Annotated in this window: 102 protein-coding genes and 1 tRNA gene (1 of these 103 cut by a window edge); 62 read left to right on the top strand and 41 right to left on the bottom strand. The window is 69.9% G+C overall.

Features of this window, described 5'->3' with window-relative positions; all coding sequences use genetic code 11:
- The 4 genes from WDZ95_RS10630 to WDZ95_RS10615 all read left to right on the top strand — a co-directional run.
- Positions 1-514, top strand: the 3' portion of a protein-coding gene (locus tag WDZ95_RS10630) for a zinc-dependent alcohol dehydrogenase family protein (RefSeq protein WP_420810309.1). The gene continues 491 nt to the left of window position 1, outside the view; 514 of the gene's 1,005 nt are visible here — the last part of the coding sequence; its start codon lies beyond the left edge, outside the window; the stop codon is at positions 512-514.
- Positions 515-627: 113 nt separating this feature from the next.
- Positions 628-1,059 carry an Hsp20/alpha crystallin family protein gene (locus WDZ95_RS10625; RefSeq protein ID WP_425778236.1) on the top strand — a complete coding sequence of 144 codons (432 nt, stop codon included), beginning with the start codon at positions 628-630 and terminating at the stop codon, positions 1,057-1,059.
- Positions 1,056-2,573 (top strand): AAA family ATPase, encoded by a 1,518-nt coding sequence (locus WDZ95_RS10620; RefSeq protein ID WP_425778234.1) that lies wholly within the window; start codon positions 1,056-1,058, stop codon positions 2,571-2,573. Before WDZ95_RS10625 ends, WDZ95_RS10620 begins: the two co-directional genes overlap by 4 nt.
- Before the next feature lie 104 nt (positions 2,574-2,677).
- On the top strand, positions 2,678-3,151 hold the full coding sequence (locus tag WDZ95_RS10615) for a phasin family protein (RefSeq protein WP_166226222.1): 474 nt from the start codon (positions 2,678-2,680) through the stop codon (positions 3,149-3,151).
- Between the two features lie 26 nt (positions 3,152-3,177).
- Here the strand turns inward: WDZ95_RS10615 and rrtA are convergent, their stop codons facing one another.
- Both rrtA and WDZ95_RS10605 read right to left on the bottom strand, forming a co-directional pair.
- Complete coding sequence (gene rrtA / locus WDZ95_RS10610; RefSeq protein WP_425778231.1) at positions 3,178-3,651, bottom strand: rhombosortase; 474 nt, start codon at positions 3,649-3,651, stop codon at positions 3,178-3,180.
- Positions 3,652-3,737: 86 nt separating this feature from the next.
- Complete coding sequence (locus WDZ95_RS10605) at positions 3,738-5,273, bottom strand: helicase HerA-like C-terminal domain-containing protein (protein WP_425778229.1); 1,536 nt, start codon at positions 5,271-5,273, stop codon at positions 3,738-3,740.
- A gap of 107 nt (positions 5,274-5,380) precedes the next feature.
- Here WDZ95_RS10605 and WDZ95_RS10600 point away from each other — a divergent pair, with 107 nt between their 5' ends.
- The 9 genes from WDZ95_RS10600 to rng are packed head-to-tail and all read left to right on the top strand — an operon-like array spanning position 5,381 to position 12,987.
- Positions 5,381-6,106, top strand: coding sequence for a YebC/PmpR family DNA-binding transcriptional regulator (locus tag WDZ95_RS10600; protein WP_425778227.1), 726 nt, complete (start codon positions 5,381-5,383; stop codon positions 6,104-6,106).
- Complete coding sequence (gene purD / locus WDZ95_RS10595; protein ID WP_425778225.1) at positions 6,103-7,377, top strand: phosphoribosylamine--glycine ligase; 1,275 nt, start codon at positions 6,103-6,105, stop codon at positions 7,375-7,377. The genes WDZ95_RS10600 and purD overlap by 4 nt, the downstream gene beginning before the upstream one ends.
- A gap of 28 nt (positions 7,378-7,405) precedes the next feature.
- Positions 7,406-8,038 carry a 1-acyl-sn-glycerol-3-phosphate acyltransferase gene (locus WDZ95_RS10590; RefSeq protein WP_425778223.1) on the top strand — a complete coding sequence of 211 codons (633 nt, stop codon included), beginning with the start codon at positions 7,406-7,408 and terminating at the stop codon, positions 8,036-8,038.
- Complete coding sequence (gene hemF, locus WDZ95_RS10585) at positions 8,035-8,952, top strand: oxygen-dependent coproporphyrinogen oxidase (protein WP_425778221.1); 918 nt, start codon at positions 8,035-8,037, stop codon at positions 8,950-8,952. The genes WDZ95_RS10590 and hemF overlap by 4 nt, the downstream gene beginning before the upstream one ends.
- Complete coding sequence (gene nadD / locus WDZ95_RS10580) at positions 8,952-9,599, top strand: nicotinate (nicotinamide) nucleotide adenylyltransferase (protein ID WP_287468677.1); 648 nt, start codon at positions 8,952-8,954, stop codon at positions 9,597-9,599. Before hemF ends, nadD begins: the two co-directional genes overlap by 1 nt.
- Positions 9,596-10,309, top strand: a complete 714-nt coding sequence (rsfS, locus tag WDZ95_RS10575) for a ribosome silencing factor (RefSeq protein WP_425778219.1) — start codon at positions 9,596-9,598, stop codon at positions 10,307-10,309. Before nadD ends, rsfS begins: the two co-directional genes overlap by 4 nt.
- Complete coding sequence (rlmH, locus tag WDZ95_RS10570; protein ID WP_425778217.1) at positions 10,306-10,773, top strand: 23S rRNA (pseudouridine(1915)-N(3))-methyltransferase RlmH; 468 nt, start codon at positions 10,306-10,308, stop codon at positions 10,771-10,773. The genes rsfS and rlmH overlap by 4 nt, the downstream gene beginning before the upstream one ends.
- Positions 10,770-11,459 (top strand): Maf family protein, encoded by a 690-nt coding sequence (locus tag WDZ95_RS10565; RefSeq protein ID WP_425778215.1) that lies wholly within the window; start codon positions 10,770-10,772, stop codon positions 11,457-11,459. The genes rlmH and WDZ95_RS10565 overlap by 4 nt, the downstream gene beginning before the upstream one ends.
- A 13-nt stretch (positions 11,460-11,472) precedes the next feature.
- Complete coding sequence (rng, locus tag WDZ95_RS10560) at positions 11,473-12,987, top strand: ribonuclease G (protein WP_425778213.1); 1,515 nt, start codon at positions 11,473-11,475, stop codon at positions 12,985-12,987.
- A 20-nt stretch (positions 12,988-13,007) separates the two neighbouring features.
- On the opposite strand, the gene WDZ95_RS10555 is transcribed toward rng, so the two are convergent.
- Entirely contained in the window at positions 13,008-14,105 is a 1,098-nt protein-coding gene (locus WDZ95_RS10555) for an ATP-binding protein (protein WP_425778211.1), read from the bottom strand.
- Entirely contained in the window at positions 14,102-15,238 is a 1,137-nt protein-coding gene (locus WDZ95_RS10550; protein ID WP_425778209.1) for an FIST signal transduction protein, read from the bottom strand. Before WDZ95_RS10550 ends, WDZ95_RS10555 begins: the two co-directional genes overlap by 4 nt.
- A gap of 170 nt (positions 15,239-15,408) precedes the next feature.
- On the opposite strand from WDZ95_RS10550, the gene WDZ95_RS10545 reads away from it, so the two are divergent.
- The 4 genes from WDZ95_RS10545 to WDZ95_RS10530 are packed head-to-tail and all read left to right on the top strand — an operon-like array spanning position 15,409 to position 21,283.
- Positions 15,409-18,363, top strand: a complete 2,955-nt coding sequence (locus WDZ95_RS10545) for an EAL domain-containing protein (protein WP_425778207.1) — start codon at positions 15,409-15,411, stop codon at positions 18,361-18,363.
- Positions 18,364-19,398, top strand: coding sequence for an HDOD domain-containing protein (locus WDZ95_RS10540; RefSeq protein WP_425778205.1), 1,035 nt, complete (start codon positions 18,364-18,366; stop codon positions 19,396-19,398). It abuts the gene before it with no gap.
- Entirely contained in the window at positions 19,395-20,729 is a 1,335-nt protein-coding gene (locus tag WDZ95_RS10535; protein WP_425778203.1) for an HD domain-containing phosphohydrolase, read from the top strand. Before WDZ95_RS10540 ends, WDZ95_RS10535 begins: the two co-directional genes overlap by 4 nt.
- Complete coding sequence (locus WDZ95_RS10530) at positions 20,726-21,283, top strand: response regulator (RefSeq protein ID WP_425778201.1); 558 nt, start codon at positions 20,726-20,728, stop codon at positions 21,281-21,283. Before WDZ95_RS10535 ends, WDZ95_RS10530 begins: the two co-directional genes overlap by 4 nt.
- 6 nt (positions 21,284-21,289) lie before the next feature.
- Here the strand turns inward: WDZ95_RS10530 and WDZ95_RS10525 are convergent, their stop codons facing one another.
- Positions 21,290-21,820, bottom strand: coding sequence for a DUF962 domain-containing protein (locus WDZ95_RS10525; RefSeq protein WP_425778199.1), 531 nt, complete (start codon positions 21,818-21,820; stop codon positions 21,290-21,292).
- A gap of 86 nt (positions 21,821-21,906) precedes the next feature.
- A complete protein-coding gene (gene msbA, locus WDZ95_RS10520) occupies positions 21,907-23,703 on the bottom strand; it encodes a lipid A export permease/ATP-binding protein MsbA (RefSeq protein ID WP_425778197.1) in 1,797 nt (598 codons plus the stop codon).
- A gap of 217 nt (positions 23,704-23,920) precedes the next feature.
- Here msbA and tolB point away from each other — a divergent pair, with 217 nt between their 5' ends.
- The 6 genes from tolB (at position 23,921) to WDZ95_RS10490 (ending at position 28,696) form a co-directional block, all read left to right on the top strand.
- A complete protein-coding gene (gene tolB, locus WDZ95_RS10515) occupies positions 23,921-25,201 on the top strand; it encodes a Tol-Pal system beta propeller repeat protein TolB (RefSeq protein ID WP_425778962.1) in 1,281 nt (426 codons plus the stop codon).
- A 51-nt stretch (positions 25,202-25,252) separates the two neighbouring features.
- Positions 25,253-25,816 (top strand): peptidoglycan-associated lipoprotein Pal, encoded by a 564-nt coding sequence (pal, locus tag WDZ95_RS10510; protein WP_166226265.1) that lies wholly within the window; start codon positions 25,253-25,255, stop codon positions 25,814-25,816.
- Positions 25,817-25,823: 7 nt separating this feature from the next.
- Positions 25,824-26,603 carry a tol-pal system protein YbgF gene (gene ybgF, locus WDZ95_RS10505; RefSeq protein WP_166226268.1) on the top strand — a complete coding sequence of 260 codons (780 nt, stop codon included), beginning with the start codon at positions 25,824-25,826 and terminating at the stop codon, positions 26,601-26,603.
- A 33-nt stretch (positions 26,604-26,636) separates the two neighbouring features.
- A complete protein-coding gene (locus WDZ95_RS10500; RefSeq protein ID WP_425778194.1) occupies positions 26,637-27,755 on the top strand; it encodes a YeeE/YedE family protein in 1,119 nt (372 codons plus the stop codon).
- Positions 27,752-28,582: a tRNA threonylcarbamoyladenosine dehydratase gene (locus WDZ95_RS10495; protein WP_425778192.1), complete on the top strand. Its 831-nt coding sequence runs from the start codon at positions 27,752-27,754 to the stop codon at positions 28,580-28,582. Before WDZ95_RS10500 ends, WDZ95_RS10495 begins: the two co-directional genes overlap by 4 nt.
- 38 nt (positions 28,583-28,620) lie before the next feature.
- Positions 28,621-28,696, top strand: a tRNA-Lys gene (locus WDZ95_RS10490).
- Between the two features lie 119 nt (positions 28,697-28,815).
- Here WDZ95_RS10490 and WDZ95_RS10485 read toward each other — a convergent pair.
- The 6 genes from WDZ95_RS10485 to dapC all read right to left on the bottom strand — a co-directional run bounded on the left by WDZ95_RS10485 (position 28,816) and on the right by dapC (position 36,182).
- Positions 28,816-30,768, bottom strand: a complete 1,953-nt coding sequence (locus WDZ95_RS10485; protein ID WP_425778191.1) for an ABC-F family ATP-binding cassette domain-containing protein — start codon at positions 30,766-30,768, stop codon at positions 28,816-28,818.
- The gene (gene prmB, locus WDZ95_RS10480; RefSeq protein ID WP_425778189.1) at positions 30,765-31,640 is read right to left on the bottom strand and encodes a 50S ribosomal protein L3 N(5)-glutamine methyltransferase; all 876 of its coding nucleotides are present in this window, start codon (positions 31,638-31,640) and stop codon (positions 30,765-30,767) included. The genes WDZ95_RS10485 and prmB overlap by 4 nt, the downstream gene beginning before the upstream one ends.
- A 5-nt stretch (positions 31,641-31,645) precedes the next feature.
- A complete protein-coding gene (gene dapE, locus WDZ95_RS10475; RefSeq protein WP_425778187.1) occupies positions 31,646-32,818 on the bottom strand; it encodes a succinyl-diaminopimelate desuccinylase in 1,173 nt (390 codons plus the stop codon).
- Between the two features lie 89 nt (positions 32,819-32,907).
- Entirely contained in the window at positions 32,908-34,065 is a 1,158-nt protein-coding gene (locus tag WDZ95_RS10470) for a PilT/PilU family type 4a pilus ATPase (RefSeq protein WP_425778186.1), read from the bottom strand.
- Positions 34,066-34,100: 35 nt separating this feature from the next.
- Complete coding sequence (dapD, locus tag WDZ95_RS10465) at positions 34,101-34,925, bottom strand: 2,3,4,5-tetrahydropyridine-2,6-dicarboxylate N-succinyltransferase (RefSeq protein WP_166226288.1); 825 nt, start codon at positions 34,923-34,925, stop codon at positions 34,101-34,103.
- A gap of 33 nt (positions 34,926-34,958) precedes the next feature.
- Positions 34,959-36,182: a succinyldiaminopimelate transaminase gene (dapC, locus tag WDZ95_RS10460; protein WP_425778184.1), complete on the bottom strand. Its 1,224-nt coding sequence runs from the start codon at positions 36,180-36,182 to the stop codon at positions 34,959-34,961.
- 111 nt (positions 36,183-36,293) lie between these two features.
- Here dapC and WDZ95_RS10455 point away from each other — a divergent pair, with 111 nt between their 5' ends.
- Positions 36,294-38,549, top strand: coding sequence for a hypothetical protein (locus WDZ95_RS10455; RefSeq protein WP_425778182.1), 2,256 nt, complete (start codon positions 36,294-36,296; stop codon positions 38,547-38,549).
- Here WDZ95_RS10455 and WDZ95_RS10450 read toward each other — a convergent pair.
- A complete protein-coding gene (locus tag WDZ95_RS10450) occupies positions 38,540-39,307 on the bottom strand; it encodes an MHYT domain-containing protein (RefSeq protein ID WP_425778180.1) in 768 nt (255 codons plus the stop codon). The genes WDZ95_RS10455 and WDZ95_RS10450 overlap by 10 nt on opposite strands.
- 210 nt (positions 39,308-39,517) lie before the next feature.
- Here WDZ95_RS10450 and smc point away from each other — a divergent pair, with 210 nt between their 5' ends.
- The 7 genes from smc (at position 39,518) to pgeF (ending at position 49,494) form a co-directional block, all read left to right on the top strand.
- Positions 39,518-43,030: a chromosome segregation protein SMC gene (gene smc, locus WDZ95_RS10445; RefSeq protein ID WP_425778178.1), complete on the top strand. Its 3,513-nt coding sequence runs from the start codon at positions 39,518-39,520 to the stop codon at positions 43,028-43,030.
- The gene (locus WDZ95_RS10440; RefSeq protein WP_425778176.1) at positions 43,027-44,178 is read left to right on the top strand and encodes a cell division protein ZipA C-terminal FtsZ-binding domain-containing protein; all 1,152 of its coding nucleotides are present in this window, start codon (positions 43,027-43,029) and stop codon (positions 44,176-44,178) included. The genes smc and WDZ95_RS10440 overlap by 4 nt, the downstream gene beginning before the upstream one ends.
- Before the next feature lie 2 nt (positions 44,179-44,180).
- Complete coding sequence (gene ligA, locus WDZ95_RS10435; RefSeq protein ID WP_425778174.1) at positions 44,181-46,265, top strand: NAD-dependent DNA ligase LigA; 2,085 nt, start codon at positions 44,181-44,183, stop codon at positions 46,263-46,265.
- Positions 46,262-46,801: a peptide deformylase gene (gene def / locus WDZ95_RS10430; protein ID WP_425778172.1), complete on the top strand. Its 540-nt coding sequence runs from the start codon at positions 46,262-46,264 to the stop codon at positions 46,799-46,801. The genes ligA and def overlap by 4 nt, the downstream gene beginning before the upstream one ends.
- Before the next feature lie 135 nt (positions 46,802-46,936).
- A complete protein-coding gene (locus WDZ95_RS10425) occupies positions 46,937-48,043 on the top strand; it encodes an alkene reductase (protein WP_425778170.1) in 1,107 nt (368 codons plus the stop codon).
- Positions 48,044-48,082: 39 nt separating this feature from the next.
- Positions 48,083-48,724 (top strand): maleylacetoacetate isomerase, encoded by a 642-nt coding sequence (maiA, locus tag WDZ95_RS10420; protein WP_425778168.1) that lies wholly within the window; start codon positions 48,083-48,085, stop codon positions 48,722-48,724.
- Complete coding sequence (pgeF, locus tag WDZ95_RS10415; RefSeq protein WP_425778166.1) at positions 48,724-49,494, top strand: peptidoglycan editing factor PgeF; 771 nt, start codon at positions 48,724-48,726, stop codon at positions 49,492-49,494. The genes maiA and pgeF overlap by 1 nt, the downstream gene beginning before the upstream one ends.
- Here the strand turns inward: pgeF and WDZ95_RS10410 are convergent.
- On the bottom strand, positions 49,414-49,710 hold the full coding sequence (locus tag WDZ95_RS10410) for a hypothetical protein (protein ID WP_166226328.1): 297 nt from the start codon (positions 49,708-49,710) through the stop codon (positions 49,414-49,416). The two genes, pgeF and WDZ95_RS10410, sit on opposite strands and share 81 nt — an antisense overlap.
- Before the next feature lie 116 nt (positions 49,711-49,826).
- On the opposite strand from WDZ95_RS10410, the gene WDZ95_RS10405 reads away from it, so the two are divergent.
- Genes WDZ95_RS10405 through phbB form a run of 3 tightly spaced genes read left to right on the top strand, consistent with a single transcriptional unit; the run spans position 49,827 to position 53,637 of the window.
- Complete coding sequence (locus tag WDZ95_RS10405; RefSeq protein WP_425778163.1) at positions 49,827-51,635, top strand: PHA/PHB synthase family protein; 1,809 nt, start codon at positions 49,827-49,829, stop codon at positions 51,633-51,635.
- A gap of 34 nt (positions 51,636-51,669) precedes the next feature.
- The gene (locus WDZ95_RS10400; protein ID WP_425778161.1) at positions 51,670-52,848 is read left to right on the top strand and encodes an acetyl-CoA C-acetyltransferase; all 1,179 of its coding nucleotides are present in this window, start codon (positions 51,670-51,672) and stop codon (positions 52,846-52,848) included.
- Positions 52,849-52,899: 51 nt separating this feature from the next.
- On the top strand, positions 52,900-53,637 hold the full coding sequence (gene phbB, locus WDZ95_RS10395) for an acetoacetyl-CoA reductase (protein WP_166226334.1): 738 nt from the start codon (positions 52,900-52,902) through the stop codon (positions 53,635-53,637).
- Between the two features lie 96 nt (positions 53,638-53,733).
- On the opposite strand, the gene WDZ95_RS10390 is transcribed toward phbB, so the two are convergent.
- Together WDZ95_RS10390 and WDZ95_RS10385 are read right to left on the bottom strand one after the other, a co-directional pair.
- The gene (locus WDZ95_RS10390; RefSeq protein ID WP_425778159.1) at positions 53,734-54,375 is read right to left on the bottom strand and encodes a hypothetical protein; all 642 of its coding nucleotides are present in this window, start codon (positions 54,373-54,375) and stop codon (positions 53,734-53,736) included.
- A complete protein-coding gene (locus WDZ95_RS10385; protein ID WP_425778157.1) occupies positions 54,372-54,854 on the bottom strand; it encodes a type III secretion system chaperone in 483 nt (160 codons plus the stop codon). Before WDZ95_RS10385 ends, WDZ95_RS10390 begins: the two co-directional genes overlap by 4 nt.
- Before the next feature lie 150 nt (positions 54,855-55,004).
- Here WDZ95_RS10385 and WDZ95_RS10380 point away from each other — a divergent pair, with 150 nt between their 5' ends.
- Positions 55,005-56,210 carry an HD-GYP domain-containing protein gene (locus WDZ95_RS10380; protein WP_425778155.1) on the top strand — a complete coding sequence of 402 codons (1,206 nt, stop codon included), beginning with the start codon at positions 55,005-55,007 and terminating at the stop codon, positions 56,208-56,210.
- A gap of 194 nt (positions 56,211-56,404) precedes the next feature.
- Here the strand turns inward: WDZ95_RS10380 and WDZ95_RS10375 are convergent, their stop codons facing one another.
- From WDZ95_RS10375 to WDZ95_RS10300, 16 genes are all read right to left on the bottom strand, one after another.
- On the bottom strand, positions 56,405-57,148 hold the full coding sequence (locus tag WDZ95_RS10375) for a DUF1828 domain-containing protein (RefSeq protein WP_425778153.1): 744 nt from the start codon (positions 57,146-57,148) through the stop codon (positions 56,405-56,407).
- On the bottom strand, positions 57,145-57,537 hold the full coding sequence (locus tag WDZ95_RS10370) for a hypothetical protein (protein WP_425778151.1): 393 nt from the start codon (positions 57,535-57,537) through the stop codon (positions 57,145-57,147). Before WDZ95_RS10370 ends, WDZ95_RS10375 begins: the two co-directional genes overlap by 4 nt.
- A 319-nt stretch (positions 57,538-57,856) precedes the next feature.
- The gene (locus WDZ95_RS10365; protein WP_425778150.1) at positions 57,857-59,752 is read right to left on the bottom strand and encodes a hypothetical protein; all 1,896 of its coding nucleotides are present in this window, start codon (positions 59,750-59,752) and stop codon (positions 57,857-57,859) included.
- A 47-nt stretch (positions 59,753-59,799) separates the two neighbouring features.
- On the bottom strand, positions 59,800-60,219 hold the full coding sequence (locus WDZ95_RS10360; RefSeq protein ID WP_425778148.1) for a hypothetical protein: 420 nt from the start codon (positions 60,217-60,219) through the stop codon (positions 59,800-59,802).
- A 20-nt stretch (positions 60,220-60,239) separates the two neighbouring features.
- A complete protein-coding gene (locus WDZ95_RS10355) occupies positions 60,240-61,532 on the bottom strand; it encodes a phage major capsid protein (protein ID WP_425778146.1) in 1,293 nt (430 codons plus the stop codon).
- Complete coding sequence (locus tag WDZ95_RS10350; RefSeq protein ID WP_425778144.1) at positions 61,529-61,888, bottom strand: RuvA C-terminal domain-containing protein; 360 nt, start codon at positions 61,886-61,888, stop codon at positions 61,529-61,531. The genes WDZ95_RS10355 and WDZ95_RS10350 overlap by 4 nt, the downstream gene beginning before the upstream one ends.
- Positions 61,885-62,046, bottom strand: a complete 162-nt coding sequence (locus WDZ95_RS10345; protein ID WP_425778142.1) for a hypothetical protein — start codon at positions 62,044-62,046, stop codon at positions 61,885-61,887. The genes WDZ95_RS10350 and WDZ95_RS10345 overlap by 4 nt, the downstream gene beginning before the upstream one ends.
- Positions 62,043-62,297, bottom strand: a complete 255-nt coding sequence (locus WDZ95_RS10340) for a hypothetical protein (protein ID WP_425778141.1) — start codon at positions 62,295-62,297, stop codon at positions 62,043-62,045. The genes WDZ95_RS10345 and WDZ95_RS10340 overlap by 4 nt, the downstream gene beginning before the upstream one ends.
- Before the next feature lie 535 nt (positions 62,298-62,832).
- Positions 62,833-64,233: a primase-helicase family protein gene (locus tag WDZ95_RS10335; RefSeq protein ID WP_425778139.1), complete on the bottom strand. Its 1,401-nt coding sequence runs from the start codon at positions 64,231-64,233 to the stop codon at positions 62,833-62,835.
- Complete coding sequence (locus WDZ95_RS10330; RefSeq protein ID WP_425778137.1) at positions 64,230-64,439, bottom strand: hypothetical protein; 210 nt, start codon at positions 64,437-64,439, stop codon at positions 64,230-64,232. The genes WDZ95_RS10335 and WDZ95_RS10330 overlap by 4 nt, the downstream gene beginning before the upstream one ends.
- Entirely contained in the window at positions 64,436-64,630 is a 195-nt protein-coding gene (locus tag WDZ95_RS10325) for a hypothetical protein (protein WP_425778135.1), read from the bottom strand. Before WDZ95_RS10325 ends, WDZ95_RS10330 begins: the two co-directional genes overlap by 4 nt.
- Entirely contained in the window at positions 64,630-64,842 is a 213-nt protein-coding gene (locus WDZ95_RS10320) for a helix-turn-helix domain-containing protein (RefSeq protein WP_425778133.1), read from the bottom strand. The genes WDZ95_RS10325 and WDZ95_RS10320 overlap by 1 nt, the downstream gene beginning before the upstream one ends.
- A gap of 120 nt (positions 64,843-64,962) precedes the next feature.
- Entirely contained in the window at positions 64,963-65,502 is a 540-nt protein-coding gene (locus WDZ95_RS10315; protein ID WP_425778131.1) for a hypothetical protein, read from the bottom strand.
- Between the two features lie 142 nt (positions 65,503-65,644).
- On the bottom strand, positions 65,645-65,896 hold the full coding sequence (locus WDZ95_RS10310) for a hypothetical protein (RefSeq protein WP_425778129.1): 252 nt from the start codon (positions 65,894-65,896) through the stop codon (positions 65,645-65,647).
- Entirely contained in the window at positions 65,893-66,165 is a 273-nt protein-coding gene (locus tag WDZ95_RS10305) for a hypothetical protein (protein WP_425778127.1), read from the bottom strand. The genes WDZ95_RS10310 and WDZ95_RS10305 overlap by 4 nt, the downstream gene beginning before the upstream one ends.
- 30 nt (positions 66,166-66,195) lie before the next feature.
- On the bottom strand, positions 66,196-67,230 hold the full coding sequence (locus WDZ95_RS10300) for a tyrosine-type recombinase/integrase (protein ID WP_425778125.1): 1,035 nt from the start codon (positions 67,228-67,230) through the stop codon (positions 66,196-66,198).
- A 174-nt stretch (positions 67,231-67,404) separates the two neighbouring features.
- On the opposite strand from WDZ95_RS10300, the gene dusA reads away from it, so the two are divergent.
- Positions 67,405-68,421, top strand: a complete 1,017-nt coding sequence (dusA, locus tag WDZ95_RS10295) for a tRNA dihydrouridine(20/20a) synthase DusA (RefSeq protein ID WP_425778123.1) — start codon at positions 67,405-67,407, stop codon at positions 68,419-68,421.
- Here dusA and WDZ95_RS10290 read toward each other — a convergent pair.
- Complete coding sequence (locus tag WDZ95_RS10290; RefSeq protein WP_425778121.1) at positions 68,418-69,074, bottom strand: GntR family transcriptional regulator; 657 nt, start codon at positions 69,072-69,074, stop codon at positions 68,418-68,420. The two genes, dusA and WDZ95_RS10290, sit on opposite strands and share 4 nt — an antisense overlap.
- A 115-nt stretch (positions 69,075-69,189) precedes the next feature.
- On the opposite strand from WDZ95_RS10290, the gene scpA reads away from it, so the two are divergent.
- The 6 genes from scpA (at position 69,190) to WDZ95_RS10260 (ending at position 78,128) form a co-directional block, all read left to right on the top strand.
- Complete coding sequence (gene scpA, locus WDZ95_RS10285; protein ID WP_425778119.1) at positions 69,190-71,346, top strand: methylmalonyl-CoA mutase; 2,157 nt, start codon at positions 69,190-69,192, stop codon at positions 71,344-71,346.
- 8 nt (positions 71,347-71,354) lie between these two features.
- Positions 71,355-72,359, top strand: coding sequence for a methylmalonyl Co-A mutase-associated GTPase MeaB (gene meaB / locus WDZ95_RS10280; protein WP_425778960.1), 1,005 nt, complete (start codon positions 71,355-71,357; stop codon positions 72,357-72,359).
- Positions 72,360-72,377: 18 nt separating this feature from the next.
- Positions 72,378-73,910 carry an acyl-CoA carboxylase subunit beta gene (locus tag WDZ95_RS10275; protein ID WP_425778118.1) on the top strand — a complete coding sequence of 511 codons (1,533 nt, stop codon included), beginning with the start codon at positions 72,378-72,380 and terminating at the stop codon, positions 73,908-73,910.
- 20 nt (positions 73,911-73,930) lie between these two features.
- Positions 73,931-75,979 carry an acetyl-CoA carboxylase biotin carboxylase subunit gene (locus WDZ95_RS10270; RefSeq protein ID WP_425778116.1) on the top strand — a complete coding sequence of 683 codons (2,049 nt, stop codon included), beginning with the start codon at positions 73,931-73,933 and terminating at the stop codon, positions 75,977-75,979.
- A gap of 8 nt (positions 75,980-75,987) precedes the next feature.
- The gene (locus WDZ95_RS10265) at positions 75,988-76,479 is read left to right on the top strand and encodes a VOC family protein (protein WP_425778114.1); all 492 of its coding nucleotides are present in this window, start codon (positions 75,988-75,990) and stop codon (positions 76,477-76,479) included.
- A 134-nt stretch (positions 76,480-76,613) separates the two neighbouring features.
- Positions 76,614-78,128 carry a methyl-accepting chemotaxis protein gene (locus WDZ95_RS10260; protein ID WP_425778112.1) on the top strand — a complete coding sequence of 505 codons (1,515 nt, stop codon included), beginning with the start codon at positions 76,614-76,616 and terminating at the stop codon, positions 78,126-78,128.
- A gap of 10 nt (positions 78,129-78,138) precedes the next feature.
- On the opposite strand, the gene rsxB is transcribed toward WDZ95_RS10260, so the two are convergent.
- Positions 78,139-78,801: an electron transport complex subunit RsxB gene (gene rsxB, locus WDZ95_RS10255; RefSeq protein ID WP_425778110.1), complete on the bottom strand. Its 663-nt coding sequence runs from the start codon at positions 78,799-78,801 to the stop codon at positions 78,139-78,141.
- Between the two features lie 29 nt (positions 78,802-78,830).
- Entirely contained in the window at positions 78,831-80,222 is a 1,392-nt protein-coding gene (locus tag WDZ95_RS10250) for a polyhydroxyalkanoate depolymerase (protein WP_425778108.1), read from the bottom strand.
- Positions 80,223-80,349: 127 nt separating this feature from the next.
- Here WDZ95_RS10250 and ygiD point away from each other — a divergent pair, with 127 nt between their 5' ends.
- Positions 80,350-81,159 carry a 4,5-DOPA dioxygenase extradiol gene (ygiD, locus tag WDZ95_RS10245; protein WP_425778106.1) on the top strand — a complete coding sequence of 270 codons (810 nt, stop codon included), beginning with the start codon at positions 80,350-80,352 and terminating at the stop codon, positions 81,157-81,159.
- A 66-nt stretch (positions 81,160-81,225) separates the two neighbouring features.
- On the opposite strand, the gene WDZ95_RS10240 is transcribed toward ygiD, so the two are convergent.
- Complete coding sequence (locus tag WDZ95_RS10240) at positions 81,226-82,422, bottom strand: amino acid aminotransferase (RefSeq protein ID WP_425778104.1); 1,197 nt, start codon at positions 82,420-82,422, stop codon at positions 81,226-81,228.
- A gap of 288 nt (positions 82,423-82,710) precedes the next feature.
- Between WDZ95_RS10240 and WDZ95_RS10235 the strand changes: the two genes are divergently transcribed.
- From WDZ95_RS10235 to WDZ95_RS10150, 18 genes are all read left to right on the top strand, one after another.
- Positions 82,711-83,346, top strand: a complete 636-nt coding sequence (locus tag WDZ95_RS10235; RefSeq protein WP_166226381.1) for an XrtA/PEP-CTERM system exopolysaccharide export protein — start codon at positions 82,711-82,713, stop codon at positions 83,344-83,346.
- Positions 83,347-83,411: 65 nt separating this feature from the next.
- Complete coding sequence (locus WDZ95_RS10230; protein ID WP_425778102.1) at positions 83,412-84,971, top strand: XrtA system polysaccharide chain length determinant; 1,560 nt, start codon at positions 83,412-83,414, stop codon at positions 84,969-84,971.
- Positions 84,972-84,986: 15 nt separating this feature from the next.
- Positions 84,987-85,904 carry an XrtA-associated tyrosine autokinase gene (locus WDZ95_RS10225; RefSeq protein WP_425778100.1) on the top strand — a complete coding sequence of 306 codons (918 nt, stop codon included), beginning with the start codon at positions 84,987-84,989 and terminating at the stop codon, positions 85,902-85,904.
- Positions 85,905-85,923: 19 nt separating this feature from the next.
- On the top strand, positions 85,924-87,507 hold the full coding sequence (locus WDZ95_RS10220) for a TIGR03016 family PEP-CTERM system-associated outer membrane protein (RefSeq protein WP_425778098.1): 1,584 nt from the start codon (positions 85,924-85,926) through the stop codon (positions 87,505-87,507).
- 3 nt (positions 87,508-87,510) lie between these two features.
- Positions 87,511-88,665, top strand: a complete 1,155-nt coding sequence (locus tag WDZ95_RS10215) for an XrtA/PEP-CTERM system-associated ATPase (RefSeq protein ID WP_425778096.1) — start codon at positions 87,511-87,513, stop codon at positions 88,663-88,665.
- A gap of 43 nt (positions 88,666-88,708) precedes the next feature.
- Entirely contained in the window at positions 88,709-89,590 is an 882-nt protein-coding gene (locus WDZ95_RS10210; RefSeq protein WP_425778094.1) for an XrtA system polysaccharide deacetylase, read from the top strand.
- Between the two features lie 10 nt (positions 89,591-89,600).
- The gene (locus tag WDZ95_RS10205) at positions 89,601-90,635 is read left to right on the top strand and encodes a FemAB family XrtA/PEP-CTERM system-associated protein (RefSeq protein ID WP_425778092.1); all 1,035 of its coding nucleotides are present in this window, start codon (positions 89,601-89,603) and stop codon (positions 90,633-90,635) included.
- A 3-nt stretch (positions 90,636-90,638) separates the two neighbouring features.
- Positions 90,639-91,841: a TIGR03087 family PEP-CTERM/XrtA system glycosyltransferase gene (locus WDZ95_RS10200; RefSeq protein WP_166226402.1), complete on the top strand. Its 1,203-nt coding sequence runs from the start codon at positions 90,639-90,641 to the stop codon at positions 91,839-91,841.
- A gap of 2 nt (positions 91,842-91,843) precedes the next feature.
- Positions 91,844-93,745 carry an XrtA/PEP-CTERM system amidotransferase gene (locus WDZ95_RS10195; RefSeq protein ID WP_425778090.1) on the top strand — a complete coding sequence of 634 codons (1,902 nt, stop codon included), beginning with the start codon at positions 91,844-91,846 and terminating at the stop codon, positions 93,743-93,745.
- Positions 93,742-94,878, top strand: a complete 1,137-nt coding sequence (locus WDZ95_RS10190) for a TIGR03088 family PEP-CTERM/XrtA system glycosyltransferase (protein WP_425778088.1) — start codon at positions 93,742-93,744, stop codon at positions 94,876-94,878. Before WDZ95_RS10195 ends, WDZ95_RS10190 begins: the two co-directional genes overlap by 4 nt.
- Positions 94,879-94,889: 11 nt before the next feature.
- A complete protein-coding gene (locus tag WDZ95_RS10185) occupies positions 94,890-96,077 on the top strand; it encodes a glycosyltransferase family 4 protein (RefSeq protein WP_425778086.1) in 1,188 nt (395 codons plus the stop codon).
- Positions 96,074-97,300 carry a glycosyltransferase family 4 protein gene (locus WDZ95_RS10180; protein ID WP_425778084.1) on the top strand — a complete coding sequence of 409 codons (1,227 nt, stop codon included), beginning with the start codon at positions 96,074-96,076 and terminating at the stop codon, positions 97,298-97,300. Before WDZ95_RS10185 ends, WDZ95_RS10180 begins: the two co-directional genes overlap by 4 nt.
- Positions 97,297-98,916 (top strand): ArnT family glycosyltransferase, encoded by a 1,620-nt coding sequence (locus WDZ95_RS10175; protein ID WP_425778082.1) that lies wholly within the window; start codon positions 97,297-97,299, stop codon positions 98,914-98,916. Before WDZ95_RS10180 ends, WDZ95_RS10175 begins: the two co-directional genes overlap by 4 nt.
- A gap of 9 nt (positions 98,917-98,925) precedes the next feature.
- On the top strand, positions 98,926-99,060 hold the full coding sequence (locus WDZ95_RS10170; RefSeq protein WP_277345040.1) for a hypothetical protein: 135 nt from the start codon (positions 98,926-98,928) through the stop codon (positions 99,058-99,060).
- 42 nt (positions 99,061-99,102) lie between these two features.
- On the top strand, positions 99,103-100,470 hold the full coding sequence (locus WDZ95_RS10165) for a putative O-glycosylation ligase, exosortase A system-associated (RefSeq protein ID WP_166226419.1): 1,368 nt from the start codon (positions 99,103-99,105) through the stop codon (positions 100,468-100,470).
- Positions 100,471-100,479: 9 nt separating this feature from the next.
- On the top strand, positions 100,480-101,475 hold the full coding sequence (locus WDZ95_RS10160; protein ID WP_425778079.1) for a glycosyltransferase family 2 protein: 996 nt from the start codon (positions 100,480-100,482) through the stop codon (positions 101,473-101,475).
- Positions 101,465-102,502, top strand: coding sequence for a GNAT family N-acetyltransferase (locus WDZ95_RS10155; protein ID WP_425778077.1), 1,038 nt, complete (start codon positions 101,465-101,467; stop codon positions 102,500-102,502). Before WDZ95_RS10160 ends, WDZ95_RS10155 begins: the two co-directional genes overlap by 11 nt.
- 25 nt (positions 102,503-102,527) lie before the next feature.
- Positions 102,528-103,949 (top strand): PIG-L deacetylase family protein, encoded by a 1,422-nt coding sequence (locus WDZ95_RS10150; protein WP_425778076.1) that lies wholly within the window; start codon positions 102,528-102,530, stop codon positions 103,947-103,949.
- Between the two features lie 13 nt (positions 103,950-103,962).
- Here WDZ95_RS10150 and WDZ95_RS10145 read toward each other — a convergent pair whose 3' ends face one another.
- Together WDZ95_RS10145 and WDZ95_RS10140 are read right to left on the bottom strand one after the other, a co-directional pair.
- Positions 103,963-105,402, bottom strand: a complete 1,440-nt coding sequence (locus WDZ95_RS10145; protein ID WP_425778075.1) for an oligosaccharide flippase family protein — start codon at positions 105,400-105,402, stop codon at positions 103,963-103,965.
- A gap of 32 nt (positions 105,403-105,434) precedes the next feature.
- Entirely contained in the window at positions 105,435-106,118 is a 684-nt protein-coding gene (locus WDZ95_RS10140) for a 4'-phosphopantetheinyl transferase family protein (protein ID WP_425778074.1), read from the bottom strand.
- A 186-nt stretch (positions 106,119-106,304) separates the two neighbouring features.
- On the opposite strand from WDZ95_RS10140, the gene WDZ95_RS10135 reads away from it, so the two are divergent.
- Positions 106,305-107,168: a cupin-like domain-containing protein gene (locus WDZ95_RS10135; protein ID WP_166226433.1), complete on the top strand. Its 864-nt coding sequence runs from the start codon at positions 106,305-106,307 to the stop codon at positions 107,166-107,168.
- Between the two features lie 23 nt (positions 107,169-107,191).
- Here the strand turns inward: WDZ95_RS10135 and WDZ95_RS10130 are convergent, their stop codons facing one another.
- The 3 genes from WDZ95_RS10130 to WDZ95_RS10120 form a co-directional block, all read right to left on the bottom strand.
- Entirely contained in the window at positions 107,192-108,046 is an 855-nt protein-coding gene (locus tag WDZ95_RS10130) for an alpha/beta fold hydrolase (protein ID WP_425778073.1), read from the bottom strand.
- On the bottom strand, positions 108,043-108,864 hold the full coding sequence (locus WDZ95_RS10125) for a hypothetical protein (protein ID WP_425778072.1): 822 nt from the start codon (positions 108,862-108,864) through the stop codon (positions 108,043-108,045). Before WDZ95_RS10125 ends, WDZ95_RS10130 begins: the two co-directional genes overlap by 4 nt.
- Positions 108,861-113,734 (bottom strand): amino acid adenylation domain-containing protein (locus tag WDZ95_RS10120; RefSeq protein ID WP_425778071.1); only part of this gene is annotated, 4,874 nt, incomplete at its 5' end. The genes WDZ95_RS10120 and WDZ95_RS10125, both read right to left, overlap by 4 nt.

Raw genomic sequence — 113,734 nt, 5'->3', positions numbered from 1 at the left:
CGGGGGGCGCCGGCCGAAGCGGCTGGGCCTCTGGGGCTTCGGGGCCGCGGCGCACATCGTGTGCCAGCTCGCGGTGGCGCAGGGTCAGCAGGTCTATGCCTTCACGCGCCCTGGCGACGCGGCTGCCCAGGCCTTCGCGCGCGCGCTCGGCGCGAGCTGGGCCGGTGCCAGCACCGAGGCGCCCGCGGGCGCACTGGACGCCTCGGTGATCTTCGCCCCCGAGGGCGCCCTGGTGCCCGCCGCGCTCGCGGCCACGCGAAAGGGCGGGGTCGTGGTCTGCGGCGGCATCCACATGAGCGCCATTCCCGCCTTCGACTACCGGCTGCTGTGGGGCGAGCGCGAACTGCGCTCGGTGGCCAACCTCACGCGCGCCGATGGCGAGGCCTTCTTCCAGTTGCTGCGCGAGGTGCCGGTACACAGCCAGGTGCAGCCCTTCGCGCTGCCTGACGCGAACGCGGCGTTGCAGGCGCTGCGCGAGGGGCGGTTGCAGGGCGCGGCGGTGCTGGTGCCCTGAGCGGGTTTCGCATCGCCGCTCTTGCGCCAGATCAAGTTGCGCGGCCGCGCCAATGCCACCATTGAAGCCGTGCGCCGGCCGCACCCGTTCAACCGCCAGATGAGGACACCACCATGAGCAACCTGCGACTGCTGGACCCGACGTTCAGCGATGCTTTCGACAACGCCTTTCGCCGCCTCTTTGCACCCATGGCCTTCGACGCCGAGCCCGCGCCCCTGCTCAAGATGCGCGTGGACGTGACCGAGAACGACCAGGCCTATGCGCTCAAGGCCGACATTCCCGGCGTCAGGAAGGACGACATCAACGTGCGCATCGACGGCAACGTGGTGCAGATCGACGCCGAGGCGCACAGCGAGAAGGAGACCAGGGGCAACGGCGACAAGGTGCTGCGCAGCGAGCGCTACCAGGGCAGCATCTCGCGCAGCTTCAGCCTGGCCTGCGACATCGACCAGGCCAGGGTGGACGCGCGCTACGCCGACGGCGTGCTGTCGCTCACCCTGCCCAAGAAGACCACCACGGGCGCGCGCAAGATCACGATCCAGTGAGTGCGGACCGCGCCGACCCGTGTGAACCGCTGGCGGGCGGGGGCGCGCTCGCGCGCGCGCTGGCCGCTCGCCTGGGCGCCACGCTCATCGAGACGCACATCTCCTGGGTGCTGCTCGCGGGCGAGCACGCCTTCAAGCTCAAGAAGCCGCTGCGCCTGCCTTTCGTCGACTACGGCACGCTGGCGGCGCGTCGGCACTGCTGCGAGCAGGAGCTGCGGCTCAACCGCCGCCTCGCGCCCTCGCTGTACCTGGACGTGGTGGCGATCACGGGCCCATGCGAGGCCCCCGTGATCGGGGGCGAGGGGCCCGCCATCGAGTACGCGGTGCGCATGCGCCGTTTCCCCGAGGGCGCGCTGTTCAGCGAACGCCTGGCTGCGCAGCGGCTCGGCGAGGCCGAGATCGATGCCTGTGCGGCCCTGCTGGCGCACTTTCACCGCCTGGCGCCGGTGGCGCACGCGGACAGCGGCTTCGCCAGCGCAGCGCACCGCGCCGCGCTGGCGTGGGCCGCGCTCGAGGGCGCCGCGCCGCTCGCATCGGCCGAAGAAGTGGGCTGGCTCGCGCGCTGGTTGCGCGGGCAGGCGCAGCGGCTCGCGCCGCACTGGGCCGAACGGCTGGCCGGCGGCCACGTGCGCGAGTGCCATGGCGACCTGCACCTGGCCAACCTGATCGTGGTGGCGGGCGAGGTGAGCGCCTTCGACGGCATCGAGTTCGATCCGGCGCTGCGCTGGATTGACGTGATCGACGACATCGCCTTTCCCGTGATGGACCTGCACGCCCAGGGCCGCGGCGACCTGGCGTTTCGCCTGCTCAACGCCTGGCTCGACGCGAGCGGCGAGCACGCGGGCCTGCCGGGCCTGCGCCACGCCCTGGTGTACCGCGCGCTGGTGCGCGCGCAGGTGGAGCGGCTGCGCGGGCGCAACGGCCCGGCGCGCCGCTACCTCGACGCCGCGCTGCGCTGGGCGCGCCACGCGCCGCCCTGGCTCGCCCTCATGCACGGCCTGCCGGGCTCGGGCAAAAGCGTTGTCTCGCAACAGGTGTTGCAGGCGCAGGGCGCCATCCGCCTGCGCTCGGACGTCGAGCGCAAGCGCCTCTTCGGCCTGCAGGCGACCGAAGACTCGCGCGCCAGCGGGCTGGACATCTATGGCCGCGAGGCCACGCGCCGCACCTACGACCGGCTGTTCGCGCTCGCGGGCACGGCGCTCGGCGCCGGCTGGCCGGTGATCCTGGACGCGGCTTTCCTGCGCCGGCACGAACGCGAAGCCGCCGCCGCGCTCGCGCGCCAGGCCCATGCGCCCTGGCGCATCGTGCATTGCGAGGCGGCGCCCGAGGTGCTGCGTGCGCGGCTGCGCGCGCGCCGCGGCGATGCCTCGGAGGCCGACGAGGGCACGCTGCGCGTGCTGCAGGCCGCGCAGGAGCCGCTGACCCCGCAGGAGTGGCTCAGGACCGAGGTCGTGCCGCTCGCGATGGGCCTGGGCGCGGCGGCGCCCGGCGCCCCGGTGGCAAGCGCCACATGACATTTGCGTCACGTCAAGTCGGCAGCCCCCCAGGCGTCCTACATTGCCCGTCCGGTGACGTCGACCGACACGCACCAGCGACCCCGCTTTCAAAGGAGAAGGCCATGGCCACCAAACGCAACCACTCCCCTGCGGCATCTGCCGTGCCAACGCCCGAGGCCGCCTGGAGCGCCGCGAGCGAGCTTCCGCGCCAGCAAATGAGCCTGGCGACCGAGAGCGCCTGTGCGGTGTTCCGCGGCTTCGAGGCGATGCGCAAGATCCAGGAGCGTGCGGCCCACGACGCCCTGAGGCACCACGCGCAGGCGGCCGAGCGGCTCCGGCAGACCAGCGAGCCCGCGCAACTGATCGAGATCCAGGCCGACCTGATGCGCTTCGATGCCGAGGGCGCGACGCAGTACTGGCAACTCCTGGGCGCTGCGGCCTTGGACATGCAGCGCGAGCTCATGGGCTGCTACACGCAACTGATCGACAACGGCGCGCTGCAGCGGCTCACTTCGGCCATGGACAGCTTCAACGGCATGGCCAACGGGCTCGGCGTGCTGCAAGCCGGCGCGCCGGCACGCGAGCGGGCGACCTGAAACCTGAGGGCGCGCGCCGGGCCGGGTCAGCCCCGCCGCGCGCCGGCCAGCAGCCACACGGCCGCCACGAGCAGGCCGTAGCCGTGCACCTGCTCGATCACCGGCCCGCCGATCAGCGCGGCCTCCATGGCCGGCACGCCGGACAGCAACTGCCAGCCCACGCGCACCGCGAGGTACAGCAGCGCGGCCCAGGCCAGCCAGCGCCCCTCGCGCGCCTGCGGCCACAGCACCAACAGCACCAGGCCGTAGAGCACGCCCGACAGGCCCACGTAGTCGGCCACCTCGGGGTCGAACACCAGCAGCATGAGCGAGATCGCCGCGGCCAGCGCGGGGATGCTGCGCGACAGCGCACGCAGCGACAACGGCTCGCGCGCGAGCAGGCTCACGAGCGTGAGCGCGAAGGCATTGAGCGCCCAGTGGGCCCAGCCCAGGTGGATCAGGTGACCCGTGACCAGACGCCAGAGCTCGCCGTGCAGCACCGCGGTGCGTTCGTAGCGCAAGGCCAGGTGCGCGGCCGGCGGCAGCGCCTGCAGCGCGGCGAAAAAGGCGAGGGCGGCCAGCGTGGGCCACCAGGCTTTGAAGGCGTTCAGCGTTTGCCGCCCAGCAGGCCGCCCAGCACGCCGCGCAGGATCTGGCGGCCCAGGCCGCTGGCCACGGTGCGCGCCGCCGTCTTGGCCATGGTCTGCACCAGGCCGTCGTACTGGCCGCCGCGCGGGCCGGTGCGGCCGAACAGCACCTCGTTGATGACGCTCTTTTCGGCGGCGGCCGGCGCGTTCTGGGCCGCGCCCGGGATGCGCGGGGTCTTCACGGCGGGCTTGTCCTCGGCCGCTTCGGCCTGGCCGCGCTGGGCCGCATGGGCCTGGAACATCTCGTAGGCGCTTTCGCGGTCCACGGTCTTTTCGTAGGTGCCCGCCACCAGCGAGCCCTCGATGAGCGCGCGGCGCTGCTCGGGCGTGATCGGCCCGATCTGGCTGCCCGGGGGCAGCACGTAGACACGCTCGGTCTCGCTCGGGCGGCCCTTGGCGTCGAGAAAGCTCACCAGCGCCTCGCCCACGGCGAGCTCGGTGATCGCGGCCTCGATGTCCAGGCCGGCCTTGGGGCGCATGGTCTGCGCGGTGCTCTTCACCGCCTTCTGGTCGCGCGGCGTGAAGGCGCGCAGCGCGTGCTGCACGCGGTTGCCGAGCTGGCCCAGCACGCTGTCGGGGATGTCCAGCGGGTTCTGGGTCACGAAGTACACGCCCACGCCCTTGGAGCGCACCAGGCGCACCACGAGCTCGATGCGCTCCACCAGCACCTTGGGGGCTTCGTTGAACAGCAGGTGGGCTTCGTCGAAGAAGAAGACCAGCTTGGGCTTGTCGGGGTCGCCGATCTCGGGCAGGGTCTCGAACAGCTCCGAGAGCATCCACAGCAGGAAGGTGGCGTACAGCCGCGGCGCGTTGAGCAGCTTGTCGGCCGCGAGGATGTTGATCACGCCCTTGCCGTCCACGGTCTGCATGAAATCGGCGATGTCGAGCATGGGCTCGCCGAAGAACTTGTCGCCACCTTGTTCTTCGACCTGCATCAGCCCGCGCTGGATGGCGCCGATCGAGGCCGCGCTGATGTTGCCGTACTCGGTGGTGAACTGCTTGGCGTTGTCGCCCACGTGCTGCAGCATGGCCCGCAGGTCTTTCATGTCGAGCAGCAGCAGGCCGTTGTCGTCGGCGATCTTGAAGATCAGGTTGAGCACGCCGGTCTGCGTGTCGTTGAGGTTGAGCATGCGCGCGAGCAGCAGCGGGCCCATGTCGCTGACGGTGGCGCGCACCGGGTGGCCTTGCTGGCCGAACACGTCCCACAGCGTGGTGGGGCATTCGGTGGGCTGGGGCAGGGCCAGGCCGCGGTCGGCCAGCACGGCCGCCATCTTTTCGCCGATGTGGCCGGTCTGGCTGATGCCGGTGAGGTCGCCCTTCACGTCGGCCATGAACACCGGCACGCCGATGCGCGAAAACCCCTCGGCAAGGGCCTGCAGCGTCACGGTCTTGCCGGTGCCGGTGGCCCCGGTGATGAGGCCGTGCCGGTTGGCCAGGCCGGGCAGCAGCAGGCATTGGGCGGTGGCGTTCTGGGCGATCAGCAGCGGTTCGGCCATGGGAGCGGTCCTGGGGTGGGGCAAGGTGCCAAAGGGGCGGGAGGCGATCAAATCGTAAAATCGCGGGCTCATTACACCAAAGCCAGCAGGCATTTCGAGGACTTCCCATGGCCGGACACAGCAAATGGGCGAACATCCAGCACCGCAAAGGCCGTCAGGACGAAAAGCGCGGCCGCATCTGGACGCGGCTGACGCGTGAAATCATCGTCGCCGCGCGCAGCGGCGGCGGCGACGTGGCCATGAACCCGCGCCTGCGCCTGGCGATCGAGAAGGCCAAGGCCGCCAACATGCCGGCCGACAACATCAAGCGCAACGTCGACAAGGCCACCGGCGCGCTCGACGGCGTGAACTACGAAGAGATCCGCTACGAGGGCTACGGCATCGGCGGTGCGGCCATCATCGTGGACACCATGACCGACAACCGCGTGCGCACCGTGGCCGAGGTGCGCCACGCCTTCAGCAAGCACGGCGGCAACCTGGGCACCGACGGGTCGGTGGCCTTCCAGTTCAAGCACTGCGGCCAGCTCGTGTTCGCGCCCGGCACCTCGGAAGACGCGGTGATGGAAGTGGCGCTCGAGGCCGGTGCCGAAGACGTGATCACCGACGGCGACGGCGCGATCGAGGTGCTGACCTCACCCGGCGATTTCGAGGCCGTGAAGAACGCGCTCGAGGCCAAGGGGCTCAAGCCCGAGATCGCCGAAGTGACCATGCGCGCCGAGAACACCATTGCCCTGGCCGGCGACGATGCCGCGCGCATGCAGAAACTGCTCGACGTCCTTGAAGACCTGGACGACGTGCAGAACGTCTTCCACAACGCAGAAATTTCGGAATGAAAGTCCTGGTGATCGGCGGCGGCGGCCGCGAGCATGCGCTGGCCTGGCGCCTCAAACAGTCCGAGGGGGTGGAGCAGGTCTTCGTGGCCCCCGGCAATGCGGGCACCGCGCGCGATGCGCAGCTCACGAACCTGGCCATCACCGACAAGGTGGCGCTGCGCGAGTGGGTGCAGGCCAACGGTATCGAACTCACCGTGGTGGGCCCCGAGGCGCCGCTGGCCGCGGGCGTGGTCGACGAGTTCCGGGCCCATGGCCTGGCCATCTTCGGCCCCACGCAGAAGGCCGCGCAGCTCGAAAGCTCCAAGGCCTTCAGCAAGGCCTTCATGCAGCGCCACGGCATTCCCACGGCCGAGTACCAGACCTTCACCGACCCGGTGAAGGCCCACGCCTATGTGGACGCCAAGGGCGCGCCCATCGTGGTCAAGGCCGACGGCCTGGCCGCGGGCAAGGGCGTCGTGGTGGCCATGAGCCTGGCCGAGGCGCACGAAGCGATCGACTTCATGCTGCTCGACAACAAGCTGGGCGTGGCGCACAACGAGGGCGGCGCGCGCGTGGTGATCGAGGAATTCCTGCAGGGCGAAGAGGCCAGCTTCATCGTGCTGTGCGACGGCGAGCACGCGCTGGCCCTGGCCACCAGCCAGGACCACAAGCGCCTGAAAGACGCCGACCAGGGCCCCAACACCGGCGGCATGGGCGCGTACTCGCCCGCGCCCGTGGTCACGCCCGCGGTGCACCAGCGCGCCATGGACGAGGTGATCCTGCCCACGTTGCGCGGCATGAAGGCCGACGGCATTCCCTACACCGGCTTCCTGTACGCGGGTCTCATGATCACGCCCGACGGCGCGGTCAAGACGCTGGAATTCAACTGCCGCATGGGCGACCCCGAGACCCAGCCCATCATGATGCGGCTGCGCAGCAACTTCGCCCAGGTGCTGCTGGCCGCCACGCGCGGCGAACTCGATCGCGTGCAACTCGATTGGGACCCGCGCATCGCGCTCGGCGTCGTCATGGCAGCCGCCGGCTACCCCATGGACCCCCGCAAGGGCGACGCCATCACCGGCCTGCCGGCCGACGAGGCCGACCGCGTGGTGTTCCATGCCGGCACCGCGCTCGACGGCGATACCGTGCGCGTGTCGGGCGGCCGCGTGCTGTGCGTGACCGCGCTCGCCGACTCGGTGGCGCAGGCGCGCGAGCGCGCCTACGCCCTGGTGGACACGGTGCGCTTCGACGGCATGCAGTGCCGCCGCGACATCGGTTTCCGCGCGCTGTGAGCCAGACCCCCGGCCCGGGCATTCCCGCTTGAGCGATCCCGTTCTCCTGCCGCCGCCGCACCCGGTGCGCTTTCGCGGCTCGCGCCTGGCGCGGGCCGTGCTGCGCCTGGGTGGCTGGCAGGTGATCGAAGCCGGCTTTCCCGCGCGCCAGGGCGTGGCCATCGTCTACCCGCACACCAGCAACTGGGACTTCGTGGTCGGCATCCTCGCCAAATGGGCCATCGGCATCCCGGTGCGCTTCTGGGGCAAGGACACGCTGTTCGAGGTGCCGCTGTTCGGCCGCTGGCTGCGCTGGCTCGGCGGCATGCCGATCGAGCGCCGCTCGCCCCGCGGGGCCGTGGGCGCCATGGTGCAGGCCATGCGCGAGGCCGCCGCGCGCGACGAACTGCTGTGGCTTGCGCTCTCGCCCGAAGGCACGCGCCGCCACACCGCGGGCTGGCGCAGCGGCTTCTACCAGGTCGCCCTGGGCGCGCAGGTGCCCCTCGGGCTGGTGGCACTGGATTACAGTCGCAAGCAGGTGAGGGTGACCGAATTCCTGCGCCTGTCGGGCGACGCGGCGCGCGACTACGCGCTCATCGCCCAGGGCTTCGCGGGTGCGCAGGGCTTCAAGCCCGCGCAGGCCAGCCCGGTGCAGCCCCTGTCCACGTCCGCCAAGCCATGAACGACAACCCGATTGCCAACGTCCGCGAATACCTGACCGACCTGCAGGAACGCATCACCTCCACGGTGGCCATGGTCGATGGCGGCGCCTTTGTGGTCGACCGCTGGAGCAAGCCGCCCGGCGAGAAGCTGCAGGGCTCGGGCATCACGCAGATCCTCGAAGACGGCGCGGTGTTCGAGCGCGCGGGCTGCGGTTTCTCGCACGTCACGGGCCCGCAGCTGCCGCCCTCGGCCACGCAGCACCGCCCCGAGCTCGCGGGCGCGCCCTTCGAGGCCATGGGCGTGTCGCTGGTGTTCCATCCGCGCAACCCCTACGTGCCCACGGTGCACATGAACGTGCGCATGATCGCGGCCACCCCCGCGGGCGGTGCGCCCGTGTGCTGGTTCGGCGGCGGCATGGACCTCACGCCCTACTACGGCTTCGACGAAGACGCGGTGCACTTCCACCGCACCTGCAAGGCCGCGCTCGACCCCTTTGGCGTGGACAAGTACCCGCGCTTCAAGCGCTGGTGCGACGAGTACTTCTACCTCAAGCACCGCGACGAGCAGCGCGGCATCGGCGGCGTGTTCTTCGACGACTTCGCCGAACTCGGCTTCGACGGCAGCTTTGCCATGCTGAGCTCGGTGGGCGATGCCTTCCTCGACGCCTACCTGCCCATCGTCGACCGCCGCAAGAACACGCCCTACGGCGAGCGCGAGCGCAGCTTCCAGCTCTACCGCCGCGGCCGCTACGTCGAGTTCAACCTGGTGTGGGACCGCGGCACGCACTTCGGCCTGCAGTCGGGCGGGCGCAGCGAGTCCATCCTGCTGTCCATGCCGCCGCTGGTGAGCTGGGCCTACAACCGCAAGACCAAGATGGGCACGCCGGAAGACCGGCTGTACCGCGAATTCCTGGTGCGCAAGGACTGGGTCTGATGGCCGCCGCGCGCGAGCCGCTGCGCCGCGTCGGCATGTTCGGCGGGGCATTCGACCCGCCGCACGGCGCCCACCGCGCGCTGGCCGAGGCCGCGCTCGAACAGCTGCAGCTCGACCGCCTGCACGTGCTGCCCACGGGCCATGCCTGGCACAAGTCGCGCACGCTGCTGCCCGCGCACCACCGCATCGCCATGTGCGAGCGCGCCTTCGGCGACCTGCCGCGCGTGCGCATCGACCCGCGCGAGACGGAGCGCGAAGGCCCGAGCTACACCGCCGACACGCTGTCCGAGCTGAGCACCGAGTACCCGGGCGCGGAGCTCTTCCTGATCCTGGGCGCCGACCAGCTGCTGGCCTTCAAGACCTGGGTGCGCTGGCAGGACGTGCTCTCGCACGCCACGCTGGCCGTGGCCAACCGGCCCACGAGCATCGGCCCCCAGGCCCTGCTCGGCGAGGCGCCCGAGACCGACCTGTCCTCGGTCGACATTCCCTTTGTGCGGCTGAACATGCCGCTGCAACACCTGAGCGCCACCGCGGTGCGGGCCCGCCTGGCGGGCGGCGCCGCGGACGGCCCCCCCCTGGACGTGCTGGTCCCGGGAGCGGTCGCAAGCTATATTTCGCAGCACCACCTCTACCAGACCCCTACATGAGCGAAGCCTCCGCCAAGAAAGACATCCAGAAACTGCAGAAGGCCATCGTCGATGGCCTGGAGGACGTCAAGGGCCAGGACATCGTGGTGTTCAACACCGAAGAGCTCTCGCCGCTCTTCGAGCGCGTGATCATCGCCAGCGGCACCTCGAACCGCCAGACCAAGGCCCTGGCCGCCAGCGTGCGCGACGCCGTGCGCGAAGCCGGCTTCGACAAGCCGCGCGTCGAGGGCGAGGACAACGGCGAATGGATCATCGTGGACTGCGGCCAGGCCGTGGCGCACGTGATGCAGCCCGTGATCCGCCAGTACTACCGGCTCGAAGAGATCTGGGGCGCCAAGCCCGTGCGCCTGAAGGCCGCGGCCAAGGCCGCGAGCGCCAGGCCCAAGGCCGAGGGCGAAGCCGCCCCGGCGAAGAAGGCCGCCGCGAAGAAGGCGCCCTCGCAGAAGGCGCCCGCGAAGAAGGCGCCCGCGAAGAAGGCCGCTGCCCCGGCGGCGCCGGCGAAGAAGGCCGCGGCCAAGGCTGCGCCGGCGAAGAAGGCGGTGGCCAAGCCCGGCGCGAAGCCCGCTGCCAAGACCGCCGCCAAGAAGGCCCCGGCCAAACGCGCCGCGCTGCCCAAGGTGGTGGTGAACGCGCCGGCCGCGAAGAAGAAGGCTGCGCCGGCCGCGCGCAAGACGGCGGCCAGCAAGCCCGCCGCCAAGAAAAAGGCATGAAACTCGTGATCGTCGCGGTCGGGCAGAAGGTGCCCGACTGGGCCCAGACCGCCTACGACGATTACGCCAAGCGCTTTCCCCCCGAGCTGCGGGTCGAGCTCAAGGCCGTCAAGACCGAGCCGCGCGGCTCCAAGACGGTCGAGACGCTCTGGGCCGCGGAACGCCAGCGCATCGAGGCCGCGGTCCCGCGCGGCGCGCGCGTGGTCGCGCTCGACGAGCGCGGCACGCCGCTCACCACCCAGGCGCTCGCGCAGCAGCTCAAGCAGTGGCAGCTCGGTGGCGACGACGTGGCCCTGCTGATCGGCGGGCCCGACGGCCTGGACCCCGAACTGCGCGCCGCCGCGCACCAGCGCGTGCGCCTGTCCGACCTCACGCTGCCGCACGCCATGGTGCGCGTGCTGCTGATCGAGCAGCTCTACCGCGCCTGGTCGATCAACGCGAACCACCCCTACCACCGAGAATGAAAACTGGCCCCCACGCTCCGCCGCTGCGCGGGTCGCTGCCCCCCGAGGGGGCGCGTGTCGCCTTGGGGCGGCCCGGCGGCGACACCCCGTCGATCTACCTCGCCTCGCAGAGCCCGCGCCGGCGCGAACTGCTCACGCAATGGGGCATGGCCCACGAGTTGCTGCTGCCCGGAGCCGACGAAGACGCCGAGGCGCTCGAAGCCGCCAAGCCCAACGAAGCGCCCGCGGCCTATGTGCAGCGCGTCACCGGGCTCAAGCTCGAGGCCGCCATGGCGCGCCTCAAGCGCCGCGGCCTGCCCGCCGCGCCCGTGCTCTGCGCCGACACCACGGTGGCGCTGGGCCGGCGCATCCTGGGCAAGCCGGCCGACGCGGCCGAAGCGCGGCGCATGCTGGCCGATCTCTCGGGCCGCGCGCACCGCGTGCTCACCGCCGTCGCCGTGGGCAAGGGCCGGCGGCGCTGGTCGGCGCTGTCGGTGTCCACGGTGCACTTCCAGCCCCTCACGGCCACGCAGATCCGCCGCTACGTCGCAGGCGGCGAGCCCATGGGCAAGGCCGGGGCCTATGCGATCCAGGGCCATGCGGGCCTGTGGGTCAGCCGCATCCAGGGCAGCCACACGGGCATCATCGGCCTGCCCGCGTTTGAAACCGCGCAGCTCCTGCGCGCCGCGGGCCTGCCCATCCTCTGAACGGAACGCTCCCATGAACCAGGACATCCTGATCAACTGGTCGCCGCAGGAAACGCGCGTGGCCGTGGTGGAGCAGGGCGCGGTGCAGGAGGTGCACATCGAGCGCACGCTCGAGCGCGGCCTGGTCGGCAACATCTACCTGGGCAAGGTCTCGCGCGTGCTGCCGGGCATGCAGTCGGCCTTCCTCGACATCGGCCTGGACCGCGCGGCCTTCCTGCACGTGGCCGACCTGATGCCCAACATCCAGGCCAAGCACGCCGCGCCGCGCACGCCCGCGGCCGAGGGCGCGCCGCAGGTGCTCGCGCCCAACCCGGTGCTGCCGATCGAGAAGCAGATCTTCGAGGGCCAGGCGCTGATGGTGCAGGTGCTCAAGGACCCGATCGGCACCAAGGGCGCGCGGCTGACGGCGCAGATCAGCATCGCGGGCCGGCTGCTGGTGTTCCTGCCGCAGGACAGCCACATCGGCGTGTCGCAGAAGATCCCCACCGCGCAGCGCGAAGCCTTGCGTGCGCGGCTGCAGCAGCTCACCGCCACCAGCGACGGCAGTCCCGCGGGCGGCTTCATCCTGCGCACCAACGCCGAGGACGCGAGCGACACCGAGCTCGCCGACGACGTGGCCTACCTGCGCAAGACCTGGCTGCGCATCAAGCAGGCCGCGCTGAGCCAGCCCGCGGCCACGCTGCTGCACGAAGACCTCAACCTCATGCAGCGCGTGCTGCGCGACCTCACGAGCGCCGAGACGCAGTCGATCCGCATCGACTCGCGCGAGCAGTTTGGCCTGCTCAAGGGCTTTGCCGATGAGTTCATGCCCGACACGGTGCGCAAGCTGCAGCACTACAGCGGCGAGCGGCCGATCTTCGATCTCTTCAACGTGGACGAGGAGATCGTGCGCGCGCTGGGCCGCCGCGTCGACCTCAAGTCGGGCGGTTACCTGGTGATCGACCAGACCGAGGCGCTGACCACGGTCGACGTCAACACCGGCGGCTTCGTGGGCGCGCGCAACTTCGACGACACCGTGTTCCGCACCAACCTCGAGGCCGCGCAGGCCATTGCGCGCCAGCTGCGGCTGCGCAACCTGGGCGGCATCGTGATCGTGGACTTCATCGACATGACGCGCGAAGACCACCGCGACGCGGTGCTCGCCGAGTTCCGCAAGCAGCTCGGGCGCGACCGGGTGAAGACCATGATCGGCAGCTTCTCGCAGCTCGGCCTGGTGGAGATGACGCGCAAGCGCACGCGCGAATCGCTGGCCCACATGCTCAGCGAGCCCTGCGAGGCCTGCCACGGGCGCGGCGCGGTCAAGACCGCGCGCAGCGTGTGCTACGACATCCTGCGCGAGATCCTGCGCGAGGCGCGCGCCTTCAGCCCGCGCGAGTTCCGCGTGGTGGCCGCGCCCAAGGTGGTCGAGCTGTTCCTCGACGAGGAACGCGCCCACCTCGCGGGCCTGTCCGAGTTCATCGGCAAGCCGATTTCGCTGCAGAGCGAGAGCTCGATGACGCAGGAGCAGTACGACATCGTGCTGCTCTGAGGCGGGCCGCGCCGCCGCCCTCACTCCGCCACGGAGGGCTCGCCCTGCTTCACCGGCAGGCAGACCCGAAAGCGCGTGCCCCCGCCGGGGCAGCTGTCGACTTCGATGCGGCCGCCGTGGCGGTGCACGATGCCGTACGACACCGACAGGCCCAGGCCCGTGCCCTTGCCGATCGCCTTGGTGGTGAAGAAGGGGTCGAAGATGCGGCCCAGGTGCTCGGGCGATATGCCGCAGCCGTCGTCGGCCACCTCGACGAAGACCTCGTCGTCCGGCAGGCAGCCGGTGGTGATGACGATGTGGCCGCGGCTGGCGCGGCCCGCGGTGGCGTGCGCGGCGTTCACCAGCAGGTTCATGAACACCTGGTTGAGCTGCGAGGCCAGGCAGTGCACCTGCGGCAGCTCGCCATAGCGGCGCTCCACGTCGGCCACGTACTTGGTTTCGTTGTGGACGATGTTGAGCGTGCTGTCCAGGCCCTTGTGCAGGTCGGCCCACAGCCAGGCCTGCTCGCCCGCGTGCGAGAAATCCTTGAGGTCCTGCACGATCTGGCGCACGCGCTGCACGCCGGCGCCCGACTCGCGCAGCAGGGCGACCACGTCTTCGCAGAGGTAGGCATGGTCGTGCTGCGCCATCAGCTGGCGCAGCGCCGCCGCGTCGGCGGCCGGTAGCACCGGCAGCCGCGCCTCGAAGGCGCTGACGATCTCCAGCAGCGCCTGCACGTAGTCCTGCAGGGTGCCGAGGTTGGAGCTCACGTAGCCGATGGGGTTGTTGATCTCGTGGGCCACGCCCGCGGCGAGCTGTCCGATCGAGGCCATCTTCTCGGCCTGCACCAGTTGGCTCTGGGTCTGCTCGAGCCGCTGGATCAGCGCCTGCTGCTCGTCGCTGCGGCGCTGGCGCTCGGCGAGTTCGGCGCGCAGCCGGTCGTTGCGGTCGTTGAGCTCGCGCGAGACCAGCTCGAGCGAGCGCTCGATCATGGCCCGTTCGGCGTCGGCGTCCTCGTAGGCCTGGTTCACCGCGGCCAGCAGCGTGTCCAGGCCGGGCGGCTGGGCGTCGGCCGCGCCGAAGCTGCGCAGCAGCTGCCGCTGCAGCAGCTTGTGGCGGCCGGGCGCACTGCCACTCACGCCTGTTCTCCGAGGGTGGTGATGGTCATGGTCTGGTTGTGCAGCTCGCAGCGGCCCACCTCGCCCTGCGGGCACAGCTCGCCGTACGAGTAGAAGCCGGTCAGCACGGCATGGGGCAACACCTCGCGCACGGCCTCCACCTCTTCCTCGACGCGCTGGCGCAGCACCAGCCGCCGGCCCACGCAGCTCACGAGCAGGGCCAGCCCGGCCTGCTGGCCGTCCAGGTGCTGCAGGCTCGCGCCGGCCGCACCCGACGCGCCGTCGATCAGGCGGTCGAAGTTGGCCCGCATGAGCCGGGCCTGCGCGCCCTCGGGTATGTCGCCGGCAAAGCTCAGGCTGCCCGCGGCCTCGTCCACGCCCAGCACCGCGCGCACCACACCGGGACCGCCGTCGGGGTCGTCGAGCAGCAGGGGGAACAGCAGGGCCGAGCCGGGCAGGCCGCGCGCGTGTTCGCCCAGGTAGGTCTTGTAGAGCGCGAGCGCCGATTCGCCATCGAGCTCGAACAGCTCCTTGCCGCGCGAGCGCGTGACGCGGCGCACCGGCCCGAACGAGTCCCAGCCGCCCAGAGAGCCGTAGCCCACGCGCAGCGCCGCGCCGTAAAGGCCCACGGCCACGACCCGCGCGGAGCGCGCCTGGCCGTTGTGGCAGACCAGGGTTTCGGCGAAACGATCGCCATCGGCCGCCAGGCCGCCGGTGGCGCACACATCGGGGGGCAGGGCGGCGCGCAGGGCGTGTGCGAAGGCGCTGCCATTGACGGCCAGGCCGTCGCACAAGGTGAGCACGTGGCGCAGGCCCGGGCGCACCAGCGCACGCGCCACCTCGCACGCGGCCTCGGCGCCGTCGTCGTCGGGGGCCACCGGCACGTCCACGCTGTCCACGCCGCAGTGCTCGAAATGCACCGCCGTGGCCACCAGGGTGTCGTCGTGCACCCGGGTGCCAGCCACCTCACCGGCCGTGGAGCAGCCGATGCTGGTCGCCTGCGCGAAGGCGCGGCCGATCTCGGCCAGCCGCGGCGCGCTGCGCAGTTGCGGTCCGCTGCCGAACAGCAGCACGAGTTGGGCGGGCGCGCCGCCGTTGGGCAGGGCGGGTGTCCAGCCGATGCCTTCGGTCCACAGGTGTTGCGTGATCTTCATGCGGAACCTCCTTTGCCAGGGCCCCGGCGCGGCGCACCGGGTGCTGGCGTTCCTATCGGTCGGGGGTCTGCGGGCTGGAGGGGGGCGGTGCATCCGTGTGGATTTCATCAGCGTTGTACGCGTCAAGCCGTGCGCGGCCCGGCCGAAATGGCGGGAGAGAGGAAGGCCCCATGTCCGAGTTCACCCCCGCCGAAGCCTGCAGCAGTGCCACCGCCCTGTCGGGCAGCGATGCGCGCGAAATGATCGAGCACTCGCAGACAGCGCACTTCGTGATCCAGGACGAACACGTGGTCTATGCAAACCCCATGTTCGCGACCCTCATGGGCTGGCCGGTGGAGGCGCTGATCGGTTTGCACCGGGACCGGGTCACGCCGCCCGAGAGCCTGGAGCGGGCGCGCGAGATCGTGGCACGGCGGCTGGCGGGCAAGCCCGGCCGGCCCGGCCAGATGTCCATGGTGCGGCGCGACGGCAGCCGCTTCGAGGCGCGCATCTTCGCCACGCGCGTCGGGTTCGCCGGCCGGCCCTCGGTGATGATGACCCTGTACGACATCACCGAGCTCAGCGCGGCGCTGCGCCGCGCGCGCTGGAATGCCGAGATGCTCGAGCGCACCGAGGCGCTTTGCCGCTCCGGCTCGTTCGAGATCAGCCTGCCCGACGGTCTCGTGGTCCCCTCGTCGGGGCTGGCGCAGCTGGTGGGACTGGCCCCGCACCAGCCGCCCCAGCCGATCGAGGCCCTCGACTGGCTGCCGCCCGACGAGCGCGATTTCGTGGCCGGCATCTGGCGCAGCGCGGAGCCCGGCGAACCCTTCGATTTCCAGCACCGCGTGCTGACCGCGCAGGGGCAGCGGCTGGTGGTGCTGCACCGCGGCCGCATCGAGCAGGACGGGGCCGGCCAGCGCCGCGGCGTGGCGCTGCTGCAGGACATCACCGCGCAGCGCGACGCCGAGCAACGCATGCAGGCGCTGGCGTCGCAGGACGAGGTCACCGGCCTGCCCAACCGCGCGGCCCTGCTCGACAAGCTCGACGCCACCATCGTCGCCGCGGGCTGGGACGCTCGCATCGTCACGCTGCTGGCGATCGACGTGCCGCGCATCGTGGAGCTGCACAACCGCATGGGCTTCGGCGCGGGCGACACGCTGGCGATGGCGCTGGCCGCGCGGCTGCAGCAGGACCTCGGGCCCGGTGAAACCGTGGCACGCCTGGGCAGCCAGGAGTTCGCACTGATGCTCGAGCTGCCGCAGGACCCGGACCAGGCGCAGGCCCTGGCGCTGGCGCGCGCCGAGCGCCTGCGCCGGCTGATCGAAGCGCCGGTGAACATCGGCACCGCCGAGACCTTCGCGCGCTGCGTGATCGGCATCGCCAGTTATCCGGGCGACGCGCAGCAGCCGACGGTCCTGCTGGAGCGGGCGCAGACCGCGCGGCTGCAGGCCGGCGCAGACCAGCCGGTGGTGCAGTACGAGCTGCGCTCCAACGAGCGCGCGCTGCGCGAAATGCGCCTGGAGGCCGCGCTGCGCCAGGCAATCGACGACAACGAACTGCAACTGTGTTACCAGCCGCAGGTGGATCTGTCGGATGGCCGCGTGGCCGGCGCCGAGGCCTTGTTGCGCTGGACCTCGCCGACCCTCGGTGACGTGGGGTCGGCCGAACTCGTGGCGGTGGCCGAGCGCAGCGGGCTGATCGGCCGCCTGGGCGACTGGGTGCTGCACGCGCTGTGCCGCCAGATCACGGCCTGGCGCGGCGCCGGCGTGCCGCCGGTGCGCGTGGCCATGAACCTGTCGCCGGTGCAACTGCAGCGCCAGCACCTGGCCGGCCACATCCAGTCGGTGCTCCTGGCCCACGGTGTGGCGCCGGCGCTGCTGGGCATCGAGCTCACCGAAGGCACGGTGATGGCCGACGTGGGACACGCCGCGGCCACGCTGCGCGAGCTCAAGGCCCTGGGCATCGAGGTGGCGCTCGACGATTTCGGCACCGGTTTTTCCAGCCTGAGCTGCCTGCGCAGCCTGCCGCTCGACGTGGTGAAGATCGACCACTCCTTCGTGCACGACGTGACCGCCGCGCCCGAGGACGTGTCGGTCACGCGGGCCATCATCACCATGGCGCACGGGCTGCAGCTCAAGGTGCTGGCCGAGGGCGTCGAGACCGATGGCCAGCTGAGTCTGCTGGCCGCGCACCGCTGCGACCTGATCCAGGGCCGGCGCTTCAGCGAGGCGCTTTCGCCCGAGGACTTCGCGACGCTGCTGCAGCAAGGCCGCCGGCTGCCCGAGCGCTTCCTGACGCGCGCGCGCAGCGTGCGCAGCCTGCTGCTGGTGGACGATGAAGAGCACGTGCTGGCCTCGCTCAAGCGGCTGCTGCGCCGCGACGGCTATGCCATCGTCACGGCGTCCAGCGCGGCCGAGGCCCTGCAGCGCCTGGTCGAACACGAGGTGGACGTGATCGTGTCCGACCAGCGCATGCCGGGCATGACGGGCGTGGAATTCCTGCGCCGCGCCAAGGAGCTCTACCCGAATACGGTGCGCATGGTGCTTTCGGGCTACACCGAGTTGCAGTCCATCCTCGATGCGGTCAACGAGGGCGCGATCTACAAATTCCTCACCAAGCCCTGGGACGACGAGCGCCTGCGCGAGCACATCGCCGAGGCCTTCCGGCAAAAGGCCATGGCCGACGAAAACCGCCGGCTCGCGCGCCAGGTCGAGGCCGCCAACGCCGACTACCAAGCGCTCAACCAGCGACTCGAGGGCCTGCTGTCGCGCGAGCGCGGCGAGTCCGAACTGCTGGCCGAAGTGGCCTCGAGCACGCGCGACGCGCTCGAGGCCTTGCCCACCGCGGTGATCGTGGTGGACGCGGACGGCACCCTGGCCTTCGCCAACGCCGAGGCGCGGCGCCTGGTGCCGGGCCTGGCGGCTGAACTCGGCGCGCCCGCGCGCGCAGCCCTGCCGGCGGCGCTGCATCCCTTGCTCGGCGGGACGCCATCCGGCAGCGAGGCGGGCGAGAGCCCCTCGCTGGTCGAACTCGAGCGGGACTGGTACCTGGCCCGCGGGCGCGCGCTGCGGCACGGCGGCCGGGCCGCGAGCCACCTCCTGCTGCTCATACCGCAGCCAGCGGCGCACGCGCCAAAGGGGCACTGAATGATCTCTCCCGATAACCCGGCCCCGGTCGACGACGCCCGGCGCGCCCTGCACCTGGCGCACCTGTTCCGGCACGCGCTCGCGCGCGGCCGGGCGCATCCCCTGATGCCGCTGTTGCGCAGCCACCATGGCGTGATGGCTGCGCTGGTCGCGCCCGAGCCGCGGGTCGGCGCGCCCGCGGCGCCGCGCGTGCCGGTCTCGATCGAGCAGTTGCGCCAGGCCGTCGGGGCCTTGCCCAGCCTGCCGCGCGCGGCGCAGGCGGTGCTGGTCGCCTTGCGCGACGAACGCGCCAGCGCCGCCGCCATCGCCGAGTGCATCGAGCACGACCAGGTCCTGGCGGCGCGCACGCTGCGGGCGGCCAACACGGCCTTCTATGGCGTCTCGGGCCGGGTGGCGACGATCCGCGCCGCGATCGCGGTGCTCGGCCTGTCCACCGTGGCGGCCCTGCTCACGGCCGCTGCCGTGTCGGCGTGCTTTCCGGCCGGCGTGGACCGCGGCGATTTCGACTTCCACCCTTTCTGGCGGCACGCCCTGACCAGTGCGCTGCTCGCGCGCGGCCTGGCGCCGGGCATGGGCCTGGACCCCGACGTGGCCTTCACCGCGGCCCTGCTGCACGACCTCGGTGAACTGGCGCTGGCCACCGCGTTCCCGGTCGAACACCACTTGGCCCGGCAGCACGCGCGCCTGGCCGACCAGCCGCTGTGGATGGCCGAACGCGCGGTGCTCGGCCTGGACCATGCGGTGGTGGGCGAGGTGCTCGCGCATGGCTGGCACCTGCCGGCGGTCATCGGCGGCGCCATCGCCGCCCACCACGCGCCGCCGGCGTGTGCCGCCGGCCCCGGACTGGCCGAACTCGTGCACGTGGCGGATGCGCTGGCCCACGGCATCACCGCGGGCGACGGCGTGGACCACGCCGTGCCCGATGTGTCGATCGAGCTGTGGTCGCGCCTGGGCATGGACACCGCCCATTGCCTGCTGGTGCTGCGCGACGTCGCGCAAGCGGCCGAAGCCCTGTGCGAGGCGCTGAGCCCATGAACACCGTGGTCGATGTCCCGCACCCGCAGCCCGAGCCCGCCGGCGCGGCGGCCGGCGAGCGCGTGACCACCGTGCTGTGCGTGGACGACGAGCCCAACATCCTGTCGGCCCTGCGCCGCACGCTGCGCGCCGACGGCCTGCGCGTGCTGACCGCGGCGGGTGGCGCGGAGGCGCTGCAACTGCTCGAAGCCGAGGCGGTGGACCTGGTGGTGTCGGACATGCGCATGCCCGGCATGGACGGTGCGGCGTTGCTCGAACACGTGCATGCGCGCTGGCCGGCCAGCGTGCGCCTGCTGCTCACCGGCCACGCCGACACCGACGCCGCGGTGGCGGCGATCAACCGCGGGCGCATCTTCCGCTACCTGCACAAACCCTGGGACGAAGGCGAGTTCCGCACCGCGGTGCGCCAGGGCCTGCAGCTGCAGGCGCTCGAGCGCGAACGCGAGCGGCTGCAGGCGCTCACCACACGCCAGAACGACGCGCTGCGCGAGGCCAACGAACGGCTGGAGCGGCGCGTGCAGGAACGCACCGCCGAACTCACGCAGGCCCACGAGGCGCTCAAGCGCAGCTACCTGACGGGCATCAAGGTGTTCTCGGGCCTGATCGAGATGCGCGGCGGGCGCCTGGCCGGCCACGGCCGGCGGGTGGCCGAGCAGGCGCGCAAGCTGGCCCAGGCCATGACCCGGCCCGACGACGAGGTGCAGCAGGTCTTTGTGGCCGCGCTGCTGCACGACATCGGGCTGATCGGCCTGCCCGACCCGCTGCTGGGAAAGCCGGTGGCCCGCTACAACGCCGACGAGTTCGCGCAGTACCAGCGCCACGCCGAGCACGGCGAGCACGCGCTGATGCCGCTGCTCGACATGCCCCCGGTGGCCGCGCTGATCCGCGCCCACCACGAGCGCTTCGATGGCAAGGGCTTCCCCGATGGCAACGCCGGCGCCGCCATCCCCATGGGCGCGCGCATCCTGGCGGTGGTCGACGCCTTCGACGAGCTGCAGCACGGGCACCTCGTGGAGAGCGCGATGTCGCCGCAGGAGGCCCGCACCATGATCCGCCACGGCCGCGGCCACCAGTTCGACCCCGAGGTGGTGGATGTCTTCCTGCACATCACCGAGCCCGAGTTCGGCCGCTCGCGCGCCGAGGTGTGCCTGAAGTCGGGCCAGCTCGAACCCGGCATGGTGCTGGCGCGCGACCTGCTGTCGCCCACCGGCGCGCTGATGCTGTCGGCCGGGCATGTGCTGGGCGCGGCGCTGATCGAGCGCATCCAGGCCTTCGATCTGAAGGTCGATGGACAACTGCTCATCCACGTCAAACCGAGAGGTGCCCCATGAACCCGACACGCCTGCTGCTGGTGGACGACGAAACCGCCGTGCTGTCTGCCCTGCAGCGCGCGCTGCGCCAGCGCTTCGGCTCGGCGCTGGTCGTGAGCATGTGCTCGGACGCCCCGGCCGCGCTCGAACGCCTGCGCACGCACGACGTCGATCTGGTGATTTCGGACCTGCGCATGCCCGTGATGGACGGCATCGAGTTCATGCGGCGGGTGGCGGTGCTGCGGCCGCACACGGTGCGCATGATCCTCACCGGTTCGTCGGATTTCGCCACCGCGCAGGCCGCGATCAACGGGGCCGGCGTGTTCCGCTACCTCTGCAAGCCCTGGCAGGACGACGAGCTGGCCGCGCACATCGAGGCGGCGATCGCCCAGGCCGGGCTGAACGCGGCCCAGCGCGAAGCGGCCCAGGCCTGGCAGGACCGCTGCGATGCGCCGTCGGCCGAGGAACTCGAGCGCCGCCGGCTCGAGGCGCTGGAGCCGGGCATCACCCACGTGGAGTGGGGCCCTGACGGCGAAGTGCTGCTGCCGCCGATCACGGGCTTCGGCAGCCCCTGAGGGCGCTCAGGCCGTGCGGCGCGCCGGCGGACCTTCGCGCACCGGGCCCACGCGGGCCTCGATCTCGTGTTGCAGCGCGCGGCGCAGGCCCAGCAGGAAGCCGGCCTCGGCCACCACGAACAGCGGGCCGATGACCAGGCCCACGAGGTCGTCGACGAAGGCGGGCTTGCGGCCTTCGTAGAAGTGACCGATGAACTGGATCACCCAGCCCACGAGGAACAGGCCGATGCCGATGGCCAGCCAGGTGCCCGTGCCCTGTGCGGCCACGGCCTGCGCGAACCACAGACACAGCGCCATGAGCGCGGCCATCACCGCGCCCAGGCGCAGGTCCAGCCGCAGGTAGTACAGCACGGTGGCCAGCGTCACCGCGGTGGCCGGCGAAAGTGCCACGCCGCCCCAGTGGCCCAGCACCGGCCGCGAGAGCAGCACCGCCACGGCCACCACGATCATGGGGATGCCCACGAAGTGGGTGATGATGTTGCGGCGGTCGCGGTGGTAGGCCGCGTACTGGCTCAGCTGGTCGGTCAGGGTCTTCATCGCGGCGCTCCTCGCTAGGCAATGCGCCGTTTTACACCCGCTGCGGCCCGCGCCTCAACGGGGAAAGCGCGGGGGTGGCCGGGTGTTCAGTTCGTGCCGCCCAGACCCTGGCTGTGCAGGCGCGCGTACAGGCCGTCGGCGGCCAGCAGCTGCGCGTGCGTGCCCTGTTCGACGATGCGGCCGTCGGCCAGCACGATGACGCGGTCGGCGTGCTCGATGGTGGACAGCCGGTGCGCGATGACCAGCGTGGTGCGGCCCTTCATGAGTCGCGCGAGCGCGTCCTGCACCAGGCGCTCGGACTCGTTGTCCAGCGCCGAGGTGGCCTCGTCGAGGATCAGGACCGGGGCGTCCTTGTAGATGGCACGCGCGATCGCCAGCCGCTGGCGCTGACCGCCCGAGAGCTCGGTGGCGTTGTGGCCCACGTTGGTGTGCATGCCCTGCGGCAGCTTGGCCAGCAGATCGCCGAGGTTGGCCGATTCGAGCGCGGCCCGGGCGCGCGCCTCGTCGATCTGCGCGTCGGCCTCGCCCAGCGCCACGTTGGCCGCGAGCGTGTCGTTGAGCATCACCACGTCCTGACTCACCATGGCGAACTGGCGGCGCAGGCTCGCCAGCTGCCAGTCGGGCAGGGGCACGCCGTCGAGCGTGACGCGGCCGCGCTCGACCTCGACGAAGCGCGGCAGCAGGTTCACGAGCGTGGTCTTGCCCGAGCCCGAGGGGCCCACGAAGGCCACCACCTCGCCAGGACGCACGTGCAGATCGATGCCGCGCAGCGCGACGCCGGTCTCGCCCTCGGGCGTGGTGTCGTCCTTGGGCGGGTAGCGCACCCACACGCCCTCGAAGCGGATGTCGCCCTGCGCGCGCGCGGCCTGGTGCGCACCGCCGCCTTGTTCGGCGGTCTGCTCGATCAGCTCGAGCCCGCGCTCGAGCGCGGCCAGCCCGCGCGTGATGGGCGAGGCGATCTCGGCCAGGTGCCGGATCGGTGCGATCAGCATCAGCATGGCCGTGACGAAGGCGACGAAGTTGCCCACCGTGACGCCCGAGGTGCTGCTCTGCCACAGCGCCACCGCCACCACCGCCGACAGCGCGGCCGACGCGAGCAGCTGGGTGAAGGGCGTCATGGCCGCCATCGCGATGGTGCTCTTGAGCGCGAGGCGTTTTAGCGACAGGCTCAGGCCGTCGAAGCGGTCGGCCTGGCGCTGCTGCGCGCCGTGCAGGCGCACCACGCGGTGGGCCAGCGCGTTTTCCTCGACCACGTAGGCCAGTTCGTCGGTGGCCTGCTGGCTCGCTCGCGTGAGCCGGTACAGGCGCTTGGAGAGCACGCGCATGATCCAGGCCAGGCCCGGGAACACCGCGATCACGATCAGCGTGAGCTTCCAGTTGAGGTAGAGCAGGTAGCCCATGAGCGCCACCAGCGTGAGGCTGTCGCGCGCCAGCGTGATCAGCGAAGACACCAGCATCTGCGAGCCGGTCTGCACCTCGTACACGAGGGTGTTGGAGAGCTTGCTCGCGCTCTGGCGCGAGAACAGCGAGAGCTGGGCCGCGGTGAGCTTGGCGAACATGGCCCGGCGCAGGTTGAGCATGCCGGTGTTGGCCGTGTACGAGAGCGCGTACTGGGCCACGAACGAGGCCATGCCGCGCAGGCCGAACAGGCCCATGAAGGCCAGCGGCACCATCCACAGCGGCACGCGGCCCTTGTTGAAGCCGTCGTCGAGCAGCGCCTTGAGCAGCGCCGGGATCATGGGCTCGGTGAGCGCGCCCACCACGGTGGCCAGCGCCGCGAACACGATGCCGGTGCGCGCGTCGCGGAAATAGGGCCACAGGCGCTTCACGCGCTGCAGCACGCTGCCGGTGGGCAGGGCGGAGGTCGGGGCTTCGGGACTCAAGGGCAGGGCGGCGGGGGCGATGGGGGCTACAGGTCGGGAACCAATGCCGCGCGATGCGGTCCAGTGGCCCGTGGCGCCTCACATCTTGTCACGGGGCAGGGTCAAGGGTCCGGTATTATCGGCCGGTCCTTCACCGGGGCACCGGGCGCCACGCCCCGCACTGCCTCAGCATCCCAACACCATGATCGAACCGAACCGACTCCATCCCACCACCGGGATGCCGCGCCGGCGTGCCCTTGGCCTGGTGTCCAGCCTGCCATTGCTGGGTGTGCCCGCCACCGGCGCCTGGGCCCAGTTCCGCGTCGAAGTGGCCGGCGTGGGCCTCACGCGCTTTCCGTTCTCGGCCGTCAATTTCCGCGGCAACGACGCCGCGAGCGAGAACATCGCGGCCATCGTGCGCGCCGACCTCGAACGCTCGGGCCAGTTCGTGTTCGTGCCGCCCCTCAACGGCAGCTTCGACGAAACCTCGCGCCCCGACCTCGCGCCGTGGCGCGAGCGCGGCGCCGACTCGGTGCTCACGGGCAGCGTCACGCGCCTGGCCGACGGCCGCTTCGATGTGCGCTTTCGCCTCTGGGACTCGGTGCGCACCGCCGACCTCGGCGGCCAGAGCCTGCCGTCCACGCCCGCCAACCTGCGCGTGGCCGCGCACAAGGTGGCCGATTACGTCTACGAGAAGCTCACGGGCGAGAAGGGCGTGTTCTCCACGCGCATCGCCTACGTGTCCAAGGCCGGCAACACGCATCGCCTGTGGGTGGCCGACGCCGATGGCGAGAACGCCCAGGCCGCCTTCACGAGCAACGAGCCCATCATCTCGCCGAGCTGGGCGCCCAACGGCACGCAGCTCGCCTACGTGTCGTTCGAGAAGCGCAAGGCCGAGATCGTCACGCACGAGGTGGCCACGGGCCGCCGCCGCGTGCTGGCGAGCTTTCGCGGCTCCAACAGCGCGCCGGCCTGGTCGCCCGACGGCCGCCAGGTGGTGGCCGCGCTCACGCTCTCGGGCAACGCCCAGCTCTACGCCATCGACGCGGGCGGCGGTGAGCCGCGGCGCCTGTCGCAAAGCGGCAGCATCGACACCGAGCCCGTGTTCAGCCCCGACGGCAAGCAGATCTACTTCGTGAGCGACCGCGGCGGCTCGCCGCAGATCTACCGCATGCCCGCGGCGGGCGGCAGCGCGCAGCGCGTGACCTTCACGGGCAACTACAACATCTCGCCCGCGCTCAGCCCCGACGGCCGCTGGCTCGCGTTCATCTCGCGCATCAACGGCGCGTTCCGCCTGCACGTGATGGACCTCGCCTCGGGCAACGTCACCGCACTCACCGAGACCGGTGGCGACGAAAGCCCGAGCTTCGCGCCCAACAGCCGCATGATCATCTACGCCACGCGCGACAAGGGCGCCGAGGCGCTCATGACGACCACGGTGGACGGCCGCATCAAGACCCGCCTGGCCGGCGCCCAGGGCGACATCCGCGAGCCCGAGTGGGGCCCGTACCTGCGCTGAACCCGCTTTCCGTTCTCTTCTTCCATCCCAACCACACACAGGCCACACACCATGTCCAAGACCCTGTCCATGCGCCGCTTCAACGGCGTGCTCGTCACCCTCATCGCCGCCTTCACGCTCGCCGCCTGCGGCTCTGGTGTCCGCCTCGACCAGCCGCCCGTTGAAGACCGCAGCGGCACCGCCACCGGTGCCGGTGGGGCCGGTGCCGGCGGCGCGGGCAGCGGCGTCGATCCGCGCGGCGTGGCCGGCGTGCAGGTGCCCTCGACCGTGGGCAACCAGCCCGCCGCCCTGCAGCGCGTGATCTACTTCGACTACGACAGCTTCGACGTCAAGCCCGAAGCCGCGTCGCTGCTCGAGGCCAACGCGCGCTACCTCAACGCCAACCGCGCCGTGCGCGTGCAGCTCGAAGGCCACACCGACGAGCGCGGCGGCCGCGAATACAACCTGGCCCTGGGCCAGAAGCGCGCCGAGGCCGTGCGCCGTGCGCTGTCGCTGCTGGGCGTGCAGGACGCCCAGATGGAAGCCGTGAGCTTCGGTGAAGAGAAGCCGGCCGCCACCGGCGCCGACGAAGCCGCCTGGGCCAAGAACCGCCGCGTCGAACTGACCTACCGCTGAACGGCCCATGACCAGCCTGCGCCATCCCCGCGCCCTGGCCACCGCCGCGCTGCTCGCGATGGGCAGCGCGTGGTCGCCGATGGCGCACGCCATCTTCGGCGACGACGAGGCCCGCCGCGCGATCATCGAGCTGCGCCAGCAGGTCGATGCGAACAAGGCCGCCAACGCCGCCGCCGAGCGCGGCCTGCGCGAGAGCGACGCGAGCATCCAGCGCAGCATGCTCGAGCTGGCGAACCAGATCGAGCAGTTGCGCGGCGAGATCGCCCGCCTGCGCGGCCAGAACGAGCAGCTCGCGCGCGAGGTGTCCGAGCTGCAGCGCGCCCAGAAAGACGCGCAGGCCGGCGTCGACGAGCGCCTGCGCCAGTTCGAGCCGGTCAAGGTCGAGCTCGACGGCCGCAGCTTCAACGCCCAGCCGGCCGAGAAGGCCGACTACGACGCCGCCATGGCCACGCTGCGCCGCTCCGACTTTCCCGCGGCGGTCGCGGCCTACAGCGGCTTCCTGCGCAAGTACCCGAGCAGCGGCTACACGCCCGTGGTGCTCTACTGGCTGGGCAATGCGCAGTACGCGGCGCGCGCCTACAAGGACGCGGTCGACACGCACCAGCGCCTGGTGCGCGAGTTCCCCGATCACCCGCGCACGCCCGAGGCCATGCTCGCCATGGCGAACAGCCAGGTCGAGCTCAAGGACCCGCGCGGCGCGCGCAAGACGCTCGAAGACCTCGTGAAGGCGCACCCGCAGAGCGAGGCCGCGTCCGCGGCCAAGGAACGGCTGGCCCGCCTGAAGTGAACCCCATGGGGCCGCACCTACAATCGCGGCCCTATGGATGAACTCGCCGCGCTGAACTCCCTTCGTCACACCGTGCTGTGGGCCGCGTTTGCGGTCGCGGCCGCCTTCGGTTTCATCGCCCAGCGCACCCATTTCTGCACCATGGGCGCGGTCAGCGACATCGTCAACATGGGCGACTGGAACCGCATGCGCATGTGGGGCATGGCGGTGGGCGTCGCGGCCATCGGCTTCTACGCGCTGGGCTGGCTGGGCCTGATCGACACCAGCGCCTCCCTCTACACCGGCAAACGCATCGTCTGGCTCTCGGCCCTGGTGGGCGGCGCGCTGTTCGGCATCGGCATGGTGCTGGCCTCGGGCTGCGGCAGCAAGACGCTGGTGCGCATCGGCGGCGGCAGTCTCAAGTCGCTGGTGGTGTTCTGCGTGATGGGCCTGGCCGCCTTCATGACGCTGCGCGGCGTGTTTGCCGTGGCGCGCAACGCCACCGTCGACCAGGTGGCCTTCGAGATCGGCGCCGGCGCCGCGCTGCCCGCGTGGCTGGCCACGGGCTTCGGTGTCGAACCTGGCGTGGCGGGGCTCGCGGCCGCGCTGCTCGTGGGCGGCGCGCTGATCGTGTGGGCGCTGCTCGGCGCCGACTTCCGCAACTTCAACAACCTGCTCGGCGGCCTGGGCATCGGTCTGGTCATCGTGGGCATGTGGTGGGTCAGCGGCCACCTGGGCTTCGTGCCCGAGCACCCCGAAACGCTGGAGCCGGTCTACCTCGCGAGCAACACCGGTCGCATGGAGTCGCTCACCTTCACCGCGCCCATGGCCTACACGCTCGACTGGCTGATCTTCTTCAGCGACAAGAGCAAGCTGCTCACCTTCGGTGTGGTCACCGTGCTGGGCGTGGTGGCGGGCTCGCTGCTGTGCGCCCTGATCGACCGCAGCTTCCGCTGGGAAGGCTTTCGCGACACGCAGGACACCGCGCTGCACCTGGTGGGCGCGGTGCTCATGGGCGTGGGCGGCGTGACGGCGCTCGGTTGCACCGTGGGCCAGGGCCTGTCGGGCCTGTCCACGCTGAGCCTCACCAGCGCCATCGCGGTCGCCGGCATCATCGGGGGCGCGGTGCTGGGCTTCAAGTTCCAGATCTGGCTGCTGGAGCGCAGCGCGTGAACACGCTCGAGGCCGAGCGCTTCGAGCGCCGCTTCGGCGGCCTGCGCCGGCTCTACGGCGTCGAGGGCGCGCAGCGCATCTTCGGCGCACACGCGGTGGTGGTGGGCATCGGCGGCGTGGGCTCCTGGGCCGCCGAGGCGCTGGCGCGTAGCGGGGTACGCCGCCTCACGCTGATCGACCTCGATCACGTGGCCGAATCGAACATCAACCGCCAGGTGCACGCGAGCGAGGCCACGCTGGGCCAGGCCAAGACAGAGGCCATGCGCGACCGCATCCTGGGCTTTCACCCCGACATCGAACTCGAGCTGGTCGACGATTTCGTCGATGCCGACAACTGGCCCGCGCTGCTGCAGGGCCAGCGGCCCGACGGCGTGATCGATGCCTGCGACCAGGTGCGTGCCAAGACCGCCATGGCCGCGTGGGCGCGCGAGCAGCGTGTGCCCTTCATCAGCGTGGGCGCGGCCGGCGGCAAGCGCCGCGCCGAGGCGGTGCAGATCGCCGACCTCGCCGATGTGACGCACGACCCCTTGCTCGCGCAACTGCGCTACCGCCTGCGCAAGCACCACGCCGCACCGCGCGCCGGCGCCCTGCGCGTGGCCTGCGTGCACAGCAAGGAATCGGTGGCGCCGCCCGACCCGTCGTGCGCGGTCGGGGGCGATGCGTCGGTCGATGGCTCGCTCAATTGCCACGGCTACGGTTCGGTGGTGAGCGTGACCGCGACCTTCGGCTTGTGCGCCGCGGGCTGGCTGCTCGACGGCTTCGCGCGCGGCGATGTCAAAAAAGTGAAGGCCTCTTTCGAAGAGGCCAAAAACGACGCTATAATCTGAGGCTTCGCAGCAAACAAAACGTTTGATGTGAAAAGTGTGGGACGTTAGCTCAGTTGGTAGAGCAGCGGACTTTTAATCCGTTGGTCGGCAGTTCGAGCCTGCCACGTCCTACCACCAACAAGGGAAGCCCCTGATCGCAAGGTCAGGGGCTTTTTCTTATGTGCGCGCCCGTCCCGCGAGCGGCCACAAAAAGCCCGCGCCAGGGCGGGCTTCGCAGCGCAAACGGCGGGGCTTCAGGCCCCCGCCTGTTCGATCGCTTCGCTGAGTTCGAGCCAACGCGCCTCGACCGTCGCGAGCTCGCTTTCCACCGCCTTGAGCCGCCGGCCGGCCTCGGCCAGCCGGGCCGGGTCCTGCGTGGCTTGCAGCAGATCGCTTTCGAGTTGGGTGCGCTCGTCGCCGAGCCGGGCCATGCGCTGCTCGATCTGCGCGAGCTCTTTCTTGAGCGGTCGCAGTTGTTCGTTGCGTTGCTTCTGACGCTGTGCCTCGGCCTGGCGGTCCACCGCGGGGGCGGGCGCGGGCGGCTCGGCGGCGCGCGCCTGTTCGCGTTGCGCCTCGCGCGCCTGCTTGGCCATGTCGAGCAGGTAGCGCTGGTAGTCGTCGAGGTCGCCGTCGAAGGGTGCGATACCGCCACGCGAGACCAGCCAGAACTCGTCGCACACCGCGCGCAGCAGCGAGCGGTCGTGGCTCACGAGCATCACCGTGCCTTCGAATTCGTTGAGCGCCACGGACAGCGCCTCGCGCGTGGCGAGGTCGAGGTGGTTGGTGGGCTCGTCGAGCAGCAGCAGGTTGGGGCGCTGCCACACGATCATGCACAGCACCAGCCGCGCCTTCTCGCCGCCGCTCATGCTGCCCACGGCCTGGAACACCTGGTCGCCGGTGAAGTTGAAGGTGCCGAGGAAGCTGCGCAGGTCCTGCTCGCGCGTGGGCTGGCCGCTCAGGCGGCCCTGCGCAGTGGTCTCCTTCACGAGCCGGATCATGTGCTCGAGCGGGTTGTCGCGCGGGCTCAGCACGTCGAGCTCCTGCTGCGCGAAGTAGCCGATGTTCAGGCCCTTGCCCTCGGTGACGGTGCCGGCCAGCGGGGCGAGCGTGCGCGCGATGGTCTTGACCACGGTGGACTTGCCCTGGCCGTTGGCGCCCAGGATGCCGATGCGCTGGCCCGCGAGCACCGAGCGGTTCACGCCGCGCACGATGGTGGCGGGGCCGGCGCCGTCTTCACCGGGGTAGCCGAAGTCCACGTCCTGCAGCACCAGCATGGGGTTGGGCAGGTTGGCGGGTTCTGCGAACTCGAAGGTGAAGTCGGCCTCGGCGAGCACGGGCGCGATGCGTTCCATGCGCTCGAGCGCCTTCACGCGGCTTTGCGCCTGCTTGGCCTTGCTGGCCTTGGCCTTGAAGCGGTCGATGAACTTCTGCAGGTGGGCGATCTTGTCCTGCTGGCGCGCGAACGCGGCCTGCTGCAGCGCCATCTGCTCGGCGCGCATGTCTTCGAAGCGGCTGTAGTTGCCGCCATAGCGCTTGAGCTGCGCGTGTTCGATGTGCACCGTGACCTGCGTGACCGCGTCGAGGAACTCGCGGTCGTGGCTGATGACGAGCAGCGTGCCGGGGTAGCGCTGCAGCCAGGCTTCGAGCCAGACCAGGGCGTCGAGGTCGAGGTGGTTGGTGGGTTCGTCGAGCAGCAGCAGCTCGCTCGGGCACATGAGGGCGCGCGCGAGCTGCAGCCGCATGCGCCAGCCGCCCGAGAAGCTGTTGACCGGGCGCTCGAGCTCGTCGAGGCGGAAGCCCAGGCCCAGGATCAGGGCCTGCGCGCGCGCGTTGGCGTCGTGCGCGCCGGCGTCGTTGAGCGCCATGTAGGCGTGGGCCATGCGTTCGCCGTCGTCGCTGGCCTCGGCCTCGGCCACCTCGCGTTCGGCCGCGAGCAGGGTCACGTCGCCTTCGACCACGAAGCGCGTGGCGCTCTGGTCGGTCTCGGGCATGTCCTGCGCCACCTGCGCCATGCGCCAGTGCGCGGGCACCTGGAACTCGCCCTTGTCTTCGTGCAGCGTGCCGTCGAGCAGGCGGAACAGGCTGGACTTGCCTGCGCCGTTGCGGCCGACCAGGCCCACTTTTTCACCGGGGTTGATGGTGAGCGTGGCGCCATCGAGCAGCACCTTGACGCCGCGTCGCAGCACCACGTCGCGCAGCGTGATCATGGCCGGCCCTCCACGATGGCGTCGCGCGTGAGCAGCAGCACCTGGTCGTCGCCTGCGCTGGTGCCGAGCCACACGGGCTGCAGGTGCGGGAAGGCGCGCTCGAAGTGTTCGCGTTCGTTGCCGATCTCGAGCACCAGCACGCCCTGCGGGTTCAGGCAGCGCGGCGCGTCACGCAGCAGCGCGCGCACGAAGTCCATGCCGTCGGCACCGCCGGCCAGCGCGAGTTCGGGCTCGGCACGGTACTCGGCGGGCAGGGCGGCCATGCTCTGCGCGTTCACATAGGGCGGGTTGCACACGATCAGGTCCCAGGGGCCGGGGCAGGCCGCGAGCCCGTCGCTTTCCACCAGGGCGATGCGTTCGCCCAGGCCGTGGCGCTCGACATTGATGCGCGCCACCTGCAGCGCCTCGGGCGAGAGGTCGGCCCCGGTCACGCGGATCTCGGGCCAGGCCATGGCCGCAAGCACCGCGAGGCTGCCGTTGCCGGTGCACAGGTCGAGCACGGCCTGGGTGTGTTCACCGAGCCAGGGGTCGATGCTGCCGTCGGCGATGAGTTCGGCGATGAAGCTGCGCGGCACGATGGCGCGTCGGTCGACGTGGAAGGGCACGCCTTGCAACCAGGCTTCGCCGGTGAGGTAGGCCGCGGGCTCGCGGGTGTCGATGCGGCGCGCGATGAGCGCGTCCACCGCGGCGGCTTCGTCGCCGCTCACGGCGCGGCCGGCGAGGGCGTCGAGGTCGCTGTCCAGCGGCAGGCCCAGGCGCCAGAGCACCAGCCAGGCGGCCTCGTCGTGGGCGTTGGTGGTGCCATGGCCAAAGGCCAGTTGCGCGGCGTCCAGGCGGGCTTCGGCCTGGGCCAGCAGTTCTTGCAGGGTCACGGGTGTCAGGCGTTCTGCACGGTCCGCGCGTGCAGGTTTTGCAGCGTGCGGCGGTAGATCGCGGTCAGGGGTTCGATGTCGGCGAGCACCACGTGCTCGTCGATCTTGTGGATGGTGGCGTTGGGCGGGCCCACCTCGACCACCTGCGGGCAGACCTGGGCGATGAAGCGCCCGTCGCTGGTGCCGCCGGTGGTGGAGAGCTCGGTGTGAAGGCCGGTCTCGTCGCGGATGGCGTCGCGCACCGCGTCGACCAGCGCACCGGGCGGCGTCAGGAAGGGCCGCCCGCCCAGGGTCCAGGCGATGTCGTGGTCGGCGCCTTCGCGCAGGCCGTGGCGCGCCAGGATCTCGACCACCTGCGCCTGCAGCGACTCGGGCGTGCGTTCGGTGCTGAAGCGGAAGTTGAAATCGATCACCACGGTGCCGGGGATCACGTTGGTGGCGCCGGTGCCGCCGTGGATGTTGCTGATCTGCCAGCTCGTGGGCGGGAAGTAAGGGTTGCCGCGGTCCCACTCGGTGGCGGCGAGCTCGGCGAGCGCGGGCGCGGCCAGGTGGATGGGGTTCTTCGCCAGGTGCGGGTAGGCGATGTGGCCCTGCACGCCCTTGACGGTGAGCTTGCCGCTCAGGGTGCCGCGGCGGCCGTTCTTGATCGTGTCGCCGGTGCGCTCGACCGAGGTGGGCTCGCCCACGATGCACCAGTCGAGCCGCTCGCCGCGCGCCTTGAGGGCCTCGCAGACCACCACGGTGCCATCGACCGCGGGGCCTTCTTCGTCGCTCGTGAGCAAAAAGGCGATGTCGATGCCGGGATCGGGTTGTTCGGCGAGAAAGCGCTCGCAGGCCACCACCATGGCCGCGATGGAGGTCTTCATGTCGCTCGCGCCGCGGCCGAAGAGCTTGCCGTCGCGGTGGCTGGGCACGAAGGGGTCGCTGGCCCAGGCCTCGCGCGGGCCGGTGGGCACCACGTCGGTGTGGCCCGCGAACACCAGCGTGGGCCGCTGGCCCGTGCCGCGGCGCGCCCAGAGGTTGCTCACGCGGAAGTCGGCCGGGCCGCTGTCGAGGCGTTCGCACGCAAAGCCCATGGCCTGCAGGCGCGTTGCGATGAGCTCCAGGCAGCCCGCGTCGCGCGGGGTGACGGAGGGCAGGGCGATGAGCGCCTCGGCCAGGCGCAGGGTGTCGGACATCAGACCGCCCGCCGGGCCGCCCCAAGGGCGGTTTGCGCCCCCTCGGGGGGCAGCGAGTACACGAAGTGACGAGCGTGGGGGCGCATATTTCAGAATTTAACGTCGAGCGTGAACTCGGTGAACGAGGGCGTGTCGGTGGCGTCTTCGTCGGCGGCATCCGCACCGCGCGCGGCGCTGGGCGCGAAGTCGTTCTGCAGGCGCCAGAGCAGGTTGTTGGGCGAGTCGGCCTGGGCCAGGCCTTCCTCGCGCGTGACCAGGCCCTCGTGGATCAGGCGCGCCAGGTCTTGTTCGAAGGTCTGCGAGCCTTCGGCCAGCGACTTCTCCATCGCTTCGCGCACGCCCGAGAAATCGGCCTTCTGGATCAGGTCGGCGATCAGCGCGGTGTTGAGCAGCACCTCCATGGCCGGCAGGCGGCCGCCCACGGGCGTGCGCAGCAGGCGCTGCGAGACGATGGCGCGCAGCGCGGCGGCCAGGTCGCCCAGCATGGTGGGGCGCACCTCGACGGGGTAGAAGCTCAGGATGCGGTTGAGCGCGTGGTAGCTGTTGTTGGCGTGCAGCGTGGCCAGCACCAGGTGGCCCGACTGGGCGTAGGCGATGGCGGCCGACATGGTCTCGCGGTCGCGGATCTCGCCGATCAGGATCACGTCGGGCGCCTGGCGCAGCGCGTTCTTGAGCGCGGTCTGCAGCGACACCGTGTCGGGCCCGATCTCGCGCTGGTTCACCACCGAGCGCTTGTTGCGGTAGGTGTATTCGATCGGGTCTTCGACCGTGAGGATGTGGCCGCTGACGCGCTCGTTGCGGTGGTCGATCATGGCGGCGAGCGTGGTGCTCTTGCCCGCGCCCGTGGCGCCCACCATCAGGATCAGGCCGCGCTTGTCCATCACCAGGTCGGCCAGGATGGGGGCGACGTTGAGCGTGTCCAGCGGCGGGATGTCGCTGGGCACGTAGCGGATCACCACCGCGATGGAGCCGCGCTGGCGCATGGCGCTCACGCGGTAGTTGCCCAGGCCTTCGAGCGTCACGCCCATGTTGAGCTCGCCGGTTTCGAGCAGCTCCTCGATGCGCGTGGCGGGCACGATCTCGCTGAGCAGGTTGCGCGGCGCCTCCGAGGGCAGCACCTGGCTGTTGATCGGGATCACCTGGCCGTTGATCTTGATCATCGCCGGCGCGTTCGCCGTGAGGTACACGTCCGAGGCCTTCTTGTCGGCCATCAGGCGCAGGATGCGCTCCATCGTTCCGCTGCTCATGCCATCTCCCTCACGGCGGTGGTTGGTTCGACTTCTTACGGGCGCAGCAGGTCGTTCAGGCTGGTCTTGGCGCGGGTCTGCGCATCGACGCGCTTGACGATCACCGCCGCGTACAGGCTGTACTTGCCACCGTCCTTGGGCAGGCTGCCGCTGATCACGACCGAGCCCGCGGGCACGCGGCCGTAGCTCACTTCACCCGTGGCGCGGTCGTAGATCGGTGTGCTCTGGCCGATGTACACACCCATGCTGATCACCGAGTTCTCCTCGACGATGACGCCTTCGACGATCTCCGAGCGCGCGCCGATGAAGCAGTTGTCTTCGATGATGGTCGGGTTGGCCTGCAGGGGTTCGAGCACGCCGCCCAGGCCCACGCCGCCCGAGAGGTGCACGTTCTTGCCCACCTGGGCGCAGCTGCCCACGGTGGCCCAGGTGTCGACCATGGTGCCTTCGTCCACATAGGCGCCGATGTTCACGTAGCTGGGCATGAGGATGGCGCCCTTGGCGATGAAACTGCCGCGGCGGGCCACGGCCGGCGGCACCACGCGCACGCCGGTGGCCTTCATCTCTTCGGGCGAGAGGTGGGCGAACTTGGTCTGCACCTTGTCGAAGAAGCCCAGGTCGCCGGCGCGCATGATTTCGTTGTCCTTGAGGCGGAACGACAGCAGCACGGCCTTCTTGATCCACTGGTGCACCGTCCACTGGCCCACGCCTTCGCGGGTGGCCACACGCAGGCGGCCCTTGTTGAGCTCGGCGATCACGTGCTCGACGGCGTCGGTCACTTCCTTGGGGGCGGCGGCGGGCGACAGCGAGGCGCGGTTGTCCCAGGCGGTGTCGATGATGGCTTGCAGTTGTTGGCTCATGGGGTGGTGGGCTAGGGGGAGAAAGGGAATCGGTCAGGCGTTGGCGCGGCAGAAGCCGGCGATGCGGTGCGCGGCCTCCAGGCATTCGTCGACGCCGGCCACCAGGGCCAGGCGCACGCGCCCGGCACCGGGGTTGTGCCCCTGCACCGTGCGCGCGAGGTAGCTGCCGGGCAGGACGGTCACATTGTATTGAGCGAGCAATTCGCGCGCGAAAGCCTCGTCGGCACTGAGACCCGGGGCGCGCTGCGCGAAGGCCGCGGGCACGCCGGCCCAGAGGTAGAAGGAGGCATCGGGCAGGGCCACGTCGAGCACCTCGGCCAGCACCGGCGTGACCTGGGCGAACTTTTCGCGGTATAGGCGTCGGTTGTCGACCACGTGGGCTTCGTCGCCCCAGGCGGCCACGCTCGCGGCCTGCACCACCGGGCTCATGGCGCCGCCGTGGTAGGTGCGGTAGAGCAGGAAGGCCTTGAGCAGCTCGGCGTCGCCGGCCACGAAGCCGCTGCGCAGGCCCGGCACGTTGCTGCGCTTGGACAGGCTGGTGAAGGCCACCAGGCGCTTGAAGTCGCTGCGGCCCAGCTGTGCCGCGGCCTGCAGGCCGCCGAGCGGGGCTTCGTCGCGGAAGTAGATCTCGCTGTAGCACTCGTCGGAGGCGATCACGAAGCCGTGGCGGTCGCTGAGCGCGAACAGCTTGCGCCATTCGTCCAGCGGCATCACCGCGCCCGCGGGGTTGCCCGGCGAGCACACGTAGATCAACTGCGTGCGGGCCCAGACGGCCTCGGGCACGCTGTCCCAGTCGACCGCGAAATTGCGTTCGGCCACGCTGGCCACGTAGTGCGGCTGCGCGCCCGCGAGCAGGGCCGCGCCTTCGTAGATTTGGTAGAAGGGGTTGGGGCAGACCACGGTGGCGCCTTCGCGCGTGGGGTCGACCACCACCTGCGCGAAGGCAAACAGCGCCTCGCGGGAGCCGTTCACCGGCAGCACCTGGGTGGCCGCGTCCACCGCCAGGCCGTAGCGCCGCTGCAGCCAGCCCGCGCAGGCCTCGCGCAGCCGCGGCTCGCCCGCGGTGGCGGGGTAGCTCGACAGGCCGTCGCCGAGGGCGTCGGCCAGCGCGCGCTTGAGGAAATCGGGGGCGGGGTGCTTGGGCTCGCCGATGCCCAGGCTGATGGGGCGGTGGGCGGGCGCGGGCTTCACGTCCGCAAAAAGCCGGCGCAGCCGCTCGAAGGGGTAGGGCTGCAGGCGCTGGAGCAGGGGGTTCATGGGCCGCGATTATCGGGGAGGGCGCTGATGAATCTGTCATGCGGCCGAGGCCCGGGCCCAAGCGCACGGGCCGCCGCTAGTCTCGCCGGCCGACACCGACGAGGCCCAGGCATGGACAAGAGATCGAGCTTCATTTCCCTGAACCGCGGCACCCGCAGCGCCCACCGCACCGGCAGCGGCCACCCGCCGGACCGCCGTTCGCCGGTGGCGACCCCGGATGCGGTCTTGCCCCGCATCGACGAGGACACGGCGCTGAATCCCCGCCCCGAGCCGCCGGCCGAGGTCCAGCCCGAGGGCGAGCCTTTCCGCATCACGCTGCAAGGCGACCGCCACGCCACCCTGGCGGTACCGCCGAACTGGCAACTGCCCATGCTCCTGGGCGTGGTGACCGAGGGCCGCCTGGGCGTGGGGCAGGCCTGGTTCGAGTCCGACGGCCTGCACCTCACGGGCCCGGCCGCGGCGGACACCCTGCGCCAACTGACCGATGCCCTGCTCGTGCTCAACGAACTCGGCGTGGGCTCGCGGCCCGGGCCGGGCGTGCTGGACATGCTGGTCAAGGCGCCCTCGCTGATGTCTGCGCCGACGCGGGGCGTGCGGCTGGTGGCGCTCGACGGGCAGACCCGCATCGCTGGCGACGCCCAGTGGGCGCTGGCCGTGCTGGTCGATCTGGCCGCGCATTCGCCCACGGTGGCCTGCGCCTTCATGGGGCGCTTGACGCCGCGCATGCAGCAAAACCTGCTGGGCCGCTGCCCGTCGGCCATCCACACCGTGGTGGTGCGGCTGTCGGAGGCGCACGACCGGCGGACCTGGATCGAATGCCTGGAAGCGGGTCTGGGCCGGGCCCTGCGCGGCCGGGCCGAAGGCCGGGATGTGCTGCCCTGGATCGCCGGCTGCCCACCCTGGGCCGCTGGCGCGCTCCACCGCCAATGGACGGCCTGCGGGGACGCGGCGGTCAAAGCCTGGTGCCTGCGCAGCTGCCCGCCGCTGGCCGAGGCCCTGGCCCGGCTCGCCGAGGCCGAAGACCTCATGGCCCCGGGTCCGGGGCGCGGTCCGCAGCCGCACCCCACCTGGGGCACGCTCACCGTGTGCCTCGACCAGCCGCCCGCCCAGGTGCTGGCGGCCCTGCGCGTGCACAGGGAGCCGCCGGAGGGCAGCCTCTGGTGGAACCTGGGGGCCGGCTTCCTGCGGCGGCGGGCCGGGCAGATCGTGAGCGGCGAAGCCGAGCACCCCGAGGGCTGCCTGGCCTGTTACCAGGACGTGGTCGAGACCTCGCGCCTGCTGCTCGGGCAGGGCACCGCCGCCTTGCGGCTGCACGCGGTTTGCAGCGAGGTGGCCGCCCTGTATGCAGACAAGCGTGTGGATGACCAGCGCCTGGCCTGGCTGCTCGGCCAGCTGTACCGCAACGCCCAGGCCTCGTTCGCCCATGCCGTGGGCCATGCCTTCCGCCAGTTCTGCGCCACGCCGGCCTCGAGCCGCCTGGTCCTCGAGGCGGCCGGCGCGGGCGAGCGCGCGCACGTGGACCTGCAGGACAACGTCCATCTGCGCTGGTTGCTCGCGGCCCTGGTGCTCACGGCCTGTGCCGACCCGGCCTTTCAGGCGAATCTGCCGCTCGACGCCCGCAAGCCCTTGCAGGCGCTGCTGGGCCCCCTGGAGCCGCCCCTGGTGCAGCGGCTGGCCCCCGACGGGCTCCCGAAGTCGTCGTGGCGGGTGCAGTACCTCTGGCGGGGCGAGCTGGCGTCGGACGACCAGGACTTCGCGCTCACCAGCCAGGTGTTCGCCGGCATTCTGCGCAAGGCCGTGCACGACGAGCACCCCATCCGGCCCGAAGAGATCAACGAACTCGCCGCGCAGATCGCGGGCGCGCAGCAGCACGACGACCTGATCGCCTGGACGTCAATGCTGCTGGCGCAATTTCCGGCCGACCAGGACTACCAGCAGTGCGTGGCCAAGATGCTCGTCAACACGGCCTGTCGGCTGTTGGAGGCGAGCCCCGGTCAGTGGCCATGGGCCGATCGGTTCCTGAGCCTGCTGGGCCGCGCCGACACGGTATGGATCGCCCGCGTTCAAGACGCCAAGCCGCACGTGATCTCGTCACGGCTGTGTTGCACCGAGACGCTGATCCGCGTGCAGCGGCTGCTTTCAGGCCGCAAGGAAAAGCGCGCCCAGCAACGTGTCTGCGCGTGGATGGCACAACTGCTGGTGTCGGTCGGTTCGCTCGCCACGGACGAGACCCGGGACCTGGCCGCCTACCTCTACACGCTTCAACGCAGCCACGGCCTGGACCTGCTCAACGCCGATGAGCGTGGCGTCGTGGCGATCTACCTGAACAGCCACCAATCCCCTGCCTGGCGCGAGTCTTACACCTGAGCCCGGCGCGCCCGCAGCGTGTTCTGACGCAGGGCCTGATAGAACTGGTCGAGCGAGAGCATCAGCGTGAGCATCACCGTGGTGGCGATCACCAGCATGGGCAGGCTGAACACCGCCACATAGCCCGTGCCCTGCGGAATGGCCGTGCGCTCGGTGGTGGTGCACACGAACTCGGCCGCGCCCATGCCGGTGTAGTGCATGGCGCACACCGCCACGCCCATGACCACCGAGGCCGCAATGCGCCGCGGCAGCGTGGCGATGTTGAAGGCCAGCCAGAGCGCGGCGGTGGCCGCCACCACGGCGATCAGCATGGACAGGCCCACGAGACCCATGTCCCAGGCGATGAAGCCGTAGATCTTCAGGCCGAACATGCCCAGGTAGTGCATCAGCACCACGCTCATGCCGAGCAGGAAGCCCGCCAGCAGCAGACGCGCCAGGCTGTCGGGGCGGCGCGCGGCCAGCACCACCGAGCCCGCGGTGGCGCCCACGGCCACCAGCAGCGAAGTGAAGGTCTCGAGCATGGAATAGCTGCTGCCCACGTCCATGCGCAGCGCCAGCATGCCGATGAAGTGCATGGACCACACGCCCACACCGCCCAGGGCGATGCCCACGGTGAGCACGTTGCTCCAGGCCAGTTCGCCCCGGCGACCACGCAGGCGGCCGGCCGCGGTGAGCGCCACGAAGGAGCCGGCAACGGCGAAGGCGAAGGACAGGGCCACGAGGCCGGCGTCCCAGGAAGTATTCACGGTCGGATTCATGATCGGGTCTCTGTCAGCACTTGGTATTCAGGAAAGGACTGCCCGAATTTTGTTTGCATGCTTTCAATGCGACAAGGCCGTGGCAACGCCGATCGCGTCCGCCGTGCGTTCTGACCATGAAATTTCGCACCCGGGGCCCGCAGGTATCATCCCCCGGCCGAGCCCTTCCAGGGCCGGGCCCCTGCCATTGCCGACCCCCCGGACCGCGCCGTGCGTCTCACCTCGATCAAGCTCTCCGGCTTCAAATCCTTCGCCGAACCCACGAACTTCATGCTCCCCGGCCAGCTGGTTGGCGTGGTGGGGCCGAACGGGTGCGGCAAGTCCAACATCATGGACGCGGTGCGCTGGGTGCTGGGCGAGTCCAAGGCCTCCGAGCTGCGTGGCGAGTCCATGCAGGACGTGATCTTCAACGGCACCACCAGCCGCAAGCCCGCGAGCCGATCCAGCGTCGAACTGGTGTTCGACAACAGCGACCACCGCGCGGGCGGCCAGTGGGGCCAGTTCACCGAGATCGCCGTCAAGCGCGTGCTCACGCGCGACGGCACCAGCAGCTACTACATCAACAACCAGCCGGTGCGCCGCCGCGACGTGCAGGACGTGTTCCTGGGCACCGGCCTGGGCCCGCGCGCCTACGCCATCATCGGCCAGGGCACCATCAGCCGCATCATCGAGAGCAAGCCCGAAGAGCTGCGCCTGTTCCTCGAAGAAGCCGCGGGCGTGTCCAAGTACAAGGAACGCCGCCGCGAGACCGCGCACCGCCTGGCCGACACGCGCGAGAACCTCACGCGCGTCGAAGACATCCTGCGCGAGCTCAACGCCAACCTGGACAAGCTCGAGCGGCAGGCCGAGGTGGCCGCGCAGTACCACGCGCTCAATGCCAGCGCCACGCTCAAGCAGCACCAGCTCTGGTTCTTGAAGCGCGCCGAGGCCGAGGCCGACCAGGCCCGCATCCAGAAAGACGCGGCCCAGGCCGTGAACGACCTCGAGTCGCGCACCGCCGACCTGCGCCGCGTGGAAAGCGAGCTCGAAACCATCCGCCAGGCGCACTACGCGGCCGGCGACCAGGTGAACCAGGCGCAGGGCAAGCTCTACGAGGCCAGCGCCGAGGTGGGCAAGCTCGAGGCCGAGATCCGCTTCGTGGTCGAAGGCCGCCAGCGCGTGGAGCAGCGCCTGGCCCAGCTCAAGGAGCAGATCGCCTCGTGGTCCACGCGCAGCGAGGACGCGGCGGTGGAGCTCGAACAGCTGGCCGAGAAGATCCTCGGCGCCGAAGAACAATCGGTGGTGCTCGCGGCCCAGGGCGAAGAGCAGGCCGGCGCGCTGCCCGCGCTCGAAGACGCGCTGCGCGCCGCGCAGGCGCGTGCCAACGAGCAGCGCACCGCCGTGGGCCAGGTGCAGCAGCAGATCCAGGTGCTGGCGGCCGAGCAGCGCAACATCGAGGAACAGTCGCGCGGCCTGAACCAGCGCCGCGAGCGCCTGCTGGCCGACCGCAATGCCCTGGCCGCGCCCGACGAGGCCCGGCTGCTCAACGCGCAGGGCGCGCTGCAGACCGCGCAGGCCCTGGCCGAAGAAACCGATGCCCGCCTGCACGAGCTGCAGGAGCAGGTGCCCCAGCTCGACGACGCGCGCCGCACGGCCCAGGCCGAGGTGAACGCGCAGTCGGCGAAACAGGCCGACCTCAGCGCGCGCCTGGAAGCGCTCAAGGCGTTGCAGGAAAAGGTGCGCACCGACGGCAAGCTCAAGCCCTGGCTCGCCAAGCATGGCCTCGACGGCCTGCAGGGCCTGTGGAGCCGCATCCACGTGGAGCCGGGCTGGGAGAACGCGCTCGAAGCCGCGCTGCGCGAGCGCCTGGGCGCGCTCGAAGTCTCGCGGCTGGAGATGGTGCGCGCCTTCGCCAACGACGCGCCGCCCACGCGCCTGGCCTTCTACCAGCCGCCCGTGGCGGGCGCCGCGGCCGAGGCCTCGGGCGCGCTCAAGCCGCTGGCCCAGTGGCTGCGGCTGAACGACGCCGCACAGCAGGCGCTGCTGGGCGACTGGCTGCGCGGCTGCTACAGCGCCGCCACGCTCGACGAGGCCCTGGCGCTGCGCGGCCAGCTGCAAGCCGGCGACACCATCTACGTGGCCAGCGGCCACGCCGTCAGCGCGCACAGCGTGGCCTTCTACGCGCCCGACAACGAACAGGCCGGCCTGCTCGCGCGGGCCCAGGAAATCGAGAACCTGGACAAGCAGCTCAAGGCCCAGGTGCTGATCGCCGAACAGGCGCGCTCGGCGCTGGTGCGCGCCGAGGCCGCCTACAGCGACGCCTCGCAGCGCCTGGTGGGTGCGCGCCGCGAGGCCGCCGAGGCGCAGAGCCGCGCGCACGAGCTGCAGGTCGAGGCGCTGCGCCTGACGCAGCAGGCCGAGCAGACGCGCGCGCGCAGCGAACAGATCGCGGCCGATCTCGCCGAGGTCGACGCCCAGCTCGAAGACCTGCAGGAGCGCCGCGTGACGGCTGAGGCGCGCTTCGAAGAACTCGACATGCAGCTCGCCGACAGCCAGGAGCGCCACGCCCAGCTCGACGACGCCGTGATCGAGGCCGAGCGCCGCCTCAACCAGGCGCGCGAGCAGCAGCGCGCGCTCGAACGCAACGCGCAGGAGGCCACTTTCTCGCTGCGCAGCCTGCAGGCGCGCCAGGCCGAACTGCAGCGCGCCATCGACACCGCGGGCCAGCAGGAGAAAGCGCTGATCGACGAAGAGCAGCGCGCGCGCGACGAGTTCGCGCGCCTGAACGACGCCGCGGCCCAGGCGGGGCTGCAGACCGCGCTGGCCGCCAAGACCGAGCGCGAGCAGGCGCTGTCGGCGCTGCGCAGCCAGTACGACGACCTCACCATGAAGCTGCGCGCGAGCGACGAACGCCGCCTGCAGCTCGAACGCGAGCTCGAGCCGCTGCGCAGCCGCATCACCGAATTCCAGCTCAAGGAACAGGCCGCGCGCCTGGGCGTGGAGCAGTACAGCCAGATGCTCGACGAGGCCGAGGCCGACCGCGCCGCGATCGCGCAGAGCATCACCGAGGGCAATGTGCGCCTGGCCGGCCTGCAGGGCGAGATCGACCGCCTGCACCGCGAGATCCAGGCGCTGGGGGCGGTCAACCTGGCCGCGCTCGACGAGCTCACGGCCGCGCGCGAGCGCAAGACCTTCCTCGATTCGCAGACCGCCGACCTCACCGAGGCCATCAACACGCTCGAAGACGCGATCAGGAAGATCGACAACGAAACCCGCGAACTGCTGGCCTCGACCTTCGAAACCGTCAACACGCACTTCGGCCGCATGTTCCCCGAGCTGTTCGGCGGCGGCAACGCCAAGCTCATGATGACCGGCGAAGAGATCCTCGACGCCGGCGTGCAGGTGATGGCGCAGCCGCCCGGCAAGAAGAACCAGACCATCCACCTGCTCTCGGGCGGCGAGAAGGCGCTCACCGCGATCGCGCTGGTGTTCGCCATCTTCCAGCTCAACCCGGCGCCGTTCTGCCTGCTCGACGAGGTGGACGCGCCGCTCGACGACGCCAACACCGAACGCTATGCCAAGCTCGTGAGCGCCATGAGCAAGGACACGCAGTTCCTGTTCATCAGCCACAACAAGATCGCGATGGAAATGGCCCAGCAACTCATCGGCGTGACCATGCAGGAGCAAGGCGTCTCGCGCATCGTGGCGGTCGACATGGAGTCGGCCGCGGGGATGCTGTCATGAGCAGTCTGCAAGTGGGTCTGGCGGTCATCGGCGGCCTGGTGCTGGCCGCGGTGGTGGCCTACAACGCCTGGGTCACGCGCCAGAGCGCGCCGCGCACCGCGCGCGAACGCGGTGCCGCGCCCGCGCCAGGCGAGCGCGAGCACATCGAGCCCACGCTCGACCCGCTCGGCGACGCGCCGGCCGAACGCCGTGAACCGGTGCTGGGCCATCCCGAGTTGCCCGACGAGTCGGCCGTGGTCACGGTGCCGGGCGAACTGCTCGCGGCCGTGCGCGACGAAGCGCCCGCGCCCATGGCCCCGGCCCTGCCCGTGGCCGAGCGCCGCCCCGCGCCCGCGCTCGACGCGCTGATCGACGTGATCGCGCCGCTCTCGCTCGAACACGAGGTGTCGGGCGATGCCGTGCTGCTGGCGCTGCCCGCCACGCGCCGCGTGGGCAGCAAGCCATTCGCGGTGGAAGGCCTCACGCCCGACGGCGCCGAATGGGAAAGCCCGCGCCCGGGCCAGCGCTACCGCGCGCTGCAGGCCGGCGTGCAGCTGGCCAACCGCGCGGGCGCGCTCAACGACATCGAGTTTTCCGAGTTCGTGGTGAAGGCCCAGGCCTTCGCCGACGCGGTGGGCGCGAGCCCCGATTTCCCCGACATGCGCGCCGAGGTGGCGCGCGCGCGCGAGCTCGACGCCTTCGCCAGTGGCCACGACGCGCAGCTGGGCTTCACGCTGCGCGCGCGTCGCGCCGCCTGGAGCCCCGGTTATGTGGCGCAGCACGCGGCACGCATCGGCTTCGTGGCCGGCGCGCTGCCGGGTCGCATGGTGCTCGCGGCCAGCCAGCCCGGCCTGCCGCCCGTGCTGGTGCTCAGCTTCGACGCCCAGGCCGCCATGGCCGACGACCCCGAGCAGAGCGCGCTGCGCGAGGTGACGCTGTCGCTCGAGGTCACGCACGTGGCGCGCGAGGAGCAGGCCTTCCTGCGCCTGCGCCAGGCCGCACAGGCCCTGGCCGAAGCCATGGACGGCGTGGTCACCGACGACACCGGCGTGCCGCTGTCGGCCGAGACCATGGACCGCATCGGCGCCGACCTCGAGGCCCTGTACGACGCGCTCGACGCGCGCGACCTGTCGGCAGGCTCGCCGCAGGCGCGCCGCCTGTTTTCCTGATCATGACCTCGCTAGACCTGTTCGCGGCCGCGCCCACGCCGGCCGAGCGCGCGGCCGAGCTGCGCGCGCAACTGCACCGCCACGCGCACCTCTACTACACCCTCGACCAGCCCGAGATTCCCGACGCCGAGTACGACCGGCTGTTCCGCGAGCTGCAGGCGATCGAGGCCGAGCAGCCCGAACTGCTCACGCCCGACTCGCCCACCCAGCGCGTGGGCGGCGCGGTGCTCAAGACGCTGCCGCCGGTGCGCCACGCGGTGCCCATGCTGAGCATCCGCACCGAGACCGACACCGAGGCCAGCGGCGCCGCCGCCTTCGACGCGCGTGTGCGCCGCGAGCTCGGCCTGGGCGAGGCGGACCCGCCGGTCGAATACGTGGCCGAACTCAAGTTCGATGGCCTGGCCATGAGCCTGCGCTACGAGCGCGGCGTGCTGGTGTGCGCGGCCACGCGCGGCGACGGCGAGAACGGCGAAGACGTGACGCACAACGTGCGCACCATCGGCCAGATCCCCTTGAGGCTGCCCGAGGGCGTGCCCGAGGTGCTGGAGGTGCGCGGCGAGGTCTACATGCGCCGCGACGATTTCGAGGCCCTGAACGAACGCCAGCGCCAGAAGATCGCCGCCGGCGCCAAGGGCGAGAAGACCTTCGTGAACCCGCGCAACGCCGCGGCTGGCGCGGTGCGCCAGCTCGACTCGCGCATTGCGCGCGAACGCCCGCTGAGCTTCTTCGCCTATGGCTGGGGCGAGGTGGTGGGCGACGGCGCACCACCGGCCACGCAGTTCGACTGGCTCATGCGCCTGAAGGCCTGGGGCTTTCCGGTGGCCGAACAGACCGCGGTGTGCCTGGGCGCCGAGGCGCTGGTGGCCTTCCACCGCCGCATCGGCGAGGCGCGCGATGCGCTGCCCTACGACATCGACGGCGTGGTCTACAAGGTCAACCCGCTGGCCCTGCAGCAGCGCCTGGGCTTCGTCACGCGCGAGCCGCGCTGGGCCGTGGCCCACAAGTACCCGGCGCAAGAGCAGCTCACCACGGTGCAGGCCATCGACGTGCAGGTGGGCCGCACCGGCAAGCTCACGCCCGTGGCCAAGCTCGCACCGGTGTTCGTGGGCGGCGTCACCGTCACCAACGCCACGCTGCACAACGAACTCGAAGCGCGCCGCAAGGACGTGCGGGTGGGCGACACCGTGGTGGTGCGCCGCGCGGGCGACGTGATCCCCGAGGTGGTCTCGGTGCTGGCCGACAAGCGCGCGGGCGATCCGCCGCCCTTCACCATGCCCACGCATTGCCCGGTCTGTGGCAGCGACGCCGTGCGCGAAGAGGGCGAGGCCGACCACCGCTGCACCGGCGGCCTGTTCTGCGCCGCGCAGCGCAAGCAGGCCATCCTGCACTACGCGCAGCGGCGCGCGCTCGACATCGAAGGCCTGGGCGACAAGCTCGTGGAGCAACTGGTGGACAGCGGCCTCATCAAGACCCTGCCCGACCTCTACAAGCTCGGCTTCACCGCGCTCGCGGCGCTCGAACGCATGGCCGAGAAGTCGGCGCAGAACGTGCTCGACGCGCTCGAGAAGAGCAAGCACACCACGCTGCCACGCTTCCTGTTCGGCCTGGGCATCCGCCACGTGGGCGAGGCCACGGCCAAAGACCTCGCGCGCCACTTCGGCGGCATCGACCGCATCATGGACGCGAGCGTGGACGCGCTGCTGCAGGTCAACGACGTGGGCCCGGTGGTGGCGCAGAGCATCCGCACCTTCTTCGACCAGCCGCACAACCGCGAGGTGGTGGAGCAGCTGCGCGCCGCGGGCGTGCAGTGGCCCGAAGGCGAGGGCGCGCAGAACACGCCGCAGCCGCTGCTGGGCAAGACCTTCGTGCTCACGGGCACCCTGCCCACGCTGGGCCGCGAAGACGCCAAGGCCCGGCTCGAAGCCGCGGGCGCCAAGGTCGCGGGCTCGGTCAGCAAGAAGACCGACTACGTGGTGGCCGGCGCCGAGGCCGGCAGCAAGCTGGAGAAGGCGCAGGCGCTCGGCGTGGCGGTGATCGACGAGGCGGCGATGCTCGCACTGCTGCACCCCCCTGGAGACGCTGCATGACCGTGCACACCATCCTCAAGATGGGCGACCCGCGCCTGCTGCGCCACGCCCGGCCCGTGACGGCCTTCGACACGCCCGAGCTGCACCGCCTGGTGGCCGACCTGCACGACACCATGGCCGCGGCCAACGGCGCCGGCCTGGCCGCGCCGCAGATCGGTGTCGATCTGCAGGTGGTGATCTTCGGCAGCGGCGCGCCCAACCCGCGCTACCCCGAGGCGCCCATCGTGCCGCGCACCGTGCTGATCAATCCCGTGATCACGCCCTTGTCCGACGAGGAGGAAGAGGGCTGGGAAGGCTGTCTCTCGGTGCCGGGCCTGCGCGGTGTGGTGCCGCGCTGGCGGCGCATCCGCTACCAGGGCTTCGACGCCTTCGGCCAGGCCATCGACCGCGAGGCCGAGGGCTTCCATGCGCGCGTGGTGCAGCACGAATGCGACCACCTCTGGGGCACGCTCTACCCGATGCGGGTGCGCGACTTCACGCGCTTCGGTTTCACCGAGGTGCTGTTCCCCGGCCTGGACGCGAACGACGACGATTGAAGTCTGCAAGCGGGTGCGTGGGCACCCGCACATCGGATGGGGCCATTGCGCTGGCGCGCACGTGCCCCGCAGGCGCTCCGCACAATGCGCCGGTTCGCGGCCCTGGCGGGCCGCATCCGTTTCAAGGAGAACCCGATGACCACCCTGTTCGAGCCCACCACCGCCGGCGACCTGCGCCTGAAGAACCGCGTCGTGATGGCCCCGCTCACGCGCAACCGCGCGCCCAACGCCGTGCCCACGCCGCTCATGGCCACCTACTACCGCCAGCGCGCCAGCGCCGGCCTGCTGATCACCGAAGCCACCGCCATCAGCCACCAGGGCCAGGGCTATGCCGACGTGCCCGGCTTGTACGGCGCCGACCAGATCGCGGGCTGGAAGCAGGTGACCGACGCGGTGCACGCCGCGGGCGGCACCATCGTGACCCAGCTCTGGCACGTGGGCCGTGTCTCGCACACCGAGCTGCAGCCCGGCAAGGCCGCGCCCGTGGCGCCGTCGGCCATCGCGGCCAAGACCAAGACCGTGCTGATCGTGGACGGCAAGCCCAGCTTCGTGGACACCTCCACGCCGCGCGCGCTCGAGCTGTCCGAACTGCCCGGCATCGTCGAGGACTACCGCCGCGCGGCGCTGGCCGCGATCGAGGCCGGCTTCGACGGCGTGGAGGTGCACGCGGCCAACGGCTACCTGCTCGACCAGTTCCTCAAGACCGGCGCCAACCAGCGCACCGATGCGTACGGCGGCTCCATCGCCAACCGCGCGCGCCTGCTGCTCGAGGTGGTGCGCGCCGTGACGGGCGCGATCGGCGCCGGCCGCACGGGCATCCGCCTCTCGCCCGTGACCCCGGCCAACGACGTGGTGGACGCCGATCCGCAGCCGCTGTTCGAGCACGTGGTGCGCGAGCTCGCCCCGCTGGGCCTGGCCTACATCCACGTGATCGAGGGCGCCACCGGGGGCCCGCGCGAGGTCGATGGCCGGCCCTTTGACTACGCCGCGCTGCGCCAGGCCTGGCGCGCCGCAGGCGGGCAGGGCGCCTGGATGGTCAACAACGGCTACGACCTGCCGCTGGCCGAGCAGTCGCTGCGCGACGGCGCCGACCTCGTGGCCTTCGGCCGCCCCTTCATCGCCAACCCCGACCTGGTGGCGCGTCTGCGCAGCGGCGGCCCGTTCAACACGCCCGACAAGAACACCTTCTACGGCGGCGGTGCGCAGGGCTACACCGACTACCCCACGCTCGCCACGGCCTGAAGCCGCGACCGGCCCCCGGGCGGTTTATCCTCGGGGGCCATGAAGCTCTACAACTACTTCCGCTCCTCCGCCTCGTTTCGCGTGCGCATCGCGCTGCACCTCAAGGGCCTGCCCTTCGAGTACGTGCCGGTGCACATCGCCAAGGGCGAACACAAGCAGGCGGCCTGGGCCGGGGTGTTGACCGAAGGCCTGGTGCCCGCGCTGGAGCTCGATGACGGCACGCGGCTCACGCAGTCCATGGCCATCATCGAGTACCTCGACGAGACCCAGCCCGGTGCGCGCCTGCTGCCCGCCGATGCGCTGGGCCGAGCCCGCGTGCGCGCGCTGGCGCAGATCGTGGCCTGCGAGATCCACCCGATCAACAACCTGCGTGTGCTCAAGTACCTCACGCGCGAGCTCAAGGTGGAAGACGAGCCCAAGAACGTCTGGTACCGCCACTGGGTGCGCGAAGGCCTGGAAGCCTTCGAACGCCAGCTTGCCGCCGGCCCCACGGGCCGCTTCTGCCACGGCGACACGCCCACCCTGGCCGACTGCTGCCTCGTGCCGCAGATCTTCAACGGCCAGCGCTTCAACACCGATTTCAGCGGCCTCACGCGCACCATGGCGGTGTTCGATCAGTGCATGCAGCACGAGGCCTTCCAGAAGGCGCAACCCTCGGCCTGCCCCGACGCCGAGGCCTGATGGCCGAGGGCAGCGCCTTCGCGCCCGACTGGCCTGCGCCCGCGGGCGTGCGCGCGCTGTGCACCACGCGCGCGGGCGGTGCCTCGGTGGCGCCGTTCGACCGCTTCAACCTCGGCGACCACGTGCGCGACGAGCCGGCCGCCGTGGTCGCCAACCGCGCCGCACTGGCCCGGCTCACCGCGCCAGCGCGGCCGGTGTTCCTGCAGCAGGTGCATGGCACCGCGGTGCTGCACCTGGGACCTGAGACCCCCGATGGCGCCGTGGCCGACGCCGCGCTCGTGACCGTGCCCGGTGTGGCCGCCACCATCATGGTGGCCGATTGCCTGCCGGTGCTGTTCGCGCACGGCTCGGGGCGGGCGGTGGCGGCCGCGCACGCGGGCTGGCGCGGCCTGGTGGGCGGGGTGCTCGAAGCCACAGCCGGCGCGCTGCGCGAGGCCGTGGGCCCGGGTGAGGTGCTGGCCTGGCTCGGCCCGGCCATCGGGCCCACGGCGTTCGAGGTGGGTGACGAGGTGCGCCAGGCCTTCGTGGCCGCCGATCCCGCAGCGGCGGGGCATTTCAGGCCGCACGAGACGGCCGGCAAATGGTGGGCGAACCTGCCCGGTCTGGCGCGCCAGCGGCTCGCGGCCGCGGGCGTGGCCGCGGTGCACGGCAACGACGGTGGCCCTGGCTGGTGCACCGTCGGCCAGCCCTCACGGTTCTTTTCGCACCGGCGCGACGCCGCCCGCCTCGGCAGCACCGGCCGTTTCGCGGCCTGCGTCTGGCTGGGCTGAGGCCGCGGCGCGGGCCGCGTCCTGCGCGGCCTCCTGCGCCCGGCGTTCGCGCCGCCGCTGGGGCGTGCGCATCACGTAAACGATGATGGCGACGGGCACAAGACCGTAGAGAAAAAAGGTCACAATGGCCCCGAGCACCGAACCGGTCGTGTTCATGGCTTCGGCCACCGACATCATCAACACGACATACATCCAACCAATCACGATCAGGTACACGGCTTGCTTTCTGTGTGATCTGCGTCAAGTCCCTGAAAGGCGGCGCAGGGATACTTCGACCCACCAAGAGACAAAGGCCGAACTGTAGGCCACCGGCAATCGCCGAGGAGACACGCATGGCATCGGGCAAACCAGACCAGACCCCCGACTGGGCGCAAGCCGCGCAGCAGTTCCAGCAGAACCTGGTGCAGCAATGGGCACAGCTGGCACAGGCCTTCCCGGGCGCCGCGGCCATGCCCGCCCAGGGCGCCGACCCGCTGGCCGCGTTCCGGGCATTCATGCCGGCCGGCCAGGCCGCCTCGCCCCTGGGCTTGCCCGCGCTCGGCGAGCTGTTCCAGCAAGCGGGCGGGCAGGGCGTGGGCATCGACCCGGCGCAGCTGCTCGAAATCCAGCAGACCTACCTCAAGGAAGCCGCGGCGCTGTGGAACCAGGGCCTCACGCCCACGCCCGCGGGTGACCGCCGCTTCGCCGGCGAGGCCTGGGCGCAGAACCCGCTGTCCTCGTTCACCGCGGCCGTCTACCTGCTCAATGCGCGCACGCTCATGGCCCTGGCCGACGCGGTGCAGGGCGACGCCAAGACGCGCGCGCGTGTGCGCTTCGGCGTGCAGCAGTGGATCGACGCCAGCGCGCCGAGCAACTTCCTGGCCTTCAACGCCGAGGCCCAGAAGAAGGCCATCGAGACCCAGGGCGAGAGCATCGCCAAGGGCGTGGCCAACCTGCTGCACGACATCCGCCAGGGCCATGTGTCCATGACCGACGAGAGCGTGTTCGAGGTGGGCAAGAACGTGGCCACCACCGAAGGCGCCGTGGTGTTCGAAAACGAGCTGTTCCAGCTCATCGAATACAAACCGTTGACCCCCAAGGTGTATGAGCGGCCCTTTCTGCTCGTGCCGCCCTGCATCAACAAGTTCTACATCCTCGATCTGCAGCCCGAGAATTCCTTCATCCGCTACGCGGTGGAGCAGGGCCACCGCACCTTCGTGGTGAGCTGGCGCAACCCCGACGAATCGCTGGGCCACAAGACCTGGGACGACTACATCGAGGACGCGGTCATCAAGGCCATCGACACCGTGCGCGACATCAGCGGCGCGGCCGACATCAACGCGCTGGGCTTTTGCGTGGGCGGCACCATGCTGGGCACGGCGCTCGCCGTCCTCGCGGGCCGCGGCGAGAACAAGGTGCACAGCGCGACCTTCCTCACCACGCTGCTCGACTTCACCGACACCGGCATCCTCGACGTCTTCATCGACGAGAACTTCGTGAAGTACCGCGAGCTGCAGTTCGCCAACGGCGGTCTCATGCCCGGCCGCGACCTCGCCACCACCTTCAGCTTCCTGCGCCCCAACGACCTGGTGTGGAACTACGTGGTGGGCAACTACCTCAAGGGCGAAACGCCGCCGCCCTTCGACCTGCTGTACTGGAACTCCGACAGCACCAACCTGCCCGGGCCGTACTACGCCTGGTACCTGCGCCACATGTACCTGCAGAACGACCTCGTCAAACCCGGCGCGGTCACGGTGTGCGGACAGAAGATCGATTTCCGTCGGGTCAAGCTGCCGGTCTACATCTACGGCTCGCGCGAAGACCACATCGTGCCCATCGGCGGCGCCTACGGTGCCACGCAGATTTTCCCGGGCAAGAAGCGCTTCGTCATGGGCGCCTCGGGCCACATCGCGGGCGTGATCAACCCCGCGAGCAAGGGCAAGCGCAGCCACTGGACCAGCAGCGGCACCCAGTTCCCCAAGGACGTGAAAGACTGGATCGCCAACGCCACCGAGCACCCGGGCAGCTGGTGGACCGACTGGTCTGCGTGGCTCAAGCCCCAGGCCGGCAAGCAGATCGCCGCGCCCAGGGCCTATGGCCGCGGCAAGGCCTACGCCGCCATCGAACCCGCCCCGGGCCGCTACGTGAAGGCCCGGGCCTGAGTTTTCTCACCATCGCAGACCAACGGAGAACCCCATGGAAGACATCGTCATCGTCGCCGCCGCCCGCACCGCCGTCGGCAAGTTCGGCGGCACCCTGGCCAAGACCCCGGCCACCGAGCTCGGCGCCACGGTGATCAAGGCGCTGCTCGAGCGCACCGGCCTGCCCAACGACGCCATCGGCGAAGTGATCATGGGCCAGGTGCTCGCGGCCGGCGTGGGCCAGAACCCCGCGCGTCAGGCCATGATGAAAGCCGGCGTGGCCAAGGAAACGCCGGCGCTCACCATCAACGCGGTCTGCGGCTCGGGCCTCAAGGCCGTGATGCTCGCGGCCCAGGCCATCAACGCCGGCGACAGCGAGATCGTGATCGCGGGCGGCCAGGAGAACATGAGCGCTTCGCCCCACGTGCTCAACGGCAGCCGCGACGGCCAGCGCATGGGCGACTGGAAGATGACCGACACCATGATCGTGGACGGCCTGTGGGACGTGTACAACCAGTACCACATGGGCATCACGGCCGAGAACGTCGCCAAGGCGCACGGCATCACGCGCGAGATGCAGGACGCGCTCGCCCTGGGCAGCCAGCAGAAGGCCGCGGCAGCGCAGGAGGCCGGCCGCTTCAAGGATGAGATCGTGGGCGTGAGCATCCCGCAGAAGAAGGGCGATGCCCTGGTGTTCGACACCGACGAGTTCATCAACAAGAAGACGAATGCCGAAGCGCTCGCGGGCCTGCGTCCGGCCTTCGACAAGGCCGGTACCGTGACCGCGGGCAACGCCAGCGGCATCAACGACGGCGCGGCCGCCGTGGTGGTGATGAGCGCGAAGAAGGCCGCGGCCCTGGGCCTGAAGCCGCTCGCGCGCATCGCGGCCTTCGGCACCAGCGGCCTGGACCCGGCCACCATGGGCATGGGCCCGGTGCCGGCCTCGAAGAAGGCGCTGGCGCGCGCGGGCTGGAAGGCCGCCGATGTGGACCTGTTCGAGCTCAACGAAGCCTTCGCCGCCCAGGCCTGCGCGGTCAACAAGGCGCTCGACATCGACCCGGCGCGCGTGAACGTGAACGGCGGCGCCATCGCCATCGGGCACCCGATCGGTGCGTCGGGTTGCCGCGTGCTCGTGACCCTGCTGCACGAAATGCAGCGCCGCGACGCCAAACGCGGCCTGGCCGCGTTGTGCATCGGCGGCGGCATGGGGGTTTCCCTTGCTGTGGAGCGCTGAGCCCACGGCTAGCATGGGTTCGTTTTCCTAAACAAGACTGGAAAGGTCATCATGGGTCAGAAGGTTGCATACGTCACCGGCGGCATGGGCGGCATCGGCACCGCCATCTGCCAGCGCCTGCACAAGGAGGGCTTCAAGGTCATCGCGGGCTGCGGCCCGACGCGCGATTACCAGAAGTGGCTCGACGAACAGAAGGCGCTGGGCTACACGTTCTATGCCTCGGTGGGCAACGTGGCCGAATGGGATTCGACCGTGGCCGCCTTCGGCAAGGCCAAGGCCGAACACGGTTCCATCGACGTGCTCGTGAACAACGCGGGCATCACGCGCGACCGCATGTTCCTCAAGATGACGCGCGAGGACTGGGACGCGGTGATCAGCACCAACCTCAACTCCATGTTCAACGTGACCAAGCAGGTCGTGCCCGACATGGTGGAAAAGGGCTGGGGCCGCATCATCAACATCAGCTCGGTCAACGGCGAAAAAGGCCAGGCCGGCCAGACCAACTACTCGGCGGCCAAGGCCGGCATGCACGGCTTCACCATGGCGCTGGCGCAGGAGCTGGCCAACAAGGGCGTGACGGTGAACACCGTGAGCCCGGGCTACATCGGCACCGACATGGTCAAGGCCATCCGCACCGACGTGCTCGACAAGATCGTGGCCACGGTGCCCGTGAAGCGCCTGGGCGAGCCGAGCGAGATCGCGTCCATCATCGCCTGGCTCGCGGGCGACGAGGCCGGTTATTCCACCGGCGCCGACTTCTCGGTGAACGGCGGCCTGCACATGGGCTGAACCCCCTGCGCAGCTTCCCAACAAAAACGGCGGCCTTGTGGGCCGCCGTTTTTGTTGGCACGGGTTCCGGCCGAGGGTGGACCGGGTGTGCGGGGGTCAAAGGGGGGTGGCGTGATCGGCGTCGCCTTCGGGCGCTTCGGGCGCTTTGGGCGTGCTGTCCAGCAGCCGGGCGTAGGCGGCGTAATCGATGGAGGGGGTCGGCTGAACCAGGGCAGTGGCGGCCAGTTCCGCATCGGCATCGGCGACCGTGCGCGTCGGTGCGGGCTGCGGTTCATAGCCGGCCACGTACTGGCGCAGGTGCGCCGGGACTTCGCCATTCTCCAGGCCAACGGCATGGGACGGCGGTGGAACCTCTGCCGCCGGTGGCTCGCTGGGGGACGGCATGAAGCCGGGTCTGGATGGCTGCTGCGGGCCGGTGCTTGACGTTCGGTGCGGGCGATGGTGCACCGGGGGACGGAAGTCGAGGCGCGGTTCTTTCCGGCTGAAGCGCGGCTCAGGCGCTGTGGACATCAGCAGGTCGATGGGGAAAGGCGGCGCGAGCAGCTCTTGAATCAAGCGTTGCACGGCCAGCTGCGCGAGCACGAACGACAACGGCGGTGGCATCGAAGCCAGGCCATCGCGTGTGAAGACGATCTTGAAGGACGGGGCCGCCGAGAGCCTGGGCGTGGGCAGACCGCGGAAGGCGGAGAACGCAGGCGGGCTGCGGTGCAGGACTTGAAGGCTGGAAAGGGGTCTCATGCGGGGGGGTGCTTGGGGTTGGTGGGAGGCGTGGTGGGGGCTGAGCCGGGATGTGGGGGCAACGCCGCCAGGCAGGTGTGCCAGTGCTCGGCCAGCCCGACCAGCGAGCGCAGCGCATCGCGCAGATCGCTCAGGCCCAGGCCGTCGACCGGCAGATCCCGCACCAGGTACAGGACGCGGTCCTGCGGGTCCAGGGCCATGCGTGCGCCGCCGTTGTCGCGACCGAACAGGCTGAAACCGAGCAGGGTTTCGAGCACGCCGTTGGGGGTCTGGGGTTCGAGGGGGCAGACCACCGTGAGCAGTTCGAGCCTGGACGGGGCGTCAAACCAGTTCAGCACGACCTGGGAGGCGTCGTGGAAGGTGATGGCCCAGGTGGCGACGTCGTCCTGCGCCACCGCGGCGATGTCCTCGCCATGCGGGCCGATGCCCTGCAAGAGCCAGGACACGGGCACGGGCGGGACGGGGCGGGGCGCGGGCATGGGCGGCGGCTTGAACAGGACCGGTTTGGGTGGCCGACGGCTCTCGACGGTTCCAGCCCGCCCGTTGCGGCCCGGTTTCGCTGCGTTTTGCGGCCTTTTGGTGCCGGTATTCCGGCGTTTGGCCTGCGCCCTCCTGCCTACAGTGCCGGTATGTACCGGCCATTGCCCCTCGACTCGATCGCGCTCAACCAGCCCGTTCCCGTGAACATCTGGGACCCCAAGGGCGTGTTGTTGCTTCGCAAGGGCGAGACCATCACCTCGGAGCAGCACCGCAGCACGCTGATGCTCCACGGGCCGCTCGTGCTCGCAAGCGACTGGCAAAGCGCCAGCTACGGCTACACCACCGCGCTGGACCGCATGGTGCGCAGCAACGTCTCGCTGAGCCGCATCGCCCAGGTGAACGTGATGGGCGTGTCGGCCGAGGCGCCGTCTGCGCGCGAGGACCGGCCCGTGACCGAGGCCTGGGCCGATCTGCACGCGTCGCTTTCGACCCTGCTGCTGCAGGGGCCGAACGCCCACCACTTTCTCGAGCGCCTGCACAAGGTGCAGGCCAGCGGCGAGCTGCTGTGGCAGGAGCAGCCCGACAACAGCCTGCTGGTGCTGGTGCAGATGCTGTTCGACCCGGCCGTGACCTACAGCGCCACCCATGCCTTGCTCTCGGCCTGCCTGTGCGCGCTGGTGGCGCCGCTGGCCGGGCTCGACGACACGCAGCGGCGCGCCGTGATCCTGGCCGCGCTCACCATGAACGTGGGCATGACCCGTGAGCACGACGAAATGGCGCGCCAGGCCGGCCCGCTCACGTCGCCGCAGCGCAAGACGGTGCGCGAACACCCGCAGCGCGGCGTGACCCTGCTGCGCGAGGCCGGCGCGAGCGACGCCGAATGGCTGCGCCTGGTGGCCCAGCACCACGAACGCCCCGATGGCACCGGCTACCCCACAGGCCAGCGCATCGACCGCATCACCCACCGCCTGCTGCAGATGGCCGACGTCTACGTGGCCTGCATCAGCCCGCGCAAGAGCCGCGGCGCGCAGCTCTCGCAGCAGGTGGCGCGCGAGCTCTACATGGGCGCGCAGCGTGGCCTCGACCCGCTGGGCGCGCACTTCGTGAAGTGCGTGGGCTTCTACCCGCCGGGCAGCTTCGTGCGGCTGGTCAACGACGAGATGGGCGTGGTGATGCGCCGCGGCGAGAAGGCCAACACGCCCAAGGTGTTTTCGCTCGTGGGCAGGCACGGCATGCCGCTGGGCGAGCCGGTGCTGCGCGACACGGCCGACGCCGCTTTCGCGGTGAAGGAAAGCCTGCCGCCGGGCGTGGTGAAGGTGCTGGTGAACCCGGCGCGGCTGATCGCGCGCTGCTGAGGCCCCCGGCTGGGATAATCCGGCCATGTCTTTGCCCGCCTCGCCGTCCCCCTGGCGCCTGTCCGTCGCGCCGATGATGGATCGTTGCGAGAATTCAACAACGGCGCGGGTCTCAGAGGCGCCATGTGCATTGCATGTGCACTCTCAGACATGAAGAAGCCCGCTCGCGGCGGGCTCGGTGGGGGAGGGTGGGGTCAGTGTTCGACCCGCGATTGCCTCTCAAGCGAACTGAAGGGCATGACAGTTGCCAAGGATTGGAGCACCTTGGATTCCTTGTCTGCGGCCTCCGGGTCTCTCCTGTCGTCAATGACCACCAGCGGGTCAAACCCCCGATTCTCCGGTAGGTTGTGAATGTCCACCAGTTTGTGCAGCAGGCTCGAAACGCTGTTCTGGTGTGAGCCAACCGCGACCACAGGCCGGCCGTCGAGCAGAAAGTCGAGTTTGTACGACTTCTTCGTGATGCCTTCGAAAGGGGGCTCAAACGTCAGATCGGCAGTGGGCTTCCAGGCCCGGAGTGCTATGGCGACTTCCTGCACAAAGATTGAGGTATCGGTGTCCTCACCTTCCTGCCCCTTCTCCCAGGCCGCAATCGCCAGCATTGAGGACAAAAACCGAGAGAACGCCACGGGGGCAGACTCCATGCTGGCCCATGTCTCAATCTCGCCGCTTTCGCTGAAAACGGCTTGGTGCGCGTTGGCAATGTTGGTCAGGAAGGCGGTGTGCTTCCTGTTCTCGATCTTGACGCCCCGGCCCATGAAGTGCCTCAATGTTGCGCCGTCATCGAAGAACCTGACTTGACCATTCACAAACTCGATAAACACCGGCAGCGAAGCGCCATCCTCAAACTTGAAAGGGGTATGCACGAGCGCGACCTGACCGCTGTCCGAAAGCGGTAGGCAGTCATAGCCCAGCAGGTTGGTGAGTTTGTCGCAGATCATGGTTTGAGCCTGAACTCGGAAGGATCTTCCAGAGGAGGCAAGAACTGTATGTTCGTCCGCTGACAGAAATAGTCAAGCGCGTCGTGGAACGACCACGCCAGCCAGTCTGGGGTTCCATACTCTCGCTCGTCTCCTATGTGTTCGTGCGCAAAGTCGTGCCAGCTCTTCGGTTTTCTGGCGACCTTGTTCAGGTGCATCTGATACACACGCTCGGTCGAGGCCCCTCGTTTGCGGAACACCGAAAACTTGAACTCGATCAGATTCGTCTTAGGCGGAACGGCAAACGACAGCTCGACGAAAAGCCCGGATCGTGTTCCGTCTTCCCGGACCAAGCCACATGCACAGCGCTGCAGGTACGGCTGAATCCTCTCTGTCTGCCAATCGGGCATGTCCTCGCAGACGTGGCGTTGTGAAAGCAGGGCCTCTGCTTCAGTTCGAGATATGTCCCTCATGGTGCCGGCATCACCCGGCCGACAGGTCGTAGACGGCCCCCTGCGCGTCTTGGCACTCTCTTGTCATCTTCATGCATTGCTCCTCTGCATCTTTCGCCACTGCCACGGCGCGATCGGCTCTGCATCTCCCCACAGGCCGACTGGTTCCTGCCGAGCGGCATCCTCTGCCTGCTTGTTAGCCGGGTCGGTGTTCCCCGGGTCGGTCAGGTACTTAGTGTAGACCCCGGCCAGTCCCGCGCGGGCTTTTTGTTGCCTCCTACCCCGGCACACCCCCGTACTTCATGCTGCGGTTCAGGCTCGACGCGATGCGCGCCTCAGAGCCGGCCACCGCTTGCCGAACCATGGAGACCGACGCCACGTCGCCGATGGTGAAATGCTGGTGCACCACCACCGACTGGCCCCCGCCCTTGGTGTGGTCGATGATGGATTCGTTCGGGTGCACCATGGCCAGGAAACCGCCCTTACCGTCCATGCCGCCAGTGCGCGGTCCACTCCCCGTGTAACCGCCACCATCGAAGCTGAAAAGGTTCTTGAAGAAGCCAGAGACGGCATTGCCGAGGGGTTCGGTCACAGACTTGCGCAGAGCGATTCGCAGGATGTCCTGCCCCAAGCCCTCGATCACCTTGCTCAAGCTCTCGCCCTTGACGATCGCATCCTCGAAGGCGCTGCTGAACGCCAATCCGAACTCTTCGGCGAAGCCCTTCGCTTCTTTGGTCTTCTCTCCCACCAGGTTGAGGCGGCGGGTCACGGCTTCCAGGTACTCGGATTCGTTGATCGTGTTCTCGCTCAACGCCCTGGCCAGGGCTTCCATGTCCTTGCGCTGCTCGTCGACCTCGCTGTCACGCAACAAGGCCTCCAGGCGCTCCTGGTACTTGATGAACTCGGAGGTCTTGTCAGCCGCCGCGCCAGTGCTGCCGATCAGCTTCTTCATCGCCGAGTCGTAGTCTTCCTGGCTGATGCCTGCAGAGAAATACAGCTCGTCGAGCTTGCGAAGGGTGTCCGCGTACTCCCTCGCCCTGTTGACGTCGCTTTCTTGGAGCAATTCGCCGGCGCGCTGGGTGATCTTGTCGTCGTAGGTCAGGCCGTTGAACGGGGTATCACGCGCCGGTGTTGATGCCTGCGGAGCCCGAGCGCTCGGCGGAATCACCACGCTCTGCCGCCGCATGAGCCTGGCCGTCTCCGCCTCGCTTTGGTTGTTCGGGTTCGACACGTTGCGCAGCCGCATGATGGCGTCGATCTCTTTCTTGATCGAGTTCACGCGTTCCTGCGCTTGGCGCGCTCGGGCCGAGTCCAGCGCCGAGCCACCGGACCGAGCCGCGGCGAGATCGTTTTCTGCGCGCAGGAGGTCGTCGGTCAGCTCGACCAGCCGCTTGCTGTTCTTGAAGTCGTCGTCACCGAACAGCAGCACACCACCTGCCGCAAACAAACCCGACTCGCGATAGGCCTTGGCGGCGGCGTTGATGGCCGTCACGATGTCGATGCTCACCACCCGGGCGAAGTCCTCGCCGTTCTTCTGCAGCTTGAACAGCTCCTTGTTGAAGCGGTCGGCCTCTTCAGCCTGCTGTGACGTGATGGTCGCGTTCAGCTTGCCCGCTTCGGCCAGGTCTTTCAGGAACGGCGCAGCCTCGCGAACCGACTTGCCAAACAACTCCTGAACCGCGCGAGCCTTGTTTCCGTCATCGGCGAACCCAGCGAGCGCGCGCGCCGTGCGCTGCAGGGCCTCGGCAGGGTCAATGCGCCGCAGTTCCTCGGCACTCAGGCCGATCGCCCGAAGCGTCTGCGCCGCACCGCTGTTCGGGTTGGTGTCGTTCAGCACCTGGTTGAACTTCACCAGCACGCCCGACACGGTGTCGAGGTTCGCCCCGGTGTTGCGAGCGACGTTCTCCAGCGCGCTGATGCTTTCGATGCTCGCGCCAGTGGCGTCGGCCACGTCGTTCAGGGCGTCAATCGCGTTGTTGGCGTCGCGCACAAAGCCCGCGATTGCTCCGACTGAAAAGCCGGCCGCCAGCGCCGCGAGGCCGCCCTTCGCGATCCCGAAGGCCTGCGCCATCCGGTTGGACTGCTGCTCGGCCGAGTCGGCCACGCGCTTCAGGTCTTTCTCGAAGCTCGCGACCTTGGCGACCAGGTCGATGGAGAGAGTTGCCAATGGCATGGGGTGATCCTTTCAGAAAGGTGAAAGGGGCCCGAAGGCCCCTCTCGTCAGGCCGGCGGGTTCGCCGTGGGCCCCATGGCGGGGTGCGACAGGATCGCCACGGCCGCCAGCAGCGCGGCGGACGCGTTGCCCACGGGCGTCACGGTGAGCCGCGTGTAGCGCTTGTCACCCCTGTAGCCCAGCTTGCGGCACTCGTTGTCGTCGTCGAACTGGAAGCCCGCGAGCGCCTCCGTGCCGATCAGGTTGTCGTCCGCCACCGCGGTGAAGCCCGAGCCGGCGGCATCCGACTCCTCGAGCAGCACCGTGAAGGTGGCGTCGGCATCGGCGATCGAGCCGGTGGCGATCACGTAGGTCAGGCTGTTGAAGCCCTGCAGGTCGACAACCTGGCCGACCTGCGGCGTGTTGTCGGCGACGGAGGCGGGGGAGATCACGCGCTTCACGTCGATCTTGTTCATGAGGTCTTTCATGGCTCGCTTCCTTTCTTCGATCAGACGGAGACGCGCACCAGCTTGAACGCTTCGGTGTTACTCACGGCGCCACCGACACGGCGGTAGCTGTAGAGCAGCACATGCGGCTTGGCGGTGTACGGGTCGGGCAGGTACTTGATGCCGGGCTTCTCCACCATGGTGTAGGCCCGCTGGAAGTTGCCGAAGGCGATGGGGAAGGCGTTCGCCGACACGTCGGGCATGTCCTCGTCGATCTCCACCGGGTAGCCGAGCAGCGTGGAAGGCTGGCCAGCGATCAGGGACTCGGTCCAGATGTAGCGGCCCTCGAGGTCCTTGTACTTGCGCAGCGTGCCGGCCGTGGTGCGGTTCATGAGCCACACCGCGCCATTGCGGTACTGGGGCTTGAGCGAGGTGGTGACGTCGATCAGGAAGTCGTGCGTCGTGCCCAGGGCCGAGGCCTGCCCAGTCACGATGTGCTGCACCTGGCCCCAGATGCGGGTGGCGTCGCCCGCCGCGGAGGTCGGGTAGCTCAGGATGCCGCGCGGCTTGGACACACCGTCACCCGCGTGGAACGCTGCCGATTCCTTCGCTCCGAACGATTCGCCGATCTTGGTGGCGAACCAGTCCATGACGTTGAAGCCCGAGAGGTCGACGGTCTTCTGCGACACCTTGGGCATCGCATAGATCTCGTGCACCGGGCAGCTGAACAGGTTGAGCTTCGGCGTGGTGGTCTCGGGGCGGGCCGAGGTTTCGCCGATCCACACCGCTTCGGCCTGCTCGCGGTCGATCACCTCCTCGAAGGTGTCGGTCCCTTCGTCGAGCGGGATCACGCGGGCCAGGCGGCGCAGCGGCGAGATCTCCAGCATCACGCGGTTGAAGACGCGCGAGAACATGGTGTCGACCAGGTAGCCACCGTCCGGGTTCGAGCCCGAGCTCATGGCCTTGGCCTCGATGAAGTGCAGATTGGCCTTGGTCTTGTCGCCAGCCAGGAGCGCACGGTAGCCGGCTTCCATGGCCCTGCGGTCCAGGTTGTCCGGGGCTTCGCCGGTCGTGTGGTATGCGCCCGGGCGTGCCGATCGCGTCTTCATCTGCTCGAGCTCGCGGCGCAGCCCTTCGACTTCATCGCTGTGGCGCTTCTTGAAGTTCTCGACGTTGCTCGCGATCTCGGCCAGAGCATCCTCGATGCTGCCGACAGTGCCGGCGGCCAGGGGCAGCATGCCGAGGCCGGCGAGCACTTCGGGCGCGATGATGGGATGGCCTGCGATCGCCATGCAGGCCGCGGTGGCGAGTAGCGCCAGGAAGCCCCAGAGCAGGGGGCGGGGAATGGAGTTCATGATTGCCTTTCGTCTAACAGTCGGTTGATTCGCTCAATGAGCGCTTCGGTGCTGTCCGTGTCGTCGGCATGCTCGGCTTGCGCCAGAGCCTTGAACCCGCGAGCCGCGATCTCCCTCGCCTGGCGCTTGCTGTAGCCCAGCATGCGCAAAGCTCGTTCGAACTCGCGTTCGGTCTTGGGGGGAGAAGGGTCGGGGGTTCCCGGCTCTGTCAGTCCATGATCGTCGCGAGAGCAAACCGCGTGTCCCGATGACACGTCCGTTTCCTTCGCGCCTATGGACCCGCCACCGGCTTGAGGGGCGTCCGACGGCATCCCACCGTCGAACGATGTCGTGAATTGTGAAGGCTCGTCGTTCAACGTGCAACCTCGTTGAAGTAGCGCGACGCGATCTGTGTCGCCTTCGAACGCGACAGGCCGCATTCCCGGCACAGCTTCTGCAGCCTGCGCTTCTTGCGCGCCAGGCGCACCGCGCGGGGCTCCTTCGCCTTTCTCACCAAAACCATCAGCCAGCTCACAGCGGGCCCCCTTGCGTGAGGTTGTGCAGTGCACCCTGCATGCCCAGCGCGCCGCGCACACGGTCGATCACCAGGCCCAGCATGTGGGTGGCCAGCAGCTCCTGGTCGCTGGTCGAGCCGGTGAGCAGCGCCCTGATGGCCGTGCTCAGCTCCTGCATCTCGGCGGACTCTGCCGGCGGCACTTGTTGCCCGTCCATCTGGCTGCGGGTGAAGTCGGTGATGGTCTTGATGGCTTGCTCGATGGTCTTCATGGTCTTGTCCTCTTGATTTGCTGAATATTCAAATTGCCCTGTTTGGGGCTGGAAGCCGCGCGCGCACTGGGCTCGCGGGGGATTTGCTGATTTGATTGAGTTCTAAAGGGGGATTCGTTCTGTGCGTGCGGAGCTGAGTGGTTTCGATTTCCCTGCCTTCCAGAGATCGAAGGCCGCCCCCACCTTTTTGGCTCTGAAACTACGGATTTGTGGTTGCTGTGCTAACCGGTCGGTCCCGGTCGACCAACCCCAGAGATCGAGGCGCCCGCCCAGCGCAGTCGGTGAGCCCGTGTGGGGAAAAGCTGGAACTGAGTCCCACCTTTTTTGGTTATGCGTAGCGGTGGAGGCGGAACGGATCGGTACTGACCAGGCGGTCGCCGAGATCGCCCCGGCCCCGCCCCTGGTCGGTGTGGTCGGTGAGGTCAGTGGTTTTCCATTGCGCTCACACAGATTCCAGCCATCCAGATATGGACAGCAAAGCGTGTGCACGCGAGGAAATGTGTGGGTGCAATGGAAGATCACTGACTACACCTACTCAGCTGACCTTGCGCGCTGCCCGAACCTGCTCGGCGACCGGAAGCGATCGACGTGCATAGATGGCCTGGCGCCTGCCTGCGACCTTGAACAGGCCGTCGTCGGCGTCGGGGTTGCGCACCGGCACATAGCCCACCCGTTCGAGACGATGGGGTAGGGCGCGGCGGTTCCTGCGGTCCTTGAGTTCATCGGCCAGGCTGAGCATGCGCAGCGACTCTGCGCTGTCGATCAAGTGCTGCAGGGTCAGTGCGTCGGGGTTACCGAGCTGGTCGATCACGTCGCGCAGCTCTCCCGACTCGGGGGATTCGCCAGCCTGCACCACGGCCCAGAATGCCGCGGTCTTGGGTGGCGGGGCCTTGGGGTCGAATCCGCTGAGGTCGAGCTGGCGCAGGTAGGCGATCACGTGGCCGATGCCGCCATTGGGCAGTCCGTCACTGCTTGCATACCACCCATAGAGTCGGGTCCAGTAGTCGGCGCTGAAGTCCTCGCGCCGCGCCTCGCTCCAGGCCACGAAGTGCCGGCGATCATCCGCGGGCAGGTAGAGGCCGTCCGTCTTGTGGTTCGTGGTGATGACCACGCCCATCGTGTTGACCACGTAGTGCTCGCGCAGGTGCTTCTCGTCGACGCGAATCACGTCGGGCGGCGCCGCGATGTAGGTCTTGGAGTGGTCGTAGAAGGCGAAGCGGTCGACGTCGCCCAGGTCGCGCGCCTCGCTGATGCGCAAAACCACGGCCTTGGCCCAGCCGTTGAAGCGCCCCAGCATCTGGGCCGGGGAAATGTCCTGCCAGTTCCACGGGCCCACGCCGGCCTTGATGGGCTCGAGGATGGTGTCCTTGCCGATACCCTGGGTGCCCCCAAGAACCAGCGCGTGGTTCACTTTGTCGCCAGGGAACTGAACCCGGTGCGCGAGCCACCGCTCGATGTGCCAGGCCTCGGCCGGATACACCCGGTAGAGGTGGTCAATCCATGGCTGTGCGAGGTTGGCGAATCCTTCGATCTCCACAGGCGGGCGGTACAGGTTGAACACCGTGGCACCTGCGTGCGGGGCCCAGCCGGACACCTGCATCACCCGGTCGGTGATCAGCATGTCTTCCCCTGGGTGCCAGGTCATTTGCTCGATCGGACGGTTGCGGTCGAGCCAATCCGAGGGGCGGATCTTCTTTTTGGGGCCCGCGGGAATCGCAGGCAGCCGCCCGTTCACACTGGTGGCGGGCCACAGTTCGCGGGTGGGAACGAACAGGTACTGATGGCTCGGCATGTGGGCATAGAAGTCGCCCAGGTTGATGCCGGCATGGTCAGGCGGCAGGGTGGCCTCGGGTGGCATGGCTTCGATCCGCTTGCGCGAGCGCCGCGCCTTGGGCCCGGGGGCCAGCTCGTCGAAGACTTCGAGGGTGCTGCTCACTTCTTGTACCTCCAGCCGCGGGCGATCAGGCGCTCGCGTAGCGACTGCTTGAGGTACGCCTCGAGCCAGGCGCGGTGTTCCGGCCACCGCGCGCCGTGGGCTTTCTCCAGGATGGCGAGCTGGCGCTCGTACCAGGCCTGGGCCTCGGCGCGCATCTGCTCGGGGGTGAGGCTCTGCGCGTCAGGGGTGCGCGTGGTGCTGCTCACTGCGCGGCCCCCACCTGTTTGGCGAAGGCGGCCAGGTCATCCAAGGTCGCGCAATAGCGGCTGAGGTTCCAGCGAGCCACCAGCCAGCCCCCGGCGATGGTGTCGTGCACCTGAAAGCCCCGCAATGCCATCTGAGCCTTGAGGGTCGACAGGCGCTTATTCGTCAGCGCCTCGGCGAATTCGGCGGCCATCACAGCACCGCCTTCCCGGGCACTTCGGCGCGCTCGCGCGTCAGGGCCTCGAGGTGCTTGGCCACGGCCTTGTTCGGATACAGGTAGCGCCGGCCGAGCCGGATGTAGGCAGGCCCCGTGCCGCGCTTGCGCCACGCCTCAACGGTGCCAGGGGTGGCATTCGCGAGGAGGGCGAAATCTTCCTCGGTCATGCAATTGAGCTTGTCGGCCATCTGCCGCACACGCTCGTGTTCTGCTGCTTCTCTCATTCGGCCCATCCTTTGTCCGGCTGTGTACCGGGTGTCAACAAGATGGACGGGATTTGATTTCGCGCCGACTGTCAGCGCGACCACTTAGCGCGGCGCGGGTGGCGCCTTAAGTGGCTTCGGTGTGTTCCTGAGGATGACTTCGACGTCTTTCGCGTCTAGAACCGATTCTGTGGCGACGTTGCACCAGGCGGCCAGGGTGCCATGCTTGAGCCGCAGATTTTTGTGGCGGGCGATATACGAAAGCCAGCGCACGAAGGCCACTTCATTGGGCCTGCCGCGGTGTCGAGTCACGGCCCGAACTGCCTGACCTGCGCGGTGCTGCTTGAGCAGCTCGTCAGCGAGCGCGAGGATGTCCACCACGGATGTGGCGTAGGTTCCTGGCATCGAGTCATCAGGTACTTCGCGCCAGCCGATCAACAGCGAGGCTGGCGGAAGTCCACCACCAGATAGCTCTGTCAACGTGGCCCGCCCGCGCGGTAGCGGAGACCGCTCGATCGCGTCACGGAGGGTCCCAATCGCTCGACCGACTGCGTCGAGTGCCGCCACCTCCTCCTCCTGGGACTGACGACTGATCTCAACATGCGCCTGAGCCATTGCGTTCTGCGCCGCGGCGAACAGCACCATGGGACCGACCCCTGCTGGCCACAAGTCGGGATCGACTGATGCAATGGCACGGGTAGCCAGCGCACGCCAAGATTCGGGCGCGCGCTGGTTCCCCTGCAGCCAAGACTTCAGAGCCTCCGCACTCACATACGCCTCACTCGGCTCACACCGTCAGCCCCAGCTTCCTGGCGATCGCAGCTTCGTCGATCTTTTCGCTTTCGATCACGGTGTCGAACATCACATCGTTGAGCACATGAAGGCGCAGCACCAGCCCCCGAATGAGCCGCAGGTCGTCAGTACCGACATCGTCGCCGGTGAGCTTGCTGCGCAGCAGTTCGACGATTGCGGATGTCTCATGGTTGGCGTCTCTTGCGAGGTTGTGGCGCGATTCCGCGATGGTGACTTCGGCGCTCATGCTTGCACCTCGCCGAGTACGGCAATCTGCCTCTTCATCTCATGAAACAGCGTGTGGTTCTCGAGCAGGCCTTCGAGGAGGTCGAGCAGGTACTGTGTAGTGCACTTCTCCCCGCTGTCGTCAGGTTGCAGGTCGTTCGGGAGCCAGCTCTTGATGGCGCTGACCATCGCATAGGCTTGTTCGTCGCGTTGCTTGATGTCATCGAACAGGCGGCTGATGATGGCTCGCTGTTCGGCCAAAGCGTCGTTGGTAGAGTCTCGGGTAGCCATGTGAACCTCTCTCGTTCATGTGGTCAGGGATCAGGCAGCGTTGCCGCGCTGCTTGATCCCGCCTTTTGCCCTGCTCGACGGCGCAGGGCTTGCCGCTTTCTCGATAGCCGCCAGCACGTCCTCGGGCTTGACGGCGGTGTACCTGCGCAGCATCGCCCAGGTCTTGTGTCCGGTGAGCAGCGCCACCTGCGGGATCTGCAGGCCCATGCGGAAGAACTGGGCGGTGGCGCGGTGCCGTAGGTCATGGAAGGTCAGATCCTCGATCGGCGGCGTCGTGTCCTGACAGGCCCGCGTGAAGGCGGTCGACACCGATGCCGCCAGCACCCCGAACAGGCTGCCCTCGGTGCGGTCCGCGATCAGCGGCTCCACGATCGCCCAGGCGTCAGGGAGGAGGGGGACGGTCTGGTCGTTGCCAGCCTTCTGGCGCGGGTCCTTGCGGTCGCGGATCACCACGGTGCGCCGCTCGCGGTTGATGTCCTCCACCTGCAGCCGGCAGATCTCGCCCTGGCGCATCCCGGTGGCCAGCGCGAAGCGCACCAGCATCGGCATGTCGATGCGCTGGCGAGGCCGCGCGGCCCAGTGATCGAAAAGGCGCTGCAGCTCCTCGTCGGTGGGCTCGCGGTCGCGCTCGCGGCTGCGCGTGCTCAGCCCGCGGTGCTTGAGGCTCTCGCGCGCTTCGGTAGCCAGGTTCTCGGGGATGTCCAGCTTGCGCGCGTGACGCCCCCACTTGAGCACGGCCGAGAGGAAGCTCAGATCGGCCGCCACGGTCACGCCGCCGGCGCCGGCTTCGAGCCGGTCGTCAATGAAGTCGCGCAGCACGATGGAATTGAGGCTGGCCAGTTTGACGGCGCCGAGCTCGCGCTTGAGCATCTCGAGGGTGGCGGCCTTGGTCTTGCCCGGGTCGCGCGCCTGGGTGTCCAGGTACTTGTCGATCAGGTCGCCCAGGGTTGCGGTCTTTGGCACCGGCGCGAACCCCGAGGCGGCCACGTGCCCGAGCTGGCTCTCCACCACCATGGCCCAGTCCTTCGCCTCGCGCTTGGTTGCAAAGGTGGCGGCGCGGTACATGCCGGCCCGCCTAACCTGGGCTCGCCACTTTCCACTGGGTAGCTGGGACAATGTGGGCATTCGTGTGCAGTCTCTGTGCGTCCAATCGTGCATTCATCGTACACGCCTGATCTACTTTGTGTGCACCTCATGTGCACTCAGAACTGCACACAAGCCCAATCGGCCAGAAAACCGATGGAAAAAAGTCAATTAAATCAAAAGCTTAGTCCATGGCGCTTGTCCGTCGCGCCGATGATGGACTGGACGGACCGCCACTGCCGCTACCTGCACCGCCTGCTCACGAAGCACACCCTGCTGTACACCGAGATGGTGACCACGGGCGCGCTGATGCACGGCAGCGTGCAACGCCACCTGCGCTTTAATGCCGAGGAACACCGGGTGGCGCTGCAGCTCGGGGGCAGCGAGCCCGACGACCTGGCCCGTGCCGCGAAGATGGGCGAGGACTGGGGCTACGACGAGATCAACCTCAACTGCGGCTGCCCGAGCGAGCGTGTGCAGCGCGGCGCCTTCGGCGCCTGCCTGATGGCCGAGCCGCAGACCGTGGCCGATGGCGTGAAGGCGATGAAGGACGCGGTGTCACTGCCCGTCACGGTCAAGCACCGCATCGGCATCGACAAGACCGAGAGCTACGAATTCGTGCGCGACTTCGTGGGCACCGTGGCCGAGGCCGGCTGCGAGGTTTTCATCGTGCACGCACGCAACGCCTGGCTGCAGGGCCTGAGCCCCAAAGAGAACCGCGAGATCCCGCCGCTGCGCTACGAGCTCGCGCACCGGCTCAAGCGCGACTTTCCCCGGCTCACGATCGCGGTCAACGGCGGCATCACCACCAATGCGCAGATCGCCGAGCACCTGCAGCACGTGGACGGCGTGATGCTGGGGCGCGAGGCCTACCACCACCCCTGGCTGCTCACCACCTGGGACGAGGCCTTCTACGGCGACGCACCGAGCACCGTCACGCGCGAATGGGTGGAAGACCAGATGGTGCGCTACATGGAGCGCGCCCACGCCGAAGACGGCTGCCCGTGGTACGCGATCGCGCGCCACATGCTGGGCCTGCGCCACGGCCTGCGCGGCGCGCGCAAGTGGCGCCAGGTGTGGAGCGACCACCGCCTCAAGCCGCTGCCGCCGCGCGAGGTCTGGGCCATGGCCCAGGCGCACGTGAGCGACGAGCCGGAAGCCTTGCCGGCCTAGGTGGCGGCCTCGAGGCCGCTCGCGAAGTGTTCGCGCATGCGCTGCACCGTGAGGGCACCGTCGCGGGCCTGCAGCGCGGCCAGGATGGCCCGGTGCTCGGCCAGCGATTCTTCGATGCGCCCGGTCTTGAACAGCGAGTGGTGGCGGTTGAGCTTCATGACCTTGCGCAGGTCGCTCACCATCTGCAGCCGCCAGCGGTTGTCGGCCAGCTCCAGCAGCCGCAGGTGAAAGCGCTCGTTGACCGCGAAGAAGCGGTCGCGCTCGGCCTGGGCGGTTTCCAGTTCCTGGTGCAGGGCCGCGAGCTCGGCGATGGCCGAGGCCGGGGCGTGTGCCGCCACCTCGCCCGCGGCGTCGGCCTCGAGCAGCGACAGCAGGTGGTAGACGTCGCGCAGGTCCTTCTCGGACACTTCGGTCACGTAGGCGCCGCGGCGCACCTTCATGGTCACCAGGCCTTCGGCGGCCAGCACCTTGAGCGCCTCGCGCAGCGGTGTGCGGCTGATGCCGTATTCCTCGGCGAGCTTGAGTTCGTCGATCCAGCTGCCGGGCTCGAGCTCGCGGCGGAAAATGCGCTGGCGCAGCAGCTCGGCCACCTCTTCGTAGAGGGCGCGCGGGGCCAGCGAGGCCGCGGAGGTGGGGGCGGTGGCGGTGTCCATGCAGGCGCGCATTCTACGCGGACAAAAATTCTGCATCAATAATTATGAATGATGTAGACTCGCGGCCATTGCGCCGGAGCTCCCGGCGACCCTGCCCATTGCCTTTGCCACTGCCATGAGCCAACCCTCCGATGCCTTCAAGCGCGCCACGCTGACCGACTGGACCCAGGCCGCCGCCAAGTCCGCCCCTGGCGGCAACCTCGACGCGCTGACCTGGACCACGCCCGACGGCATCGCGGTCAAGCCGCTCTACACCGCGGCCGACCTGAAAGACCTGCCGTACACCGACACGCTGCCCGGCTTCGAGCCGTTCATCCGCGGTCCGCAGGCCACCATGTACGCGGTGCGGCCCTGGACGATCCGCCAGTACGCGGGTTTTTCCACCGCCGAAGAATCGAACGCCTTCTACCGCAAGGCCCTGGCCGCGGGCGGGCAGGGCGTGTCGGTGGCCTTCGACCTCGCCACCCACCGCGGCTACGACAGCGACCACCCGCGCGTGACGGGCGACGTGGGCAAGGCCGGCGTGGCCATCGACAGCGTGGAGGACATGAAGATCCTGTTCGACGGCATTCCGCTCGACAAGGTCAGCGTGTCCATGACCATGAACGGCGCCGTGCTGCCGGTGCTCGCGGGCTACGTGATCGCGGCCGAAGAGCAGGGCGTGGCGCAGGACCAGCTCAGCGGGACCATCCAGAACGACATCCTCAAGGAGTTCATGGTCCGCAACACCTACATCTACCCGCCCGAGCCGAGCATGCGGATCATCGGCGACATCATCGAGTACACCGCGGGCCACATGCCCAAGTTCAACTCGATCAGCATCTCGGGCTACCACATGCAGGAGGCCGGGGCCAACCAGGCGCTCGAGCTCGCCTTCACCCTGGCCGACGGCAAGGAGTACGTGAAGACCGCGATGGCCAAGGGCCTGGACGTGGACGCCTTCGCGGGCCGCCTCTCGTTCTTCTGGGCGGTGGGCATGAACTTCTACCTGGAGATCGCCAAGATGCGCGCGGCCCGCCTGCTGTGGTGCCGCATCATGAAGGGCTTCGGCGCGAAGAATCCCAAGAGCCTGATGCTGCGCACGCACAGCCAGACCTCGGGCTGGAGCTTGACCGAGCAGGACCCGTACAACAACGTGGTGCGCACCACCATCGAGGCCATGGCTGCGGTGTTCGGCGGCACGCAGAGCCTGCACACCAACGCGCTCGACGAAGCCATCGCGCTGCCCACCGAGTTCAGCGCGCGCATCGCGCGCAACACGCAGCTCATCATTCAGGAAGAGACGCACATCACGAACGTGGTCGACCCCTGGGCCGGCTCGTACATGATGGAAACGCTCACGCAGCAGATGGCCGACGCGGCGTGGGCCATCATCGAAGAGGTCGACGCCATGGGCGGCATGACCAAGGCCGTGGACAGCGGCTGGGCCAAGCTCAAGATCGAGGCCGCCGCGGCCGAGAAGCAGGCCCGCATCGACTCGGGCAAGGACGTCATCGTCGGCGTCAACAAGTACAAGCTCAAGAACGAAGACCCGGTCGAGATCCTCGACATCGACAACGTGAAGGTGCGTGAGCAGCAGGTGGCACGCCTGCAGCAGATCCGCGCCACGCGCGACAGCGCCGCCGTTCGGGCCGCGCTCGACGCGCTGACCGCGGCCGCCGAATCCGGGCAGGGCAACCTGCTCGACCTGTCCATCCGCGCCATGCGCCTGCGCGCCACCGTGGGAGAAGTCAGCGATGCCCTCGAAAAAGCCTTCGGCCGCCACCGCGCCGACACCCAGAAGGTGACCGGCGTGTACGCCGCCGCCTACGACAGCGCCGAGGGTTGGGCGCAACTGCAACAGGAGATCGCGGCCTTTGGCGAGCAGCACGGCCGCCGCCCGCGCGTGATGATCTCCAAGCTCGGCCAGGACGGCCACGACCGCGGCGCCAAGGTGGTGGCCACGGCCTTCGCCGACCTCGGCTTCGACGTCGACATGGGCCCGCTGTTCCAGACCCCCGAGGAATGCGCCCGTCAGGCGATCGAGAACGACGTGCACGCCGTGGGCGTGAGCACGCTGGCCGCCGGCCACAAGACGCTGGTGCCGGCCATCATCGCCGAGCTCAAGAAGCAGGGCGCCGACGACATCATCGTCTTCGTGGGCGGCGTGATTCCGCGCCAGGACTACGACTTCCTCTACGAGGCCGGCGTCAAGGGCATCTACGGCCCGGGCACGCCGATTCCCGCCAGCGCCAAGGACGTGCTGGAGCAGATCAAGAAGGCCGTCGCTTGAGCCTGGCCGTGACGCCGCACGCGCTGTTCGACGGCATCGTGCACGGCCAGGGCATGGCGCAGCGCCGCGCCATGGCCAAGGCCATCACGCTGCTCGAATCGACGCGCGCCGACCACCGCGCGCAGGGCGATGCGCTGCTCACCGCGCTGCTGCCGAAAACGGGCAATGCCTTTCGCATGGGCCTGTCGGGCGTGCCCGGCGTGGGCAAGAGCACCTTCATCGAGGCCCTGGGCCTGCACCTGATCGCGCAGGGGCACCGCGTGGCGGTGCTCACCATCGACCCCTCGAGCACGGTCTCGGGCGGCTCCATCCTGGGCGATAAGACGCGCATGGAGCAGCTCTCGGTGCACGAGCGCGCCTTCATCCGTCCCAGCCCGAGCGGCGGCACCCTGGGCGGCGTGGCCGAAAAAACGCGCGAGGCCCTGCTGGTCTGCGAAGCCGCGGGCTTCGACGTGGTGATCGTCGAGACCGTGGGCGTGGGCCAGAGCGAGACCGCGGTGGCCGCCATGACCGACTGCTTCGTGCTGCTGCAGTTGCCCAACGCGGGCGACGATCTGCAGGCGATCAAGAAGGGCGTGATGGAGATCGCCGACCTGGTGGTCATCAACAAGGCCGACATCGACCCCGACGCCGCGACCCGCGCGCGCGCCATGATCACCTCGTCGCTGCGCCTGCTGGGCCAGCATGGGCGGCCCGAACACGCGGCGCACGACACGGCGCACTGGCACCCCACCGTGATGCAGCTGAGCGCGCTCAAGGCCCAGGGCATCGATGCCTTCTGGGCCGAGATCGAGCGCTTTCGCACCCTGCAGACGGCCAACGGCGAGCTCGCCGCGCGCCGCCAGCGCCAGGCCCGCGCCTGGATGTGGGAGCGCATCGACGCCGGCCTGAAGCAGCGCTTTCGCGAGCACCCCGCGGTGCGCGCCGCGCTCGAAGCCACCACCACCCAAGTGCTCGCCGGGCAGCTGCCCGCGAGCACCGCGGCGCGGCAGTTGCTCGCGCTGTTCGACTGATTCCTCCGGAGAAGCACCATGCAAGACATCCTGCAACAACTCGAAGACAAGCGCGCCCGCGCCCGCCTGGGCGGGGGCGAAAAGCGCATCGAAGCCCAGCACGCCAAGGGCAAGCTCACGGCGCGCGAACGCCTGGAGGTGCTGCTCGACGAAGGCACCTTCGAAGAGTGGGACATGTTCGTGGAGCACCGCTGCACCGACTTCGGCATGCAGGACAACAAGATCCCCGGCGACGGCGTGGTCACCGGCTACGGCATGATCAACGGCCGCCTGGTGTTCGTCTTCAGCCAGGACTTCACCGTCTTCGGCGGCGCACTCTCCGAGGCCCACGCCGAGAAGATCTGCAAGGTCATGGACCAGGCCATGAAGGTCGGCGCGCCGGTGATCGGCTTGAACGACTCGGGCGGCGCGCGCATCCAGGAGGGCGTGGCCTCGCTCGGCGGTTATGCCGAGGTGTTCCAGCGCAACGTGATGGCCAGCGGCGTGGTGCCACAGATCAGCATGATCATGGGCCCGAGCGCGGGCGGCGCGGTGTACTCGCCGGCCATGACCGACTTCATCTTCATGGTCAAGGACAGCTCCTACATGTTCGTGACCGGCCCCGAGGTGGTGAAGACCGTGACCCACGAAGAGGTGACGGCCGAAGAGCTGGGCGGCGCCATCACCCACACCACCAAGAGCGGCGTGGCCGATCTGGCCTTCGACAACGACGTGGAAGCGCTGCTCATGCTGCGCCGCCTGTTCAACTACCTGCCGCTCAACAACCGCGAGAAAGCGCCAGTGCGCCCCAGCGGCGACCCCATCGACCGCATGGAGCTGAGCCTGGACACGCTGGTGCCCGAGAACCCGAACAAGCCCTACGACATGAAGGAGCTGATCCTCAAGATCGTGGACGACGGCGACTTCTTCGAACTGCAGCCCGAGTACGCCAAGAACATCCTGATCGGCTTCGCGCGCATGGACGGCCAGACCGTGGGCATCGTGGCCAACCAGCCGCTGGTGCTGGCGGGCTGCCTGGACATCAAGAGCTCCATCAAGGCCGCGCGCTTCGTGCGCTTTTGCGACTGCTTCAACATCCCGGTGGTCACCTTCGTGGACGTGCCCGGCTTCATGCCCGGCACCTCTCAGGAGTACGGCGGCATCATCAAGCACGGCGCCAAGCTGCTCTACGCCTACGCCGAGTGCACCGTGCCCAAGATCACCGTGATCACGCGCAAGGCCTACGGCGGCGCCTACGACGTGATGGCCTCCAAGCACCTGCGCGGCGACGTGAACTTCGCCTGGCCCAACGCCGAGATCGCGGTGATGGGCGCCAAGGGCGCGGTGGAGATCATCTTCCGCGAGGAAAAGAAGGACCCGGCCAAGCTCGCGCAGCGCGAGGCCGAGTACAAGGCCCGCTTCGCCAACCCCTTCGTGGCCGGCGCGCGCGGATTCATCGACGACGTGATCCTGCCGCACGAGACGCGCAAGCGCATCGCCCGGTCGCTGGTGATGCTCAAGGACAAGAAGCTCGAGAACCCGTGGCGCAAGCACGGGAACATCCCGCTCTGATGGCCCGAGGAGAGAAGAACATGTTCAAGAAGATCCTGATTGCCAACCGCGGCGAGATCGCCTGCCGCGTGATCGCCACCGCCCGCAAGCTGGGCATCGCCACCGTGGCGGTGTACTCCGACGCCGACAGGGAAGCGCGCCACGTGCAGCTCGCCGACGAGGCGGTGCGCCTCGGTCCGCCGCCCTCGCGCGAGAGCTACCTGCTCGGCGACGCCATCATCGCGGCCGCGAAAGAGAAAGGCGCCGAGGCCATCCACCCGGGCTACGGCTTCCTGTCGGAAAACGAAGACTTCGCGCGCAAGGTCGAGGAGGCCGGCCTGGTCTTCATCGGGCCCAAGCATTACTCCATTGCGGCCATGGGCGACAAGATCGCGTCCAAGAAGCTCGCGAACGAGGCCAAGGTCAGCACCATCCCGGGCCACAACGAACCCATCCAGTCGCCTGAAGAGGCGGTCGCCATCGCGCAGAAGATCGGCTACCCCGTGATGATCAAGGCCAGCGCGGGCGGCGGCGGCAAGGGCCTGCGCGTGGCCTTCAACGACAAGGAATGCCACGAGGGCTTTTCGAGCTGCCGCAACGAGGCGCGCAACAGCTTCGGCGACGACCGCGTGTTCATGGAGAAATTCGTCCAGGAGCCGCGCCACATCGAGATCCAGGTGCTGGGCGATGCGCACGGCAACGTGATCTACCTCAACGAGCGCGAGTGCTCGATCCAGCGCCGCCACCAGAAGGTGATCGAAGAGGCGCCGTCGCCCTTCATCAGCGAGGCCACGCGCCAGGCCATGGGCGAGCAGGCCGTGGCCCTGGCCAAGGCCGTGAAGTACCAGAGCGCGGGCACGGTGGAGTTCGTGGTCGGCAAGGACCAGGACTTCTATTTCCTCGAGATGAACACGCGCCTGCAGGTCGAGCACCCGGTGACGGAGTGCATCACCGGCCTCGACCTGGTGGAGCTGATGATCCGCGTGGCCGCGGGCGAGAAGCTGCCGCTGGCCCAGGCCGACGTCAAGCGCGAGGGCTGGGCCATCGAGTGCCGCATCAATGCCGAAGACCCGTTCCGCAACTTCCTGCCCAGCACGGGCCGTCTGGTGCGCTTCATCGCGCCGCCGCAGACCATGTGGCAGGCCGACACGCAGCACCTGCAGGGCGTGCGTGTGGACACCGGCGTGCAGGACGGCGGCGAGATCCCCATGTACTACGACTCGATGATCGCCAAGCTCATCGTGCACGGCAAAGACCGCAACGACGCCATCGCCAAGATGCGCGAGGCGCTCAACGGCTTCGTGATCCGCGGCGTGCAGAGCAACATCCCGTTCCAGGCCGCGCTGCTCGCGCACCCCAAGTTCGTCAAGGGCGACTTCAACACCGGCTTCATCGCCGAGCACTACGGCCAGGGCTTTCGCGCCGAGGACGTGCCGCACGACGACCCCGACTTCCTCGTGGCGCTCGCGGCCTTCGTGCGCCGCAAGAGCCGCGAGCGCGCGGCCGGCCTGAGCGGCCAGCTGCCCGGCTACGGCGTGAAGGTGGGCCACGACTACACCGTGATCGTGCTCGACAAGGCCGGCCAGCACCGCCAGGTGCCGGTGCACGTGGACGAGGTGGTGGGGCAGATCGGCGCCGCGGTGGTCACGGTGGCGGGCCAGCGCTACGCCATCCACAGCCCCTCGCGCCTCAACGACGTGGTGATCACCGGCCAGTGCAACGACCGCGCCTTCACCGCCCAGCTCGAACGCGGCACGCCGCGCAACCCGCTCGCGCTCGTGGTGCAGCACAACGGCACGCGCATCGAGGCCATGGTGGTGTCGCCGCGCATGGCCGAGCTGCACGCGCTCATGCCCTTCAAGGCGCCGCCCGACATGAGCAAATACGTGCTCTCGCCCATGCCCGGCCTGCTGGTGCAGGTGGCCGTGCAGCCGGGTCAGAAGGTTCAGGCCGGCGAACGCGTGGCCGTGATCGAGGCCATGAAGATGGAAAACGTGCTGTTCGCCTCGGCCGACGGCGTGGTGGCCAAGGTGGTCGCCAAGCAGGGCGATTCGCTGGCGGTGGACCAGCCCATCGTCGAGTTCGAGTGAGGCCGGCCATGACGACGACGCAACGACCCTTCCGCGTGCTCGGCGTGCAGCAGATCGCCATCGGCGGCCCCGACAAGCTGCGCCTGCAGAAACTCTGGGTCGACATGCTCGGCCTCGAAGTCACCGGCACCTTCCGCAGCGAGCGCGAGAACGTCGACGAAGACATCTGCGCGATCGGCAGCGGCCCGTTCAAGGTCGAGGTCGACCTGATGCAGCCGCTGGACCCCGAGAAAAAGCCCGCGGTGCACACCACGCCGCTCAACCACATCGGCCTGTGGATCGACGACCTGCCCGCGGCGGTGGAATGGCTCACGCGGCAGGGCGTGCGCTTTGCGCCGGGCGGCATCCGCAAAGGCGCGGCGGGCTTCGACATCACCTTCCTGCACCCCAAGGCGAACGAGGAATTCCCGATCGCGGGCGAGGGCGTGCTGATCGAACTGGTGCAGGCCCCGCCCGAGGTGGTGCAGGCCTTCGCCGCGCTGCAGGCCAGGCCGGCCTGAGCGCGCGCGAACAAGGGCCATTTGCCGCCGCTGTTCGGGGCTTTGCCGCCCGTCGCGCCACCTAAGCTGTCACCACTTCCGACCGGCTGGCACGCCGGGCCCCGCACCACACCGCTGCAGGAGCGCTGACACCCATGGCGACCCCGAACCCCTTGATGCGCCCCGGCGTGGCGCTGATGCGCCGCTTTGCGCTGGGCGGCAAGCTCACGCTGCTGGCGATCGCGGCGCTCTGGCCGCTGGCCGCCAACGGCCTGATCCTCTGGCTCGCGCCCGGCTGGTCGCTGTGGCCGGTGGACATCGCCGGCACGCTGCTGCTGGTCTATGCCCTGGCGGCCTTCCACAGTGCGTTTGCAAGCGAGTTCCAGCGCGTGGTCGCCGTGATGGGCGAGGTGGCCGCGGGCAACCTGCGCACCGGCATCCGCGCCGAGGGCAAGGACGAGCTGGCCGAGCTGGCGCGGCTGCTCGACCGCATGGTGAGCAGCCTGTCGGCCATGGTGGCCGAGGTGCGCAGCAACTCGGCGCTGGTGGCGCATGCGGGCCAGAGCCTGGCCAGCGGCAACCGCGAGCTCGCCGACCGCACCGAACAGCAGGCCGCCAACCTCGAACAGACCGCGGCCAGCGTGCAGCAGCTCACCGGCACGGTGGCGCAGAACGCGCAGACCGCGGGCGAGTCCGACCGCCGCGCGGCCCAGCTGCGCGATGCGGCCGAACACGGCGCGGGCTCCATGGGCCAGGCGGTGGTCACCGTCGAAGGCATCCAGAAGCGCGCGGCGCAGATGAACGAGATCATCGGCGTGATCGACAGCCTCGCGTTCCAGACCAACATCCTGGCGCTCAACGCCGCGGTGGAAGCCGCGCGCGCGGGCGAGCAGGGCCGCGGCTTTGCCGTGGTGGCCAGCGAGGTGCGCGGCCTCGCACAGCGCTCGGCCGAATCGGCGCGCCAGATCCGCGGCCTGATCGAGGCCTCGCGCAGCCAGGTCGAGACCGGCGTGTCGCAGATCCGCGCGGCCGGCCAGAGCATCGACCAGATCGTCGACGGCGTGCGCGGCGTGGCCAGCAACATGTCGCTGATCTCGGCTTCGAGCGCCGAGCAAAGCACGGGCCTGAGCGAAATCAGCACCGCGGTGCACCAGCTCGACCAGATCACCCAGCACAACGCCCAGATGGTGGAGCGCGCCGTGCAGCAGGCCGACCTGCTGGAGCGCCGCGCCGCGCACCTGGCGCGCGCCGTGTCGAGCTTCAAGCTGCAGCAGGGCACGGCCGAAGAGGCCATGGCGCTGGTCGATCGCGCACTCGCGCATCGGCGCCAGAGCACGCCCGACGCCTTCGTGCGCGACCTCACCGACCCGTCGCAGCCTTTCCACGACCGCGACATGTACGTGTTCGCGCTCGACAGCACCGGCGTCTACCGCGCCTTCGGCGGCAAGCCCGAGAAGGTGGGCAGCCGGGTGCAGGACATCGCCGGCATCGACGGCCAGGCGCTGCTCGCGGCCATCGTGGCGCAGGCCGAAGAAGGGCCGGGCTGGGTCGAGTACGACATCGTCAACCCCACCAGCGGCGCGGTGCAGGCCAAGATGTCCTACGTGGTGAAGGTCGACGCGCTCTACGTGGGCTGCGGCGTCTACAAGACCGCGGCCGCGCGCGCCTGAGCGCGTTCGTTCAGCCGGGCGGGGCCTGGCGCTTGGCCCGGGCGCGGGCCAGTGCGGCCTCGATCACCGCGCGCTTGCGATCGAGCGCCCCGGGGTCGGTCAGCGTCGACGCCGCGGCCAGGTCGGCCAGCTTGGCCTCGGCCTTGTGTTCCAGGCGCTGCGCGTGTTCGGCGGCCTCGCGCGCCGTGCGTTGCTGGCGCGCCAGGTAACGCTCGCGTCCCATGGCCGCCTGCGCCGGCGACCAGCCGGCCCAGCCGGTGCGCCCGCCGCTCACGTTGTCGAGCGAAATGCAGTCGACCGGGCACACCGGGATGCAGAGCTCGCAGCCCGTGCAATACGGCTCGATCACGGTGTGCATGCGCTTGTTCGCGCCCACGATGGCGTCGGTGGGGCAGGCCTTGATGCACAGCGTGCAGCCGATGCACCAGGCCTCGTCGATCACGGCCACCGTCACCGGGCCTTCGATGCCGAATTTCGGGTCCAGGGGCAGGGCGCGGCGGCCGGTGAGCGCGGCCAGGCGCTGCACGCCTTCCTGGCCGCCGGGCGGGCACTGGTTGATGCCGGCCTCGCCGTCGGCGATGGCCTGGGCATAGCGGGCGCAGTCGGGGTAGCCGCAGCGCTGGCACTGCGTCTGGGGCAGGGCCTGGTCGATGCGGCGGGCGAGTTCGTTCATGTCGGCGGGGCGCCCGCCCCGCGAGGGGGTCAGGCTTTGGCGGTGGTGCGGCGCGCGCGGGGCGCGGCGGCCGGGCTCGGGGCCGCGGCCTTGCGCGGCGCAGCGGCTTTCTTGGCGGCCGTCTTGCGGGTGGGCTTGGCCGCGGGGGCGGCCTGGCCGCGCTCGTGTTCGGCGATGAAGGATTTCACCACGGGATAGACCATCTCGCGCCAGCGGCGGCCGCTGAAGATGCCGTAGTGGCCCGCGCCCTTGGCCTCGTAGTGGCGGCTGTGGGTGGGCGGGATGCCGGTGCACAGCTCGTGCGCGGCCGCGGTCTGGCCCGAACCCGAGATGTCGTCGAGCTCGCCCTCGACCGTGAGCAGGCCGATGCCGCGGATGTCCTGCGGCCGCACGCGTTCGGCCTGACCCTGTTCGTTCTTCACGTGCCAGGTGCCGTGGACCAGCTGGAACTCCTGGAACACCGTGCGGATGGTCTCCAGGTAGTAGTCGGCGTCCATGTCGAGCACGGCGTTGTACTCGTCGTAGAACTTGCGGTGCGCCTCGACGCTGTCGTTGTCGCCCTTGACCAGGTCCTGGAAGTAGTCGTAGTGGCTCTTGGCGTGGCGGTCGGGGTTCATGGCCACGAAGCCCGTGTGCTGCAGGAAGCCCGGGTACACGCGGCGGCCCGCGCCGGGGAATTTGTCGGGCACGCGGTAGATCACGTTGTTCTCGAACCACTCGAAGCTGCGCTGCATGGCCAGGTTGTTCACCGCGGTGGGCGATTTGCGCGCATCGATGGGGCCGCCCATCATGGTCATGGACAGCGGCAGCTTCTCGCCGCGGCTGGCCATGAGCGAGACCGCCGCGAGCACCGGCACCGTGGGCTGGCACACGCTCATCACGTGGCAGTTGCCATAGATGCCCTGCAGGTGGCGGATGAAACGCTGCACGTAGTTCACGTAGTCGTCGAGGTGGAATTCACCGTCGGACATGGGCACCAGGCGCGCGTTCTTCCAGTCGGTGATGCAGACCTTGTGGTCCTGCAGCAGCGTGCGCACGGTGTCGCGCAGCAGCGTGGCGTAGTGGCCGGACAGCGGCGCCACCACCAGCACCACGGGCTGCGACTTGAGCGTGGTGAGCGTGGCCGGGTCGTCGGTGAAGCGCTTGAAGCGGCGCAGTTCGCAGAACGGCAGGTCCACCTCCACCTGCTCGTGGATCGGCACTTCCACGCCGTTCACGCGCACCGTGCGGATGTTGAACTCGGGCTTTTCGTAGTCCTTGCCGAGCCGGTGCATCAGGTCGTAGGCGGCCGAGATGCGCTGTGCCATGGGCAGTTGCGCGAAGGGCAGCACCGGGTTGGTGAACAGGCGCGATGCGACTTCGGCGAGGTCGGCGAAGGGCTCCATCATCGAGCGCTGCGTTTCGTAGAACTGGTACAGCATGGCGTGGGCGAGGGCTTATGTTGCGGTGCAATGTAGCAGGAAGGCATGCCCCTCATGTGAGGGAGAACACGCAGGAAATGGCCCCAACTGTCGCGTTCGCGAACACCCGGGCCGCACAATCGGCCCCATGACCACCCCCGATCGCCTGCCGGTGCTGTTCGTCGGCCACGGCAGCCCCCTGAACGCCATTGGCGACAACCGCTGGCGCCGCCAATGGCAGGCGCTGGGGCCCGAGCTGCGCGCGCGCGGCCTGCCGATCCGGCTGATCCTGTGCGTGTCGGCGCACTGGCTCACCGAGGGCTGGTGGCTCACGGCCATGGCGCAGCCGCGCACCATCCACGATTTCGGCGGCTTCCCGCAGGCCCTGTTCGACCAGCAATACCCCGCACCCGGTGCGCCCGAGCGGGCGCGCGAGATCGCGGCCGCGGTGCGCCAGCCCGATGGCGCGCCGCTGGGCCTGGACATGGGGGAATGGGGGCTGGACCACGGCGCCTGGTCGGTGCTCAAGCCCATGTTCCCCGAGGCCGACATCCCCGTGGTGCAGCTGAGCATGGACGATGGCCGCCCGCCGGCCGAACACCTGGCCCTGGGCCGCGAGCTGCGCGCGCTGCGCACGCAGGGCGTGCTGATCGTGGCCAGCGGCAACACCGTGCACAACCTGCGCGCGCTGCAGCGCCAGGCGCCCGATGACCAGGCCTATGACTGGGCGATCGACTTCGATCAGCGCGTGGCCGAGGCCGTGGCCGCGGGCGACCCCGGGCAACTGGCCGATTTTCAGCGCTGGGGTGACAGCGCCCGGCTGTCGCACCCGAGCCACGACCACTACCTGCCGCTGCTCTACGCGGCGGGGGCGGCCGAGCCCGGCGAGGCGGTGCGCTTCTTCAACGAGGGCTTCCAGGCCGCGTCGATCTCGATGCGATCGATGGTCTGGGGCTGAGCCCGGGCACAGGGCCCAAGCAAAAGGCCACCCGAAGGTGGCCTTTTTGCTGCGGGTGCGCGCGGCTCAGAGCACCGCGGCGATCGACTTGCAGACGTGGTCGATGTTCTTGCCGTTGAGCGCGGCCACGCACATGCGACCGGTGTCGGTGCCATACACGCCGAACTCGGTGCGCAGGCGCACCATCTGGTCCTTGCTCAGGCCCGAATAGCTGAACATGCCGATCTGGTCGGTGATGAAGCCCATGTCCTGCTTCACGCCCGCGGCCTTGAGGCCGTCGACCAGCTTCTGGCGCATGGCCTTGATGCGCACGCGCATCTCGCCCAGCTCCTTCTCCCAGAGCGCGCGCAGCTCGGGGTTGTTGAGCACCGCGGCCACCACCGCGCCGCCGTGCGTGGGCGGGTTGGAGTAGTTGGTGCGGATCACGATCTTGAGCTGCGACAGCACGCGGTCGGCCTCGGCCTTGTCGGCGCACAGCACCGAGAGCCCGCCCACGCGCTCGCCGTAGAGGCTGAAGCTCTTGGAGAACGAGGTGGACACCAGGAACAGCAGACCGGCGGCCACGAACTTGCCGATCACCGCGCCGTCCTCGGCGATGCCGTGGCCGAAGCCCTGGTAGGCCATGTCGAGGAACGCGGTGAGACCACGCTCTTTCACCACCGCCACCACCTGGTCCCACTGCGCGGGGGTGATGTCGTAGCCCGTGGGGTTGTGGCAGCAGGCGTGCAGCACCACGATGGTGCCGGCCTCGGCCGCGCGCAGGCTGGCCAGCATGCCCTCGAAGTTCACGCCGCGTTTGGCCGGGTCGTAGTACGCATAGGTGCCGACCTCGAAGCCAGCGTTGGTGAACAGCGCGCGGTGGTTTTCCCAGCTCGGGTCGCTGATCAGCACCTTGGCCTTGGGGTTCAGCCGCTTGAGGAAGTCGGCGCCGATCTTGAGGCCGCCGGTGCCGCCCAGGGCCTGCACCGTGGCCACACGGCCGGCCTTCACGGGCTCGCTGTCGGCGCCGAACACCAGGCCCTTGACCGCGTTGTCGTAGGCGGCGATGCCGTCGATGGGCAGGTAGCCGCGCGCGGCGGGCTTGTCCATCATGGCCTTCTCGGCCTGCTGCACGCACTGCAGCAGCGGCAGCTTTCCGTTCTCGTCGAAGTACACCCCGACACCGAGGTTGACCTTGTTGGGGTTGGTATCGGCGGCAAATTGCTCGTTCAGACCCAGGATCGGGTCGCGCGGGGCCATTTCGACGGCGGAAAAGAGGGACATGGAGCTTGGCTGGGTTGGAGGAAAACCCGGATTTTATGCGGCGCCCCGACGTTCCCGGGCCGGCGTGGGACACGGGTACCCACCACCGGTATTGGCACTACCGCCGCCAATCCGTCGGGCCGACCGTTCGCGTCGACGAATCGGCTCTCGTGTGCAGTAATGCATGCCTGTCCCCCCTATGGGCGATGCACAGGGGCCGGGAGACATGCGGGTAAGGAGTACCTTCAGGTATAGTTTCCAAGTTGTTAACTTTTATTAACATTTACTCCCCGGTTGGAGGTGACGAGCATGCAAAAACATACGTCCGTTGGTTCTCGCGCGATGGTCTGGATGGGCGCTTTCGCCGCCGCCGCCGTGCTGGCCGGATGTGCTTCCACGGGGAGCTATCCGCCGGCTCCGGTGCAGGCCGCGAGCAGCGCCGGCTACAACTACCTCGTCGGACCCGGTGACACCCTGTCCATCAACGTCTGGCGCAACCCCGAGCTGTCGGCCGTGGTGCCGGTGCGCCCCGACGGCAAGGTCTCGGCCCCGCTGGTGGACGAACTGCTGGCCCAGGGCAAGACCTCGCAGGAAATCGCGCGCGACGTGGAGAAAGCGCTCGGCAAGTTCGTGCGCGACCCGGTCGTCACCGTGATCGTCACCAACTTCGTGGGCTCGCACGGCGAGCAGGTGCGCGTGGTGGGCGAGGCGGCCAAGCCGCAGGCGCTGCCGTTTCGCGCCCGCATGACCGTGATGGACGTGCTCATCGCGTCCGGCGGCCTCACCGAATTCGCCAATGGCAACAAGGCCACCATCGTGCGCGCCGCCGAAGGCAACAAGCGCTACAGCGTGCGCCTCGACGACCTCGTCAAGCGCGGCGACATCTCGGCCAACGTCGAAATGCTGCCTGGCGACATCCTGATCATTCCTCAGGGCTGGTTCTGATCGTTCTGACCTGAACGGCCGGCGCGGCTGCGCCGGCCGCTGGGCACTCCGGGGTTCGTTTCCGCATGCACGATTTCATCCAACAACTCGGCAACGCCTTGCGCGGCATGTGGCTGTACCGCCGCACCGGCGTGATCGTGGCCTGGCTCGTGGCCGCACTGGCCACCGTGGGGGTCATGTTCATCCCCGACCGCTTCGAGGCCAGCGCGCGCGTCTACGTGGACACGCAGTCCATCCTGCGCCCGCTGATGGCCGGTCTCACCATCCAGCCCGACGTGGACCAGCAGGTGGCCATGCTGGGCCGCACGCTCATCAGCCGCCCGACCATCGAGAAGCTGGTCGAGACGACCGACTTCGGCGTGGCCAACGGCACCAAGGCGCAGCGCGACGCGCTGGTGGCGCGGATGATGCAGAACATCCAGCTCAAGTCGACCGGCCGCGACAATCTCTACACGATCTCGATGCGCGACGAGAGCCCGCAGTTCGCGCTGCACGTGGTGGACGCGCTCATGAAGGCCTTCATCGCCTCGCGCGAAGGCGCCTCCAGCGCCGACTCGAAGAACGCGCGCGAATTCATCGACGAGCAGATCCGCAACTACGAGGCCAAGCTCAGCGAGGCCGAGTCGCGCCTGAAAGACTTCAAGCTGCGCCACATCGACATGCAGACGCAGGGCAACATCGACATGGCCGCGCGCATCGCCGAGAACACCACCCAGGTGAGCCAGGCCCGCCTCGAACTGCGCGAAGCCGAAAGCGCGCGCGAAGCGGCGCGCGCACAGCTCGAACAGGCGCGCAACCTGGCCCGCGCGGCCACGCAGAACACCGGTGGCTTCGCCACGCCCGAGGTCGATGCGCGCCTGACCGAACTCAAGCGCAACCTCGATGGCCTGCTGCAGCGCTACACCGACCGCCACCCCGACGTCGAGAACACCCGCAAGCTGATCGCCGAACTCGAACAGCAGAAGGCGCGCCAGGTCGACGAACTGCGCCGCCAGGCGCAGGCCGCCGGCACGCAGCGCAGCGGCATCGAGGCCAACCCCACGGTGATCGAGATGTCGCGCACCCTGGCCGCGGCCGAGGTGCAGGTGGCTTCGCTGCGCGCCCGCCTGGGCGAGTACGAAAGCCGCGGCGCGCGCATCCGCGAGCAGGCCAAGGCCGCACCGCAGATCGAGGCCGAGCTGGCCCAGCTCAACCGCGACTACGACGTGCACCGCAAGAACTACGAAGACCTGGTGGGGCGCCGCGAGACCGTGGCCCTGAGCAACGAGCTGCAGAGCGATTCGCGGCTGGCGCAGTTCCGCGTGGTGGAGCCGCCCCAGGTGGGCCGCCGCCCCGTGGCGCCCAACCGCGTGCTGCTGATGCCCGTGGTGCTGCTGGCAGCACTCGCGGCCGGCATCGGCTCGACCCTGCTGCTGAGCAACCTGCGGCCGGTGTTCTTCGACGCCGCCAGCCTGCGCGGCGCGGTCGACCTGCCGCTGCTGGGCACCGTCACGCTGGTGCGCAGCGCCCAGGTGCGCCAGCGCGAAGGCCGCAGCATCCTGCGCGTCGTGGCCTCGGTGCTGGCGCTGGTCGTGCTGCTGGCGATCGGCATGGTGGCGCTGTCCATCCATCAATCCTCTGCCTGAACGGAACCCGAGCCCATGTCCAGTCTGATCGAGAAGGCCGCCCAGCGCCTCGAGCAACTCAGGAAAGCCGGCGCCGAGGTCCCGACCACGAGCGACCTGCCGCCGCTGCCGCCGCTGAACACGCGGCACGACGCCGCGCACCCGCGCCCCCTGTCCTCCGAGCCGGCGCGTCCGGCGGTGACCTCGCGCGTCGTCGAACTCGACCTCGACGTGCTGCAGGCGGCCGGCATCATCACGCCGAACGCCCAGCGAAGCCCCACGGCCGACCAGTTCCGCGTGCTCAAGCGCCCGCTGCTGGCCAATGCCACGGGCAAGGGCGCGGTGCCGGTGCGCAACGGCAACCGCATCATGGTCACGAGTTCGATGCCCGGCGAGGGCAAGACTTTCACCGCGGTGAACCTGGCCATGAGCATCGCCATGGAGCTCGACCACACGGTGCTGCTGGTCGACGCCGACGTGTCGCGCCCTTCGGTCATGAAGACCCTGGGCCTGCCCTCGGGCCCCGGCCTCATGGACCTGCTCATGGGCGAGCAGCTCGAAATGTCCGAGGCGCTGCTGCGCACCAACATCGACAAGCTCTCGCTGCTGCCCAGCGGCCGCCCGCACGCGCGCGCCACCGAGCTGCTGGCCAGTGACGCCATGAGCGCGCTGGTCGAGGAGATGGGCCGCCGCTATCCCGAGCGCGTGATCGTGTTCGACTCGCCGCCGCTGCTCATGACCACCGAGTCGCGCGTGCTGGCCACGCACATGGGCCAGATCGTGGTGGTGGTGCAGGCCGGCCACACCCAGCGCGCCCAGGTGCGCCAGGCGCTCGAGACCATCGAGAGCTGCCCCATCAAGCTCATGGTGCTCAACCAGGTGCACAAGGAAGACAAGTCGTCCTACGGCTATGGCTACGGCTACAGCGCGGCGCCTTCGTCGGCCAGCGCCTGAACCCCGCAGGAACCCCGCCGTGACGCGAACCCCTGTTTCCCCCACGCCCGGCCTGCGGCACGCGATCGCCGCAGCCTGCCTGCTGGCGGTCAGCCCCTGGCTGGCCGCGCAGGGCCTGCCCGCACCGTCGAACGCCGCCGGCGCGGCCGACGCCACGCTGGAGAGGCCCTCGGGCCCGCCGCCGCGCCTGTGGATCGAGCCGCGGGTGTTCGTCACGCAGACCTATTCCGACAACTACCGCCTGGCCAACACCAACCGCGAGGCCGAGCTCACCACCGAGCTCGGCGCCGGGGTGAGCGCCGCGTTCAACCTGCCGCGCCTCACGGGCAACGTCGACTACAGCCTGTCGGGCCAGGTCCCCGCGCTGGGCGTGGGCGAGAACCAGCGCCGCCAGGCGTTGCAGAGCGACCTGCTGCTCGACGCCTGGAACCAGGCGGCCTTCATCGAGTTCAACGGCAACATCGGCGACGAACGCGTGTCCGCGCTCGGTCCGCAGCCCGTGGGCGGCACCAACCCCACGAACCTGTCGGAGACCAAGCGGTTCCGCGTCTCGCCGTTCCTGCGCGGCACCTGGGACAACCGGCTCGACTACGAGCTGCGCTACACGCGCCAGAGCTGGCGCACCGCGATCTCGGACCGCTACGACATGGACGAGACCGGCTGGAACGCGCGCCTGGGCAGCGCGGCCGAGGTGGGCCGGCTGGGTTGGGAGCTGTCGGCCTCGCAGAACGAGATCGACTACAACGCCGGGCGCTCCACCACCTACCAGACCGCGCTCGCGCTGCTGCGCTACGCGTTCACGCCCACGCTGCAGGGCTTCGTGCAGGGCGGTCGTGAATACAACGACCTGCTCACGCCCGAGCGCACCGGCTACAACAGCCACACCCTGGGTGTGGACTGGCGGCCCGTGGAGCTCGCGCGCGTCGCGGCCTCGCGCAGCAAGCACTTCTATGGCAACGGCCACGACGTCGCGCTCGAATACCGCATGCGCCGGGTGCTGCTGCGCTACACCGACGCACGCAGCCTCAACACCGGCCAGCTGGGCCTTGACACCAACGGCGCCACGCTCAACGAGCTGTTCAACAACCTCTACCAGTCGCTCGAACCCGATCCCGTGCGCCGCGCGCAGCTGGTGCAGTCCGAACTCGCGCGCCTGGGCCTGCAGGGCGATTCCACGACCTTGCCCGGTTACCTCACGGCCAGCGCCACGGTGCAGCGCAACCAGCAACTGAGCGCTGCGCTGCTTGGTCAGCGCGGCGTGCTCACCTTCCTGATCGAGCGCTCCTCGGCGCGCCGGCTCAACAACGCGCAGGCCATCGGTGACGACTTCGACCTCAGCAACACGCTCGACGAGCAGGGCTGGGCCGTGCTCTACGCGCACCGCCTCACGCCCCGGCTCGCGCTCAACTTCTCGCTGACGCGCCGCGAGACCGAAGGCCAGGTGAGCACGCTGAGCAGCCGCCAGACCGCGGTCTCGGTGGGCCTGAGCGCACGGCTTGCGCGCCGCACCACCGGCTCGGTGCTGCTGCGCCACACCAGCACCGATTCCCTTCTTCCCTACCGGGAGACCGCGATCCTGGGCGCCCTGGTTCAACGGTTCTGACCCATGTACGAAGACTTCTACGGCCTCACCAGCAAGCCGTTCCAGCTCAACCCCGACCCGCGCTTCTACTTCAGCGGCAAGCCGCACCGCCGTGCGCGCTCGTACCTGGTGTACGGCGTGATGCGCGGCGAGGGCTTCATCGTCATCACCGGCGAGGTGGGCGCGGGCAAGACCACCATCGTGCGCGACCTGCTCGACAGCCTGGAGAACGGCACCGTGGTGGCGGCCCAGCTCGTGAGCACGCAGCTCGGCGCCGAAGACGCGCTCAAGCTGGTGTGCGCGGCGTTCGGCGTGAGCGTCAAGAGCAACGGCAAGGCCGACCTGCTGATGGCCCTGGAGGCCTACTTCATCACCCAGGTCTCGCAGGGCAAGCGCTGCCTGCTGATCGTGGACGAAGCGCAGAACCTGCAGCCGCAGGCGGTTGAAGAGCTGCGCATGCTCTCGAACTTCCAGTTCGGTGACCAGGCCCTGCTGCAAACCTTCCTGATCGGCCAGCCCGAGTTCCGCGACATCCTGCAAAGCCCGGGCATGCTGCAGCTGCGCCAGCGCGTGACCGCGCGCTGCCACCTCGGCCCGCTGGACGAAGAAGACACGCAGGGTTATGTGGAGCACCGCCTCAAGTGCGCGGGCTACAGCGGCAACCCCAGCATCGACCCGGCGATCTACGCGCTGCTGCAGGAAGAATCGGGCGGCATCCCGCGCCGCATCAACCTGCTCATGGACCGGCTGCTGCTGCAGGGCTTCCTGGCCGAGCAGACGCACCTGTCGCTGGAAGCCTTCCGCGAGGTGCTCGCCGAGTACAAGGCCGAGAACGCGCCCGCGCCCGCCCGTGCGCCGGCCGACCCGCAGCGCTGGGGCCACCTGGCCGTGGCACCGCCGCCCGACCGCCTGCCCACGCTCACCGACGAGCTCGACCCGCTCGATCTCGAGATCGACCCCGCGGTGGCCGACGCGGTGCACCAGCAGCTCACCCAGGTGAACGCCGAAGAACTCGGCGAGCGGCTGCTGCGCATCGAGCGCAGCGTGCTGCGCCAGGAGCGCGTGAGCCTGGAGATCCTGAACGCGCTGCGCCAGATCGTGGCCGCGAGCCGCAAGGGCCGGCCCGCGGGCCGCGACGAGCGCCAGACCCCCAACGCCGGCAACGGAACGACCGGTTGAGCGGCCTCGCCCCCGCCACCGCCCCTTCGCAGGAGAGCACGCCATGCTGATGCCGACCCGGCACGTGAACGCGTTGACCATCGACGTCGAGGACTACTTCCAGGTCTCGGCCTTCGCCCCCTACATCGCGCGCACCGAGTGGGACCAGCGCGAATGCCGCGTCGAACGCAACGTCGACCGCATCCTGGCCCTGCTGGCCGAACGCGGCATCCACGCCACCTTCTTCACCCTGGGCTGGGTCGCCGAGCGCTACCCGGCGCTGATCCGCCGCATCGTGGCGCAGGGCCACGAACTCGCGAGCCACGGCTACGGCCACCAGCGCGTGACCGACCTCGACCCGGCCGGCTTCCGCGAGGACGTGACCCGCGCCAAGCAGCTGCTCGAAGACATCGGCGGCGAGCGCGTGATCGGCTACCGCGCCCCGAGCTTCTCGATCGGCGAGCGCAACCTGTGGGCGCTCGACGTGCTGCTGGAAACCGGCCACCGCTACAGCTCCAGCATTTACCCGGTCAAGCACGACCATTACGGCATGCCCGATGCCCCGCGCTTCGCGCACCCCGTGCGCGACGGCCTGCTCGAGGTGCCGCCCACCACGCTGCGGATGTTCAACCGCAACCTGCCGTCGAGCGGCGGCGGCTACTTCCGGCTGTTCCCGTACGCGCTGTCGCGCTGGATGATCGAGGCCGTGAACGCCCGCGACGGCGAGCCCGCGATCTTCTACTTCCACCCCTGGGAGATCGACCCCGAGCAGCCGCGCGTGGCCGCGGCCGACCTGAAGTCGAAGTTCCGCCACTACGTCAACCTCGACCGCAACGAGGCCAAGCTGCGCCGCCTGCTCGACGATCTGCGCTGGGACCGCATGGACAGGATCTTTCTGCCCGACCTGGCCCCCGCCAAGACGCGCGACGAGGTGGCCCTTGCCTGAGGCGAACACCTTGCACGTTCACCGCCTCGACGGCCGCGACGTGGCCGCCGTGGCCCGCTGGGACGCCTTCGCGGCGGCCTGTCCCTCGGCCACCTTCTTCCACCGCGCCGGCTGGGAGCGCATCCTGCGCGAGGTGTTCCGCCACGACACGCACTACCTGTTCGCCAGCGACGCCAGCGGCATCCGCGGCGTGCTGCCGCTGGCGCACGTGCAGAGCCGTTTGTTCGGGCGCTCGCTCTCGAGCCTGCCTTTCGCGGCCTATGGCGGCGTGGCCGCGCTCGACACCGAGGCCGAGGCCGCGCTCGTGATGCGCGCCGAGCAACTGGCGCGCGAACTCGGCGTCGAGCACCTGGAACTGCGCAACACCGAGCGCCGCCACCCCGAGTGGCCCGCGCAAGACCTCTACGTGACCTTCCGCAAGCCCATCGAGCCCACGGAAGAGGCCAACATGCTCGCCATCCCGCGCAAGCAGCGCGCCATGGTGCGCAAGGGCATCAAGAACGGCCTGGTCGCCACCGTCGATCCCGACGTCGACACCTTCTTCGCGCTCTACGCCGACAACGTGCACCGCCACGGCACGCCCGCGCTGTCCAAGCGTTACTTCCGCGCGCTGCGCGAGGTCTTCGGCGACGACTGCGAGGTCTTCACCGTGCGCAGCGCCGAGGGCCGGCCGCTCTCGAGCGTGGTGAGCTTCTACTGGCGCGACGAGGTGCTGCCGTACTACGCGGGCGACGATTTCGCCGCGCGCGAGCTCGCGGCCAACGACTTCAAGTACTGGGAGCTGCTGCGCCGCGCCTGCGCGCGCGGGCTCAAGGTGTTCGACTACGGCCGCAGCAAGGTGGGCACCGGCCCCTACGCGTTCAAGAAGAACTGGGGCTTCGAGCCCACGCCGCTGCACTACGAGTACCGGCTGCTCACGCGCGACGCGATCCCGCAGAACAACCCGGCCAACCCCAAGTACCGGCTCATGATCGCGACCTGGCGGCGCCTGCCGCTGCCGGTGGCCAACTGGCTGGGCCCGCACATCGTGCGCCACCTCGGCTGATCCATGGCCAACCTGCTGTACCTGGTGCACCGCATGCCGTACCCGCCCGACAAGGGCGACAAGGTGCGCTCGTACCACCTGCTGCGCCACCTGCAGCGCCAGCACCGCGTGTTCCTGGGCACTTTCATCGACGACCCCGCCGATGAACAGCACGTGGACGCGCTGAGGGCGATCTGCCCCGACCTGCACCTGGTGCGCATCGACCCGCGCTGGCGCAAGCTCGCGAGCGCGCAGGGCTTTCTGCGCGGCGAGGCGCTGTCGCTGAGCTTCTACCGCCACGCCGGCATGCGCGAGTGGGTGCGCCGCATCGCGCGCGAGCACGAGCTGCACGCCAGCGTGGTGTTCTCGTCCACCATGTCGCCGTTCGCGGCCGAGCTGCTGCCCCGGGTGCCCATGCTGGTCGACATCGTCGACGCCGACTCGGTGAAGTGGACCCAGTACGCGGCCAACCACCGCTGGCCGATGTCGGCGGTGTACGCGCGCGAAGGCCGCCTGCTGCTCGCGCACGAACGCGCCACCGCGCTGCAGGCGCGCCAGTCGTACTTCGTGACGCCGCAGGAGGTGGAGCTGTTCCTCTCGCTCGCGCCCGATTGCCGCGGCCGCGTCAAGGCCATGGGCAACGGCGTCAACGCCGACTTCTTCCAGCCCGATGCGGCGCTGCCGTCACCCTTCGAGGCCGGTGAGCTGCCCATCGTGTTCACCGGCGCCATGGACTACTGGCCCAACATCGACGGCGTGCGCTGGTTCGCCGAGCACATGCTGGCCCCGATCCGCGCGCGCCACCCGCAGGCGCGCTTCTGGATCGTGGGCCGCAACCCCGCCTCGGCGGTGCAGGCGCTGGCCAGCGATGCGGTGCGCGTCACCGGCACGGTGCCCGACGTGCGGCCCTACCTGCAACACGCGGCCGCCGTGGTCGCGCCGCTGCGCGTGGCGCGCGGCCTGCAGAACAAGATCCTCGAGGCCATGGCCATGGGCCAGCCCGTGGCCACCGTGCCCTCGTGCGCCGAGGCCATCGGCGCGAGCGCCGAACAGGGCCTGCACCGCGCGGAGACCGCCGCCGACTTCGTGCAGGCCGTGCTCGACGCCTTCGCCGACCCGGCCGCGCGCCGCGCGCAGGGCGAGCGCGCGCGCGCCTTCGCCATCGACCATTTCGGCTGGACCGCGCACCTGAGCGCGATCGACGCCGACCTCCACCAGGACGCCTGAGCATGTGCGGCATCGCCGGTCTGTTCGACCCCCAGGGCCTGCGGCCCTTCGACCCCGCGCTGATGCGCCGCATCAACGACGTGCAGTCGCACCGCGGTCCCGACAGCGACGGCCTGCACCTCGAACCTGGCCTCGCGCTGGGCCACCGGCGGCTGTCGGTGATCGACCTGTCCACCGGCGACCAGCCGCAGTTCAACGACGACGGCAGCGTGGCCATCGTCTTCAACGGCGAGATCTACAACTACCGCCAGCTCATGCCCGAGCTGCAGTCGCTGGGCTACCGCTTCCGCACGCGCAGCGACACCGAGGTGATCGTGCGCGCCTGGGAGGCCTGGGGCCCGGCCTGCGTGCAGCGCCTGCGCGGCATGTTCGCGTTTGCCATCTGGGACCGGCGCCAGCAAACGCTGTTCCTCGCGCGCGACCGGCTCGGCGTCAAGCCCATGCACTACGCCTGGCTGCCGGATGGCAGCTTCGTGTTCGGCTCCGAGCTCAAGGTCATCACGGCGCACCCCGCGTTCGAGCGACGCATCGACCCGCTTGCGGTGGAAGACTATTTCTCGCTCGGCTACGTGGCCGACCCGCGCTGCATCTACCAGAACGCCCACAAGCTGCCGTCGGCGCACACGCTCACGCTGCGCCGCGGCGGCCCGGCCCGGCCCGAGCCCGTGCCGTACTGGGACGTGCGCTTCACCAACGACAACCCGATCAGCGCCGCCGATGCCCAAGCCGAGCTGCGCGAGCGCCTGCGTGAATCGGTCGAGCTGCGCATGATCGCCGACGTGCCGCTGGGCGCCTTTCTCTCGGGCGGCGTCGATTCAAGCGCGGTGGTGGCCACCATGGCCGGCCTGTCGCCGCAGCCCGTGCACACCTGCGCCATCGGCTTCGACGACCCGAAATTCAACGAGTCGGACTTCGCGAAGCAGGTGGCCGAGCGCTACCGCACCGACCACCGCCTGGAGATCGTGGGCACCGACGACTTCGGCCTCATCGACCGCCTGGCCTGGCTCTACGACGAGCCTTTCGCCGACAGCTCGGCGCTGCCCACCTACCGCGTCTGCGAAATGGCGCGCAAGCACGTGACCGTGGCGCTTTCGGGCGACGGCGGCGACGAGAGCTTCGGCGGCTACCGCCGCTACCGCATGCACCTGGGCGAAGAGGCGCTGCGCAGCCGGCTGCCGCTGGGCGTGCGCCGGCCGGTGTTCGGTGCGCTGGGTTCGATCTACCCCAAGGCCGACTGGGCGCCGCGCCCGCTGCGCGCCAAGACCACCTTCCAGGCCCTGGCCATGGACTCGGTGCAGGCCTACCACCACAGCATGTCGCACCTGCGCGCCGAGCAGCGCGCCGCGCTGTACACGCCGGCCTTCCAGCAGCAGCTCGGGGGCTACAGCTCGCTCGACGTGTTCGCGCAGCACGCCGAGGCGGCGGGCACCGACGACCCGCTCGCGCTGATCCAGTACATCGACTACAAGACCTGGCTGGTGGGCGACATCAACACCAAGGTCGACCGCGCGAGCATGGCGCACTCGCTCGAGGTGCGCGAGCCGCTGCTCGACCACGAGCTCATCGAATGGCTGGCCACACTGCCCAACCGCCACAAGATCGACGGCGGCGAGGGCAAGGCCCTGCTCAAGCGCGCCATGGAGCCCATGCTGCCGCACGACGTGCTTTACCGGCCCAAGATGGGCTTTTCCGTGCCGCTGGCGAGCTGGCTGCGCGGGCCGCTGGCCGAGCGCGCGCGCGAAGCCGTCACGGGCGATCGGCTGCTCGGCACCGGCCTGTTCCAGCCGGAGCGGCTGCGCAAGCTGTACGACCAGCACCAGGCCGGCACCAGCGACCACGCCACGCCGCTGTGGATGTTCGTGATGTTCGAGGCCTTTCTTCGGCAGGCCGAGGTGGCTGCATGAAGACCCGCGTGGTGCACGTCGTCTACCGCTTTGACATGGGCGGGCTCGAGAACGTGATCGTGCAGCTCATCAACCGCCTGCCGGCCGAGCGCTTCGAGCACGTGGTGCTCTCGCTCACCACGGTGGGCGATTTCGCGCAGCGCATCGAACGCCCCGACGTGCGCCTGATCGCGCTCGACAAGCCGCCGGGCCACGCCTTCAAGCTCTACCCGCGCATCTGGCGCCTGCTGCGCGAGCTGCGCCCGCAGGTGCTTCACACCTGCAACATCGCGCCGCTGGAAATCGTGCCCGTGGCCGCGCTCGCGGGCGTGCCGCAGCGCATCCACGTGGAGCACGGCTGGGACGCGGCCGACCCCGACGGCCGCAACCCGCGCTACCGCTGGCTGCGCCGGCTCTACGCGCCCTTCGTGACGCGCTTCGTGTCGGTCTCGGCCGACCTCGACCGCTACCTGCAGACCGCCATCGGCGTGGCCGACCACCGCCGCTGCCTGGTGGGCAATGGCGTGGACACCCAGGCCTTCCGGCCCGGCGCGGGCGATCCGCCCGCGGGCTGCCCGTTCACGCCCGGCGAACACTGGATCGTGGGCACCGTGGGCCGCATGATGACGGTGAAGAACCAGCCGCTGCTCGCGCGCGCCTTCGTGCGCCTGCTGCGCGAGCGCCCCGATCTGCAGCCGCGCGCGCGCCTGGTGATGGTGGGCGACGGCCCGCTCAAGGCCGAGGTCGAGCGCGTGCTGGGCGAGGCCGGTCTGCGCGAACTCGCCTGGCTGCCCGGTGCGCGCAGCGACGTGGCCGAGCAGCTGCGCAGCTTCGACGTGTTCGCGCTGCCCTCGCAGGCCGAAGGCACCTCGTGCACGCTGCAAGAGGCCATGTCCAGCGCGCGCGCCGTGGTCGCCACGGCCGTGGGCGGCACGCCCGACCTCATCACCCCCGAGAGCGACGGCCTGCTCGTGCCCAGCGACGACGAGGCCGCGCTCGCGCAAGCCCTGCTGCGCCTGCACGACGACCCCTCGCTGGCCCTGCGACTGGGGCTGGCCGCGCGCCGCCGCGCCGTGGCGCATTTCTCCCTCGACTCCATGGTCGCGTCCTACGCCGCGCTGTTCGCCGGCGAGCCGCAGCCCCAGCCGGCCTGAGGCCGCCCGCCATGCGCATCCTTTACCACCACCGCACCGCCAGCAAAGACGGCCAGGCCGTGCACATCGAAGAAATGATCGACGCGCTGCGCGGCCTGGGCCACGAGGTGCGCGTGGTGGCGCCCATGGTCGGCGACGACACCGGTCAGATGGGCGGCGGCGTGGGCTGGGTGCACCGCCTCAAGGCGCGGCTGCCGCGTGCGGTCTACGAACTCATGGAGCTCGCCTACAGCGCGGTGGCCTACCGCAAGCTGCTGCGCGCCGCGCGCGAGTTCCAGCCCGACGCGATCTACGAGCGCTACAACCTGTTCCTGCTCTCGGGCCTGATGGCCAAGCGCCGCCTGGGCCTGCCGCTGCTGCTCGAAGTCAACGCGCCGCTGGTGCAGGAGCGCGCGCAGCACAGCGGCGGCCTGTCGCTGCAACGCCTGGCGCGCTGGGCCGAGGGCACGGCCTGGCGCGGCGCCGACGCCGTGCTGCCCGTGACGGCGGTGCTTGCGCAGCACGTGCGCGCCCATGGCGTGCCGGCCGAGCGCATCCACGTGGTGCCCAACGGCATCAACCGCTCGCACTTCGCGGGCGCACCCACGCCCGAGGCCGCCCGGCGCGCGCTCGGGCTCGAAGGCCGGCTGGTGCTGGGCTTCACCGGCTTCGTGCGCGAATGGCACGGGGTCGACCGCATCATCGACTGGATGGCCACGGCCGACGCGCCGGCCGAGTCGCACCTGCTCATGGTGGGCGACGGCCCGGTGCGCGCCGCGCTCGAAGCCCAGGCCGCGCGCCTGGGCCTGTCGCAGCGCGTGAGCTTCACGGGCGTGGTGCACCGCGACGCGGTGCCCGCCCACGTCGCGGCCTTCGACATCGCCTTGCAGCCCGCCGTCACGGCCTATGCGTCGCCGCTCAAGCTCATGGAGTACCTGGCACTGGGCAAGGCGGTGGTGGCGCCGGCCACGCCCAACCTCATGGAGGTGCTCACGCACGAGGTGAACGCGCTGCTGTTCGACGAGCACGGCGCCGGCGCGCTCGAAGCCGCGCTCACGCGCCTGTGCCGCGACGGCGAACTGCGGGCCCGCCTGGGCCAGGGCTCGGCCGACACCATCGACCGGCTCGGGCTGACCTGGAGCGGCAACGCGCAGCGCGCGGTGCGGCTGGCCGAGGCCGCGCGGGCAGGGCAGGGCCGCACCGCGGGAGCGCGCGCATGATCAAGGTGCTGCTGTTCTCCACGCTGTTCCCGAGCAGCGTGCGCCCCATCCACGGCATCTTCGTCGAGACGCGGCTGCGCGAGCTCGTGAAGAGCGGCGAGGTGCAGGCCAAGGTCATCGCACCCGTGCCCTGGTTCCCGTCCACCGCGAAACGCTTCGGCGAGTACGCGCAATTCGCCGCCACGCCGCGTCATGAGGTGCGCAACGGGCTCGAGGTGCACCACCCGCGCTACCTGCTGCTGCCCAAGGTGGGCATGAACCTCGCACCCTGGGCCATGGCGCTGGCCGCGCTGCCGCTGGCGCGCCGGCTGCAGCGCGAGGGTTTCGACTTCGACCTGATCGACGCCCACTACTACTACCCCGACGGCGTGGCCGCGGGCCTGCTCGCGAAGTGGCTGGGCAAGCCCTTCCAGGTCACCGCGCGCGGCACCGACCTCAACCTGATCCCGCAGTACGCCTACCCGCGCAAGCTCATCCTCGAGACGGCCGCGCGCGCGCACGCCTCCATCGGTGTGTGCCAGGCGCTCATGGACAGCCTGCGCGAACTCGGCGGCGACCCCGCCAAGCTGCACACGCTGCGCAACGGTGTGGACCTGCAGCGCTTCGTGCCCGAGCCGCGCGAGGCCGCGCGCGAGCGCCTGGGCCTGCCGCCCGAAGGGCCGTACCTGCTGTCGGTGGGCCACCTGATCGAGCGCAAGGGCCACCACCTGGCCATCGAGGCCCTGCCGGCGCTGCCCGGCGTGACGCTGCTGATCGCGGGCGCCGGCCCCGAGGAAGGCCGGCTCAAGGCCCTGGCCGCGCGCCTGGGCGTGGCCGATCGCGTGCGCTGGGCCGGCGTGGTGCCGCAGACCGAGCTCAAGTGGTGGTACAGCGCGGCCGACGTGCTCGCGCTGTGCAGCAGCCGCGAGGGCTGGGCCAACGTGCTGCTCGAGGCCATGGCCTGCGGCACGCCCGCGATCGCCACCAACATCTGGGGCACGCCCGAGGTGGTGAGCACGCCCGACGCCGGCGTGCTGATGGCGCGCCGCGATGCCGCCGCGCTGGCCGAGGCCTGGCAGCGGCTGCAGAGCGCGCGGCCCACGCGCGCCGCCGTGCGTGCGCACGCCGAACGTTTCTCCTGGGACGAGACCACCGCCGGCCAGCTCGCGCTCATGCGGCCGCTGGCCCACAAGGACCCCGCGGCGCCCGCCAGCGCCGCCCTGCCGCACACGCCAAGCCCATGAACACGACCGACCGCTTCACCACCGCCGACCGCTGGGCCTGGCTGCTGATCGCCCTGGTGATCGCAGCGCTGTTCCTGCAGGCCCCGCACGGCGGCGCCTTCTACTGGAGCGATGCGCCGCGCCACGCGCTCAACGGCGTGTTCGTGTGGGACCTGCTCACGTCCATGCCCCTGAGCGACCCGGCCGGTTATGCCTACCGCTATTACGCCCAGTACCCGGCGCTCACCATCCTGTTCTACCCGCCGCTGTTCTACGCGCTGAGCGCGCCGTTCTTCGGGCTGCTGGGCGTGTCGCACGAGGTGGCGCTGCTGGTGGTGTTCCTGCACTACCTGGCGCTGGGCTGGGGCACCTACCGCCTGGCGCGCTTCTGGCTCGCGCCCTTCGCGGCCGCCTGCGTGGCCCTGTTGCTGGTGTGCCTGCCCGAGCTGGCCTTCTGGGGCCGGCAGGTGATGCTCGAGGTGCCGGCCTTCGCCTTCCTGGTCTGGAGCGCCGTGGCCTTCGTGGCCTACCTGCGCGGCGCGCCGGTCTCGCGCCTGTACCTCGCGGGCGCGCTGCTGGTGCTGGCCATGTACACCAAGATCAGCGTGGCCTTCGTGGCGCTGGCCTACGTGGTGGCGTTGTGGCAGCGCGACGGCCTGGGCGTGCTGCGCAACCGGCACCACTGGGCGGTGGCGCTGATCGCGGCGGTGGCGCTGGTGCCGCTGATGGTGCTCACCGTGAAGTTCGGCCAGGCCAACGTGCAGTCGGTCACCGGCGTGGCCGATTCCGTGGCCTCGCGCACCAGCCTCGCGGGCTGGCTGTGGTACCTGCGGCAGATTCCCTCGCAGATGGGCTGGGCCCTGACGGCCGCGGCGCTGCTGGGCGCGCTCGCCTGGGTCTGGCGCGGCCGCGGCGCGGCGGGGCAGGGCCGCGACGGCGGCTTCTGGCTCACCTGGTTCGTGGCCGGCTACGTGTTCTATTCGCTGATCGACCTCAAGGAGGCGCGCCACAGCGTCTACCTGCTGCTGCCGCTGGTGCTGGCCGCGGTGGTCGGCCTGTCGGCGCTGCTGCCCGCGCGCTGGCTCAAGCCGGTGCTGGGCCTGCTGGTGCTGGCCACGGCGGTGCAGACCTTCGTCTGGCGCCCGGTGTTCTACGTGGACGGCTACGCCAAGGTGGTCGACGAGATCACACGCCTGGCGCCGCGCGACAGCGTGGTGCTGTTCTCGGGCTACCGCGATGGCTCCTTCGTGTTCAACCTGCGCGCGCGCGAGGACCGGCGCGACCTGAGCGTGCTGCGCGCCGACAAGATCCTGCTCAGCGTGGCGGTGCGCCGCGAACTCGGTGTCGAGCAGAAAGACCTGTCGGTCGAGCAGATGGCCGACATCATCGACGCCAGCGGCGTGCACTACGTGGTCATGCAGCCGGGCTTCTGGACCGACCTCGAGGTGATGCGCCGCTTCGAGAGCCTGATGGCCTCGCCGCGCTTCGAGGTGGTCGCGCGCATTCCCACGCCGGCCAACCACCGCGCCCACGAAACCGAGCTCGTGATCCTGCGCAACAAGGGCAACGTGGGCCCCAAGCCCGACAAGCTCAACATCGAGCTCAAGATCATCAACCGGCGCATCACCGTGCAGTGAGCCACCGCCATGGAAGCCTTCATCCTCACGCTGGACGTCTTCGCTGTCACCTACCTGTGCTGGCGGCTGTTCCGCCACGACCCGAGCGAGCCCGAGTCGCAGGCCCTGGGCTTCATGGGCTACCGCACGGACGGCGAGGAATGAGCGCGCGCAGGCCCTGCCACCGCCGGCTCGCAGGGGGTGCCCATGCGTGACCTGATGTTCGCCATCGCCATGCTGATGGTGATCCCGCTGGCCATCGTGCGCCCCGTCAATGCCTACCTGGTGTGGGGCTGGACCGCGGTGCTGATCCCCACCAGCTACCTGTTCGGCTTCATGCAGGGCGCGCGGCTGAACTTCCTGTTCGCGATGATCGCGATCCTGCTGGTGCTGTTCCGGCGCGTCGACTGGTCGCTCTACAAGCCCAACCGCACGGTGTGGATCTACCTGCTGCTGCTCACGCACGCGACCATCGCCTTCCTGCTGGGCTTCGACGGCAACAAGGACAACGGCACCTACTACGAGGTGCTGGCCAAGGTCATGGTGTTCTGCCTGCTCATGCCCATGTTCATCCACCAGCGCCTGCACATCCACGCGATGGTGATGGTGATCGTGTTCGGCATGGGCATCCATGGCGTGCTCGACGGGCTCAAGACCCTGTCCTCGGGCGGCGCGCACAACATGTACGGCCCGCGCGGCAGCATGATCTACGACCGCAACCACCTCTCCACCGCGCTCGCGGTGGTGCTGCCGCTGGCGTATTTCCTCTACCAGTACGCCAGGCACCGGATCATGCGCATGGGCTTTCTCGCGGCCTTCGCGCTGATCGTGCTGGCCATCATGGCGGGGGGCTCGCGCGGGGGCTTCATCGCGCTCGCCGTGGTGGGCTTCTGGCTCATCCTGACCTCGCGGCGGCGCTGGAGCACGCTGCTCATCGTGGCCACGCTGGGCAGTCTGCTGTTCGTGTTCGCGCCCGAGCGCTGGACCTCGCGCCTGTCCACCATCGAAACCGCCGACAGCGACGCTTCGTTCATGGGCCGCGTGGTGGCCTGGAAGATCAGCGCGGCGATCGCCGTGGACAACCCGGTGTTCGGCGGCGGCTTCCACGCCGTGCAGTACCAGCCGGTGTGGGACCGCTACAAGGACGCGCCGAGCCCGCTCGACTTCCTCAACATCGAGATCCCGCCGTTCAAGGCCAAGGCGGCCCACAGCATCTACTTCGAGGTCATGGGCGACCAGGGCTTCGTGGGGCTGCTGATCTTCCTCGGCATGTTAAGCCACGCCCTGTACAGTCGCGGCAGCATCAAACGCATGGCGCAGGAACTGGGACCGCGCTTCACCTGGGCGCGCGACCTCGGCGACATGCTGATGCTCTCCGTGCTGGCCTACATGACCGGCGGCGCCTCGGTCAGCGTGGCCTACCTCGAACTGATCTACATGGTGGTCATGTTGATGGAGATCCTGCGCGTGCACGTGCGTGACGCACATGCCGCCGAGATGCGAGCCCGCAAGGTCCTGGCGACCGCCGAGCGCTCTGCCAGCCCCACTTCCGACAAGGCCGCCGCGGCCCACTGATACATGCCTTTGACTGAGCCGACCATCCCGCTCGATCAGCGCACGACCGAGGGCGCCGCGCCCCTGGTGTCCGTGATCATGCCGGCGTGGAACGCGTTTCCCTGGATCGAGGAAGCGGTGGCGAGCGTGCTCACGCAGTCGTTCCGCGACCTCGAACTCATCGTCGTCAACGACGGCTCCACCGACGGCGACTACCGCCAATTCGAGCGCCGCGATCCGCGCGTGCGCGTGATCGAGGGCGAACGCGGCGGCGTGTCGCGGGCCCGCAACCTGGCCATGGCGGCCGCGCGCGGGCGCTACTTCGCCTTCATCGACGCCGACGACGTGTGGGTGCCGGGCAAGCTCGACGCCCAGGTGCGCTTCCTCGAAGCCAATCCCGACATCGACGTGGCCTACGGCGAGATCGCGCGCTGGGCCTGCCTGCCCGACGGCACCTACCCGCCCGCGAGCAGCTACTTTCCCTCGCTGCCCGCGGTGTACGAGGTCGACCCGGCGCGCCGTGGCTGGGGCTACACGCGCATCCTCATGGGCAGCCCGCTCGGCATGATCACGCCCGTGATGCGCCGCTCGCTCTACGAGAAGGTGGGCGAGTTCGACGTGCGCCTGTCGCGCGGCGAAGACTACGATTTCTGGCTGCGCTGCTCGCGCGAGGGCCGGCTGCAGCGCTTTCGCGCGGTGCTCGCGCTCTACCGCATGCGCCCCACCAGCGCCATGCACCAGATGGTCAAGGACAACCCGCTGGTGCAGGTGCTCGAATCGGCGCGCGAGCGCTTCGGCCTGGCCGACCCCGACGGGCGCGCCGTGACGCCGGCGCAGTTCCGCCGCCGCCTGGGCCGCTGCCACTTCGACCACGGCTACAACCACTTCTGGTCGGGCGACCCCGGTGTGGCCCACCGCGCCTTCGGGCGCGCGCTGCTGCACCGCTACCGCCCGGCGCGCTCGCTGGTGTACTGGGTGCTCTCGGGCTTCAAGCGGCTGCGCCACGGAGGCCCGCATGGCGGCTGAGCGCCTTCGCACCGAGCGCGTGCGCATCGACCGCCTGGCGAGCGCCGACCGCGCCGCCTGGGACAGCCTGCTCGCCCAGGGGCACCAGTTTCCCGCGGCCTTCATGAGCGCCACCTACGCGGAGGCCGTGCACCGCACGGTGGGCCCGGTGCAGGTGCTGGTGGCGCGCGAGCAGGGCCGCGCGATGGGCTTTCTGCCGCTGCAGCGGCTGGCCGGCTGGCCCGGCCGCCTGGGCGTGCACGAGCCGCCCGGCGGGGTCATGACCGACTACTTCGGCTGGGTCGCGCAGGCCGGCTTCGCACAGCCCTTCGCGGGCGCGTTGCGCCAGGCCGGCGTGCCCTGCGTGTACTTCACCCACCTCGACCAGCCGCAGCTCGACATGGGCATGCCCGGCGACCAGCCCAAGACCGGCCTGCGCACCAACTTCCGCGCCGGTGCCGAGGCCTACTGGGCCGAACTGCGCGAGCGCGACCGCAAGCTGGTGTCCGACACCGAACGGCGCACCAAGCGGCTGGAGCGCGAGCACGGCGAGATCCGCTTCGCGCTCGACGATCCCGATCCGCAGGGCGCGCTCGAACAGCTCATCGCGCTCAAGCTCGCGCAGTACGCGCGCACCGGGGTGCGGCGGCCGCCGCTGGGCGTGGCGGGCCACCGCGCACTGCTGCACGCGCTGCTGCCGTCCACCGATCCGCTGTGCCACGGCCGCATCAGCACGCTGCGCATCGGCGAGCGGCTGATCGCCGCGCACTTCGGCCTGCAGTGCCGGGATGTGCTGCACTTCTGGTTTCCGGTCTACGACGAGGCCTACGCGGCTTATTCGCCCGGCCGCATCCTGTTGCGCCACGTGATCCAGCACGGCGCATCGGCGGGCATCGCCCTGATCGACCGCGGCGTGGGCGACTCGCCCGCCAAGCGCGATTTCGCCAACGAAGAGCACCGCTTCTACAAGGGCCTGGTGGGCGCCGGGCCGCGCGGCGCGCTGGCGCGCCAGGGCCTGCGCGCGGGCTGGCGCTTCGGTTGGGCCTGACACACACAACGAGGGGAGGGGCGCCATGATGGAAGCGCTGGGATACGTGTTGCTGGCGCTGATCGGCCTGGGGCTGGCCGGACTGGCCCTGCTGGCCGCGGGGCTGGTGTGGCAGCGCATCGACCAGTACCGCTGGCGCACGCGCTTCGATGTGCGCCGCGACGCCGATCTGCCGCGCAGCGACCGGGTGGTGCGCACGCAGGCCCTGAGCCTGGGGCCCGAGGGCCTGCAACTGCCCACGATCGACCAGCCTTTCGGCTCGGCCTTCCTCGAACTGCGCGTGCGCGCCACGGCCGCAGGCCTGCTCGCCGACCCCTGGATCGAGCTGGAGGGTGAGGGCGCGCGGGTGCGCCAGTACGTCGAACGCGGCGCGCGCGGGCGCCGCCTGGTCAATGCCACGGCGCTGCTGCGGGCCAACGGGGCCGCGCCGCGCTGGCGCCTGCGCACCGGCCTGCTCCAGGTGGACGGCGCCGAGGCGGTGCTGCACCTGCTCGCGCCCTCGACCGTGGCCGACCCCGACGCGCGCACGCTCGTGATCGCGCCGCACCCCGACGACGCCGAGCTCGCGGCCTGGAGCCTGGTGTCGCGCCGCCAGACCTGGGTCGTCACGGTCACGCAGGGCGACGCCGGGCCCAACGCCTATGGCACGCACTTCGACGACCCGGTCGAGTCCTACCGCACCAAGGCCGGCATCCGCGTGTGGGACAGCCTGAACATCGTGCGCATGGCCGGCGTGCCGCTCGATCGCATCGCCAACCTCGGCTACTTCGACGGCACCCTGGCCGCCATGCAGCGTGGCGGCGGCCCGGTGCAGGCCGAGTTCCTGCAGGAGAGCGATCCCGGCGTGCGCCGCCACAACCCGATCGCGCCGCAGCGCACGCCCGCCGAGGCCACCTGGCAGGGCCTGGTCGACGACATCGCCGCGCTGCTGCGCGAGGTGCGCCCGCAGCGCATCGCCGTGCCGCACCCGCAGCTCGACCCGCACCCCGACCACCGCTGCTCCACGCTGGCCACGCTGCAGGCCCTGCAGCAGGTGGGCCTGCGCGAGGGCGAGCTCTGGCTCTACACCAACCACCTGGGCTACACCAAGACCCATCCCGTGGGGCCCAACGACGGCGAGATCGGCCTGCCCCACGGGCTGCCCGAAGGCACCCTGTTCGACAGCGTGGTGTCGGTGCCGATGGACGCGCGCACGCGTTTCCTCAAGCGGCTCGCGGTCGAGGCCCAGCACGACCTGCAGGCCACGCCGCCGGTGGCCATGCCCACGCTCGCGCAGCGCGCCGTGGGCCTGCTGCGCACGCTCTACCGCAGCACGGTGGTCGCAGACATCGGCTTCATCCGCCGCGCGCCCCGGCCGAACGAACTGTTCTACGTGCTCGCCTACGATCGCGCGGGCGAACTCGCCGCGCGCATCGACCTGCAGGACAGCGACGCCGGCGCGGCCTGAGGCCGCGCGCCGTTCAGGCCTTGGGCGCCTTGCGCCGCGCCAGCATCGCCGTCACCTCCACGCCCAGCGGCAGCCGCAGCGCCACCGTGGCCGCGACCCACACCGCGAGCGAAGGCAGGCCGAGCGCCACGATGTGCAGCAGCGGCGGCATGGGCGGCAGCAGCCATTCGACCAGCAGCGCGGCGGCGACCGTGAGCGCGGTCATCAACAGCACCGGCAGCACCGAGCGCAGCCACTGCCTCACGCCGATGTGCAGGAAGCGCCGGTTCACCCACACCACCACGGGCAGTGCAATGAACTGTCCGAGCATGAGCGACTGCGCGAACCGCGCCAGCGTGCCGTCGAACAGCCACCAGGCCACGCCCACCTTGATGGCAATGAGCGCTGCCATCGGCAGGCCCGCCAGGTAGGGCTTGCCGATGCCCGTGAGCGCGGGCTGGGTGAAAAAGAACAGCACGCCCATGCCGGTGGCCACGCACAGCCAGGGAATGGCCGCCGCGCTCGGCAGCCACTGGGCGCCATAGAGGAACAGCACGATCGGCTGGGCCAGGATGGCGGTGAGCGCGAGCGCGGGCAGCAGCAGCGTGGCCAGGTACGAGGTGATCTTGCACACCTCGGCCGCGAGGTCTTCGTTGCGGTGGTGCAGGCGCGCGAGGTAGGGCAGGGCGAAGTAGTTCACCGCGGGCATGAGCGCGCTGCTCGCGATGTTCACCGTGGAATTGGCGCGGCTGAACAGGCCCACCGCGGCGGGCGTGCTCAGGCGGCCCAGCATGACGTCGGGGATCGCGTTGTCGAGCGCGCGCAGCGACGAGGTCATGATGGTGCCGACGCCGAAATTGGCGATGTGCGACCAGCCCTTGAGGCTCGGGATGATGGGCGCACGGTCGAGCGAGACCCAGCGGATCGCCACGCAATGCGCCAGGATGTGAATCAGGTTGGCCCAGGCCATGGTCATGTAGCCCGCGCCCTGCCAGGCCAGCACGACCGAAGCCGTGATGTAGACCGCGAGCGACGCCAGGCCGGCCTTGGCGGTGCGCACCACCTCGAGGTTGCGCACCAGGATCGCGCCCGGGATGGCACCGAACGGGATGAAGACGAAGCCCAGCGCGAGCACCTCCACCACGCGCTCCACGCGCGGCTCACCGAAAAAGCCCGCCCAGTGCGACGAGCCGAGGTAGAGCAGCAGCGCCACCGACCACGAGGTGAACATCACCACGCCCAGCGCCGAGCGGATGGCCTCGGGCGTGAGCTCTTTCTGGCGCTTGATGAACGAGCTCACGCCGAAGTCGCGGAAGATGTGCGCGATCGCCACCAGGATCGCGCTCATCGAGTACACACCGATGTCGTCGGGCGTGAGCAGGCGCGCGAGCACGATGCTGAGCGCGAAATGCCCCACGGTCTCTGCGTTGCTCGCAATGAGCTGGATGCCGAACTTCTTGCGGACTGAACTCACGTTGGGGTTTCCGGTGGGGTGTTGGGGCAGGGTCAGCAGCGCGTGGCCACGGCCACCAGCAGGCCGCCGGGCGCCGTGGCGCTGGACAGCAGCACCGGCCGCGTGCCGGCGTCGGTGGGCACGGGCACCTCGCGGGTGTCGGTCTCGATGCCGGCATGCAGCGCCTTGAGGTCGATGGCGAGGCCGGTGCCCACGGCCTTGAGGCAGGCCTCCTTGCGCGTCCACACGCGCAGGAAGGCCGACTCGCGCTGCGCGCCCTGCAGCGCCTGGTAGCCCGCGATTTCCGCGGGCGTGAAATTCATCGCGGCCAGCGCGTCGATGTCGGGCCAGCCGCGCTCGCCTTCGATGTCCACGCCGACCTCGGCCTCGTCGCAGAGCACCACCAGGCTGTGGTCTTCGTGGTGGCTCATGTTGAAGTGCGGCGCGGGCGCGGTGAGCGCCGCGGTGTCGAGCTCGGGCTTGTCGTGCAGCCCCAGGCGCAGCGGCACGGCCGGGCCGGGCAGGCCCAGGCGCTCGCCGAGCACCGCGCGCAGCGCGCGCCGGCGGTGCACGTAGCGCACGCGATCGCGCTGAAAACGCAGCCGCAGCACGCGCGCGCGCTCGGCCGGACTCAGCCAGGGATCGTCGGCGGGGGCGCCTTCGGTGGCGCGGGGGTGGTGGAAGAGCCAGGCCTGAAGGCGGACCGGATGGTTCAGGACCAGCGCAATGCGGGGCATGGATCGGTGGGGGCGGCGTCGGATGAAAGGGCACCCGCGCTTGGCCATCGGGAGCTGCCCGCATTGTGTGGCAAAGGCAACGCCGCGCGCGCGGCGCAATTGTTGTGCGCCATTGAAAAGCACACAATCGAACGCACACATCAATGCACACACGGGCCACAACGGGCCCGCACCTGGAGGCGAAGCATGCTGCAATGTTTCGGGCAGGGGGTGAATGCACAGTGGCTGGACCACCAGCCCTTTCGGTTCGAGCACCGGCTCCTGGGGCATCCCGCGCTCTCGATGGAGAACCTCGCTCGGGTGATACCGCGCCTGCCGCAAGGGCAGGTGATGTATTCCACGCGGCTGCTCGCCACCGACGACAACTTCGAGAAGACCTTCCGGCAGCGGCCGATCGACCGCAGCATCGAGGAAACCATCGAAACGCTGCGCACGTCCGATTCCTACATCATGGTGAATTCGCCGCAGGTCGACGAGTCCTTCCGTGAGCTGTACGAGGCGCTGATCGGTGACGTCGAAACCCTGATGCGCGAGCGCGGCGTGGGCGTGAAGGCGGTCACGCCCAAGCTCTATCTTTTCATCGCTTCGCCCAACAGCGTCACGCCCTTCCACATCGACCGGTACTCGACCTTTCTGCTGCAGTTTCAAGGCAGCAAGCAGGTCACGGTGTCCATGCCCTTCGACGAGCGCGTGGTCACCGACGCCGACTGCGAAAACTATGTGTCGTACGTGAGCACGAAGCTGCCCTGGGGCCCCGAAAAAGACCGCTATTCCACCACCTTCGATTTCGAGCCCGGGCAGGCGATCCACATTCCCTTCGTGTCGGGCCACCACGTGCGCAACGGGCCGGGCGAGGTGTCGGTGTCGATGTCCATCATCTTCAACACCGCGCAAACCATGATGTGGCGCGAAACGCTGAACTTCAACCAGCGCATGCGCAAGTGGCTCGGCCCGGTGGGCATCGCGCCCGGCCACGTGGGCCGCTCGCCCTTGCGCGACGGCTGCAAGGCCGCGCTGTGGCACCAGTGGGCGCGGCTGCGCGGCTACTGAGGCCGGCGCCTGTTCGGGCGGATTCAAGCGGGCGTGGCGCCCGCCGCCGCGAGTTCGGCGGCCCAGCCGCCCAGGCGTTCGATCACGAGCCGCTGCGCCGCAAGCGTGGTGGCGGTGTGGTCGATCTCGGGCACGTAGTCGCAGCGCACACGGTTCACGAAGTCGTGCTGGGCGAAGGCGTCGCGCAACTGCTCCGGGTAGTTGTAGGTCCAGAGCAGGCTGCCCGTGTACATGAAGTACACCGAGGTGCCGCGGTCCACGAGCGACTGGATCGCGCGCGCGAAGGCCTCGGGCGGCGGGGCGTTGTCGCCCGCATCGGCTTTGCCGGCCGGCACGGCGTCCGAACCGAGCAGGCCACGCGCGCCGCGTTCGATGGCCGAGCGCGTCCACGACAGCAGGGTGCGCGTCGGGTCGGCCGCGAGCTGGCGCTGCAGGCGCACGGTGTGGGTGCGCGGCGTGGGATACACGTAGCCGTCGAGCATCCACAGGCCTTTCACGCGCGGGTCTTCCAGGGCCGTGGCCAGGCCGTTGTGCGCGCCCGAGCAGATGCCCGCGATGGCGAAGCTGTCCATCGAACAGATTTTTTGCAGGTGGTCCATGGCCTGGCGCAGGTCGTGCACCACCTGTTGCTGAAAGGGGGCGGCGTCGGCCGGCGTGCGGCTGTCGCCCACGCCCGAGAGATCGAGCCGCAGGCAGGGGTGGCCCTGGCGCGCCAGCGCGCGCGCGAGCTTCACGTGCAGGCGGTGCGGGCCGATGCGGTGCACCACGCCCGCATTGGGCAGGATGAAGGCCGGCCCGCGCGGGGTGGTCGAGGCGGGCAGGGTCAGCGTGCCGATCAGGTGGCGGTCGCTGCCGAAACCGAGCGGGACTTCCTTCATGCGTCGATCCCCCGGATCCATTGGGACAGCGCCTGCAGCGCCTGCTGCGGCACCAGTGCGGTGTTGACCGCCTCCTCCGAGGTCCAGTCGAAATGCACCGGCACCGACTGGTGCACGGCCGCGATGCCCGCGCCGTTGAGGGCCTGCGCCAGGTCCTCGGGCATGGGGTCGGGTTCGTGGGTCAGCACCACGGCCTCGCTGGCGCGCAGCGCGCGGTAATCGGCCGCGCCCACGCGGGCCAGCTGCGCCGGCAGTTCGGGGTGCAGGCCGAAGCCCAGCAGCTCGGTGCAGGTGATGGTGCCCTCGGCGGTGTCGGCGCCGGTCGGGGGCAGGGCGCCGGCTTGCCGCAGCGGCTGCAGCGCGCGCTCGTGCGCGCCGCGCAGTTCGGCGAGGTAGGCCTCGCCCGAGACCACGGGCGCCCACAGGCCGATGCGGTGCGGCGCCGGCGTCAGGCCGACGCAGGCGCGCGCGGCGATCACGCCGGCCAGCCGCGCGCAGACCCAGGAGAGCTGCCGCGCGCGCGAGCGGCGCAGCAGCTCGGCGTGGGCCAGGCGCAGGTCGTCGACCCAACGATCGAGCTGGCCGTCTTCGTCCTCGCCCAAGGACTCGCCGGTGCCGAAGTAGTCGAAGCGCAGCGCGGCCGTGCCGGCCTGCGCGAGTTCTTCGGCCAGCAGGCGGTAGAGGCGGTGGATGCGCACCGCCTCCTGGCCCAGGGGATTGCACAGCAGCACCGCGTGCCCGCTGTTGCGGGCCGGGTGCGCGGGGTGGAACACGCCATACAGGGGGTTGTCGGGGCCGCCGAAGCGCAGGGGCGTCATCGGTTGCGGTCCTCCATGCCGATGGCGCGCGCGATCTGGCCCAGGTTGTCGAAGATCATCTGTCGCACGGTGATGCGGGTGTTCAGGCGGCTGTTGATCTCGGCGACGGCGCGCATGGCCAGCAGGGAATGGCCCCCGAGGTTGAAGAAGTTGTCGGCGCTGCCCACGCGCTCCACGCCGAGCAGGCGGGCCCAGATGGCCGCGAGCTCGAGCTCGGTGGGCGTGCTCGGCGCGATGAAACCGGCCTCGTCGCGCTCACCGCCGCTGTGCGCCTCGGCGGCCGGCGCGGGCAGCGCGTGGCGGTTGATCTTGCCGTTGGGCAACAGCGGAATGGCGTCGAGGCCGACGAAGTGCTGCGGCACCATGTAGTCGGGCAGCGAGCCGCGCAGGTGGTCGCGCAGCGCCTGCACCGCCGGCATCTCGCCCTCGCTCACCAGGTAGGCCACCAGGCGCTGGTCGCCGGGCCGGTCCTCGCGCACGATCACCACGGCGCGCGTGATGGCCGGGTGCGCGGTGAGCGCGGTCTCGATCTCGCCGAGCTCGATGCGGTAGCCGCGCACCTTCACCTGGAAGTCCATGCGGCCCTGGTGTTCGAGCAGGCCGTCGGCGCGCCAGCGGCCGCGGTCGCCCGTGCGGTAGAGGCGCTGGCCGGGCCGCAGCGGATCGGGCACGAAGCGCTCGGCGGTGAGCTCGGCGCGTTGCAGGTAGCCCAGCGTCACGCCCTCGCCGCCGATGCAGATCTCGCCCGGCACGCCGATGGGGCAGGGCTGCAGCCGCGCATCGAGTATCTGCACCGTGGTGTTGGCGATCGGCGTGCCGATGCTGATGCCTTCGGTGCCCGTCACGCGCCAGCAGGTCGACCACACCGTGGTCTCGGTGGGGCCGTACATGTTCCAGAGCTCGCCGCAGCGCGCCAGCAACAGCGCGGCCAGGTCGCCCGGCAGGCCTTCGCCGCCGATCAGGGCCTTGAAGCCCGCATGGCCCTGCCAGCCGGCCTCGATCAGCATGCGCCAGGTCGAGGGTGTGGCCTGCATCACCGTGATGCCGTATTCCTCGCAGAGCTGCTTGAGCGCCAGGCCGTCGACCGCGTCGTCGCGGCTGGCCAGCACGGCGCGCGCACCCACGCTCAGCGGCAGCAGCAATTCGAGCACCGCGATGTCGAAGGACAGCGTGGTGACCGCGAGCAGGCAGTCGTCGGCCGTGAGGCCGGGCTGCTTCGCCATGCTCGCGAGGAAGTTCACCACCGCCTGCTGGTGCACCACCACGCCCTTGGGTTTGCCGGTGGAGCCCGAGGTGTAGATGACGTAGGCCGGGTCCTGCGGGCGCGCGTCGCGCTCGGGGTCGGGCGCGAGCGGGCTCTCGTCGGTGAAGGCGGTGAGCAGGTCGATGTCGAGCAGCAGGGTCTGGTCGCGCGGCCAGTCCAGCACGTCGACCAGGGCCGACTCGGTCACCAGCAGCGCGAGCTTGGCGTCTTCGGCCATGTAGGCCAGGCGGTCGGCCGGGTAGGTGGGATCGAGCGGCACATAGGCCGCGCCGCTCTTGAGCACCGCGAGCTGCGACACCACCATCTCGAGGCCGCGCTCGGTGCACAGGCCCACGAGGTCGCCGCGGCCGATGCCGCGCTCGCGCAGCAGGCGCGCGAGCGCGTTGGCGCGCCCATGCAGTTCCTGCTGCGTGAGCTCGCCCGCGCCGGGCTGCACCAGCGCGATGGCGTCGGGCGTGGCCTCGGCCTGGCGCTGCAGCCATTGGTCGAGGTTGAGCTCGCGCGGGTAGTCGGCGGCGGTGTCGTTCCAGCGGGCGAGCTGGTCGGCGTCGCGGGCCGAGAGCACCGAGTAGCTGCCAATGGGCTGCTGCGGCGCCTGCAGCACCTGGTCGAGCAGGGCCATGTAGGCGTCGCTCAGGCGTTCGGCGCTGGCGCGATCGAACAGGTCTTCGGCGAACTCCAGGTGCACCTTGCCGTAGAGCTGGGTGTCGACGGTGACCGAGAGATCGAACTGCGCGGCACCACGGTCGAACTCGAAGATCTTCGGTTTCAGGTTCCCGAAGGTCGGCATGTCCATGGGCGTGTTGATCACGTTGAACATGACCTGCACCAGCGGCGAGGCGGTGGCGTCGCGGCCCGGCGAGAGTTCCTCGACCAGGCGCTCGAAAGAGGCGTCCTGGTGCGCGTAGGCGTCGAGCGCCGCGTCGCGCACGCGCGCCAGCAGCGCCTCGAAGCTGGGGTTGCCCGAGAGGTCGGTGCGCATCACCAGGGTGTTCACGAAGGTGCCCACCAGGTGTTCGGCCTCGAAGCGGCGGCGGTTCGCGATCGGCGTGCCCACGGCCACGTCCTCGTGGCCCGATACGCGGCCCAGCAGCATCGCGAAACAGGCCATGAGCGTCATGTAGGGCGTGACGCCGTGGGCCGCGCTGAAGCGCTGAAGGGTGCCGAGCAGGCCCGGGCGCATGTCGCGCACCACGCCACCGCCACGGCCATTGGCCGCGCCGCGGCGCTGGCGGTCGGTGGGCAGGCTCAGGGGTTCGAGGCCGCTCAGGCGCTGGCGCCAGTACGCCATCTGCCCGTCCAATGCTTGCGCCTGCAGGGTCTGGCGCTGCCACACCGCGTAGTCGGCGTAGTCGATCCGCGTCGGGCGCGGTGCCGCTTCGCGCTCGGCTTGCAGCGCGGTGAAGACTTCGTTGAGGTCGCGCATGAGCACGCCGGCCGACCAGGCATCACCGATCACGTGGTGCATCACCCAGATCAGCACATGGTCGCGCGCGCCCAGCCGCAGCAGGTGCACGTGGTGCAGCGCCGCGGTCGAGAGGTCGAACGGCCGCTGGGCCAGCGCGGTGAGCGCGGCGCGGGCCGCCGCCTCGGCCTCGTCCAGCGGCAGGTGGCTGAAGTCGATCTGCTGCAACGACACCGGCACGTGGTCGCCGACGATCTGCATGGGCTCGCCGTCGATGAGTTCGAAGCGCGTGCGGAAGGCTTCGTGGCGGCGGCTCACCGCGTCGAGCGTGCGCTCCATCAGCGCCGGGTCGAGTTCGCCCTGCAGCCGCACGGCGAACGGCATGTTGTAGGCCGTGGTCTCGGGCGTCATCTGCTGCACCAGCCACATGCGGCGCTGCGAGTACGACACCGGCAGCGGGCCGTTGCGCGGCACGGCGGGGATCGCGGTGGGCGGCAGCGCCGCTTCCGGGTCGCGCTGCGCGTCGATGCGCGCGGCCATGGCCGAGAGCTGCGGGTGGTCGAAGACCTCGCGCAGCGCGAGGTCCACGCCCAGTTGCTGGTGCACGCGGGTGACCAGCCGGGTGGCGAGCAGCGAATGGCCGCCGAGGTCGAAGAAGTGGTCGCCGCGGCCCACGCGCGGCAGGCCCAGCAGCTCTTGCCACAGCGCGGCCAGCGTGTTCTCGGTGTCGCCCTGCGGCGGCACGTGCTCGGGCCGCGCCTGGCGCAGCGCGTGGGCGTCGGGTGCGGGCAGGGCCTTGCGATTGACCTTGCCGCTGGGCAGCAGCGGCAGATCTTCGAGTTCGACGTAGACGCCGGGCACCAGGGCGTCGGGCAGCACGGCCATCAGCGCGGCGCGGATCGGCGCCACCTGCAAGGCCGGCTCGCCCGGCAGGCGTTTCACGTAGACCACGAGCTGCGCCAGTCCGTTGGCGGCGCGGTGCGCCGCGACCACGGCCTGGTGGATCTGCGGCAACGCGTTGATCGCGGCCTCGACCTCGCCGAGCTCGATGCGCACGCCGCGGATCTTGACCTGCTCGTCCACGCGGCCCAGGTACTGCAGCTGGCCGTCGGGCAGCCAGCGCACGCGGTCGCCCGTGGCGTACAGGCGCTGGCCCGGGTTGAACGGGTCGGGCACGAAGCGCTCGGCCGTGAGGTCGGGGCGGTTCAGGTAGCCCAGGGCCAGGCCCCGGCCACCGATGAAGAGCTCGCCTTCGGCACCCGCGGGCAGCAGTTGCCGCTCGGGGCCGAGCACATGGCAGTGCGTGCCCCCGATCGGGCGGCCGATGGGCACGGGTACACCGGGCGGCGTGTCGAGCACGTTCACGCAGGCCACTGCGGTCACGGTGGCCTCGGTGGGGCCGTAGAAGTTGGCCAGGCGCGCCTGCGGCAACCGCGCGCGGAAGGCCTCGATGAGGTCGCTCGGCAAAGCCTCGCCGCCGCTGACCACGTGGCGCAGGGCGGTGGCCTGCGCGAGCGCGGGCTGGTCGAGCAGGGGGCGCAACAGCGAGGGCACCATCATCACGTGGGTGATGCGCTGCGCGGCGAGTTCGAGCGCGAGCGCGGCAGCATCGCTGCGCAGGCGGCCCGGCGCGGGCGCAACGGTGGCGGCGCCGCGCATCAGCGGCATCAACAGGTCGACCACCGAGGGGTCGAAGCTGATCGCGATGGACTGCAGCCAGCGGTCGCCCGCGCGCAGGTCCAGCGCCTGGGCGGTCCACTGCAGCATGGAACTGAGCGCGACGTGCGGCACCATCACGCCCTTGGGCATGCCGGTGGAGCCGGAGGTGTAGAGCACGTAGGCCAGGGCGTCGGGGGCGAGGTCCAGCGCCAGGTTGGTGCTGTCGTGCGCGGCCAGCGAGGGCGGCGGGGCATCGAGCGCGAGCCACTGCGGCTGTGCGCCATCGACCGCGGCCTGCAGCGCGAGCTGTTGCGCCGACTGCGTGAGCACGATGGGTGCGGCGGTATCGGCCAGCAATTGCGCCAGGCGCGCGGCGGGCAGCTCGGGGTCGAGCGGCACGAAGGCCGCGCCGCTCTTGAGCACGGCCAGGTGGGCCAGGGGCAATTCGAGCGAGCGCTGCAGGTGCAGGCCGACGGTGACACCCGGGCCTGCGCCCAGGGCCTGCAGTTGGCGCGCGAGGCGGTTGGCCTGGGCGTTGAGCT

Origin of the sequence: Hydrogenophaga sp. T2 (assembly GCF_049843535.1) — a bacterium.
In the GTDB taxonomy this organism is placed as follows: Bacteria; Pseudomonadota; Gammaproteobacteria; order Burkholderiales; family Burkholderiaceae_C; genus Hydrogenophaga; species Hydrogenophaga crocea.
Note: the sequence above shows the minus strand (reverse complement) of the source record. Positions and strands in the feature narration are given on the sequence as shown.

Bases quoted from the DNA above. Each gene is read 5' to 3' on its own strand.
- WDZ95_RS10135 (WP_166226433.1), top strand. From the start codon at position 106,305: ATGCTGCAATGTTTCGGGCAGGGGGTGAATGCACAGTGGCTGGACCAC.
- WDZ95_RS10550 (WP_425778209.1), bottom strand. From the start codon at position 15,238: ATGAAGATCACGCAACACCTGTGGACCGAAGGCATCGGCTGGACACCC.
- WDZ95_RS10565 (WP_425778215.1), top strand. From the start codon at position 10,770: ATGAAAACTGGCCCCCACGCTCCGCCGCTGCGCGGGTCGCTGCCCCCC.
- WDZ95_RS10360 (WP_425778148.1), bottom strand. From the start codon at position 60,219: ATGAAAGACCTCATGAACAAGATCGACGTGAAGCGCGTGATCTCCCCC.
- WDZ95_RS10440 (WP_425778176.1), top strand. From the start codon at position 43,027: ATGAGCAGTCTGCAAGTGGGTCTGGCGGTCATCGGCGGCCTGGTGCTG.
- tolB (WP_425778962.1), top strand. From the start codon at position 23,921: ATGCCGCGCCGGCGTGCCCTTGGCCTGGTGTCCAGCCTGCCATTGCTG.
- WDZ95_RS10315 (WP_425778131.1), bottom strand. From the start codon at position 65,502: ATGGTGCTGTTCGCCGCGGCGCAGAACGCAATGGCTCAGGCGCATGTT.
- WDZ95_RS10370 (WP_425778151.1), bottom strand. From the start codon at position 57,537: ATGCCCGATTGGCAGACAGAGAGGATTCAGCCGTACCTGCAGCGCTGT.
- rlmH (WP_425778217.1), top strand. From the start codon at position 10,306: ATGAAACTCGTGATCGTCGCGGTCGGGCAGAAGGTGCCCGACTGGGCC.
- WDZ95_RS10455 (WP_425778182.1), top strand. From the start codon at position 36,294: ATGGACAAGAGATCGAGCTTCATTTCCCTGAACCGCGGCACCCGCAGC.
- scpA (WP_425778119.1), top strand. From the start codon at position 69,190: ATGAGCCAACCCTCCGATGCCTTCAAGCGCGCCACGCTGACCGACTGG.
- WDZ95_RS10390 (WP_425778159.1), bottom strand. From the start codon at position 54,375: ATGAGACCCCTTTCCAGCCTTCAAGTCCTGCACCGCAGCCCGCCTGCG.
- dapC (WP_425778184.1), bottom strand. From the start codon at position 36,182: ATGAACCCCCTGCTCCAGCGCCTGCAGCCCTACCCCTTCGAGCGGCTG.
- WDZ95_RS10125 (WP_425778072.1), bottom strand. From the start codon at position 108,864: ATGACGCCCCTGCGCTTCGGCGGCCCCGACAACCCCCTGTATGGCGTG.
- rng (WP_425778213.1), top strand. From the start codon at position 11,473: ATGAACCAGGACATCCTGATCAACTGGTCGCCGCAGGAAACGCGCGTG.
- WDZ95_RS10270 (WP_425778116.1), top strand. From the start codon at position 73,931: ATGTTCAAGAAGATCCTGATTGCCAACCGCGGCGAGATCGCCTGCCGC.
- WDZ95_RS10530 (WP_425778201.1), top strand. From the start codon at position 20,726: ATGAACCCGACACGCCTGCTGCTGGTGGACGACGAAACCGCCGTGCTG.
- WDZ95_RS10450 (WP_425778180.1), bottom strand. From the start codon at position 39,307: ATGAATCCGACCGTGAATACTTCCTGGGACGCCGGCCTCGTGGCCCTG.
- WDZ95_RS10485 (WP_425778191.1), bottom strand. From the start codon at position 30,768: ATGATCACGCTGCGCGACGTGGTGCTGCGACGCGGCGTCAAGGTGCTG.
- WDZ95_RS10385 (WP_425778157.1), bottom strand. From the start codon at position 54,854: ATGCCCGCGCCCCGCCCCGTCCCGCCCGTGCCCGTGTCCTGGCTCTTG.
- WDZ95_RS10535 (WP_425778203.1), top strand. From the start codon at position 19,395: ATGAACACCGTGGTCGATGTCCCGCACCCGCAGCCCGAGCCCGCCGGC.
- WDZ95_RS10190 (WP_425778088.1), top strand. From the start codon at position 93,742: ATGAAGACCCGCGTGGTGCACGTCGTCTACCGCTTTGACATGGGCGGG.
- WDZ95_RS10325 (WP_425778135.1), bottom strand. From the start codon at position 64,630: ATGGCCGCCGAATTCGCCGAGGCGCTGACGAATAAGCGCCTGTCGACC.
- WDZ95_RS10380 (WP_425778155.1), top strand. From the start codon at position 55,005: ATGTACCGGCCATTGCCCCTCGACTCGATCGCGCTCAACCAGCCCGTT.
- WDZ95_RS10240 (WP_425778104.1), bottom strand. From the start codon at position 82,422: ATGTCCCTCTTTTCCGCCGTCGAAATGGCCCCGCGCGACCCGATCCTG.
- WDZ95_RS10615 (WP_166226222.1), top strand. From the start codon at position 2,678: ATGGCCACCAAACGCAACCACTCCCCTGCGGCATCTGCCGTGCCAACG.
- WDZ95_RS10525 (WP_425778199.1), bottom strand. From the start codon at position 21,820: ATGAAGACCCTGACCGACCAGCTGAGCCAGTACGCGGCCTACCACCGC.
- WDZ95_RS10405 (WP_425778163.1), top strand. From the start codon at position 49,827: ATGGCATCGGGCAAACCAGACCAGACCCCCGACTGGGCGCAAGCCGCG.
- WDZ95_RS10260 (WP_425778112.1), top strand. From the start codon at position 76,614: ATGGCGACCCCGAACCCCTTGATGCGCCCCGGCGTGGCGCTGATGCGC.
- WDZ95_RS10140 (WP_425778074.1), bottom strand. From the start codon at position 106,118: ATGCCCCGCATTGCGCTGGTCCTGAACCATCCGGTCCGCCTTCAGGCC.
- WDZ95_RS10400 (WP_425778161.1), top strand. From the start codon at position 51,670: ATGGAAGACATCGTCATCGTCGCCGCCGCCCGCACCGCCGTCGGCAAG.
- WDZ95_RS10250 (WP_425778108.1), bottom strand. From the start codon at position 80,222: ATGCTGTACCAGTTCTACGAAACGCAGCGCTCGATGATGGAGCCCTTC.
- WDZ95_RS10375 (WP_425778153.1), bottom strand. From the start codon at position 57,148: ATGATCTGCGACAAACTCACCAACCTGCTGGGCTATGACTGCCTACCG.
- phbB (WP_166226334.1), top strand. From the start codon at position 52,900: ATGGGTCAGAAGGTTGCATACGTCACCGGCGGCATGGGCGGCATCGGC.
- WDZ95_RS10170 (WP_277345040.1), top strand. From the start codon at position 98,926: ATGGAAGCCTTCATCCTCACGCTGGACGTCTTCGCTGTCACCTACCTG.
- WDZ95_RS10235 (WP_166226381.1), top strand. From the start codon at position 82,711: ATGCAAAAACATACGTCCGTTGGTTCTCGCGCGATGGTCTGGATGGGC.
- maiA (WP_425778168.1), top strand. From the start codon at position 48,083: ATGAAGCTCTACAACTACTTCCGCTCCTCCGCCTCGTTTCGCGTGCGC.
- pal (WP_166226265.1), top strand. From the start codon at position 25,253: ATGTCCAAGACCCTGTCCATGCGCCGCTTCAACGGCGTGCTCGTCACC.
- nadD (WP_287468677.1), top strand. From the start codon at position 8,952: ATGGCCGCCGCGCGCGAGCCGCTGCGCCGCGTCGGCATGTTCGGCGGG.
- dapD (WP_166226288.1), bottom strand. From the start codon at position 34,925: ATGAGCCAACAACTGCAAGCCATCATCGACACCGCCTGGGACAACCGC.
- WDZ95_RS10275 (WP_425778118.1), top strand. From the start codon at position 72,378: ATGCAAGACATCCTGCAACAACTCGAAGACAAGCGCGCCCGCGCCCGC.
- WDZ95_RS10320 (WP_425778133.1), bottom strand. From the start codon at position 64,842: ATGGCCGACAAGCTCAATTGCATGACCGAGGAAGATTTCGCCCTCCTC.
- WDZ95_RS10600 (WP_425778227.1), top strand. From the start codon at position 5,381: ATGGCCGGACACAGCAAATGGGCGAACATCCAGCACCGCAAAGGCCGT.
- WDZ95_RS10310 (WP_425778129.1), bottom strand. From the start codon at position 65,896: ATGAGCGCCGAAGTCACCATCGCGGAATCGCGCCACAACCTCGCAAGA.
- WDZ95_RS10130 (WP_425778073.1), bottom strand. From the start codon at position 108,046: ATGAAGGAAGTCCCGCTCGGTTTCGGCAGCGACCGCCACCTGATCGGC.
- WDZ95_RS10165 (WP_166226419.1), top strand. From the start codon at position 99,103: ATGCGTGACCTGATGTTCGCCATCGCCATGCTGATGGTGATCCCGCTG.
- WDZ95_RS10365 (WP_425778150.1), bottom strand. From the start codon at position 59,752: ATGCCATTGGCAACTCTCTCCATCGACCTGGTCGCCAAGGTCGCGAGC.
- purD (WP_425778225.1), top strand. From the start codon at position 6,103: ATGAAAGTCCTGGTGATCGGCGGCGGCGGCCGCGAGCATGCGCTGGCC.
- WDZ95_RS10195 (WP_425778090.1), top strand. From the start codon at position 91,844: ATGTGCGGCATCGCCGGTCTGTTCGACCCCCAGGGCCTGCGGCCCTTC.
- WDZ95_RS10210 (WP_425778094.1), top strand. From the start codon at position 88,709: ATGCTGATGCCGACCCGGCACGTGAACGCGTTGACCATCGACGTCGAG.
- rsfS (WP_425778219.1), top strand. From the start codon at position 9,596: ATGAGCGAAGCCTCCGCCAAGAAAGACATCCAGAAACTGCAGAAGGCC.
- WDZ95_RS10185 (WP_425778086.1), top strand. From the start codon at position 94,890: ATGCGCATCCTTTACCACCACCGCACCGCCAGCAAAGACGGCCAGGCC.
- dusA (WP_425778123.1), top strand. From the start codon at position 67,405: ATGGAAAAAAGTCAATTAAATCAAAAGCTTAGTCCATGGCGCTTGTCC.
- ybgF (WP_166226268.1), top strand. From the start codon at position 25,824: ATGACCAGCCTGCGCCATCCCCGCGCCCTGGCCACCGCCGCGCTGCTC.
- WDZ95_RS10340 (WP_425778141.1), bottom strand. From the start codon at position 62,297: ATGAAGACCATCGAGCAAGCCATCAAGACCATCACCGACTTCACCCGC.
- WDZ95_RS10180 (WP_425778084.1), top strand. From the start codon at position 96,074: ATGATCAAGGTGCTGCTGTTCTCCACGCTGTTCCCGAGCAGCGTGCGC.
- WDZ95_RS10625 (WP_425778236.1), top strand. From the start codon at position 628: ATGAGCAACCTGCGACTGCTGGACCCGACGTTCAGCGATGCTTTCGAC.
- WDZ95_RS10155 (WP_425778077.1), top strand. From the start codon at position 101,465: ATGGCGGCTGAGCGCCTTCGCACCGAGCGCGTGCGCATCGACCGCCTG.
- hemF (WP_425778221.1), top strand. From the start codon at position 8,035: ATGAACGACAACCCGATTGCCAACGTCCGCGAATACCTGACCGACCTG.
- WDZ95_RS10225 (WP_425778100.1), top strand. From the start codon at position 84,987: ATGTCCAGTCTGATCGAGAAGGCCGCCCAGCGCCTCGAGCAACTCAGG.
- WDZ95_RS10425 (WP_425778170.1), top strand. From the start codon at position 46,937: ATGACCACCCTGTTCGAGCCCACCACCGCCGGCGACCTGCGCCTGAAG.
- def (WP_425778172.1), top strand. From the start codon at position 46,262: ATGACCGTGCACACCATCCTCAAGATGGGCGACCCGCGCCTGCTGCGC.
- rsxB (WP_425778110.1), bottom strand. From the start codon at position 78,801: ATGAACGAACTCGCCCGCCGCATCGACCAGGCCCTGCCCCAGACGCAG.
- WDZ95_RS10300 (WP_425778125.1), bottom strand. From the start codon at position 67,230: ATGTACCGCGCCGCCACCTTTGCAACCAAGCGCGAGGCGAAGGACTGG.
- WDZ95_RS10355 (WP_425778146.1), bottom strand. From the start codon at position 61,532: ATGAACTCCATTCCCCGCCCCCTGCTCTGGGGCTTCCTGGCGCTACTC.
- ygiD (WP_425778106.1), top strand. From the start codon at position 80,350: ATGACCACCCCCGATCGCCTGCCGGTGCTGTTCGTCGGCCACGGCAGC.
- WDZ95_RS10545 (WP_425778207.1), top strand. From the start codon at position 15,409: ATGTCCGAGTTCACCCCCGCCGAAGCCTGCAGCAGTGCCACCGCCCTG.
- WDZ95_RS10290 (WP_425778121.1), bottom strand. From the start codon at position 69,074: ATGGACACCGCCACCGCCCCCACCTCCGCGGCCTCGCTGGCCCCGCGC.
- WDZ95_RS10265 (WP_425778114.1), top strand. From the start codon at position 75,988: ATGACGACGACGCAACGACCCTTCCGCGTGCTCGGCGTGCAGCAGATC.
- dapE (WP_425778187.1), bottom strand. From the start codon at position 32,818: ATGTCCGACACCCTGCGCCTGGCCGAGGCGCTCATCGCCCTGCCCTCC.
- WDZ95_RS10175 (WP_425778082.1), top strand. From the start codon at position 97,297: ATGAACACGACCGACCGCTTCACCACCGCCGACCGCTGGGCCTGGCTG.
- WDZ95_RS10305 (WP_425778127.1), bottom strand. From the start codon at position 66,165: ATGGCTACCCGAGACTCTACCAACGACGCTTTGGCCGAACAGCGAGCC.
- ligA (WP_425778174.1), top strand. From the start codon at position 44,181: ATGACCTCGCTAGACCTGTTCGCGGCCGCGCCCACGCCGGCCGAGCGC.
- WDZ95_RS10540 (WP_425778205.1), top strand. From the start codon at position 18,364: ATGATCTCTCCCGATAACCCGGCCCCGGTCGACGACGCCCGGCGCGCC.
- pgeF (WP_425778166.1), top strand. From the start codon at position 48,724: ATGGCCGAGGGCAGCGCCTTCGCGCCCGACTGGCCTGCGCCCGCGGGC.
- WDZ95_RS10605 (WP_425778229.1), bottom strand. From the start codon at position 5,273: ATGGCCGAACCGCTGCTGATCGCCCAGAACGCCACCGCCCAATGCCTG.
- WDZ95_RS10500 (WP_425778194.1), top strand. From the start codon at position 26,637: ATGGATGAACTCGCCGCGCTGAACTCCCTTCGTCACACCGTGCTGTGG.
- WDZ95_RS10200 (WP_166226402.1), top strand. From the start codon at position 90,639: ATGGCCAACCTGCTGTACCTGGTGCACCGCATGCCGTACCCGCCCGAC.
- WDZ95_RS10215 (WP_425778096.1), top strand. From the start codon at position 87,511: ATGTACGAAGACTTCTACGGCCTCACCAGCAAGCCGTTCCAGCTCAAC.
- WDZ95_RS10150 (WP_425778076.1), top strand. From the start codon at position 102,528: ATGATGGAAGCGCTGGGATACGTGTTGCTGGCGCTGATCGGCCTGGGG.
- WDZ95_RS10230 (WP_425778102.1), top strand. From the start codon at position 83,412: ATGCACGATTTCATCCAACAACTCGGCAACGCCTTGCGCGGCATGTGG.
- WDZ95_RS10470 (WP_425778186.1), bottom strand. From the start codon at position 34,065: ATGAGCAGCGGAACGATGGAGCGCATCCTGCGCCTGATGGCCGACAAG.